This is a genomic window from Parvularcula marina (genome assembly GCF_003399445.1).
GTDB classification, from domain to species: Bacteria; Pseudomonadota; Alphaproteobacteria; order Caulobacterales; family Parvularculaceae; genus Parvularcula; species Parvularcula marina.
Map to the genome: position 1 here is coordinate 2,794,532 of NZ_QUQO01000001.1, position 113,821 is coordinate 2,908,352.

The 113,821-nt window shown below is 58.0% G+C and carries 112 protein-coding genes, 2 tRNA genes and 1 pseudogene (2 of these 115 cut by a window edge); 69 read left to right on the forward strand and 46 right to left on the reverse strand.

Annotation, left to right across the window (positions count from 1 at the left end):
• On the forward strand, positions 1–1,344 hold the 3' portion of the coding sequence (locus DX908_RS13355; RefSeq protein ID WP_199564716.1) for an alpha-glucuronidase family glycosyl hydrolase. Its footprint begins 843 nt before the window's first position; only the last 1,344 of its 2,187 coding nucleotides appear in the window; the start codon falls outside the window, past its left edge; it ends in the stop codon at positions 1,342–1,344.
• Positions 1,345–1,351: 7 nt separating this feature from the next.
• Here the strand turns inward: DX908_RS13355 and DX908_RS13360 are convergent, their stop codons facing one another.
• From DX908_RS13360 to DX908_RS13375, 4 genes are all read right to left on the reverse strand, one after another.
• Positions 1,352–1,705 carry a carboxymuconolactone decarboxylase family protein gene (locus DX908_RS13360; protein WP_116392800.1) on the reverse strand — a complete coding sequence of 118 codons (354 nt, stop codon included), beginning with the start codon at positions 1,703–1,705 and terminating at the stop codon, positions 1,352–1,354.
• Positions 1,706–1,833: 128 nt separating this feature from the next.
• Positions 1,834–3,765, reverse strand: a complete 1,932-nt coding sequence (locus DX908_RS13365; RefSeq protein ID WP_116392801.1) for a M1 family metallopeptidase — start codon at positions 3,763–3,765, stop codon at positions 1,834–1,836.
• Between the two features lie 300 nt (positions 3,766–4,065).
• Positions 4,066–4,878 (reverse strand): arylamine N-acetyltransferase family protein, encoded by an 813-nt coding sequence (locus tag DX908_RS13370; protein WP_158548780.1) that lies wholly within the window; start codon positions 4,876–4,878, stop codon positions 4,066–4,068.
• Positions 4,879–4,899: 21 nt separating this feature from the next.
• Complete coding sequence (locus DX908_RS13375) at positions 4,900–5,280, reverse strand: VOC family protein (RefSeq protein WP_158548782.1); 381 nt, start codon at positions 5,278–5,280, stop codon at positions 4,900–4,902.
• A 180-nt stretch (positions 5,281–5,460) separates the two neighbouring features.
• Between DX908_RS13375 and DX908_RS13380 the strand changes: the two genes are divergently transcribed.
• Complete coding sequence (locus DX908_RS13380; RefSeq protein ID WP_116392804.1) at positions 5,461–6,438, forward strand: TolB family protein; 978 nt, start codon at positions 5,461–5,463, stop codon at positions 6,436–6,438.
• A 26-nt stretch (positions 6,439–6,464) separates the two neighbouring features.
• Positions 6,465–7,355: a TolB family protein gene (locus DX908_RS13385; protein WP_158548784.1), complete on the forward strand. Its 891-nt coding sequence runs from the start codon at positions 6,465–6,467 to the stop codon at positions 7,353–7,355.
• Between the two features lie 18 nt (positions 7,356–7,373).
• On the opposite strand, the gene DX908_RS13390 is transcribed toward DX908_RS13385, so the two are convergent.
• Positions 7,374–9,188: an ABC-F family ATP-binding cassette domain-containing protein gene (locus DX908_RS13390; protein ID WP_116392806.1), complete on the reverse strand. Its 1,815-nt coding sequence runs from the start codon at positions 9,186–9,188 to the stop codon at positions 7,374–7,376.
• Between the two features lie 208 nt (positions 9,189–9,396).
• Here DX908_RS13390 and DX908_RS13395 point away from each other — a divergent pair, with 208 nt between their 5' ends.
• Positions 9,397–11,121, forward strand: coding sequence for a peroxidase family protein (locus DX908_RS13395; protein WP_158548786.1), 1,725 nt, complete (start codon positions 9,397–9,399; stop codon positions 11,119–11,121).
• Between the two features lie 29 nt (positions 11,122–11,150).
• Here DX908_RS13395 and DX908_RS16485 read toward each other — a convergent pair whose 3' ends face one another.
• From DX908_RS16485 to DX908_RS13405, 3 genes are all read right to left on the reverse strand, one after another.
• Complete coding sequence (locus DX908_RS16485) at positions 11,151–11,300, reverse strand: hypothetical protein (RefSeq protein WP_199564717.1); 150 nt, start codon at positions 11,298–11,300, stop codon at positions 11,151–11,153.
• A 67-nt stretch (positions 11,301–11,367) separates the two neighbouring features.
• Positions 11,368–13,302 carry an acyl CoA:acetate/3-ketoacid CoA transferase gene (locus tag DX908_RS13400; RefSeq protein ID WP_116392808.1) on the reverse strand — a complete coding sequence of 645 codons (1,935 nt, stop codon included), beginning with the start codon at positions 13,300–13,302 and terminating at the stop codon, positions 11,368–11,370.
• 71 nt (positions 13,303–13,373) lie between these two features.
• Positions 13,374–13,449: transfer RNA gene (locus DX908_RS13405), tRNA-Ile, on the reverse strand.
• 201 nt (positions 13,450–13,650) lie between these two features.
• Here DX908_RS13405 and DX908_RS13410 point away from each other — a divergent pair.
• The 3 genes from DX908_RS13410 to DX908_RS13420 all read left to right on the forward strand — a co-directional run bounded on the left by DX908_RS13410 (position 13,651) and on the right by DX908_RS13420 (position 18,182).
• Positions 13,651–14,862: an acetyl-CoA C-acetyltransferase gene (locus tag DX908_RS13410; RefSeq protein ID WP_116392809.1), complete on the forward strand. Its 1,212-nt coding sequence runs from the start codon at positions 13,651–13,653 to the stop codon at positions 14,860–14,862.
• A 26-nt stretch (positions 14,863–14,888) separates the two neighbouring features.
• Positions 14,889–17,093, forward strand: coding sequence for a 3-hydroxyacyl-CoA dehydrogenase NAD-binding domain-containing protein (locus DX908_RS13415; RefSeq protein ID WP_116392810.1), 2,205 nt, complete (start codon positions 14,889–14,891; stop codon positions 17,091–17,093).
• Positions 17,094–17,336: 243 nt separating this feature from the next.
• On the forward strand, positions 17,337–18,182 hold the full coding sequence (locus DX908_RS13420; protein WP_116392811.1) for a helix-turn-helix domain-containing protein: 846 nt from the start codon (positions 17,337–17,339) through the stop codon (positions 18,180–18,182).
• A gap of 3 nt (positions 18,183–18,185) precedes the next feature.
• Here DX908_RS13420 and DX908_RS13425 read toward each other — a convergent pair whose 3' ends face one another.
• Genes DX908_RS13425 through DX908_RS13435 form a run of 3 tightly spaced genes read right to left on the reverse strand, consistent with a single transcriptional unit; the run spans position 18,186 to position 20,890 of the window.
• On the reverse strand, positions 18,186–18,839 hold the full coding sequence (locus tag DX908_RS13425) for a pseudouridine synthase (protein ID WP_116392812.1): 654 nt from the start codon (positions 18,837–18,839) through the stop codon (positions 18,186–18,188).
• Complete coding sequence (locus DX908_RS13430; RefSeq protein WP_116392813.1) at positions 18,836–19,771, reverse strand: nuclear transport factor 2 family protein; 936 nt, start codon at positions 19,769–19,771, stop codon at positions 18,836–18,838. The genes DX908_RS13425 and DX908_RS13430 overlap by 4 nt, the downstream gene beginning before the upstream one ends.
• A gap of 15 nt (positions 19,772–19,786) precedes the next feature.
• A complete protein-coding gene (locus DX908_RS13435) occupies positions 19,787–20,890 on the reverse strand; it encodes an ATP-dependent DNA helicase (RefSeq protein WP_116393111.1) in 1,104 nt (367 codons plus the stop codon).
• Positions 20,891–20,969: 79 nt separating this feature from the next.
• On the opposite strand from DX908_RS13435, the gene DX908_RS13440 reads away from it, so the two are divergent.
• On the forward strand, positions 20,970–21,533 hold the full coding sequence (locus DX908_RS13440) for a type 1 glutamine amidotransferase domain-containing protein (RefSeq protein WP_116392814.1): 564 nt from the start codon (positions 20,970–20,972) through the stop codon (positions 21,531–21,533).
• An 84-nt stretch (positions 21,534–21,617) separates the two neighbouring features.
• Here DX908_RS13440 and DX908_RS13445 read toward each other — a convergent pair whose 3' ends face one another.
• The 4 genes from DX908_RS13445 to erpA all read right to left on the reverse strand — a co-directional run bounded on the left by DX908_RS13445 (position 21,618) and on the right by erpA (position 23,768).
• Complete coding sequence (locus tag DX908_RS13445) at positions 21,618–22,052, reverse strand: hypothetical protein (RefSeq protein WP_147303807.1); 435 nt, start codon at positions 22,050–22,052, stop codon at positions 21,618–21,620.
• A 73-nt stretch (positions 22,053–22,125) separates the two neighbouring features.
• On the reverse strand, positions 22,126–22,920 hold the full coding sequence (locus DX908_RS13450) for an exodeoxyribonuclease III (RefSeq protein ID WP_116392816.1): 795 nt from the start codon (positions 22,918–22,920) through the stop codon (positions 22,126–22,128).
• A 3-nt stretch (positions 22,921–22,923) separates the two neighbouring features.
• Positions 22,924–23,379 carry an MAPEG family protein gene (locus DX908_RS13455; RefSeq protein WP_116392817.1) on the reverse strand — a complete coding sequence of 152 codons (456 nt, stop codon included), beginning with the start codon at positions 23,377–23,379 and terminating at the stop codon, positions 22,924–22,926.
• Positions 23,380–23,423: 44 nt separating this feature from the next.
• On the reverse strand, positions 23,424–23,768 hold the full coding sequence (gene erpA, locus DX908_RS13460; RefSeq protein WP_199564718.1) for an iron-sulfur cluster insertion protein ErpA: 345 nt from the start codon (positions 23,766–23,768) through the stop codon (positions 23,424–23,426).
• Between the two features lie 132 nt (positions 23,769–23,900).
• Here erpA and DX908_RS13465 point away from each other — a divergent pair, with 132 nt between their 5' ends.
• A complete protein-coding gene (locus DX908_RS13465; RefSeq protein ID WP_147303808.1) occupies positions 23,901–24,344 on the forward strand; it encodes a polyribonucleotide nucleotidyltransferase in 444 nt (147 codons plus the stop codon).
• Here DX908_RS13465 and DX908_RS13470 read toward each other — a convergent pair whose 3' ends face one another.
• On the reverse strand, positions 24,345–25,409 hold the full coding sequence (locus DX908_RS13470; RefSeq protein WP_233508697.1) for a sialidase family protein: 1,065 nt from the start codon (positions 25,407–25,409) through the stop codon (positions 24,345–24,347). It abuts the gene before it with no gap.
• A gap of 230 nt (positions 25,410–25,639) precedes the next feature.
• Here DX908_RS13470 and DX908_RS13475 point away from each other — a divergent pair, with 230 nt between their 5' ends.
• The 8 genes from DX908_RS13475 (at position 25,640) to tatC (ending at position 31,896) form a co-directional block, all read left to right on the forward strand.
• Positions 25,640–26,854 (forward strand): deoxyguanosinetriphosphate triphosphohydrolase, encoded by a 1,215-nt coding sequence (locus tag DX908_RS13475; RefSeq protein ID WP_116392820.1) that lies wholly within the window; start codon positions 25,640–25,642, stop codon positions 26,852–26,854.
• Between the two features lie 99 nt (positions 26,855–26,953).
• Positions 26,954–27,736 carry an SPOR domain-containing protein gene (locus tag DX908_RS13480; RefSeq protein WP_116392821.1) on the forward strand — a complete coding sequence of 261 codons (783 nt, stop codon included), beginning with the start codon at positions 26,954–26,956 and terminating at the stop codon, positions 27,734–27,736.
• 9 nt (positions 27,737–27,745) lie between these two features.
• A complete protein-coding gene (gene nagZ, locus DX908_RS13485; protein ID WP_116392822.1) occupies positions 27,746–28,765 on the forward strand; it encodes a beta-N-acetylhexosaminidase in 1,020 nt (339 codons plus the stop codon).
• Positions 28,765–29,586: a segregation and condensation protein A gene (locus tag DX908_RS13490; RefSeq protein WP_233508698.1), complete on the forward strand. Its 822-nt coding sequence runs from the start codon at positions 28,765–28,767 to the stop codon at positions 29,584–29,586. Before nagZ ends, DX908_RS13490 begins: the two co-directional genes overlap by 1 nt.
• Positions 29,583–30,434 (forward strand): SMC-Scp complex subunit ScpB, encoded by an 852-nt coding sequence (gene scpB, locus DX908_RS13495; protein ID WP_116392823.1) that lies wholly within the window; start codon positions 29,583–29,585, stop codon positions 30,432–30,434. Before DX908_RS13490 ends, scpB begins: the two co-directional genes overlap by 4 nt.
• A gap of 71 nt (positions 30,435–30,505) precedes the next feature.
• Complete coding sequence (tatA, locus tag DX908_RS13500; protein WP_116392824.1) at positions 30,506–30,739, forward strand: twin-arginine translocase TatA/TatE family subunit; 234 nt, start codon at positions 30,506–30,508, stop codon at positions 30,737–30,739.
• A gap of 15 nt (positions 30,740–30,754) precedes the next feature.
• A complete protein-coding gene (gene tatB / locus DX908_RS13505; RefSeq protein WP_116392825.1) occupies positions 30,755–31,060 on the forward strand; it encodes a Sec-independent protein translocase protein TatB in 306 nt (101 codons plus the stop codon).
• A gap of 5 nt (positions 31,061–31,065) precedes the next feature.
• Entirely contained in the window at positions 31,066–31,896 is an 831-nt protein-coding gene (gene tatC / locus DX908_RS13510; RefSeq protein ID WP_116392826.1) for a twin-arginine translocase subunit TatC, read from the forward strand.
• Between the two features lie 57 nt (positions 31,897–31,953).
• Here the strand turns inward: tatC and DX908_RS13515 are convergent, their stop codons facing one another.
• Positions 31,954–32,418 carry a Ros/MucR family transcriptional regulator gene (locus DX908_RS13515; RefSeq protein WP_116392827.1) on the reverse strand — a complete coding sequence of 155 codons (465 nt, stop codon included), beginning with the start codon at positions 32,416–32,418 and terminating at the stop codon, positions 31,954–31,956.
• A 317-nt stretch (positions 32,419–32,735) separates the two neighbouring features.
• On the opposite strand from DX908_RS13515, the gene glyA reads away from it, so the two are divergent.
• Positions 32,736–34,028, forward strand: coding sequence for a serine hydroxymethyltransferase (glyA, locus tag DX908_RS13520; protein ID WP_116392828.1), 1,293 nt, complete (start codon positions 32,736–32,738; stop codon positions 34,026–34,028).
• A 55-nt stretch (positions 34,029–34,083) separates the two neighbouring features.
• Here glyA and DX908_RS13525 read toward each other — a convergent pair whose 3' ends face one another.
• From DX908_RS13525 to DX908_RS13545, 5 genes are read right to left on the reverse strand one after another with little or no spacing between them, the layout of a single operon-like run.
• The gene (locus tag DX908_RS13525; RefSeq protein ID WP_116392829.1) at positions 34,084–34,542 is read right to left on the reverse strand and encodes a VOC family protein; all 459 of its coding nucleotides are present in this window, start codon (positions 34,540–34,542) and stop codon (positions 34,084–34,086) included.
• 2 nt (positions 34,543–34,544) lie between these two features.
• On the reverse strand, positions 34,545–34,892 hold the full coding sequence (locus tag DX908_RS13530) for a DUF1428 domain-containing protein (protein ID WP_116392830.1): 348 nt from the start codon (positions 34,890–34,892) through the stop codon (positions 34,545–34,547).
• A gap of 12 nt (positions 34,893–34,904) precedes the next feature.
• Positions 34,905–35,387: a VOC family protein gene (locus DX908_RS13535; protein ID WP_116392831.1), complete on the reverse strand. Its 483-nt coding sequence runs from the start codon at positions 35,385–35,387 to the stop codon at positions 34,905–34,907.
• A 13-nt stretch (positions 35,388–35,400) separates the two neighbouring features.
• Entirely contained in the window at positions 35,401–35,880 is a 480-nt protein-coding gene (locus DX908_RS13540) for an SRPBCC family protein (RefSeq protein WP_116392832.1), read from the reverse strand.
• Positions 35,877–36,515 (reverse strand): TetR/AcrR family transcriptional regulator, encoded by a 639-nt coding sequence (locus DX908_RS13545; RefSeq protein ID WP_116392833.1) that lies wholly within the window; start codon positions 36,513–36,515, stop codon positions 35,877–35,879. Before DX908_RS13545 ends, DX908_RS13540 begins: the two co-directional genes overlap by 4 nt.
• Before the next feature lie 127 nt (positions 36,516–36,642).
• Here DX908_RS13545 and nrdR point away from each other — a divergent pair, with 127 nt between their 5' ends.
• The 4 genes from nrdR to DX908_RS13565 are packed head-to-tail and all read left to right on the forward strand — an operon-like array spanning position 36,643 to position 39,558.
• Complete coding sequence (nrdR, locus tag DX908_RS13550; protein WP_116392834.1) at positions 36,643–37,095, forward strand: transcriptional regulator NrdR; 453 nt, start codon at positions 36,643–36,645, stop codon at positions 37,093–37,095.
• Positions 37,096–37,097: 2 nt separating this feature from the next.
• A complete protein-coding gene (nusB, locus tag DX908_RS13555; RefSeq protein WP_116392835.1) occupies positions 37,098–37,583 on the forward strand; it encodes a transcription antitermination factor NusB in 486 nt (161 codons plus the stop codon).
• 6 nt (positions 37,584–37,589) lie between these two features.
• Complete coding sequence (gene thiL, locus DX908_RS13560; protein WP_116392836.1) at positions 37,590–38,528, forward strand: thiamine-phosphate kinase; 939 nt, start codon at positions 37,590–37,592, stop codon at positions 38,526–38,528.
• Between the two features lie 19 nt (positions 38,529–38,547).
• Positions 38,548–39,558, forward strand: coding sequence for a YeiH family protein (locus tag DX908_RS13565; protein WP_116392837.1), 1,011 nt, complete (start codon positions 38,548–38,550; stop codon positions 39,556–39,558).
• Positions 39,559–39,569: 11 nt separating this feature from the next.
• Here DX908_RS13565 and aroQ read toward each other — a convergent pair whose 3' ends face one another.
• Together aroQ and DX908_RS13575 are read right to left on the reverse strand one after the other, a co-directional pair.
• On the reverse strand, positions 39,570–40,001 hold the full coding sequence (gene aroQ / locus DX908_RS13570) for a type II 3-dehydroquinate dehydratase (protein WP_116392838.1): 432 nt from the start codon (positions 39,999–40,001) through the stop codon (positions 39,570–39,572).
• A gap of 61 nt (positions 40,002–40,062) precedes the next feature.
• A complete protein-coding gene (locus DX908_RS13575) occupies positions 40,063–40,344 on the reverse strand; it encodes a DUF2312 domain-containing protein (protein ID WP_116392839.1) in 282 nt (93 codons plus the stop codon).
• Positions 40,345–40,418: 74 nt separating this feature from the next.
• Here DX908_RS13575 and DX908_RS13580 point away from each other — a divergent pair, with 74 nt between their 5' ends.
• Positions 40,419–41,300, forward strand: coding sequence for a DUF924 family protein (locus DX908_RS13580; protein WP_116392840.1), 882 nt, complete (start codon positions 40,419–40,421; stop codon positions 41,298–41,300).
• 131 nt (positions 41,301–41,431) lie between these two features.
• Positions 41,432–41,508 (forward strand) — tRNA-Arg (locus DX908_RS13585).
• Positions 41,509–42,037: 529 nt separating this feature from the next.
• On the opposite strand, the pseudogene DX908_RS16800 reads toward DX908_RS13585, so the two are convergent.
• From DX908_RS16800 to DX908_RS13610, 4 genes and pseudogenes are all read right to left on the reverse strand, one after another.
• A pseudogene (locus tag DX908_RS16800) lies at positions 42,038–43,060 on the reverse strand (recombinase family protein); the annotation flags it as partial.
• Positions 43,057–43,359 (reverse strand): hypothetical protein, encoded by a 303-nt coding sequence (locus DX908_RS13600; protein WP_147303809.1) that lies wholly within the window; start codon positions 43,357–43,359, stop codon positions 43,057–43,059. The gene DX908_RS13600 and the pseudogene DX908_RS16800, both read right to left, overlap by 4 nt.
• Before the next feature lie 257 nt (positions 43,360–43,616).
• Complete coding sequence (locus DX908_RS13605) at positions 43,617–43,925, reverse strand: hypothetical protein (protein ID WP_116392843.1); 309 nt, start codon at positions 43,923–43,925, stop codon at positions 43,617–43,619.
• Between the two features lie 33 nt (positions 43,926–43,958).
• Positions 43,959–44,354 carry a hypothetical protein gene (locus DX908_RS13610; RefSeq protein ID WP_116392844.1) on the reverse strand — a complete coding sequence of 132 codons (396 nt, stop codon included), beginning with the start codon at positions 44,352–44,354 and terminating at the stop codon, positions 43,959–43,961.
• Positions 44,355–44,390: 36 nt separating this feature from the next.
• Between DX908_RS13610 and DX908_RS13615 the strand changes: the two genes are divergently transcribed.
• Positions 44,391–46,049: a type IV secretory system conjugative DNA transfer family protein gene (locus tag DX908_RS13615; protein ID WP_116392845.1), complete on the forward strand. Its 1,659-nt coding sequence runs from the start codon at positions 44,391–44,393 to the stop codon at positions 46,047–46,049.
• Positions 46,050–46,054: 5 nt separating this feature from the next.
• Here DX908_RS13615 and DX908_RS13620 read toward each other — a convergent pair whose 3' ends face one another.
• The 3 genes from DX908_RS13620 to DX908_RS13630 are packed head-to-tail and all read right to left on the reverse strand — an operon-like array spanning position 46,055 to position 49,562.
• Entirely contained in the window at positions 46,055–47,269 is a 1,215-nt protein-coding gene (locus DX908_RS13620) for a J domain-containing protein (RefSeq protein WP_116392846.1), read from the reverse strand.
• Between the two features lie 36 nt (positions 47,270–47,305).
• Positions 47,306–48,196, reverse strand: a complete 891-nt coding sequence (locus DX908_RS13625) for a hypothetical protein (protein ID WP_116392847.1) — start codon at positions 48,194–48,196, stop codon at positions 47,306–47,308.
• Entirely contained in the window at positions 48,183–49,562 is a 1,380-nt protein-coding gene (locus tag DX908_RS13630; protein ID WP_116392848.1) for a hypothetical protein, read from the reverse strand. The genes DX908_RS13625 and DX908_RS13630 overlap by 14 nt, the downstream gene beginning before the upstream one ends.
• An 873-nt stretch (positions 49,563–50,435) precedes the next feature.
• Here DX908_RS13630 and DX908_RS13635 point away from each other — a divergent pair.
• On the forward strand, positions 50,436–51,416 hold the full coding sequence (locus DX908_RS13635; protein WP_147303810.1) for a hypothetical protein: 981 nt from the start codon (positions 50,436–50,438) through the stop codon (positions 51,414–51,416).
• A gap of 251 nt (positions 51,417–51,667) precedes the next feature.
• Positions 51,668–52,342 (forward strand): hypothetical protein, encoded by a 675-nt coding sequence (locus DX908_RS13640; RefSeq protein WP_116392850.1) that lies wholly within the window; start codon positions 51,668–51,670, stop codon positions 52,340–52,342.
• Here the strand turns inward: DX908_RS13640 and DX908_RS13645 are convergent.
• Positions 52,339–52,689 (reverse strand): hypothetical protein, encoded by a 351-nt coding sequence (locus DX908_RS13645; RefSeq protein ID WP_116392851.1) that lies wholly within the window; start codon positions 52,687–52,689, stop codon positions 52,339–52,341. The genes DX908_RS13640 and DX908_RS13645 overlap by 4 nt on opposite strands.
• Before the next feature lie 141 nt (positions 52,690–52,830).
• Here DX908_RS13645 and DX908_RS13650 point away from each other — a divergent pair, with 141 nt between their 5' ends.
• The 3 genes from DX908_RS13650 (at position 52,831) to DX908_RS13660 (ending at position 54,198) form a co-directional block, all read left to right on the forward strand.
• Positions 52,831–53,397, forward strand: coding sequence for a recombinase family protein (locus DX908_RS13650; protein ID WP_116392852.1), 567 nt, complete (start codon positions 52,831–52,833; stop codon positions 53,395–53,397).
• A gap of 184 nt (positions 53,398–53,581) precedes the next feature.
• Entirely contained in the window at positions 53,582–53,836 is a 255-nt protein-coding gene (locus DX908_RS13655; protein ID WP_116392853.1) for a hypothetical protein, read from the forward strand.
• Entirely contained in the window at positions 53,833–54,198 is a 366-nt protein-coding gene (locus DX908_RS13660; RefSeq protein WP_116392854.1) for a DUF3768 domain-containing protein, read from the forward strand. Before DX908_RS13655 ends, DX908_RS13660 begins: the two co-directional genes overlap by 4 nt.
• 75 nt (positions 54,199–54,273) lie before the next feature.
• Here the strand turns inward: DX908_RS13660 and DX908_RS13665 are convergent, their stop codons facing one another.
• Positions 54,274–54,543 (reverse strand): metal-sensitive transcriptional regulator, encoded by a 270-nt coding sequence (locus tag DX908_RS13665; RefSeq protein ID WP_116392855.1) that lies wholly within the window; start codon positions 54,541–54,543, stop codon positions 54,274–54,276.
• A gap of 523 nt (positions 54,544–55,066) precedes the next feature.
• On the opposite strand from DX908_RS13665, the gene DX908_RS13670 reads away from it, so the two are divergent.
• From DX908_RS13670 to DX908_RS13730, 12 genes are all read left to right on the forward strand, one after another.
• Positions 55,067–56,884: a copper resistance system multicopper oxidase gene (locus tag DX908_RS13670; protein ID WP_116392856.1), complete on the forward strand. Its 1,818-nt coding sequence runs from the start codon at positions 55,067–55,069 to the stop codon at positions 56,882–56,884.
• Positions 56,881–57,693 carry a copper resistance protein B gene (locus tag DX908_RS13675; protein WP_199564719.1) on the forward strand — a complete coding sequence of 271 codons (813 nt, stop codon included), beginning with the start codon at positions 56,881–56,883 and terminating at the stop codon, positions 57,691–57,693. The genes DX908_RS13670 and DX908_RS13675 overlap by 4 nt, the downstream gene beginning before the upstream one ends.
• An 8-nt stretch (positions 57,694–57,701) precedes the next feature.
• A complete protein-coding gene (locus DX908_RS13680) occupies positions 57,702–58,640 on the forward strand; it encodes a DUF2231 domain-containing protein (RefSeq protein ID WP_116392857.1) in 939 nt (312 codons plus the stop codon).
• Positions 58,641–58,653: 13 nt separating this feature from the next.
• Positions 58,654–59,112, forward strand: coding sequence for a DUF4396 domain-containing protein (locus DX908_RS13685; protein ID WP_116392858.1), 459 nt, complete (start codon positions 58,654–58,656; stop codon positions 59,110–59,112).
• A 72-nt stretch (positions 59,113–59,184) separates the two neighbouring features.
• Positions 59,185–59,724, forward strand: coding sequence for a DUF305 domain-containing protein (locus DX908_RS13690; protein WP_116392859.1), 540 nt, complete (start codon positions 59,185–59,187; stop codon positions 59,722–59,724).
• Positions 59,725–59,811: 87 nt separating this feature from the next.
• Positions 59,812–60,159: a DUF2946 family protein gene (locus DX908_RS13695; RefSeq protein WP_116392860.1), complete on the forward strand. Its 348-nt coding sequence runs from the start codon at positions 59,812–59,814 to the stop codon at positions 60,157–60,159.
• Positions 60,160–60,222: 63 nt separating this feature from the next.
• Positions 60,223–61,524, forward strand: a complete 1,302-nt coding sequence (locus DX908_RS13700) for a TolC family protein (RefSeq protein ID WP_116392861.1) — start codon at positions 60,223–60,225, stop codon at positions 61,522–61,524.
• Entirely contained in the window at positions 61,514–62,767 is a 1,254-nt protein-coding gene (locus tag DX908_RS13705) for an efflux RND transporter periplasmic adaptor subunit (RefSeq protein ID WP_158548788.1), read from the forward strand. Before DX908_RS13700 ends, DX908_RS13705 begins: the two co-directional genes overlap by 11 nt.
• Positions 62,768–62,777: 10 nt before the next feature.
• Positions 62,778–65,906, forward strand: coding sequence for an efflux RND transporter permease subunit (locus DX908_RS13710; RefSeq protein WP_116393115.1), 3,129 nt, complete (start codon positions 62,778–62,780; stop codon positions 65,904–65,906).
• The gene (locus DX908_RS13715; protein WP_116392863.1) at positions 65,903–66,352 is read left to right on the forward strand and encodes a methyltransferase family protein; all 450 of its coding nucleotides are present in this window, start codon (positions 65,903–65,905) and stop codon (positions 66,350–66,352) included. Before DX908_RS13710 ends, DX908_RS13715 begins: the two co-directional genes overlap by 4 nt.
• A 1,155-nt stretch (positions 66,353–67,507) precedes the next feature.
• Positions 67,508–67,729 carry a hypothetical protein gene (locus DX908_RS13725; protein ID WP_116392865.1) on the forward strand — a complete coding sequence of 74 codons (222 nt, stop codon included), beginning with the start codon at positions 67,508–67,510 and terminating at the stop codon, positions 67,727–67,729.
• Positions 67,722–70,118 (forward strand): hypothetical protein, encoded by a 2,397-nt coding sequence (locus DX908_RS13730; protein ID WP_116392866.1) that lies wholly within the window; start codon positions 67,722–67,724, stop codon positions 70,116–70,118. The genes DX908_RS13725 and DX908_RS13730 overlap by 8 nt, the downstream gene beginning before the upstream one ends.
• Before the next feature lie 221 nt (positions 70,119–70,339).
• On the opposite strand, the gene DX908_RS13735 is transcribed toward DX908_RS13730, so the two are convergent.
• The 4 genes from DX908_RS13735 to DX908_RS13750 form a co-directional block, all read right to left on the reverse strand.
• Positions 70,340–71,716 (reverse strand): relaxase/mobilization nuclease domain-containing protein, encoded by a 1,377-nt coding sequence (locus DX908_RS13735; protein WP_116392867.1) that lies wholly within the window; start codon positions 71,714–71,716, stop codon positions 70,340–70,342.
• Positions 71,717–72,121 carry a plasmid mobilization protein gene (locus DX908_RS13740; protein WP_116392868.1) on the reverse strand — a complete coding sequence of 135 codons (405 nt, stop codon included), beginning with the start codon at positions 72,119–72,121 and terminating at the stop codon, positions 71,717–71,719.
• Positions 72,122–72,240: 119 nt separating this feature from the next.
• Positions 72,241–73,074 carry an SDR family NAD(P)-dependent oxidoreductase gene (locus DX908_RS13745; protein WP_116392869.1) on the reverse strand — a complete coding sequence of 278 codons (834 nt, stop codon included), beginning with the start codon at positions 73,072–73,074 and terminating at the stop codon, positions 72,241–72,243.
• Complete coding sequence (locus tag DX908_RS13750) at positions 73,074–73,592, reverse strand: nuclear transport factor 2 family protein (RefSeq protein WP_158548790.1); 519 nt, start codon at positions 73,590–73,592, stop codon at positions 73,074–73,076. Before DX908_RS13750 ends, DX908_RS13745 begins: the two co-directional genes overlap by 1 nt.
• Before the next feature lie 157 nt (positions 73,593–73,749).
• On the opposite strand from DX908_RS13750, the gene DX908_RS13755 reads away from it, so the two are divergent.
• Both DX908_RS13755 and DX908_RS13760 read left to right on the forward strand, forming a co-directional pair.
• Positions 73,750–74,514, forward strand: coding sequence for an SDR family NAD(P)-dependent oxidoreductase (locus DX908_RS13755; protein ID WP_158548792.1), 765 nt, complete (start codon positions 73,750–73,752; stop codon positions 74,512–74,514).
• A 1-nt stretch (position 74,515) separates the two neighbouring features.
• Positions 74,516–75,103: an isochorismatase family protein gene (locus DX908_RS13760; protein WP_158548794.1), complete on the forward strand. Its 588-nt coding sequence runs from the start codon at positions 74,516–74,518 to the stop codon at positions 75,101–75,103.
• A gap of 30 nt (positions 75,104–75,133) precedes the next feature.
• Here DX908_RS13760 and DX908_RS13765 read toward each other — a convergent pair whose 3' ends face one another.
• The gene (locus DX908_RS13765) at positions 75,134–76,663 is read right to left on the reverse strand and encodes an aldehyde dehydrogenase family protein (protein ID WP_199564720.1); all 1,530 of its coding nucleotides are present in this window, start codon (positions 76,661–76,663) and stop codon (positions 75,134–75,136) included.
• A gap of 197 nt (positions 76,664–76,860) precedes the next feature.
• On the opposite strand from DX908_RS13765, the gene DX908_RS13770 reads away from it, so the two are divergent.
• Complete coding sequence (locus DX908_RS13770; protein WP_158548796.1) at positions 76,861–77,814, forward strand: flavin reductase family protein; 954 nt, start codon at positions 76,861–76,863, stop codon at positions 77,812–77,814.
• A gap of 6 nt (positions 77,815–77,820) precedes the next feature.
• Here the strand turns inward: DX908_RS13770 and DX908_RS13775 are convergent, their stop codons facing one another.
• The 4 genes from DX908_RS13775 to DX908_RS13790 all read right to left on the reverse strand — a co-directional run bounded on the left by DX908_RS13775 (position 77,821) and on the right by DX908_RS13790 (position 83,103).
• Positions 77,821–79,461, reverse strand: a complete 1,641-nt coding sequence (locus DX908_RS13775) for an MFS transporter (RefSeq protein ID WP_116392874.1) — start codon at positions 79,459–79,461, stop codon at positions 77,821–77,823.
• A gap of 78 nt (positions 79,462–79,539) precedes the next feature.
• Entirely contained in the window at positions 79,540–80,382 is an 843-nt protein-coding gene (locus DX908_RS13780; protein ID WP_116392875.1) for an SDR family NAD(P)-dependent oxidoreductase, read from the reverse strand.
• Positions 80,369–81,760 carry an acyl-CoA reductase gene (locus DX908_RS13785; protein ID WP_116392876.1) on the reverse strand — a complete coding sequence of 464 codons (1,392 nt, stop codon included), beginning with the start codon at positions 81,758–81,760 and terminating at the stop codon, positions 80,369–80,371. Before DX908_RS13785 ends, DX908_RS13780 begins: the two co-directional genes overlap by 14 nt.
• Entirely contained in the window at positions 81,757–83,103 is a 1,347-nt protein-coding gene (locus DX908_RS13790; RefSeq protein WP_116392877.1) for a hypothetical protein, read from the reverse strand. Before DX908_RS13790 ends, DX908_RS13785 begins: the two co-directional genes overlap by 4 nt.
• A gap of 111 nt (positions 83,104–83,214) precedes the next feature.
• On the opposite strand from DX908_RS13790, the gene DX908_RS13795 reads away from it, so the two are divergent.
• Positions 83,215–84,234 (forward strand): helix-turn-helix domain-containing protein, encoded by a 1,020-nt coding sequence (locus tag DX908_RS13795; RefSeq protein WP_116392878.1) that lies wholly within the window; start codon positions 83,215–83,217, stop codon positions 84,232–84,234.
• Between the two features lie 13 nt (positions 84,235–84,247).
• Here the strand turns inward: DX908_RS13795 and DX908_RS13800 are convergent, their stop codons facing one another.
• Positions 84,248–86,719: an arylsulfatase gene (locus tag DX908_RS13800; protein WP_116392879.1), complete on the reverse strand. Its 2,472-nt coding sequence runs from the start codon at positions 86,717–86,719 to the stop codon at positions 84,248–84,250.
• A gap of 128 nt (positions 86,720–86,847) precedes the next feature.
• On the opposite strand from DX908_RS13800, the gene DX908_RS13805 reads away from it, so the two are divergent.
• Complete coding sequence (locus tag DX908_RS13805) at positions 86,848–89,205, forward strand: TonB-dependent receptor (RefSeq protein WP_116392880.1); 2,358 nt, start codon at positions 86,848–86,850, stop codon at positions 89,203–89,205.
• Positions 89,206–89,418: 213 nt separating this feature from the next.
• Complete coding sequence (locus DX908_RS13810) at positions 89,419–90,726, forward strand: spinster family MFS transporter (RefSeq protein WP_116392881.1); 1,308 nt, start codon at positions 89,419–89,421, stop codon at positions 90,724–90,726.
• A 100-nt stretch (positions 90,727–90,826) separates the two neighbouring features.
• On the opposite strand, the gene DX908_RS13815 is transcribed toward DX908_RS13810, so the two are convergent.
• Complete coding sequence (locus tag DX908_RS13815; protein ID WP_116392882.1) at positions 90,827–91,732, reverse strand: carboxymuconolactone decarboxylase family protein; 906 nt, start codon at positions 91,730–91,732, stop codon at positions 90,827–90,829.
• A 230-nt stretch (positions 91,733–91,962) separates the two neighbouring features.
• On the opposite strand from DX908_RS13815, the gene DX908_RS13820 reads away from it, so the two are divergent.
• The 12 genes from DX908_RS13820 (at position 91,963) to DX908_RS13870 (ending at position 103,921) form a co-directional block, all read left to right on the forward strand.
• Positions 91,963–92,802 carry an SDR family NAD(P)-dependent oxidoreductase gene (locus DX908_RS13820; protein WP_116392883.1) on the forward strand — a complete coding sequence of 280 codons (840 nt, stop codon included), beginning with the start codon at positions 91,963–91,965 and terminating at the stop codon, positions 92,800–92,802.
• A gap of 7 nt (positions 92,803–92,809) precedes the next feature.
• Positions 92,810–93,550 (forward strand): GntR family transcriptional regulator, encoded by a 741-nt coding sequence (locus tag DX908_RS13825; RefSeq protein ID WP_147303812.1) that lies wholly within the window; start codon positions 92,810–92,812, stop codon positions 93,548–93,550.
• A gap of 117 nt (positions 93,551–93,667) precedes the next feature.
• Positions 93,668–95,008 (forward strand): LLM class flavin-dependent oxidoreductase, encoded by a 1,341-nt coding sequence (locus DX908_RS13830; RefSeq protein ID WP_199564721.1) that lies wholly within the window; start codon positions 93,668–93,670, stop codon positions 95,006–95,008.
• Positions 95,008–96,033: a quinone oxidoreductase family protein gene (locus tag DX908_RS13835; RefSeq protein ID WP_116392885.1), complete on the forward strand. Its 1,026-nt coding sequence runs from the start codon at positions 95,008–95,010 to the stop codon at positions 96,031–96,033. Before DX908_RS13830 ends, DX908_RS13835 begins: the two co-directional genes overlap by 1 nt.
• On the forward strand, positions 96,030–96,806 hold the full coding sequence (locus tag DX908_RS13840; RefSeq protein ID WP_116392886.1) for a dioxygenase family protein: 777 nt from the start codon (positions 96,030–96,032) through the stop codon (positions 96,804–96,806). The genes DX908_RS13835 and DX908_RS13840 overlap by 4 nt, the downstream gene beginning before the upstream one ends.
• Positions 96,803–97,660, forward strand: coding sequence for an isocitrate lyase/PEP mutase family protein (locus DX908_RS13845; RefSeq protein ID WP_158548800.1), 858 nt, complete (start codon positions 96,803–96,805; stop codon positions 97,658–97,660). The genes DX908_RS13840 and DX908_RS13845 overlap by 4 nt, the downstream gene beginning before the upstream one ends.
• Positions 97,657–99,225 (forward strand): class I adenylate-forming enzyme family protein, encoded by a 1,569-nt coding sequence (locus DX908_RS13850; RefSeq protein WP_116392888.1) that lies wholly within the window; start codon positions 97,657–97,659, stop codon positions 99,223–99,225. Before DX908_RS13845 ends, DX908_RS13850 begins: the two co-directional genes overlap by 4 nt.
• Positions 99,222–100,400: a thiolase C-terminal domain-containing protein gene (locus tag DX908_RS16355; protein ID WP_158548802.1), complete on the forward strand. Its 1,179-nt coding sequence runs from the start codon at positions 99,222–99,224 to the stop codon at positions 100,398–100,400. Before DX908_RS13850 ends, DX908_RS16355 begins: the two co-directional genes overlap by 4 nt.
• 1 nt (position 100,401) lies before the next feature.
• Positions 100,402–100,806 (forward strand): Zn-ribbon domain-containing OB-fold protein, encoded by a 405-nt coding sequence (locus tag DX908_RS13855; RefSeq protein WP_158548804.1) that lies wholly within the window; start codon positions 100,402–100,404, stop codon positions 100,804–100,806.
• Positions 100,803–101,645, forward strand: coding sequence for an HTD2 family dehydratase (locus tag DX908_RS13860; protein ID WP_116392890.1), 843 nt, complete (start codon positions 100,803–100,805; stop codon positions 101,643–101,645). The genes DX908_RS13855 and DX908_RS13860 overlap by 4 nt, the downstream gene beginning before the upstream one ends.
• 39 nt (positions 101,646–101,684) lie before the next feature.
• Positions 101,685–102,653, forward strand: a complete 969-nt coding sequence (locus tag DX908_RS13865; protein ID WP_116392891.1) for a phytanoyl-CoA dioxygenase family protein — start codon at positions 101,685–101,687, stop codon at positions 102,651–102,653.
• Positions 102,654–102,745: 92 nt separating this feature from the next.
• Positions 102,746–103,921: an acyl-CoA dehydrogenase family protein gene (locus tag DX908_RS13870; protein ID WP_116392892.1), complete on the forward strand. Its 1,176-nt coding sequence runs from the start codon at positions 102,746–102,748 to the stop codon at positions 103,919–103,921.
• On the opposite strand, the gene DX908_RS13875 is transcribed toward DX908_RS13870, so the two are convergent.
• Entirely contained in the window at positions 103,915–105,279 is a 1,365-nt protein-coding gene (locus DX908_RS13875) for an MmgE/PrpD family protein (RefSeq protein WP_158548806.1), read from the reverse strand. The two genes, DX908_RS13870 and DX908_RS13875, sit on opposite strands and share 7 nt — an antisense overlap.
• Positions 105,280–105,454: 175 nt before the next feature.
• On the opposite strand from DX908_RS13875, the gene DX908_RS13880 reads away from it, so the two are divergent.
• From DX908_RS13880 to DX908_RS13905, 6 genes are all read left to right on the forward strand, one after another.
• On the forward strand, positions 105,455–105,937 hold the full coding sequence (locus tag DX908_RS13880; protein ID WP_116392894.1) for an aromatic-ring-hydroxylating dioxygenase subunit beta: 483 nt from the start codon (positions 105,455–105,457) through the stop codon (positions 105,935–105,937).
• 15 nt (positions 105,938–105,952) lie between these two features.
• Positions 105,953–107,206 (forward strand): aromatic ring-hydroxylating oxygenase subunit alpha, encoded by a 1,254-nt coding sequence (locus DX908_RS13885; protein WP_116392895.1) that lies wholly within the window; start codon positions 105,953–105,955, stop codon positions 107,204–107,206.
• Between the two features lie 10 nt (positions 107,207–107,216).
• A complete protein-coding gene (locus DX908_RS13890) occupies positions 107,217–107,522 on the forward strand; it encodes a bifunctional 3-phenylpropionate/cinnamic acid dioxygenase ferredoxin subunit (RefSeq protein WP_116392896.1) in 306 nt (101 codons plus the stop codon).
• Between the two features lie 7 nt (positions 107,523–107,529).
• Complete coding sequence (locus DX908_RS13895; protein ID WP_116392897.1) at positions 107,530–108,771, forward strand: NAD(P)/FAD-dependent oxidoreductase; 1,242 nt, start codon at positions 107,530–107,532, stop codon at positions 108,769–108,771.
• 4 nt (positions 108,772–108,775) lie between these two features.
• Positions 108,776–109,561 (forward strand): GntR family transcriptional regulator, encoded by a 786-nt coding sequence (locus DX908_RS13900; protein WP_116392898.1) that lies wholly within the window; start codon positions 108,776–108,778, stop codon positions 109,559–109,561.
• A 137-nt stretch (positions 109,562–109,698) separates the two neighbouring features.
• Positions 109,699–110,496 (forward strand): IclR family transcriptional regulator, encoded by a 798-nt coding sequence (locus DX908_RS13905; RefSeq protein WP_116392899.1) that lies wholly within the window; start codon positions 109,699–109,701, stop codon positions 110,494–110,496.
• Between the two features lie 5 nt (positions 110,497–110,501).
• On the opposite strand, the gene DX908_RS13910 is transcribed toward DX908_RS13905, so the two are convergent.
• Positions 110,502–111,272: an enoyl-CoA hydratase/isomerase family protein gene (locus tag DX908_RS13910; RefSeq protein WP_158548808.1), complete on the reverse strand. Its 771-nt coding sequence runs from the start codon at positions 111,270–111,272 to the stop codon at positions 110,502–110,504.
• A 134-nt stretch (positions 111,273–111,406) separates the two neighbouring features.
• Between DX908_RS13910 and DX908_RS13915 the strand changes: the two genes are divergently transcribed.
• The 3 genes in view from DX908_RS13915 to DX908_RS13925 are tightly spaced (each overlapping or abutting the next) and all read left to right on the forward strand, a layout consistent with a single transcriptional unit that may run on beyond the window.
• Positions 111,407–112,549: an acyl-CoA dehydrogenase family protein gene (locus tag DX908_RS13915; protein ID WP_199564722.1), complete on the forward strand. Its 1,143-nt coding sequence runs from the start codon at positions 111,407–111,409 to the stop codon at positions 112,547–112,549.
• Positions 112,546–113,559: an acyl-CoA dehydrogenase family protein gene (locus DX908_RS13920; protein WP_116392902.1), complete on the forward strand. Its 1,014-nt coding sequence runs from the start codon at positions 112,546–112,548 to the stop codon at positions 113,557–113,559. Before DX908_RS13915 ends, DX908_RS13920 begins: the two co-directional genes overlap by 4 nt.
• On the forward strand, positions 113,556–113,821 hold the start of the coding sequence (locus DX908_RS13925) for an acetyl-CoA C-acyltransferase (protein WP_116392903.1). 916 nt of this gene lie beyond the right edge of the window; 266 of the gene's 1,182 nt are visible here — the first part of the coding sequence; it begins with the start codon at positions 113,556–113,558; the stop codon falls past the right edge of the window. Before DX908_RS13920 ends, DX908_RS13925 begins: the two co-directional genes overlap by 4 nt.

The following is a 113,821-nucleotide window of genomic DNA, read 5'->3' on the forward strand; positions in this document are numbered from 1 at the left end:
GAGACGGCGGACCCGGCTGATCCTGCGGTTCAGGCCTGGTGGGCCGGGAAAGCGGATGAAATCTATCGCAAAATTCCGGATTTCGGCGGGTTCCTCGTCAAGGCCGATTCAGAAGGCCAGCCGGGCCCACATACATATCATCGGACGCATGCGGAGGGCGCAAACATGCTCGCCGATGCAGTTGCCCCCCATGGCGGAGTCGTGATGTGGCGGGCCTTTGTCTATTCGGAGAACAACCCGGTCGACCGGCATATGCAGGCCTATGACCAGTTCGTGCCGCTCGACGGCAAGTTCCGGTCGAATGTCATTATCCAGACGAAAAACGGCGCCATCGACTTCCAGCCGCGAGAGCCGTTCCATCCGCTTTTCGGTGCGATGCCCGAAACGCCGCTCGGCATGGAATTCCAGATCACCAAGGAATACCTGGGGTTTGCGACCCATCTTGCCTATCTTGCGCCGATGTGGAGTGAGGTCCTTCGCGCGGACACTTTTGTGAAAGGCGAGGGCTCGACTGTCGCGAAGATCATCGACGGCTCGCTGGAAGGGCATGAGATTTCCGCCATGGCCGGTGTTTCGAATATCGGCAGTGACCGGAACTGGACCGGCTCGCAATTCGATCAGGCGAACTGGTATGCCTTCGGGCGGCTGGCCTGGGATCCGGCGGCGGAGCCAGCCGAGATCGCAGAAGACTGGGTGCGGATGACCTTCACCGGGGATGATGGCGCGGTCGGCACGATCCTCGGCATGATGATGGAGTCGCGTGAGGCCGTGGTCAACTATATGACCCCGCTGGGGCTCGGGCATCTGATGGGGACAGGCCATCATTATGGTCCGGCGCCATGGGTGTCGGAGCTGGGGCGACCTGAATGGAACCCGGTCTATTATCATAAGGCGGATGAAGACGGAATCGGCTTTGATCGGACGAAGTCGGGCAGCAATGCAGTTGCGCAATATAGCGATGCCGTGGCGGCGGAATTCGCCGATCTTGAGGCGGTGCCGGAGGAATATCTGCTCTGGTTCCACCATGTGTCATGGGACTACGAGATGCCGTCTGGTCGCACGCTCTGGGAAGAGCTGGTCCATCGCTATACGGAAGGTGTCCGGACTGTTTCGGGTTGGCGCGGGGAGTGGGCGTCACTCGAAGGCAGGATTGATGAGGGCCGGTACCGGCAGGTGGCTGACTTCCTCCGGGTACAGGAGAAAGAAGCCCGCTGGTGGCGGGATGCCTGCCTTGCCTATTTCATGAGCCTCAATGGCCTTGATCTGCCAGCGGGATATGCGCCGCCTGCCCGGACGCTCGATGAATATAAGGCGATGGTCTTCCCTTCAGCGCCGGGGAATTGAGGCGTGACTAGCTGGCCTTGCTGACAAACTGGTCATAGGCCTGCAGCGCCTCAACACCGTAGACGACGGAGGGGCCGCCGCCCATCAGGATGGCGACCCCGATGGCTTCGATAAGTTCGTCGCGGCTCGTGCCCTGTTCGAGAACCGAATGCGCATGATGCGCAATGCACCCATCGCAGCGAAGCGAGATCGCGATAGCGAGCGCAATCAGCTCTTTGGTCTTGATGCTGAGGGTTGTGCCTTCCTTGCTGGCGGTTTCCGCCATCAGGCCGGAAAAGGCCGTCATCGTGCCGGGCGATCCTGCCGCTAGCGCCTCCATGCCCTTGTGCAGATCTTCGGCAATAGATGGGAAGTCCTTCATGTCTCTCTCCTTTGCAGGCGCGTGCCCGCATAAATCAAAGGGCAGGGCGCGTATGGCGTCCTGCCCCTGAAAGGATAGAGAGTTGTCAATTGCCGGGTTTGATCCTGATCAATCCCGGTTTCTTGCCTTTAGAGACCGAGAATGCCGTCGATCCGGGTCTGTGCGATCGGGTGATAGCCGGGCCGCGCCTTGGCATAGACCTCGCGCGCCCATTCGCCTTTGCCGTTGTCTTCGAGGGCCTGATAGAGCCGGTAGATGAACTTGCCGCGGCCCACCCGGAGCAGGAATTCCTCAAGCGCCGGATAGGCCGGTTCATAGTTGGCGGCGATCGCCTTCATATACCAGGCATAGGCAATTTCCGCATTCTGATGACCGCTGAGCCCAAAGGTTTCATCAAGCTCGGTGAACTGCTCCATCGTCATGTCTTCAGGTAGGCCGCCAAGAAAATGGAGCCATTCATGGGTCGTCCAGTCCGCCGTCGGAATATCACTGAGCGCCAAGTCACCGGCAAGCCATTCGGTACGGGTCTCATCGACGAGATCAAAGGCGGGGGAGACCGGCTCGATCAGCGTGTCCGGCAGCCCAGTGCCGTATACCCATTCCTGAATTTCCTCATCGGTGACAGCTTCGGGGTGCGCCGCCCACAGGGTTTTACGGAAATGATCAAGGAAGACTTCCGTCGTGATACTCTGGAAAGCGAATTTGTCGAAATACTCCTTAAGGAAAGCATCGAAATCCTCGCGTCCAAAACGCTGCTCAAGGAACATCAGGAAATACTGCCCCTTCACATAAGATACCTGCGAGAAAGCATCGTCCGGGTTCGCAAGATCTTTTGGCATTTTGAGGGAGGTCAGTTCTGGCTCCAGCTCGGCGACATCACGTTTGAGATCCTGCAGACCAAGAACCTGCTCCATGACGGCCCGGTCCTCACCATAGACGAGCTCCATCAACCGGTTCTCGACATAGGACGTGAACCCCTCATTCAGCCATGCATCCCGCCACGTCGCATTGGTGACAAGATTGCCGGACCAGCTATGGGCCAACTCATGCGCAACGACATTGGTGAGGCTCTTGTCTCCGGCCAGCAGGGTAGGGGTCATGAAGGAAAGGCGCGGGTTCTCCATCCCGCCAAAGGGGAAGCTCGGCGGCAGGACGATGAGGTCATAGCGTCCCCAGCGATATGGACCGTAAGTGCCTTCGGCGGCGGTCATCATGTCCGGCGTTTCGGCGAATTCCCATGCCGCTTTTTCAACGACCCCCGGCTCGGCATAGACGCCGATATTGTCCGAGATCGGTGCAAAATCGATGTCCCCGGCGGCAATCGCGATCAGATAGGACGGGATCGGCTGAGGCATCGAGAAAGTGTAGTCGCCGTCTTTGGGCGTGTTCGGGTCCTGCTCGGCACTCATGATGGCGAGCACATCGGGCGGGGTCGTCAGATGCGCAGAATAGGTCATGCGGACCATCGGCGTGTCCTGCAGCGGCGCGATACTCCGGGCATTGATCGTCTGGGCCTGGCTGTAAAGGAAGGGCGCTGTCTTGTTCGCCGTCGTCTCGGCGGAGAGCCAGCCGAGCCCTTGCGCGCCGGGACTCGTCTGATAGCTGATCTTTAGCTTAGTCGGGTGCTCGGCGGCTTCGATGGTCAGTTGCGAGCCGAGCAGGGGGTCATCTTCTCCCAGCTCCATGCCAGTTGAGACCCACTCGCCATCCTTCTCATAGCTGACGTCAGAGATCGTCAGATCGTTCGTGTCGAGAATGACTTGGGTCGCCTCATCATTCAGCCATTTGAGGTCGATGACCGCATCGCCGCTCAGCACCTTCGCATCGAAATCGATGGCTAGGTCGAGGTGAAGGTGAGTGATGATGACATCATCGGTATTCGCATAGGTGAACTTATCCGTGGCGTGGAAGGCTTCGGCTTCGGTTTTCACCACTGACACTTCCTCTGTTGAGAGAGTTTCGGGTTCACCGCCGCCGCCACAGCCAGCGAGGAGGATGAGGCCACCGATCAGCGGGGCGGCGCGAAATGTGGAAAACGGGGAGGCGAGATCGAATGTCATGTCCGGGAAGTCCTCAAACAGTGGGCGGCATGCCCTTTTTGTGCGCAACAGACCGCATCTCGGGCGAGAAAGAAAGCCGCGCGATTGTCACTGGATTTTGAGGAATGTCCGGGGGAGCGCCCTCCCGGTTAGGGGGGAGAGAGAAGGGCGCGCCCCCGGGTGAACCAGTCACCCTGCCCGATGCTGGTTCCGGCTCTGTTACGCTATCACATACAACCGTGAGCGGTAAACGGTTAATTGTTTTCGCCAATTATCAATGGTTTAATCTAGATTATGGATGTGAGCTACTCGAAAGCTCAGCTATTTCTCGACATCTACAGTTTCGAATGCCTCGAAAATGCGGCGGTGATCCTCGCCCAGATCGATCCCGAAATGTGTTGTCAGGACGGCTTGATAGTCCTCTGCTGTCTCGACCGGAGAGCTCTTCTGATCCCATCCCGTGCGTGTCGTCAGCATATTGTCCGTGACCCCAACGCGCCCGTCTTTCGTGAAAATGCCGCCGACGGCCATCTGCGTGAAATGCGATCCAGGGTGGGTCGAGACGTAATGATTGCCCAAGGCTAGATCGCTCTCATAGGCGGGCACGCCGGTCGTGCTGAACTGGTTCTGCGGGCCGTCCGGGGTTTCCCGGATCAGCATGAAGCCGAACTCGTCATTCTTGCGTAGGGATACGGTGCCGTCGACATCCTCGACGACGGCTTGATCATAAAGCGGGACGGGCAGGCGGGCGGTGGTGCCGCCAAAGCCAACATCGGCCATGAATTTTGTATGCCCGATGGTGACGATATTGAGCGTGTGGGTCAGCGGCGGAGTGGCTGGGGGACCGCGGAACCAGACCCGGGCCATCACGGGATGGCGCTCGAACCCGAGCCCGTCGAGCAGGAAGCCGAAGAGCCCGTTGAGCTCGAAACAATAGCCGCCGCGCCGGCGCGTGACGATCTTTTCGAACAGATGATCCGTTTCCAGATGAATGCCGAGACCGAGAGGAATGTCGAAATTCTCAAACGGGACATTCAGGATATGCGCCTCGATGAGCTGCGCGAGGCCATCCTCATCGGCGTGGGGAACATTGTTGATCCCAAGGCGCGCAAGATAGGCTTCAATATCGATCACGGCAGTTCCCTCAATCCTGTGTCACGGGCAATGGCCGAAGACGATCCGCCGGCCATCCGGGTCATGAACCGCAATCTCAGTACAACCATATTCACGCTTCAATGGCCCCTCGGTTACAGGTGTCTTGCGCTGACGGAAATCTTCCTCAAGTGCCTTGATATCGCGCACCCAGACATAAGCGTCCATGAGGTCGAGGCCTGGCGTAAATTTCCGTAAAGGATCAGGCGCTTGGTTGGCCTGTTTCAGCATGATGGCCGCGCCTTCACGCTGGCAGATCAGGAAAGTGGGATTGACGCTCCAGTCGGCCTCACAGGTAAAGCCGAGCTTTTCCGTATAAAAATCAACAGCGCGTCTTAGGTCTGTGGTGATGAACACAGCCCCTGTATCAATGTATTGCCGCATCTGATTCTCCTGTGCCGACTTTATTCCATCAGGCTCAAGCCGTTCATTTGCCCGGAGAGCTAGCATTCATATGGCGGTGTCTCGGCGGAAATTTCCTTTAAAGATAGGAGAGGGCGTTTGAGGGATGGCATCGGTTGAGTGTCTATATCTCCAAGGTTTGAAGGGGTGAAGGGATGAGACATGTCGGATCTTAAGCGCAAGGTCAGATGGAGTACCATCAGTGCTATGTTCGTTTTGATAGCGGCTTGTCAGAATGTTGAAACTACTGGCCTGTCGCTACAGGCAGCTGACCGAGATTCCGCAAATGCGGCGATCCCGGCTAGAGATTTTGCACCGCAAATTTCGCCTAATGGAATGCAGCTGATTTATTATTCCTACAGAGCCGAACGAACGCCTGATATCTATGTCTTCGATCTCAATACCTTTGAGGAAAGACGGCTCACCGCAACTCCTAAAGTATGGGAAATTGAACCTGACTGGTTTGGTGGCAATGAGGTCATCTCCTTTCCCGCGGGCAACTCCATGCGGGAGCTGCAAACGCATTTGATGAATGTTTCTGATGGAGAAGTGACGAAATATGGTCAGCAGCATGATAATATTGGTCCTGCCAATCCATTAGCAGACGGCTCCGGTTTCGTTACCTTCCTGAAGAAAGGTGACGAAGAATATCAGCTGGCAATTTTTGATGATGGCCCTCATCTGGCTATTGTCAGTATTGAACTTCCACCGGGGAAAAGCGCCTCTCCCAAACCTTCACCAGACGGACGTTATATCCTGTTTCATGTGACGCATCAGCAGCGCCGCGATCTATATGTTGCGGATATGGAGGATGGAGATTTATGGCGAGTTACAGATAATGAGATTGAAGAAGAATATCTGAACTGGTCGCAGGACGGCAATTGGGTGCTTTATAGCGCGAATTCAGGCGAGCAGCCGCGACGTATATATGGGATAAGGATTGATGCCGATGCGCGCGTTGCAGGGAAACCCGTTCAGCTGACGCATGGACCATCGGATCAGGCACATGTGTTTTCGTCAATGTCTGCCGACGGAGAATGGCTTTATTTCGATGCGAATTTGTCCCGGGATTCCAGGATTTTCCGGCAATCTATGCCTAATCTGGAGCTGCCACCTGAACAGCTGACCGGCGTGAAGTAATGTGCGGATTAATTTTCATATTTGCCATGTCCTTACTGGTGGGGGACGCTTCGTTAAATACGGAGCAGGCATATGTGGACGTGGTGCTTTATCAAAGCCGGCATGATGGCTACAGGAATATTTACGCGATTGAACCCGTTTCTGGTCAGAAGGTTCAAATTACTTCGCACACGTCTCATGACGCATACCCTCATTGGTCATCCAGAAGAGAGGAGTTTATCTTCAGCTCTGAACGAAACGGGTGGTGGCAACTATGGTCTCTTCCGGCGGATACCGACAAAACTGCCAGGCAACTGACCGGCCCTGGAAGTTGGAACGCATATGCGAAATGGTCACCGGACGGAGAACAGGTGGTCTTCGCCTCAGGACGTGATGGGAAGCCGAATATTTACATCATGAATGCTGATGGGGCGATGCAGGCGGCTGCCGCAAAAACGAATGCTGCGGATAATTTCCCGGCATGGTCACCTGATGGCAGCATGGTCGCTTTTTCATCATCCCGTAACGGCGCATTGGAACTCTTCATCATGGACACAAGGAAATGGGATGCCTTTCCTGTGGCGGGTATGCCCGTTCTTGGATCATTTCCGAATTGGTCTCCCGATGGTGAGGAGCTTGTCTATGTCTCGCACGATACGAACGGAAAAGGTGACATATCGATCCTAAACCTCGGGACAGGAGCGGTAAGCCGGGTGATTGCCTCTAGTGAAGATAAGAATTGGCCCACTTGGTCACCTGATGGTGGCCAGTTAGCGTTTTCATTGATGAGAGATGGAGACTGGGATCTCTTCCTATTCGATTTTGCAAGCCAGAAAATGATACCGCTTGTTCAGCAGCCGGGTCTCGATGGTCAGGCGAGCTGGGCACGCTTGAGTGAAGAGGTCTGGCAGGAATTGAAAATATCGAAGGGACGGTAAGTATTCATTATACAGCTGTTATCCTTCCAGCGCTTCCCGTTTGACCTCGAGTTCGAGCCATTCCTCTTCGGCGGCTTCAAGTTCCGTGCGGGCCTTATCAAGGGCCGTGGTCGCGCTCTGGAACGCCGCATTGTCACTCATGAAGAGGGACGGATCGGCGAGTGTCTTTTCGTGCCGGGCGATTTCCGTCTCCAGCTCAGCCATACGCTTGGGCAGGTTCTCGAGCGCGAATTTCTCCTTGTAGGAAAGTTTCGCGGCGCGGGCTGACGGAGCGGCTGCGGTATCGGCAGATTTCCTGTCCTTGGCGGCGGGCTTGCCCGCATTCTCGCCGCCGCTCTGTTTGCGCTGGCGCAACATGTCCGTATACCCGCCGGGATAATCCTGCCATTTGCCTGCGCCTTCTGCTGGGACAGGCGCCAGAGTTGAAGTGACGATCCGGTCGAGGAAATCGCGGTCGTGGCTGACCAGAAGGATCGTACCCTGATAGGTGCTGAGGACGTCTTCGAGGACATCGAGGGTCTCAAGATCAAGGTCATTGGTCGGCTCGTCGAGAACCAGCAGGTTCGAAGGCCGCGCCAGCGCAATGGCGAGCGCCAGCCGTCCCCGCTCTCCGCCGGAAAGCGAAGAGACGGGTTGGCGGATCTGCAACGGGGTAAAGAGGAATTCCTTCAGATATCCGACCGCATGGCGCTGCACGCCGCCAACCGAAATGGAATCGCCGCGCCCGCCGGTCAGCGCATCCATGACGCTGACATTTTCCCGCAGGCTCGCGCGCTGCTGGTCGAGGCCGACGATCTCCAGCTTTGTTCCGTGAACGACTGTTCCTTCATCCGGGGTAAGCTCGCCGATCAGGAGTTTAAGGAGGGTGGTCTTGCCCGCGCCATTGGGGCCGACGAGGCCGACCCGGTCGCCACGATGGATGAGAAGTGACAGATCACTGACGATAGCCTCGCCTTCATAGGCAAAGGAAAGGTGCTTGGCCTCAATCGCCTTCTTGCCGGAGGCGTCAGCTTCGGAGGCGGACATCTGCACATTGCCCTGCGGCCGGTTGAGCGTGGCGCGGCGGGTTCGCAGATCATGCAATTCGCCCAGCCGCCGGACATTGCGTTTGCGGCGGGCGGTCACGCCATAGCGCAGCCAGTGCTCTTCACGCACGATCTTGCGGTCGAGCTTGTGCGCATCGCGTTCTTCCTCGGCATAGACCTCGTCTCGCCAGGCTTCGAACTGGGCAAAGCCTTTCGAGAGGGCGCGGGTCTCGCCTCTGTCGATCCAGACCGTCCGCGTCGTGAGGTTGGAGAGGAAGCGCCGGTCGTGGCTGATCGTGACGATCGCGGCACGGGAGGCTGAGAGATACCCCTCGAGCCAGTCGATCGTTGGCAAGTCGAGATGGTTGGTCGGCTCATCAAGAAGGAGGAGGTCCGGATCGGGCGCCAGTGCCCGGGCAATCGCCACGCGCCGGGCTTCTCCGCCGGAGAGGTTCTCTGGACTCGCTGTCCCCTCAAGGCCGAGATCGGCCAATAATTGGGGGATCAGCATGCCATCGTCTGCCGGGCCGAGGCCCGCCCGGACGACATCTTCGATCGTGGCAAAGCCTTCGAATACGGGATCCTGCTCGAGATAACGGACCGTGATCCCGTTCTGGAGCGTGCGGTCGCCCCGGTCCGGCTCGACAAGGCCCGCCGCGATTTTGAGGAAAGTTGATTTGCCCGAGCCATTGCGCCCGACAACGGCAATCCGGTCGCGCGGGGCGATCATCATCTCGGCGCCGCTGAACAGGGGATCGCCGCCAAAGGTCAGGTGAATATCAGTCAGAGAGAGGAGGGGTGCTGCCATGGCCGGTCTGTTAACGATATCGGTAAATTAGCGAAAGCCAAACTACGCCAGATGCTTGGGCTTCCTGCTTAACCGTCATGAAAATGGTACTGGAAATAAGGGCTTGGTTGCGGCAATATAGGAAATCTAAGTACCCGGGGGTAGAGTAGTTATGGTTAGGGGAATGTCGAAGCTCAGCCTTTTGGGCTCGGCCGCGGTTCTGCTTATGATGAGCGGAGCGACTGCGGAATCCGGGCTTCAGGAGACGGATGAGCAGATCTCCATGCAGCCGAACATGAAGGAGCGTAGCCCTTCATCCCAAAATATTGAGCGGCAGGCGGACCCGAAACTCTCACAGCAGACGCATACGCTGGAAATCGATTCCGGCGTTTCGCTGATTGTCGGGGGACGTGAAGTCCGGACGCTCGATGGCAGTGGCAACAATGTAGACCACCCTGAATGGGGCTCGGCCTTCTCGCATCTCGTCCGTATGGGGTTCCCGGATTATTCCGATGGCGTCTCCGCTATGGCCGGTGCCCTGCGCGCAAGTGCGCGGGAAGTCTCGAATGCTGTTTCGAACCAGCCGCCCGGTGTCACGATACCGAATCCGATGAATGCGACGGATTTCGTCTGGCAGTGGGGCCAGTTCCTCGATCACGATATCGGACTGACAGACGGTCTTCACGAACAGGCGGACATCCTCGTCCCCTTCGGTGATCCGTGGTTCGATCCGAACAATACCGGCATGGCCACCATTCCGTTCAACCGGGCGCTCTATGATGACGATACCGGGACGCACACGGAAAATCCGCGTGAGCAGGAGAACGAGATTACGGCTTGGATTGACGGCTCGATGGTTTATGGCTCCTCACGTGAGCGCCTTGATGTCCTCAAAGTCGGGCCGAACAGCGCACATTTCGAGCTGAGCTATGGCCAGTTGCTCCCCTTCAATGTTCAGAACATTGCAAACGCTAATGGCTTTGTCAGTGATCCGACGACCCTGTTCGTCGCGGGTGATGTCCGGGCGAATGAGCAAGTTGGTCTTGCCGCGATGCACACGCTATTTGCGCGTGAGCACAATCGTCTGGTCCTGCGTCACAAGCGGCTGAATCCTGAGCATGGCCCACGTGAGGTCTTCGAAGGCGCACGGCGGCTGACCATTGGCCAGATCCAGCATATTACCTATACGGAATTTCTGCCGGCACTGATCGGGCCTGATGCCCTGCCGCCTTATGAAGGCTATAAGCCGGATGTTCATCCGGGCCTCTATAACGAGTTCTCGAGTGCGGCCTATCGGATGGGCCATTCCATGATCAACACGCATATCCTTCGCCTCAACAAGAGCGGCGGAGAGATCAAGGAAGGGCATCTGTCCTTGCGCGAAGCGTTTTTCACGGCGCCGTCAGTGATCAACCGCAAGAAGGCGATTGATCCGATCTTCCGGGGACTGGCGTCACAGCCGCATCAGCGGATCGACACCATGATCGTCGATGACCTTCGCAATTTCCTTTTCGGTCAGCCGGGGCAGGGCGGACTGGATCTCGCTTCGATCAATATCCAGCGGGGCCGCGACCATGGCCTGCCATGCTATAATGACATGCGCGAGATCATGGGCCTGCCGCGGGCAACGAGCTTTGCGGATGTCACCTCGAACCTTGCCCTCCAGACAGCGCTCGCCAGTGTCTATCCGACAGTGGACGATATCGACCTTTGGGTAGGTGGCCTTGCAGAGGACCCGATGATCGAGGTCGGCTCACAGGTGGGCCCGCTCCTGCGGGAGATCATCATCAAGCAGTTCACGGCGCTGCGCGATGGCGACCGCTTCTGGTATGAGAGCTATCTCGAACCCGAAGAGCTTCAGTTCGTTCGCCGCCGCACGCTCGCCAAGGTCATCCGTACCAATACGGGTGTCGGTCACGAGCTGCAGGACGACGTCTTCCACATGCCCGAATAAGCGGGGCCCGAATAAAATGAGGGAGAGCGTCAGCGCTCCTTCGAATTTGCGCTGATGGTGAAGGACAAACCGATCCCGATGAGCAGCGGTACCCAGATGGGCAGCGTCCCAAGGCCGGGTGCCGCCAGCGCCTCGGCCAGGTGATCGTCAAAACACCACCACAGGAAAAACATCAGCATCAGGTTCGCCCTCCAAGTCTCTCTTCATGATGTGGGGAGGAACCGGGCCAATGCAAAGAGGCGGGGGCTAGTCCTGTCCGCCGGCATCAAGATAGGCCTGAGCTTCTTCGCGTGTTTCGAAGATATGAGGCGCTGATTCCCGCTGGAGAATCTTCTGCAATTTGAGGCGCATAAAGGCGCTCGTCGTGTATCGCGAAACTGTACTGTAGAACTTCTCCTGCATCTCCTCGGCAAGCGCGCGATAGACATCGGCCACTCGGTCATCGATGCGGAAAGCGTCGTAATTGACGATGACCGTCACGCGCCGACCAAGTGGCGCACAGCTTTCCTCGACACATCGCCGGATTTCCGAAATCGTCTCGAGCTCCCGGATCTGCAGCCCCTCGAAATTCAGGAACAGAGTCTTGGCATCTGCATCGAGCTGCACCCGGTGACGAATATCGACATGAAGAAGAAGCCGGTGGAGGTTCATCGGCGCATCCTCGAACAGGAAAGCAGGCATTGTCGTTTCGGAAATGCTCACCGGTGTGAAACCGAGATGGGCAAGGATATCGCGTTCAAGATCGATACCGGGGGCAATCTCGGAAAGGGCGACGCCATTATCCGTCAGGGTAAAGACGCATCGTTCCGTCACATAGAGTACCGGTTGGCTGCGCTCGATGGCCCGTTTGCCGGAGAAGGTGATCTGCTCGACCCGGGATTTGAACTTCTGGGCTCGCCCCTCATGCAGGATACGGAGTTTGCCGCCCTCGATGTCGATATCGAGCCCCCCGGCAGTAAAGGTTCCCGCAAAGACGAGCTTGCGAGCATTCTGGCTGATATTGATGAAACCGCCGGCCCCGGTGAGCTTTGCGCCGAAGCGCGAAACATTGACATTTCCGTCCCCGTCGCATTCCGCCATGCCGAGACAGGCAAGGTCGAGCCCGCCGCCATCGTAGAAATCGAATTGCTGGTTCTGGGTGATGATGGCGTCGGTATTTTCCGCCGCCCCGAAATTGAGACCGCTTGCGGGGATCCCGCCGATAACCCCCGGCTCCGTTGTCAGAGTGATGTGGTCAAGAACGCGCTCTTCCCGCGCGACCTCCGCGACGCCTTCGGGCATGCCGATGCCGAGATTGACCACACCGTTCATCGGGAGCTCGAGAGCACATCGACGGGCGATGATTTTCCGTATCGAGAGGGGTTGGCTCTCGGTTTCATCGGCCGGCACCCGGAATTCCTGAGCGTAGGCCGGGGAATAGCGAGTGGCATAGGTCTGGGGGTGGTGATCGGGTTCAGCAATTATCACGCAATCGACGAGAGCGCCCGGCACTTCCACCTGTCTGGGGTTAAGGGCGCCTGTCTCGGCGATCCGCTCGACCTGAGCGATAACGATCCCATTGCTGTTCCTTGCCGCCATGGCCATCGCAAGATTATCAAGGGTGAGGGCTTCGCGTTCCATGGTGATATTGCCGTTCCTGTCCGCCGTCGTCCCGCGGATAAAAGCGACATTGATCGGAAAAGCCCGGTAGAGCAGCCATTCTTCCCCATGAAGATCAATGAGCTCGACGAGATTATCCTTCGTTGACTGATTGATACGGCCGCCATCCTGTCGTGGATCGACAAAAGTGCCGAGGCCCACCTTGGTGATGACCCCGGGCTTACCGGCGGCAATATCGCGATAAAGGTGAGAGATGACCCCTTGCGGCAAATTATAGGCTTCGATCCGATCCTCGAGGGCGAGGCGGCCAATTTTCGGGATGAGACCCCAATGTCCGCCGATGACCCGTTTCAGGAGCCCGTCATGGCCGAGCCGGTTGAGACCTCGCTCGCCGCCATCGCCCTGGCCCGCCGCAAAAAGGAGGGTAAGGTCCCGAGGCTCGCCCGTGTCCAGAAAACGCTGCTCGAGCCCCGCAAGCAATTCATCGGGCGTACCGGTTCCGACGAAACCCGAGGTGCAGATCGTATCCCCGTCATGAATGAGTGCGACCGCTTCCTCGCGGCTGACGAGCTTATGGCGCATGGCGTCCTTCCCCCCAATTTTTGGGTGAGTGTAGCCGGAAAGGGCGGAGAGGGTATCGCTTGATGCAGGGATGGTAGGCCCGGAGGGACTCGAACCCCCAACCTAGCGGTTATGAGCCGCCAGCTCTAACCATTGAGCTACAGGCCCCCTTACTCTTCGGAACTGCCGCAGCCTTCCCGAAAGGGCTTTCCGGCTAGCAGTTTTTATTTGCCCCGCAAAGGCGCGCTTTTCGCCCCTTTGGGACGCGCTGCTTGGCCCCATTGCGTCCAGTCTTGACAGTGGCTAGATGCACCCCGGAAAGGGGTAGACTATACCCCACGTCACGTATTTCCCGGGAGGAAGGTTCCGATGACAGACGCCTATATTTATGACGCGATCCGCACGCCGCGCGGCAAGGGCAAGCCGGATGGCTCGCTGCATGAGATCACGCCGGTCCAGCTCGGCGCGCAGATCCTGAACGCCGTCAAGGAGCGCAACAATCTTGGTGACGGGGCGCCTGACGATGTGATCTTCGGTTGTGTCATGCCGGTCGGTGAGCAGGGCGCAAACATCGCGCGGACCTCTGTCCTCATGTCCGACCTGCCGCAGACGACCTCCGGGGTGCAGGTCAACCGCTTCTGCGCCTCCGCTCTTGAAGCGACCAACATGGCGGCGGCGAAGGTGATGTCGGGTGAAGCCGACCTTGCGATTGGCGGCGGCGTTGAGGCGATGAGCCGTGTGCCGATGAGTGCCGATGGCGGCGCGCTTCTGTCCGACCCGAATGTCACCTTCGAGAATTACGTGGTCCCGCAGGGGATTTCCGCAGACATCATCGCAACGCTTTACGGTATCTCCCGTGATGACGCCGATGCCTATGCCCTTGAAAGTCACAAGCGCGCAGCGAAAAGCTGGGAGCGCGGCGATTTCAAGAATCAGATCGTCCCGGTGAAAGACGTCATCGGCGAGGTCGTTCTCGACCATGACGAAACCATCCGTGCCAATACGGATATGCAGTCGCTCGGCAGCCTCGGCCCGGCCTTCCAGGGTCTCGGCGAGATGATGCCGGGCTTCGACAAGGTCGCGCTGCAACGCTACCCGGAGCTTGAGCGCATCAACCACATCCACACTGCCGGCAACTCCTCAGGCATCGTTGATGGCTCGGCTGCTGTCCTGCTCGGCACCAAGGAAGCGGGCGACAAACTCGGCCTGAAACCCCGCGCGCGGGTCCGGGCCATGGCTTCGATTGGCTCCGAGCCGACGATCATGCTGACCGGCCCGGAATTTGTGACCGAGAAAGTGCTCGCGCGCTCCGGCATGTCGAAATCCGACATTGATGTCTGGGAGCTGAACGAAGCCTTCGCCTCCGTCGTCCTGCGCTACATGCAGGCGATGGATTTGGATCACGACGAGATCAACGTGAATGGCGGCGCCATTGCCATGGGGCACCCGATGGGTGCGACCGGCGCGATGATCCTCGGCACGGCGCTGGGCGAGCTTGAGCGCACCGGCAAGAGCACGGCCCTCGTCACCCTCTGTATTGGTGGCGGCATGGGCACGGCCACCATCATCGAGCGGGTATAATTCAGGAAGGAATGAGGAGAGATAAAATGACGTACACAACTTTTTCCTTCGAGACCGATAGCGACGGCATCGCGCTTCTGACGATCGACCTGCCGGGCCAGTCCATGAATGTCTGGAACCAGGCCCTGATCGATGATTTCGAAAAAGCGGTCGACGAGTTCCTCAGCAATGACGACATCAAGGGTCTTGTCATCACCTCAGGCAAGCCAAGCGGCTTTCTTGCCGGCGCTGATCTCAACATGCTGTCTGCGATCCCTGCGGATGCGACACCGAAACAGGTGTTTGACGCAAATTTCCGTCTGCAGAGCTGTTTCCGCAAAATGGAAACCGGCGGGCATTCCGCAAAGGAACTTTCCAAGGGCGCAACAACCAAGCCGGTCGCTTGCGCGGTCAACGGCCTTGCGCTTGGCGGCGGGATGGAGCTGACGCTCGCCTGCCACTACCGCGTTGCCAGTGACGCCAAGGGCGTGCAGTTCGGCCAGCCGGAAGTCCAGGTCGGGCTGATCCCCGGCGCGGGCGGCACTCAGCGCATCATGCGTCTGGCGGGCGTTCAGCCGTCGATGACGATCTGCACCCAAGGCAAGCCGATGGATGCCAATGCGGCAAAGGCGCAAGGCCTGATCCACGAAATTGCGCCTGCGGACGAAATCTTCGCAAAAGCCAAGGAATGGGTGAAAGCCAATCCGAAAACTTCCCAGCCTTGGGACAAGAAAGGCTTCAAGATTCCCGGCGGCTCCGGTGCCATGGATCCGCGCGTCGTGCCGATCTTTGCCGGTTCCTCGGCCATGGCGCAGGGGCAGACCAATCATAACTACCCGGCCGTTCAGCGTATTCTCTCGGCGATCTATGAAGGCTCCATCGTGCCGATGGACACGGCCCTCCGCCTCGAGAGCAAATATTTCACGCAATGCCTGCTTGAGCCGCAAGCCAAGAACATGATCCGCACGCTGTTTGTGAACAAGGGCAAGGCGGAAAAAGGCATGGCGCGGCCTGAAGGTCCGGCCAAGACCGAGCTCAAGAAAGTCGGTGTCCTCGGCGCAGGCATGATGGGGGCGGGGATCGCTTATGTGACGGCAAAGGCCGGCATGGAAGTCATCCTGCTCGACCGCGATCAGGCATATGCCGAAAAGGGCAAGGGCTACTCGGTCAAGCTCAATGAAAAAGGCATTTCACGTGGCAAGCTGACCAAGGAGAAATCCGACGAGATGCTGGCCCGGATCACGCCGACCACGGATTATGATCTTCTCAAAGATGTTGACCTCATCATCGAGGCGGTGTTCGAAGATCCGGGCGTGAAGGCCGATGTCATCAAGAAGACCGAAGCCGTAATCAAGCCGGATGTCGTCTTTGCGACCAACACCTCGACCATCCCGATCGGCAACCTTGCGAAGAATTCAGAGCGTGCTGACCAGTTCATCGGCATTCACTTCTTCTCGCCGGTCGACAAGATGCCGCTGGTCGAGATCATTCCGCATGCGGGTTCGGGCGATGTTTCGCTCGCTGCCGCCCTCGATTATGTCGGCAAGATCAAGAAGACGCCGATCGTCGTGGCCGATGCTCGCGGTTTCTATTGTAACTCTGTGGTCGTCCCATATCTCAATGAAGCAGCCCTTATGGTGAAAGAGGGGATCAACCCCGCTCTCATCGACAATGGTTGCGTACATATGGGCATGCCGGTCGGCCCGCTCGCGCTGATGGATGAGACGAGCCAGGAGCTTGGCTGGTCTATTGCCAAATCCGCAATGCAGGAGGAGGGCGATAACTATCAGTCCTCTGGCGTTGAGGACCTGCTCGAACTCTTTGTCGACACGCTTGGCCGTAAGGGCAAGAAGGTTGGCAAGGGCTTTTATGAGTACCCGGAAGATGGCTCGAAGAAATTCCTCTGGCCAGGCCTCACCGAGCATTTCCCGCGCCTTGAGAACCAGCCTTCCGTTGAGGAAGTGCAGGAGCGCCTGATGTATATCCAGCTGGTGGCGGCAGCGAACATGTATGCCCGCGACGTCGTTCATGATCCGGAGTCAGCCGATCTCGGCGCGATTTTCGGCTGGGGCTTCTGCCCGTGGACCGGCGGCCCGATGAGCCATATCGACACGATCGGCCTTAAGACATTTGTCGAGACGGCTGACAAGCTGGCTGACAAGCACGGCGAGAAATTCACCCCGCCGCAACTCTTCCGCGATCTCGCGGCAAAAGGTGAGACGCTTTACGGCGCGGCGAAGGCGGCGGCTTAGGCCGCCCCAACGCTACAACTGCTCAGATAAAAATGGAGCGCGGTCGTGTCTCTTCCCAGTCACGCCGCGCTCCACGAGCTTCAGACGATCGCTACCGACGCCTGAGATCTGCTCTCCCCGACCCTTGGGCCTGACCCTGATTTGCCGAAGGGGGCGGCAATAGCATTGTAAAAATCCGACATTTGGTGAGAATGCGCTTAGTGACGGAGCGATCATGGCCAATTCGGCCTGATAGTTAGTGCTATGGTACAATTGCGTTATTTCGAGCCGGCGCCTGCCGCGCGGCCGCACATCTCCTGTCTTTACAGCTTCTCCACGCCCTTCGCGATGACCGATATGTTGCGCGCAGAGGTCCCTAATCTGCGGATATTCCTCAAAGGTGGCGTGACGGTTACGAGGGCAGGCGAGCGGCGGACATATCGCGCGCCGGTCATCCTTTTGTGCGGTCCGACCATGAATGCCGGGACGATCGAGATGTGGCCGGACACGACGCTGATCGGCGCCTCGATCCTGCCGGCGGGGTGGCATGCCTGTTTCGGCCTTGATGCCTCAGAGATGACCAATCGCTTTGAGGATTGTGAGGGGATTGCGCCGGTACTCCTGAAAAGCGTGCTCGACGCGATGCAGGAGGCGTCAACGCCGGAAGTCGCGATCGCATATCTCGAACATGCGCTTGTGAGATTGGGCGCACAGCGGGAAGCACGGCAGCAGCCCTTTATCGACGCCGCGTCCATTTGGCTGGCCACGGGGAATATCAGTCAGGTCGATAATCTCCTTGCTGAGGCGGATCTGTCCCAGCGGCAGGTCGAGCGTCTCTGTCATCGTTATTTTGGCGGATCCCCCAAACGGCTTCAGCGGAAATTCAGGACACTGAGGGCCAATAATGCGCTGGTCTGGAATGACCTGACCGATTGGCGAGATGCGGCGGGTGAGGATTATTACGATCAGTCTCACTTCATCCGGGACTTCAAGGAATTCATCGGCTTCACGCCGAAGCAGTTCTCGAATGAATACCGCGCATTGATGCGTTCTGCCCTGGTGCTGCGCCGGACGATCCAGCACGTCCATCCGATCAGCCTGGTCGCATGACCCTCAGAAAGGGCAGGGTGCGGTAAAGCTCATCCGTTCGCCATTCGCGGGGTGGGTGAGGGTCAGTACCTCAGCATGAAGAAGAAGGCGCGGGCTGGCAGCGCGGGCTTCCCCATCGGCATACCATTCATCCCCGAGGATCGGATGGCCAAGCTCTTTCATGTGAAGGCGCAACTGGTGCGACCGCCCGGTGATGGGTGTAAGGGCAAGACGCGTCTTGTCGCCTTCGCGCGTGAGCACCTCCCAATGAGTGACGGCTGGGCGGCCCCTTTCATGGCAGATCATCTGCAGCGGCCGGTTTGGCCAATCGCAGCGTATGGGGAGGTCCACAGTGCCCTTGTCTTCCGCCACATCGCCCCAGACAACAGCGATATAGCGCTTCTCCGTCTGCCGCTTTTCGAATTGCAGTCCCACCGCGGCGAGGTTTTCCTTGCCGCGCGGCATGACAATGACGCCGCTCGTCGCCATGTCGAGCCGGTGGGCGACTAGCGTATTGCCGAACCGTTCCGCCGCGCGCGTCTCAAGACTATCCCGGCTGACATTGCCGGGCACGGATAAAAGACCTGCCTGCTTGTTGAGCACAATCAGCGCGTCGTCCCCATAAAGAACGTCAAGCCATGGCTCTGTCGGCGGATGGTAGTCGGGGAGGGGCTTCACTTAGATGCCGTCTCCGCGCCTTTGATCACCTTATCGACGTCCCCTGCAACGTCGTTGGGCACGAGGAAGGTGAGATTATACTGCGCAACCTTCCAGCCCTCATCGGTACGAAGAAGGACGCCACTGCCGCGAGTATTGGAATAACGCTCATGGCTGAGAACTTCATCGAACCAGGCGACGTTCTTCATCGGCCCTAGGACGATTTCGCGGCTGACAGGGGTGTATGTCCACCCCTCGCCATCGGCAAAAGCGGGAGCGGCATATGTGCGGAACTCTTCCATGTTCCAGCGCTCGGTCTCGTCGGTGCCAAAGAACATGGCATCATCCGTATAAAGGGAGAAATACTCATCCAGCACGCCGGTGGAAGCGTATCCATGCAGTCTGTCGAGCGTTTCGGCTACTGCGGCAGTCTCTACCTCGGCGCCAGTCTTGTCCGCCTGTAACGCCATGCGCATTGGATCATAAATCGCATTGGGGAAGGGGACGCCCATCACAAGCTGTCTGATCTTCCAGCCTTTATCCGTATGGATCATGACGCCGGTCGGACGCAGCGTGTAATCGGTCGTGTTGAAGTGGCTGCGCTCAGCGAACCATGCGGTCTTTCCGTCCGGCGACAGCGTGATACGCCGGTCGAGGACGTTGAAGTCCCAGCCCCGCCCGGCATCAAAGCCTTCTTTCACATCAACTGAGAACTCTTCATACGGCCAGTCTTCGGTGGCGTCGGTGCCATAGAAGCGGGCATCACTTGTGAAAAGGGCGATCCAGCGATCATAATCCGCCGCTGCAGCAGCGTCATAGAACTCATCAAGTACGGCTTCGGCGGCGGAGGTGTCCGTGCTTTCAGCCGTTTGGTTGGTCGACTCTCGGGTCTCGGGCGAGGGGCCGCAAGCAACCAGCCCGATCATCGAAACAGCGATCAATAACAGTCTCATTCGACCTCTCCTGTCCTAACGCACGATCGTCAGCTTTTCGGCCGCGCGCGTCACCCCGGTATAGAGCCATTTCAGGCGATCCTCGCGGAAGGCATAGCTTTCGTCAAAAAGGACGACATCGTCCCACTGGCTACCTTGCGCCTTGTGAACGGTAAGGGCGTAGCCGAAATCAAATTCATCCGAGTTCCGTCTTTTCTGCCACGGAATATCTGCCGCGCCGCCCTTGAAGAATTCGGGCAAAACCTGCACGCGCGCGGTTCGTCCGCCATCTTCGGGGATGAGGTCGAGCCGCAGCTTGCCGCGCTTGCGGCCATGCCGGGACATCACCGTCCACATGCCGCCATTCAGAAGGCCTTTCTGCTTGTTGTTCCGTAGGCAGACGAGACGCTCCCCGACCCAGGGTTCATCCCCGTCAAAGCCGTTGATCTCGCGCAGGCGCTGGTTATAGCGCGCGCGGGTGCGGTTGGTTCCGACCAGCACCTGATCGGCATTCGTCACGATATCGGGATCGAGATCACGCTTGGAGACGATCCTTGCCGCGCCATAATCGCCGGGTTCGGGGATCTCCCCCTGCCGGATCTGCATGGACAGATGAATGATCGGATTGTCCGCTGCCTGACGATGCACCTCTGTCAGCATGATGTCCGGTTCGGCGTCGGTGAAATAGCCGCCGCCCTTGACCGGGGGGAGCTGGGCGGGATCGCCCAGCACTAGGACAGGCGCACCGAAAGAGAGAAGATCGCGGCCCAGCTCCTCATCCACCATTGAGCATTCATCGATGATGATGAGCGCAGCATCTCCCGCCGGGGCATCTCGGCGGATCGTGAATTGCGGGCCGTCCTCGCCGGGGTCCTCGCCCTCTGCCGTAGCCGGACGATAGATCAGCGAATGGATCGTCTGCGCGCCCGTGCAGCCCTTTTGACGCAATACATGCGCGGCCTTGCCGGTGAAGGCGCCGAAGACCACTTCGCCATCGACATGTTCGGCGAGGTGCCGGGCAAGGGTCGTCTTGCCGGTGCCAGCAAAACCGAACAGCCGGAAGACCTGCGCCTCTCGCCGACCATTGAGCCATTTCGACGCGGCTTTGAGCGCATCATCCTGTTGGGGGGACCATTTCATTCCGTTCACCTGCCGCTTTTCCGGAACCCGGGCAAGCGGCACCCGTTGGTTTTCATGTAGCAATCAAGAGGAGATTTCCATGAGCAAACTCAACGGAAAAACTGTCGCCATTCTCGCAACGAATGGCTTCGAGCAGTCCGAGCTTGAGTCTCCGCGTGACCGGATGCGCAAAGAAGGCGCCGAGGTCCATGTCATTTCACCCAAGACCGGTGAGATCAAAGGGTGGGACAAGGACGATTGGGGCCGCGCGGTGAAGGTCGATAAGGCTTTAAGCGAGGCGACGGTCGAGGAATATGACGCCCTCATCCTGCCGGGCGGCCAGATCAACCCTGACCAGTTGCGCAAAGATAAGGAGGCGGTCGCCTTCGTGCATGAATTCTTCAATACGAAAAAACCGCTCGCCGCGATCTGTCACGCGCCCTGGCTGCTGATTGAAGCTGGCGTGGTCGAAGGCCGGGACATCACGTCCTATGAGTCCATCGCCACCGATGTGAAGAATGCGGGCGGTAACTGGAAAGACGAGCCTGTCGTCGTTCACGAAGCCATGATCACCAGTCGGAATCCGGGTGATCTGGAGGCGTTCAACGACAAGATCGTCGAGGAGATCTGCGAGGGACGGCATCAAGACCGCCAAGCAGCTTAAAAAAGTAAAAACCCAAACTCTCCCCTCATCTGACTGCGGCTGCCATCGTTCAGGCAGCCGCTTTTTTGCGTGGAGGGGATTTGATCAGTGTGTGGTCGGATGGTTTGCGGGTCGGCGATTGGCCCAGAGCAAAACGATGAACATCACCACAGTGACGCTAAGATGGATGATCTTCGGATTGATGGTCTGGAAATTCACAAAGAGGGCCGCGTGCATCAGCAGGTAGATGCCGATCAGTATGTGCCCCCAGTTTCGGCGGAAAAGTGAGCCAGCGGCACCCGCCGTCAGGCAGACGCCCATCACGAAAATATAGGAAAGATAGGAACCGGTTGTGAATGGGACGATCTGCTTATCTTCATGTTTGGCCATGAACGCAGGGATCTCGGCGAGGGGTTCATAAAAAGCCTCGATATCAATGAGGCCGGCGAGTTGCGTCAGGAGCAGTGAACTCACGCCCATGCGAATTAATCCGTACACCAAAAATGCAAGACTTAGTATAATGGCGATGATTTTCCGCATGCTTTGCTCCCTCAAGAAACAACACATATGGGCAATCATTATCGTTAGTCAATAAAGCCTCTGGGGCTTTACCTCAGGCAATCTCGACCCACACAGGCACGTGGTCGGAGGGTTTGGTTTCTTTCGAGCCGCTATTGGGTTCGCGCACGGCGCGGTCGGCATCGCCGCCCACAAGCCGGTCGACGGCCTGCGGCGAGAGGAGGAGGTGATCGATCCTCAGCCCCTTGTCCTGATCCCATGCGCCGCCCTGATAATCCCAGAACGTATAGAAGGGCTCAGGCTTCAGGTGATGAAGGGCCTCGAAATAGCCAAGGTTCAGGATGCGCCGGAAGGCTTGGCGTGTCTCCAGCCGGAAGAGGGCATCTTCGCGCCATTTATCCGGGGCATAGACGCCTTGGGGTTCCGGAATGACATTATAATCCCCACACAGAACAGTAGCTTCTTCAAGCGCAAGGAGGCTTTCCGCGTGCGCCGTGAACGCCTCCATCCAAGCGAGCTTATAGTCATATTTCGGGCCCGGCGCCGGATTGCCATTGGGCAGATAAAGCCCGCCGACCCGGACGGGATCTGTATCTTCAGGCAGGATCACCGCTTCGATATAGCGTGACTGCTCATCCTCGAAACCGGGCACACCGCGGATAACATCCTCGACCGGATGCTTTGAGAGGAGAGCAACGCCATTATAGGTCTTCTGGCCGAAAACCTCGACATTATAGCCGCGGTCTTCGAACTCACTGGCGGGGAAGTTCTCGTCGATACATTTGATTTCCTGCAGTACACAGACATCTGGTTTCGCTTCGTCGAACCAGTGAAGAATGCGAGGCAGGCGGGCCTTGATCGAATTGACGTTGAAACTGGCGATCTTCATGCGTCAGCCGCCGAGCCCGGTGAGCGGATTGGCGCCGGTCAGGAGCGGGCTGTCTTTCGCCGCCAACGCAACAACGATCCAGAAACCGATCAGCGTGGCGACCCCAGCGGCAAATGCAAGAAAGCGCTGCCGGACATTATTATAGGTCACATGGATGATGGCGTGGATGATCCGCAGACCAACAAAAGCCCAGGCAAAGATGCCAGCACAGAGCCCCGTCGCCCCGACCATCAGCGCGAGGAGGCAGCCGATATAAAACAGGACAGGGAGTTGTAGCTGGTTCGCAAAGCTGTTCGCGAATTTGCGGCTGCGCTCGGAATAAACGGAATTATCGAGCGCCGCAGGTTTGTAGATCGAGGGGTCCGCTTTGAGATCGCGGATCCGGTTGCCGGGAATGAACAGGAGGATGACGAAGGTCAGGCCAACCTGAATAAGCATGGGGAGGAAGATCGTGTTCATGGGGCGGGTTTAGCGCTGTTTTCGCAGCCTTCCACCACAGAAGTTCAGATCGAAAAACTCGTCCCGCAGCCGCAATTGGCGGTTGCCAGCGGATTGTCGATCTTGAAGGCCGCCGCGATTAGCTCTTCGGTGTAATCGATGACGGCGCCGGGCATATATTGCTGGCTCATCTCATCGATCAGGACCACCGCGCCGTCGCGCTCAAGGACCAGGTCATCATCCTCGCGTGCTTGTACGATCTGGAAGTCATACTGAAAGCCTGAACACCCGCCGCCGAGTACAGCGATCCGCAGCATCGAGCCCTCAGACTCACTGCTGAGGATTTTCGAGATCCGCCGCGCGGCGCGGTCGGTCATTGTGATGTCGGGGCTGTCATTTCCGTCTGCCATGACCGGAAGATAGGCAGTCCTGCGCCGCTTTAACAGGGGAAAGAAAATCAGCAGCCTTGCTGCCATTCGCGGAACCGGCTGGGCACATCCAGCGTTATGATCAGGTCTCATTTTGACGAGGGGATTTTCATCATGACCATTTCACGCCGCCTTCTTCTTCAACGCCTGGGCTTTGGGGCCGCTGCCCTGCCGCTCGGTGCCTGCGGTTCGATTCTTTATCCTGAACGCCGGGGCCAGCAGAGCGGGCGCATTGATGCCGGTGTCGCTGTGCTCGACGGGATCGGGCTCCTGCTTTTCCTTATTCCCGGCATCATTGCCTATGCCGTCGATTTCCATACCGGCGCGATCTACCTGCCGGGGACAGGCGCGAGCCTTGAGACCGAAGATGATCTTGCCGCCGTGCCGTTCGAGGGGCCGTTGACTGATGAGAAGATGGATGAGGTCTGGGAAGCTCAATATGGCCGCGAGCGTCCCTTCCGGAATGCGGAGCTGCAATCCCGGCCGATCACCAATTTGGCGGAGCTCAAACGCGAAGTGCGACTCGCGCGGAATGGCGAGGGCCGCCGCTTCGGCTGATCAGTTTGGCGTGGTCAGGGAAGATATCGGCACGCGGGTGATCTCGATATCTTCCTTGTTCGTCGCATAGGCGACATAGAGCCAGCCGTCCTGAACGAGGCTTTTGGGATAGCTGTATCCTTCGCGCTTGTATTTCCCTTCATATCGCTGCGGCGGCAGGTCTTCACGGCTGCGCAGCAAGAATGCACGGTCAAACAGGACCCCATCCTCACTCAGTGTCAGGACAAGCGGCAGGCGCGTCTTGTCAGTTGAGGGGTTATTGACCTGAAATGCCGTGCCGTTCGGCAGATTGCCGGCGCTTTGCTTTGAGCGGCTGTCAGGGAAATTGGTCAGCACCGGCGTCGTCCAGCTCTCACCCCGGTCGCGGCTGAGAGACGCCAGTTTCAGATGGCTGCTTGCCTGATCGCGAAAGGTCATGACCAGCGCGCCATCGGCTCGGCGGTACCAGCTTGGCTCAAGCTCCCGGCTGACCAGGCCCTCATGGGGCAGGTTACTCATCTGGCCCTTGGTCCAGCCCGAAATGCCGGAGGGATCATCGGTGTAATATGGGCTGACAATCAGGCCGGGCGGCTCATGAACCGCTGTCAGGATGCGGCCATCGGGGAGGGCGCGCATATCCTGCTCGATGACGCCGGAAAGGGCGGTGCCATCCTTGCGCATGACTGCTTTCGGCTCGCTCCAAGTTTGGCCATCCGTACTCGCACGATAAAGCGTGTAACTGTGATCCGGACTGCCGGGCCGTTCCGGCCAGACGAGAAGATAGGCGATCAGCTTCTCGCCATCCGTCCACCAGCCACCTGAGGTCATGATCCCCTGTTCGAGGGGCGCTGACAAAAGGGCGGGGGCGGACCATTCGGTTCCGTCATCGCTGACCGAATAAAGAACGCGCGTATCGGCAGCGTCCTCATCCTGGAGCGAGGATTGCCACATCGCGTAAAGCTGTCCATTGAACCCGATCAGTACCGCGGCGTGGTTATACTGGGCGCTTCCCTCTTCGGCGCGGAAGACAGTGTAGGTTTCTGCGCCCTCGGCACGCGAGCGCCCCAGCGTGTCTCTCTCTCTCATTTCGAAAAGTCCGTCCGCTACATGGAAGGGCGGTGCGGTCTCTGGCTCTGCATCGCTGCAGCCCCACAAGAAGGTAGCTCCAAAGATAAGGACGAGCGGCTTGAGAATTGATACCGGTGTCATTGTGCGACCTTATCTACTGCGACAAGCCGTGAAAAGGGAGAGGCCTTGAGATTCGCGGCAAATGGGCCGAACCGATGGGCCCATCGTGACATTCCCGGAGGCCTCCGATGCCGCTTCCTTTTCCCGCGCCGCTCGCCCCTTATGCCACTCGTGCCGAGAAGACGCGCGGACGGCTCCATGCCGAACCTGAATCCGAAACCCGCACGCCGTTCCAGCGGGACCGCGACCGGGTCATCCACTCGGTCGCCTTCCGGCGGCTCAAGCACAAGACGCAGGTTTTCGTCTTTCATGAGGGCGATCACTACCGCACGCGCCTGACCCACAGCCTTGAGGTTAGCCAGATCGCGCGCTCGCTCTGCCGTCGCCTGCGCCTCGATGAGGATCTGGGGGAGGTCGTCGCACTCGCGCATGATCTTGGCCATCCGCCCTTCGGGCATACGGGCGAGGACGTGCTCGAAGAGTGCATGGCCGATTACAGCGGCTTTGATCACAACGCCCAGACATTGCGGGTGCTGACAAAGCTGGAGCGCCACCGCGCCTCCTATGACGGGCTCAACCTCTCATGGGAGACGCTCGAGGGCACGGTGAAGCATAACGGGCCGATCACGGGCGCACTGGCCGAAGAGAAGGCCAAGGCGAAAGGAAAGAAGCTGGAGCCGATGCCGGCGGCGCTCGCGGAATATGCCGCCGGGCACGATCTGGAGCTTCATACCTATGCGGGGCTTGAGGCCCAGATCGCGGCGCTTGCAGACGATATCGCCTATAACAATCATGATGCGCAGGACGGGCTGCGCGCCGGGCTTTTCACCATGGCGGAGGCCAAAGACGTGCCGCTGCTCGGGCCGTCGCTTGCCAGCGTCTGTCGCGACTGGCCCGATGCGCCTGAGGCTGTGCAGATCGCTGAGGCGGTCTCGGTCCTGATCGGTCGCATGGTCAATGACGTCTTCGAAGAAACCTCCCGCCGCCTTGCGGAGCTCAACCCCGCATCTGCCGAAGAGGTGAGGGCGGCGAGCGAGCCAATGGTCGCTTTCTCCGAAGCGCTGGCGCCTGACATCCGGACTCTTCGCGAATTCCTGTTCGGCAAGATGTACCGCCACTACAAGGTCAATCGCGCGCGCAGTCACGCGAAGCGAATCGTGAGAGACCTCTTTCAGTTGTTTTTCGAGGAGCCGGGCGTCCTGCCGCCGGTCTGGTTCAACCGCCAGGAGGGCAAGCCGGATGACAAGCGAGCGCGGGCGATCTGCGATTATATCGCTGGCATGACGGATGGATTTGCCATCGAGGAACACAGGAAACTGTTCGATGCGACCCGCTGGTTGTAGCTCCCCAGCCAAATGTTAACGCCACGTTTACCAGCTTGGTTGCTATTGCAATTTGGACGTTGGCGTTGCGTGGGGGCAAAGCCGTCGCGGAGGTAGGTAATGTCAAGCACATCCATCGCGGATGAAGGATATGATGATCTCGAAGATGACGGAGGCCTCTCCGGCTTCTGGATCCTGTCCATCTTCCTGATCGTTCTCAGCGTTTTCTCAGCCATCGTCTATTTCGCGTATCAGCGTGGACTGGCCGACCGTTCGGCTGGTGCCGATCTGCCGATTGTCTCGGCAAATTCGGAGCCCGTGCGCGAGGAGATCGAGCTGACACCGGCCGATACGACCCGTGATACGGTGATGCAGGAGCTCAACTCCACCGACACCTCGCGCGTCGTGGCCGATATCGATCCGCAGGAAGACCCGCTTACCGGCTATGATGATGACCCTGTCTCATCTTCCACTGATACGAGCATGGACCTCGGCGGCGATGAGCCGACCGATCCCTTCCCGCAAACCGCTGTTCTTGATGATCCGGTTGTCGATACGCCGCCTGTGCCGACTGTGGCACCGCGCGAAGAGCGTCCGACGACGACCACCCGTCCGCAGCCGCAACAGACCACCACGACGCCTGCTGCCGGGGCGGCTGGCACATGGGCGGTACAGATCGGCGCCTTCGGCTCGAACGACGAGGCGATGAACAATTATAACCGCCTGTCAGGCCGCTACGGCACGCTGATCAGCGGGCAGACGCCTGAGGTGAATGTCGCTGTCGTCAACGGGGTGACCTATCACCGCCTCTGGGTTGGTGAGTTCGGCAGCCGCGATGCCGCGCAGTCGCATTGTAACTCCCTGAAAGCTGCCGGGCAGGATTGCCTTGCCCGCCAGCGGTAACGGGCCACCATGGTCCGTAATGTGATCTTCGGCTGTGAGGGCCAGTCGCTCACAGCCGATGAAAAGGCTTTCTTCTCGGATACGAACCCATGGGGGTTCATTCTCTTCCGGCGAAATTGTGAGACGGCGGAGCAGACGCGCATCCTGTGTACGGAGTTGCGCACGCTGCTTGGGCGCAATGTTCCGATCCTGATCGATCATGAAGGCGGCCGCGTCAGCCGGCTCTCCCCGCATATTGTGCCCAAACGCGTGGCGATGGGGGAGATAGGCGAACTGGCCGAAAAGGCCGGACTCGATAAGGCCGAAGAGGCCGCGCGGATCGCGGGCGAGATCCTGGGCCGGGATAGCCGGCTGGTTGGCTGTAACGTCAATTGCGCGCCGATGATCGATGTCCGCCAGCCCGGCGCCCATGACATTGTCGGGGACCGCGCTTTCTCTGAAGACCCTGAAATCGTCGCAAAGCTGGGCCGCGCACTGGCCGATGGGCTGTTTGCGGGCGGCTGCCTGCCGATCGCCAAACACATCCCCGGCCATGGCCGCGCCATGTGCGACAGCCATCTCGACCTGCCGCGCGTCTGCGAAGCGGGGGAGGGGCTGGACAGCACGGACTTTGCACCTTTCCGGGCGCTCAATGATATCCCGCTCGGGATGACCGCGCATATCGTCTATGAGGCGGTCGATCCCGACCAGCCGGCAACCCTTTCGTCGAAAGTCATCGATGATATCATCCGGGGACAGATCGGTTTTGACGGCCTCCTGATGACCGATGATCTTTCGATGAAGGCGCTGACGGGCAGTTTCACTGAACGGGCCGAGGGCTCGCTCAAGGCAGGCTGTGACCTTGTTCTTCACTGCAATGGCGACATGGCTGAGATGGTCGCGGTCGCGATTGGCTGTGGTCCGCTGAGCGCAGAAGCCGCAAGACGTAGCGAAAAAGCGCTGTCTCAACTGCGTGAGCCATCTGCCATTGATATGGCAAAACTTGAGGAACGCTTTGCCTCATTGATGGAACCGTCTACTCTTTCTTAATGGATGGTGATTCGCTGACCCCGCCGGAAATGGCGGCTGAGCCTCAAGACGAGAATTTCGACGAACCGGTCAGGGCCGAACCTGATCCGGAAGACTTCCTCGTGCAGCTTGATGGCTATGAGGGGCCGCTCGACGTCCTCCTTGATCTGGCGCGCCGTCAGAAGGTGGATCTGCGCCATATCTCTGTGACGGCGCTGGTTGATCAGTATCTCGCCTTTATCGAGGAAGCCAAGAAGCGCGATCTCGAACTCGCGGCTGACTATCTCGTCATGGCGTCCTGGCTGACGTTCCTTAAATCCAAGATCTTGCTGCCGAGCCCCAAAGAGGATGGCGAGGAGCCGACCGCCGACGAGCTCTCCGCGCGGCTGGCTTTCCAGCTCCAGCGCCTCGATGCCATGCGCAAGGCGTCCGAAGACCTCCATGCGCTGCCTCAGCTTGGGGTCGATGTCTTTGCGCGCGGGCAGGAGGGCTTGCGGGTTGAGACCCAGACCTCATTCACGGCGGATCTATATGATCTCCTGAAAGCCTATACGACCCAGCGTGTGCGGAGTATTCCGGTCACCTATCATCGTGACCCGCCGCCGGTCTATGCACTCGAAGCTGCGCGCGAGCGGCTCGAGCGCCTGCTTGGCGAGATGCCAGACTGGTGCTTGCTTGCCACGGTTGGTGGCGGGGATGGCCGGGCGCCGGCTCGCTCGGTCGTCGCCAGTAATTTTTCCGCCGCCCTCGAATTTGCCAAAAGCGGTTCGGTTGAGCTTCGTCAGAGCGCGCCGTTCTCGCCCATCTATCTGCGAAGTGCCCGTAAGGAGTCCCATCAATGAGTAAGCCAGAGGCGAAGGAAGATGAGCCGCTCGATGCCCGCGGCGCACAGGAACGTCTTGCCGCCGAATATTCGCCCGAAACGGACGATACGGATACGGAGCTGGCGGATGAGCCTGAAGGGAAGGAAGGCCAGGTCGTGACCCTCGACGGGGAAGAACGCGAGGAACAGGAAAACCCCTTCGCCCGTGAAGCGGCGGATGCCGAGGCGCTGCGCCGCCTTGAAGCCGTGCTCTTTGCGTCCACAACGCCGCTGACCGAGGCAGCGCTTGAAGAGCGCGTGCCGGGCGCGGATCTGCCGCGCCAGCTTGAACTCCTGGAGCGTCATTACGACCGTCGCGGTGTGAACTTACGCAAGGTGAACAATGCGTGGCAGTTCGTGACTGCCGCCGATGTCGCCCATGTCCTCGTTGAGCACCGGACACAGCAGCGCAAACTCTCCCGCGCTGCGCTCGAGACGCTTGCCATCATTGCCTATCACCAGCCCTGTTCGCGTGCCGAGATCGAAGAAGTGCGCGGCGTCGCCGTTGCCAAAGGCTCGCTCGACCAGCTTCTGGAACTTGGGTGGATCCGTCCGCGCGGCCGCCGCGAAGTGCCGGGCCGACCGCTGATTTACGGCACGACACCAGCGTTTCTTGAGCATTTCGGGCTTGAAGCCCTCTCGCATCTGCCGGGGCTTTCTGACCTTAAAGCCGCTGGCCTTCTCGAAGCGCGCCTGCCGCCGGGCTTTGAAGTGCCAACCCCACGTGCCGATGACGCCGAAGAGGGCGAGGATCCGGCATCTCTCGGGGAAGAGTCGGAATTCCACGCCGAATTCACCGAAGGTGACATCGACGACGGTGATGATTAAGTATCCCGTATAATTACGTGCATTGATTTCAGGGCTATAATAGACCCCGATCTCAATATCGGAGATGTCCCATGGCCGTAGGTTGGCAGCAATTACTTATCGTTCTCGTGATCGTGCTTGTCCTGTTCGGCGGGCGCGGGCGGATTTCATCGATCATGGGGGACATGGCGAAGGGCATCCGCTCCTTCAAAAAGGGCCTCAATGACGATGAGGACGAGAAGGGCGCAAAAGGCGACGCCAATATCGCCCATGAGACGCCGCCGACCAGCCCGGCCTCGGAATCTTCAGAAAAGACCAAGGCATAAAGGCGGCTTCTCGCCATGAACCTCGTTCCTCAGGTCGGCATGGTCGAGCTTTTGACGCTCGCCATTCTCGCACTGATTATCGTCGGACCCAAAGACCTGCCGCGCCTGCTCTATGGTGCCGGCAAGATCGTCGGCAAGCTCCGCCGCATGGCGGATGAATTCCGCGCGGGCTTTGACCAGATGGCGCGCGAGGTCGAGATCGAGGAAATGCGCAAGGAAATCGAAGAGCTCAAGAAAGTGAATGTCGAGGAGGATGTCCGCTCGGCCCTTGGTGAGATTGACGAAAATCTTGACGTCAAGAAACAGAGCTCCGGGAACTGACGGATATGTCTGATACCAGCCGTGCCGTGGGTGAGCATTCTGGAGAAGAAGAGCTCGATGAAGTCGAGGCGAGCCGCGCGCCGTTGATGTCTCATCTGATTGAGCTGCGGCGGCGCCTGATTTTCTGCGTGGTCGCGCTCATCATCGGTTTCGGTCTCTGCTTTGCGTTCTCCTATACGCTCTACAATCTGCTGACGATCCCATTTGTTGAAGCCACAAAAAGAGCAGGCCTCGAAGAGCAGGCGGTTCTGAATTTTCCTCCGCTTGGGCTGTTCTTTGCGCGAGTGAAGCTCAGCTTTTTTGCCGGGCTGATGGTCGCGTTCCCGATTATCGCGTGGCAGCTCTATGCCTTTGTTGCGCCTGGCCTCTACCGGCATGAGCGGCGCTCCGTATACCCCTTCCTGATCGCGATTCCCTTCCTCTTCGCGGGCGGCATCGCACTTGTACATCAGGTGATCCTACCTTTCGTCATGAATTTCGCATTGTCGATGGAGGCGCCCGCCGAAGCAGCGGGGCAGGCGAACTTCAATCTGCTGGTCTTTGTCGGGGATTACCTCAATCTTGCGCTGACGCTGATCATCGCCTTCGGCTTTGCCTTCCAGCTGCCGGTCGTCATGACATTGCTTGGGCGGGCAGGGGTCGTGACCCCGGACTGGCTGCGCCGCAACCGGCGCTTTGCAATTGTCATCATCTTCCTGGCGGCAGCATTCCTGACGCCGCCCGATCCGGTCAGTCAGGTCACGCTGGGCGTCACCATCTGGGCGCTTTATGAGCTGTCGATCCTGATGGTCGTTCTGATGGGCAGTGGCCCTGAACGAGAAGACGAGAGCCAATAAAAAACGCGCCCGCTATTGGGGCGCGTTCTTCACAATACTTATTGTATTCGGAAAGGGTCAGGAGGCGCGCTTGCGCCCGCGCTTGACCGGAGCCGCCTTGCGGCCGCCAGCGGTACCGAGGCCAATCTTTTTGGCAAATTCGGAACGGCGCTTGGCATAATTCGGGGCAACCATCGGATAATCAGCCGGCAGGTTCCATTTGCGGCGATAATCGTCCGGAGACATATCATACTGGGTGCGCAGGTAGCGCTTCAGCATTTTGAGCTTCTTGCCGTCTTCGAGGCAGATGATGTGGTCGTCCGTGATCGACTTCTTCACCGGGACGGCCGGTTTCTGGTTCGTCTGTTCAGCTTCGGTTGTGCCGCCCAGGCTCTGCAGTGTCGCATAAGTGGCGTGGAGCAGATCCTGCAACTGTTCTGCCGGCACAGAGTTGTTGCTGACAAAAGCGGAAACGATGTCCGTGGTGAGGTTCAGCGTATCACTTCTGCTGAGGCTATCTTCACGCGTAGCGCCATCATCCATAAGAAGGTTCCTTTCCGGTTTCTCTTATTTTCTATTATCGAAGTTAGAAGTACGCCACATCACTTAATATGTCTTGCGTATTTCAGGAGCGAGGTGGGCCAATACATCCAGTATAACTGCAATACAATAGATTTCCTGTGTGAAACGGCGGTAATGAGTACTGGAACAACTGTTCCGGGAATAATGCGATTTTTTTGTGGCAATCAGCGATGTGAACATATGCCGCAAATTGCAATGGAATAGGCAACTGGCCGTTGCCGATTCGGGGAAGCTGGCGTTACAAGCCGCGTCTAACCCTGCTTGAAGAGGCCTGTCCGATGAGTGCCACTCCCGAATTCCAGTCCGCCGCCAGTTCCTTTTTCACGGACGACCTGTCCATCTCCGATCCGGACATGGCCGGCATCATTTCCCGCGAGGAAGTGCGGCAACGTGACCAGATCGAACTGATCGCCTCAGAGAACATTGTCTCCCGCGCTGTGCTTGAAGCACAAGGGTCAGTACTGACGAATAAATATGCCGAGGGTTATCCGGGGCGCCGCTATTATGGCGGGTGTGAAGTCGTCGACGAAGCCGAAGAGCTGGCGATCAATCGCGCAAAGAAACTCTTTGATTGTGAAGAGGCGCTGGTCCAGCCGCATTCGGGCAGTCAGGCCAACCAGACAGTCTTCATGTCCCTGATGAAACCGGGCGATGCTTTCCTCGGTCTTGATCTGGCAGCGGGCGGTCACTTGACCCATGGCTCAAAGGTCAACCAGTCCGGCAAATGGTTCGATGCGCACCATTATACTGTCGATCCCGAAACGCACATCATCGATATGGATGAAGTCGGACGGCTTGCCGATGAGGTGAAGCCGAAAATGATCGTTGCGGGCGGTTCTGCCTATGCGCGGACTCTCGACTTCAAGGCGTTCCGGGAGATTGCTGACCGGGTCGGCGCCTATCTCATGGTTGACATGGCCCATATCGCGGGTCTGGTCGCAGCGGGCGAGCATCCATCGCCGCTGCCTTACGCACACGCCGTGACGTCAACGACGCACAAGACCCTTCGCGGTCCGCGCGGCGGCCTAGTGCTGACCAATGACAAGGATCTTGCAAAGAAATTCCGCTCGGCACTGTTCCCCGGCCTGCAAGGCGGTCCGCTGATGCATGTGGTGGCGGCAAAGGCTGTTGCCTTCGGTGAAGCACTGCAACCTCAGTTCAAGGAATATATCCGTCAGGTCGTCAAGAACGCGGATGTGCTCGCCAATACACTGATTGAGGCAGGCTATGCTGTCGTCTCAGGCGGTACGGATACGCACCTTGCGCTGATCGATCTGCGTCCCAAGGGCGTGAAAGGGAATGCCGCGGAAGAGGCGCTCGAACGCGCGCATATCACAACGAACAAGAACGGCGTGCCGAATGATCCGGAAAAACCGGCGATCACGTCGGGCATCCGGGTCGGCTCGCCGGCGGCGACCAGCCGCGGATTCGGCGAGGCTGAATTTGCGGAAACCGGTCGTTTGATGGCGCGTGTCCTTGATGCGCTCGCTGAGGGCGGGGACACATCAGCAGTCGAGCAGGAGGTTGCGGGCGAGGTCAAAAAACTGCTGACCCGTTTCCCGATTTACTGATCTTCAGGAGGCGGATGAGGAGGGCGATTGCCGGAGATGGCAACCGCCCATCCTTTTATCCAGTTGCGGCGGCTTCCAGTCCGGCAATGTCGATCTTCTTCATCGCCATGAGGGCACCGCCGACCCGTTGTGCCTGAGCCGCATCACCAGCATGCAGCAGGCGGGGCAGGGCTTTTGGGACGATCTGCCAGCTAAAGCCATATCTGTCTTTCAGCCAGCCGCACATGCTCTCTTCGCCGCCATCAGCGATGAGGGTCGACCATAACCGGTCTGTCTCTTCCTGATCTTCTGTCAGTACAGAAATGGACGTTGCGGCGCTGGCCGGAAAGCGGCCATCATTCATGTTCATCACCATGAAGGGCGCGCCGCTCAGGGTGAATTCGACAATCCCCGGCATACCGTCATAGACCGCATCGATTTTGCTGTCTGGCAACAGGGAAGTGTAGAACTCTGCCAGCTCCTTGGCCTGATCCTTCACCCACAGGCAGGTGCGGAGCTTTGATGAAAATTCCATGATCAGATCTCGAAGATCTGATCAAAGCCACCAAAGATCATCCGCTTACCATCAAAAGGCATCTCGCCCCCGGCCATGCGTTCGTCCGCCATCGCCTTCTCCCATCCGGCGTCACGGGCGACCTTGCTTTCCCATTTGATGAAACCGAAGACGACTTCCTCGCCTTCTTCTCTCAACACGGCCGTGTGAAGCGAGTTCACTTGACCTTCCGGCACGTCGCTGCCCCAGCAATCTGTCACGGACAGGGCGCCATATTCCTTGAAGATGGGATCCATCGTCTTGGCGAAGTCGAGATATTTTTCTTTGTTCCCGGACGGTACCGGGGCAAGGAACAAATCGTAGTAGGTCATATTTTCTCTCCTTTATGAGTTGCGGACGGCCGCTTCGAGAGCCGCAATGTCAATTTTCTGCATGGTCATCATCGCTTCAAAAGCGCGCTGGGCTTTGTTGCGATCCGTGCTGGTCGTCAGTTCCATGAGGATCTTCGGGGTGATCTGCCATGAATGCCCCCATTGGTCCTTGCACCAGCCGCACTGGCTTTCCTGCCCGCCATTGCTGACAATGGCGTTCCAGTAGCGGTCGGTTTCTTCCTGATCTTCAGTCAGGACCATAAAGCTGACCGCTTCATTTGGTTTGAAAGTCGGGCCACCATTCAGGCCGAGGAATTTCCTGCCGAGTACGGTAAATTCGACCGTCAGCTCACTGTCGGCCCGACCGTCGGGGAAATCGCTGGGCGCGTAATTGATGCGCTCAACGCTGCTGTTCGGAAAGGTCGCGGCGTAGAATTCTGCGGCCTTGCGGGCTTCGCCGTGGTCATACCACAGGCAGTTGACGAGATCGGACATGCCTCTCTTCCATTCAGACTTGCCGAGCCAGCTCATCAAGTTGGGCGGAAGCGGCTTTCCAGCCATCTTCAAATCCCATCTCGAGATGCGTTTTCATCGTTGCCTCTTCATTGTGACGTGCGCCCCAGATCATTTTCGTGCCGCCATCATCCATATCCGACAGCTCCACAAAACCAGTCATGAAATGGCTAGGAGCCGGCATGAAACCTTCGCGGTAGGCATCGGTGAAGACGAGGCGCTCTTCGGGCACGATCTCCAGCCAGATGCCGAAATTCTCGTGCCGCTCACCATTCGGGCTTGCCATGATGGTATTCATCCGTCCTCCGGGGCGCAGGTCAAAATCGGCTTCGGGCACATGCCAGGGCTTGGGGCAGTACCATCGCTTGAGTAGCTCTGCCTCCGTCCAGCAGCGCCAGACGATATGGCGCGGTGCATCAATGATCCGTTCAATGACGAGGGTCAGAGGCGCTTCCTGCCTGAATGTCACTGTCATCTGGTGTCTCCCTTTGATTTTTGTTGTGAGAAGAGAATTTCGACGTAACGCCGAAGGTGGCTGACCATATCGCGGGCGATATCCGCATCGCCTGTCGCCTTGGCGAGAATGAACGCCCCCTGAAGAACGGCTTGTGTGTGAAGGGCGAGGCTCTTTGGCGTCCAATCGGCCTTCATTCCGCGGTCGGTCATCGCCGCCCTGATATCGGCTTCAAGGGTTTGGGCATGGCCCGTGATGCTGTCGCCACAGGCGCGGGTGATCGCTTCAGATTGTCCGTAGACCTCTTGGGCCATGGTTCCAACGAGACAGGTAAATTCGTGCAGCTCGCCTTCGAGGATCTCGAGGCGGAAATCGATATAGGCAAGGAACCGCTCCAGCGGATCAGCGGGCTCGTGATAGGGCGCGCCCGCGAAAAGCCCGCCCGTCATCTCCGACCAGAACTCGGCTGCGGCGACGCCCAGCGCTTCCTTGCTGTCAAAGTGATGGAAGAACGCGCCCTTGGTAACGCCTGCTGCCGCGCAGAGATCATCGACCGTGGTCGCCGAATACCCCTTTTGCCGGATCAGGGTCAGCGCCGCCTCCAGCAATTTGTCCTTTGCCGTCACTCGCCGCTTGGATGTTGCTGTTGCACTCATGCCGTCTCAATACCAACCAGTTGGTATGTTGTCTAGCGAGGAAAAGCAGAGCGCCCTGTGGGCGGCTAAACCAAAACAGCCACAATATCTGGTATCTCTGGCAAAGACCGACTAAAGGCGCTCGATCATGCGATGCCCGTTTTGCACAAGTGAAGACACGCAAGTGAAGGATTCCCGTCCTGCAGAGGAGGGGGCGGCCATCCGCCGTCGCCGCCAATGCAGTGATTGCGGGGCCCGCTTCACGACGTTTGAGCGTGTCCAGCTTCGTGAACTCACCATCGTGAAGTCCTCGGGCAAGAAAGTGCCCTTTGACCGCGAGAAACTGCATCGCTCGATCAGCATCGCCACGCGCAAGCGGGATATCGACGCGGAAACCATCGAAAGAGTGGTCTCCAGCATTGTCCGCGATCTCGAAGCGTTGGGCGAGGCGGAAATAACCTCGCGCAAAGTGGGCGAGTATGCCATGGCGGCGCTGCAAAAGGTCGATGATGTGGCCTATGTGCGATATGCGAGCGTCTACCGGAACTTCCGGGAAGCAAAAGATTTCGAAGCGTTTTTAGGGTCGATGGAGGCCGAGTGAGTATGTCCGGCACCACAGAAATTCGGGGCCGCGCGGTTGAAGCGCGCACCATGGCGCGTCTTGCCGCGGTTCAGGCCCTTTATCAGATGGAACATTCCGCGATCGGTGTCGAAGCCGTGATCCGTGAATTCCAGTCCTTCCGCCTGGGCGGGGAGATGGAAGGCTCATTGCTGCGTGATGCGGATGCGGAGTTCTTTGCCGAGACCGTCCGCGGCGTGGTCGAGAACCAGCGCGGCATCGACCCCTTCATCCAGAAACATCTGTCAGAAGGCTGGACGCTCAAGCGGCTCGATGCGACGGCGCGCTCGATCCTGCGCTGCGGGATTTTCGAGCTGATCCGCCGGCCGGACATCCCCTGGCGCGCGACCGTCGACGAATATGTCGAGATCGCGAACAGCTTCTTTGACAGTGGCCAGACCGAGCCGCGCTTCATCAATGGCGTGCTCGATGCATCCGCGCGGGAGATCCGGGCGGACGAGGTCAGCTGACCTTCCATGGATGAATTCGAGCTGATCGCCCGATATCTCGCGCCATTGGCGGGGGAGGGGGCGTTTGGGCTCAAAGATGATGCAGCGTTCCATCACGGGGCCGTCATCACCAAGGACCTTTTGGTCGACGGCGTTCATTTTCGTACGGATGATGGCTGGGCCTCTGCAGCCAGGAAATGCTTGCGCGCCAATATCTCCGATATTGTGGCAAAGGGGGCCGCCCCGGACGGCGTCTTTCTCGGGTTCGTCTGGCCGTCAGATGTGAAAGAGGTCGAGATCGCCGATTTCTGTGACGGGCTGTCAGCGGACATGACTGCCTATGGGCTCTCATTACTGGGGGGCGATACGACACGCCACCGGCTTGCGGGTGCGCCGCTGACGGTCAGTATCACCATGACCGGCCAGCCCGGCCCGCGCGGCATGGTCCGCCGCGACGGGGCTAAGCCGGGCGATGCGCTCCTTGTCACGGGCACGATTGGCGATGGTTGGCTGGGCCTCGAGGCACTCCTTAATGGGTGGACGGATTATTCTGGCGCAATTGATGCCTATCTTGCGCCCCAACCCCCGGCGCCCATTGCGCCTGCCATTGCGCAATGGGCGAGTGCCGCGATTGATATCTCTGACGGCCTGCTCGCTGATGCTGGGCATCTGGCAAAGGCGAGCGGTGTCCGGCTGAAGATTGAAGGCGATCAGCTTCCCTGGTCCGAGGATGCGGCGCGCTGGATCAAGGGCGGCGGGGAGCGCGGTCAGCTTGTGACAGGCGGCGATGATTACCAGACGCTACTTACCGTCCCATCCGATAATGTCCGTCAACTGATGGAAGAAGCGGAAGCCGCCAATTGCCGCTTGACCGTAATCGGCGGGGCTGTTGAAGGGGAGCCTGCGGCTTTCATTCATGCCGCGGACTGGCAGGTTCTGGGTCGAGGCGGCTTTTCGCATTTCTGACGGGGCGGGGACATAGATCATGACGGCGCTGGCGCTCCGGGACAGGCTGGGTAAGGCATTCGGGGCCCTTGGCCCCGGCGTCCTGATAGCGTTCACAGTCGCGGCAGCGTCGATGTTCATCTCGGAGCATTACAATGCCCCCGTCATGCTGATGGCGCTTCTGCTCGGCATGGCGTTCAATTTTCTCTCAGAAGACAATCGCTGCGCCGCAGGGATCCAGTTCACCTCCAGCCGGCTTCTCAAGATCGGGGTCGCCTGCCTTGGCGTGCGCGTGACCTTTGATCAGATCATGAGTGTCGGCGCCGTACCGCTGATCTCGATCCCTATCTTCATTGTCCTGACGATTGCTCTTGGTGCGCTGCTTGCGCGTCTCATGGACCGGCCCATCGGTTTTGGGTTTCTCACCGGCGGGGCTGTGGCCATCTGCGGCGCATCCGCCGCGCTTGCGCTCTCGGCGGTCCTGCCCAAAACGGAGGTCTCCCAGCGCAACACGCTCTTCACCGTGATTGCGGTGACGACTCTCTCGACGCTGGCGATGATTGCCTATCCGATCATCTTCACCAATCTTGGCTTCTCTGATGTGCAGAGCGGCATCCTGATCGGCGCGACCATTCATGATGTCGCTCAGGTCGTCGGCGCAGGCTATGCGATCTCGGACGAGGCGGGCAATGTGGCGACCTATGTGAAGATGATGCGCGTCGCCATGCTGCCGGTCGTCATCATTGCCTTCTCCCTTTATTTAAGGAGGGGGACGGACGAAACGGCAAAGGCGCCCATGCCGTGGTTTGCGATCTCCTTCGGCATCGTCCTGCTGGTCAACAGTCTCGGGATCCTGCCGGGCTTTGCCGTCGAGGCGATCCGTGCGCTGTCGCAATGGCTGCTGGTCGCGGCCATCGCCGCGCTCGGCATGAAAACCTCGATGAAGGCCATGCTCTCGCTCGGCGGCAAGCATATCGGCATGGTCGTGCTCGAAACGCTCTTCCTGCTGGTGATGGCAATCGGGGTCGTTGCGCTTTTCATCCCCGAATAAAGGGGAGGGGCTTAGCTGCCCGTCATATTGATGAGCGCGGTGACGGCCAGCCGATAGCCCTCTGGTCCCGCGCCCGCGATGACGACATTCACGACCGGGCTGACATAGGAATGGTGCCGGAATTCCTCCCGCGCCAGCGGGTTGGAGAGATGCACCTCAACCTTCGGCACCGCCACGGCTTTGAGCGCATCATGCACCGCGATCGACGTATGCGTGTAGCTCGCCGCATTCAGGATCAGCCCGTCGGCCTCGCGACCCGCTCGCTGGATCAGATCGACCAGCGTGCCTTCGCTGTTGGTTTGCTCAAAGATGATCTGGTGGCTCTCGCCCGCATGCTCCTTCACCATCTCGGCGATTTCTGCGAGCGTCATGGAGCCATAGATTTCCGGCTCGCGCGTGCCGAGCAGGTTGAGGTTGGGGCCGTTCAGAATGTCGATGCGCATGGGGTCATATCCTCGCTGCGCGCTATCATCGGCGAGCCCGCGCCGAATGGCAATCCGGGGCTCAGCGCTCGCCCAGCGCCGTCAGGTAAAGGTCAAGCAGGGTCTCCATTTCCTGGCGGTCATGGTTCTCCATTTTCCGCAGGCGGATCACCTGACGCATGATCTTGGTGTCATAGCCTTCGCCCTTGGCCTCGGCGAAGACCTCCTTGATGTCTTCCATGATCGCCTTCTTGTCTTCTTCGAGGCGCTCGATCCGTTCGATGAACAGCCGCAGCCGGTCGGCCGCGACGATATCCGTCGAGGAGGAAGAGGTGTCGTCAAAGCTTTGTGATCCATCGGCCATGGTGCATTTATCCCGGGAATTGAAAAACGAAACAAAGCCCACACATCCCGTCTTCGCAAACCGGAGTTATCCCCATGCGGCTGTTCAGACGCCCCCCCACCACTGAAGGCTCGGCCGCGCCGGTTATGGAGCTGCATGCCGTTGAGGGGCTGGCCATCGCCCGCAAGGGCAAATCGATCGTTGCGGCCAGCACTGCCGCACGGCTGTTAAAAGAGGGCAGCTATCCGGACGTCCTCTATTTCCCTGCCGAAAATATCCACCCCACAGCTCATCTGCCTGTGGAGGGCACGACCACCTGTCCGTGGAAGGGCGAGGCGAACTACTACACCGCCGACGGCGCGCCAAAGGCCGCCTGGACCTATTATTCTGCAAAGGATCTCGTCGCCGAGATCTCGGGCATGATCGCCTATAATGATGCCTATATCGATGTTGAAACGCTTTCCCTGCCGGCGGTGCCTGCCGAGGCGGAGGAGGTTCTGACCTTCTGGCTGGAGGAAACCCCGTCTGAGCTGCATTTCAGGGTCGATCCGGAACTTGATGCGGCGATTGCGGCGCGGTTCGGGGCGCTGTTTGACGAAGCGGCGAGGGGGGCGCTGGATGACTGGCAGGAAACCCCGCGCGGCACGCTGGCGCTCCTGATCCTGCTCGACCAGTTCTCCCGCAATCTCTTTCGCGGCAAGGCCGAGGCCTTCGCGCAGGATGAAAAGGCGCAAGGGATCGCCGCGCGCTTGGTCGAGAAAGGCTGGGATCTGGCGCTGAGCCCCGATGAGCGGGCCTTTGCCTATCTGCCCTTCATGCATGCCGAGGACATGGACCTTCAGAACCGCTCAGTGGATCTTTTCATGAGCCGCCTGCCAGGCAGCACGAATGTCAGCTACGCGCTCGGCCACAGAAAGACCTTTCACCAGCATGGCCGGTTCCCCGGCCGCTACGAGGCGCGCGGTATCACTTCATGAAAGTGGCGCCGCTCGGGGGCAGGACAGGGCGCTGCGCGACTGTTTTCTGGGGTTGAGAAAAATGAGTGGCATGAGCGAAAGTCCTGCTTGCTTTCGAGAAACGCTTTGTCCATAAGCGGCCTTCCCGCGCTGCACCGGTAGCTCAGCTGGATAGAGCACCAGACTACGAATCTGGGGGTCGGGGGTTCGAATCCTCCCCGGTGCGCCATTTTCTCAAATGACATAGATTCACCTTTCGGATTCTGGTTAAGCCCTTGAATTAACTGGAAGGGAACGGCTGGGCAGACCGTTCGAAAACCTTCATTCCGCTTATACGGAATCTTCTTCTGGAAGCCCAATCTGAGCACCAGCCGCTTGGAGGCGGTATCACCCGAACGCCAGATTTCTTGCGGGTTTGCGAGGAAGTGCATGGCCATTCGAAAAGTCTCCTCGAAGGGCTTTGCAGGCTTGCGGCTATCGCGGGCCTGTTCCGCAAGAACAAGCTTTTGCTCCTCAAGCTGATGAATACGCCTTTCATAGGCGGTGACGACGGACGGACTTGAAGCTTCCACGATCCTATCGAGCAGGCCGGTAATCTGTCTCTCTACCTTGGCGATTTCGCGCTTGAGCTGCGCTCCAATCTCTTTGGCCTGTGCAAGCTGGTGCTCCCAGATGTCGGCAAACATGATGCGGGCGATCTTGGTGAGCTTCACGGTCGGCTGGAGAGTCCCTAGCAGCGCGTCGAAATCCCCTTCGAGTTCATCGCGGCGGATCGATTTGCGGTAGCTCGGGCAGCCTTTGCCGAAGCACATATAGTAAGGGTGCTTCACGCCTTTGTAGCCGGTTGACCAGCTTGAGGTCATCGGCTTGCCGCAATCGGCGCAGGTGACGAACCCCCGCAGCGGGAAGTCTTCGCTGAGGTCTTTGCGGTAGGGCGCTTTGCTGCCGTCCTTGAGGCGCTGCTGAATGCGCTGGAAGGTCTGATAGTCGATCAGCCCGTCATGGCGGCCTTCGCGCAAGGAGACTTTCCAGTTCGGCACTTCGATGTACCCGGCATAAAGCGAGCGGGTGAGTAGGTTCGTCACCCGCTGAAAGCTGATCTCGCCATTAGGCCGGTCTTTCGGGAAGGCGGGCTGGCGTTCGAGAAAGCGCTTCACTTCCGATTGCGTTTCAAACCTCCCGGACGCGAAACCCTGCAAGGCTTCCTCGACAATGGAGGCGAGCGGTTCGTCGCGCACCATCACCTTGCCTTCTCCGCCGCGCCGCTCAAATTTGTACCCATACGGAGGATGAAACACCCAATAGCCGTTCATGGTGCGGGCGCGCATCCGGTTCTTGGTCTGCTCGGCATTCTTCTGGCGCTGGTGCTGCGAGACGGACGCCAGCAGGTTCTCGACAAGCTGGGAGTCGCTGTCCTCGCCGAACTCAATGGAGGGGCTTTGTAATACCCCGCCCGCCGTGGCGATGGCGGCGCGAAGCTGCAAATGCGCTTCAAGCCCGCGAGCCAGCCGCGAGATATCATCGACGATCACCGCATGAGGTTGGCCGCGATGGGCGCGCAGGAAGCCGAGCATTTCCACCATGCCGGGGCGGGTGGTGAGGCTTCCCGACATATCGTCGGTGAAGACCTGCACCACCTCAAGGCCGCGATAGCGGGCATATTCCCGGCAGCGCGTTTCTTGTGAGGCGAGCCCTGAGCCTTGCGTTGTCTGTTTGACGTTGGAGACGCGCGCATAAATGACAGCCTCGGTCAGGCTATTGGTGGCAGTTTCGGCTTTCATGGCGCGCGCTCCTCCTCAGACGTCAGATTTTCATTGGGATCATCCGATAATACCATCTCGCCGGACTCATCGCCCGCAAATCCGATTGGCATTCCAAGATATCTGTGGACGGAACGCACATCGAAACCGAGATCGACGAACTGCACCATGACATTCCAGAGCGCAGTCAAGAGCTCGTCAGCTTCATCATCGGTGAGGCCGGAGTCTTCAAGGTAAGGCCGGTATCGCTCAAGCGCCAAGGTCGGAGGCCGCAACTGTGCTGTCTCAGGGGTTCCGTCTGTCCGTGGCTTGTCGCTCAAGATACCTTCCTTGCTCTCTTCTGCCCGCCTGATTGCGGGACAAAAACCACACCAGCTTATACCAGAAATCCGAAAAAGTACAGGAAAAGATTCCTATACTGATATATAGATCCTAAAATGGTGTTGATCCTCCAAATATTCTATCGATTAAAGCGGGGATAGTCTTGGTGAATTCTATGGAAATAAGCACCTCGCGGGTTTTATTTCATCTGAATTGTAAAGATGTCACACTTAAATAATAAATCAGTGTAAGGATGTTATTTATCCCAAAGCTCTGCGTAGAATTGCAAGCAAATGCTGAAGCTCTCCTCTAGAGACAGACTCGCCAAATCAGGATGACATTGCCGGGCCGAGTATTCATTCCTAGCTAGTGAAAGGAGAAGGCCGGGCGTCGCCATGCCTTCTGAGATCATGTGATCGTAGGTGCGCCAAATGTTGCGGTTGAGGCGTAAGCCGATTTCTCTATCCTCGAGAGTGAGCCTTCGATACTCGGTGACAAGACACTCCTCAACGGCGGCCTCTTCTGCCCGGAGTTTCTCAAGCTTCAGAATAGAGTCATAGTCCATGCTCATTATTATACAGCATACGGATAAAAAATGCTATCTCTCACGTCCAGCCCCTTTGTTGAATACAGGTCTTAAGCTGCCACGTCCTTTGGCCCTCTTGAAGTCGTGTTGAAGTAGGCTTTTTCTGGTTTTGTCACCATAAAACCGACCTTTCTGTTCTGCCTTGATCGCATCGCGTTCTTTCTCTTGGGCGACTTTTCTCTGGGCCTCGCGTATTTTTACTGCTGTCAGGGGTAGCATCTTTGCGACCGACTTTTCCGTCCCAATCATCCCTTTCGGCGCCATGCCGGTTCGGGCGGTTTCAGGCGGCGTGTAGGCCCTATCCGTATTGGTCTTGAGGGATTTTCCGGTGTTAGTACCGTCGCCACCGGATGGGATTCCTTCGCCGGAAGATCGGCCACCGTTTCCGGTGGAGTTCGACGATGTCATACTGAATCCTTTCCGTTGCTAGTGAAGGGGGCGGGCATGCACGAAGTGACACTGCCGCGTGGTTATGAGGATGAAGAGCGTGATCTGCCTGAAGGACATACAGTCCAAGCCACGGCACGATGGATGGGACCATACGAGACCGAAGCTGCAATTCGCAGTGGTCGACTCCGTTATGCGGACGCGGGATTTTGGGTAGGGCGATCGCCAGCTTCCGGCGAACCGATCGCTGTGACGGATGATCGACATTCGATGTTGATCGCAGGGTCGCGCGCAGGGAAAGGGCGGTCTTGTATCGTTCCTAACCTCTGCTTGCACAAAGGCAGTGCAATCATTGTCGATCCGAAGGGTGAAAGCGTCGGTTTGACGGCCGCCCGGCGTGGCTACGGCACGAGCCGGATTTCCGGACTCGGACAAAACGTGAAAGTCCTCGACCCTTTCGGCGTGAGCAAAGGTGCCGATGACTATCTTGCGAAGTTCAACCCACTCGACATGATCAAGGAAAGTGACCCCGAGGCATGTGAGATCGCTGAATTGATCGCCGACGCTATCGTACTGCGCGGTTCCGACAAAGACGCTCACTGGGATGACACCTGCCGGTCCCTCATCCAGGCCGTCGAGTTGTTGGTGGCCACCGATCCGGAATTTGTGGACCGGCGAAGTCTCGTGACAGTAAAGAGACTGATCCAGGGGACGGATCCCGCCGTCTTGGCGCCGCCGGATTCTGGTGTTCTGGATAAGGATGATACGGAACTTAGCCCTTTTTTCCGTCTGATGGAGCGGATGGAGAAGCGTGCCTATGATGGCACGCCGGTCGGCGACATTATCGGAGGAGCCGTCAGCAATCTGATAAATATGGGGTCCAATGAGTTTGGTTCGGTGATGTCGACTGTCAACAGGAATCTGAAGTTTCTCGACAGTCCGGGTATACAGGCGTGTATTTCGGGTGAGAATGACTGGAAGCTGGATGAGTTGAAGACTGACGCCAGGGGCCTCACAGTCTATCTCGTTTTGCCTCAGCGTTACATGGCGACCCATAACCGTTGGCTTCGTATGCTGATCACGTTGACGGTTACCCGGATGGAAGCTGTTGATAAAAAACTCCCAAAAGACCGGCCCGTGTTGATGGTCCTCGATGAATTTTCTGTACTCGGGTATCTCAAAATCCTCGAAACATCCGCTGGCTACATGGCTGGCTATGACCTGAAAATGCTGACCGTGATACAAGACCTGTCGCAATTGAAACGTCATTACAAGGATAGCTGGGAGACTTTTCTTGGAAATGCTGGGACTATCATCGCGTTCGGCAACACTGACCTGACGACGCTGGAACATCTCTCCAAACGTCTTGGTGAGATCGAGATCGAGACAGTGAATCGATCTATATCCGATTCCATGACCGAAACGATCGGAGACATTTCTGCATCGGAAAAGGCTAAGCAGCGGCGTGAGAGTGGCGGGACGACCAATAGGTCGACTGCACATGCGAGAACGACGGCTGATCAGTTGCAACGTACGAAGACACCGTTGATGACTACTGATGAAATTCGTCGACACTTCTCGCGGGAGAGTGGTCTGCAAATGGTACTTCTCGCCGGTGCGCCTCCAATCGTATCGCTCAGAACAAATTACGATCAGGATCGGTTCTTTCACGACAAATGGGACGTGGGCGACGCCTATCCTGCGGTCGCGCCCTGAGCCTCTCACCACGCATGCCTCGTTTTAATGAGTTGCCAAGCAGCATTGATTTGCTTGGCGAGTTCGTCTGTTCCGCCCTGATCGGGATGAGTTCGCGCCATTAATTTTTTCCACTGGGCACGGGCTTCCTCTTTCGTGAAACCACCTTCCTCTAAACCAAGAATTGCGAGGGCTCTGTGATAGGTGCTGTCCCCATCATCCGGAGGGCTGTTTTGCGAAGTCCAGTCCTTACGGTCATTGTGGCGGTCGCCACCAGTTTGTCTGTAAGTTTTTTGTCTTTGCTCATGATGATTGTACTCCCGGTACTCTTCATGACGGTTACTCCTGGTACGTTGCTTAGACTTGCTACCCGCGATAAAGGGCCAACTGTACTTACCGAAGAGGAATTTAGGTATTCTGGAGAGAAGCTTGCCGAAGTCGAGATGAACCACCTCTTCGGCGAACCAGAGGAACATGCCGGTCATCTGCGGAAGAAGTAGAATGGTACATCCGACTGCGGCTGCGACAAGCGAGGCGATCAGCGAGGTTTCCCATTGGCGCAAAACAGCGAAGCAAATCGAGGTGAGCTGCAAGGTGTAGAAAACAAACTTGGCTCTGTGCTCGACGATCCCGAGCTTGCCGAATGACTGCCAGAATCGATGTCGATCATCCCTATTGGACAGAACCCACAGAGAAGCGATCATCTGCATCGTCCAGACGATCCAGAAGCTCTCAACCATCACTGTCGTCACTATCGATGAAGAAAAAAGATCGGATATACCGCCCCATTCACCGGCAGTGGGAAGCGACGAAAGGGTGACATCGTCGATGTTGTTCAAGGCCTGAAGAGTCATCCAATTAATGGAATCCGCCGTGATCACCAACAGATCGACCTCCACGACGTCACCATAGACGAGTTGCAGCACCGCGGGGACATAGAGCCAAAGGAAGCGGCCGATGAAGACGGCCAAAGCGATGCCCGCCATGACCCGGAAGAGATAGGCGACGAGCCGGACGGGGAGAGGGATCTGACGCCATTTTAGATCTTTACCACCAATGGACGAGCCGACGACCCCGATACTTCGTACGAAGGCAAGGATGGCCAATAGACCAACAGCAATGCCGGCCAGCATACCCGCTGTCTCGAGGTTGAGATAAATAGTTCTTACTAGGATGAAATGCGCAATCAGAAACCCGATCACCATTTTCGCTACCCCGGCGAAAGTGTGTTCCTGATCCATCGCGTCATCTCCGATCTGATATTGCTGCCCGAGGCGTCAGTTGCGATACTGCAGTGTTCGGCGCTCGACAGCACTCGCTCCGTTCGTAGTGAAATAGTCGCGGAAGAATCGCCAAATCTCATCCGACCCAGTGCAAAACGGGCCGTAGCCTGGGCGGAGAAGCATCATGAGTTCAACATGAACATCAGACAGATCCCCCGGGGCGATGGCACTGTAGCCGGACCGTTCCGCGAACGTCGCAAAGCTCGGCATGTCACCCTTTACTACGCAGAACTGGGCAAGATCCGAATTTTGAACAAAGTCTGACACGATAATCAGACGTGTGGGGGCGGAGTTGAAATCGTTCTTTCGTGAAACTCCGGAAATTTGCTCAAGTATGGGGCTGTGGGACACATCATCCGGTGCGTCTTCACTCGACCATCCGAAGACTCGTTCTAACGCGTCGCTCGTCGGTGTAAGGAACTCATCTTCGTATAGACGCTCAAGATAAACGTCACTGCCGCGGATCTTCGTTCCCATCTGGGACGCCTCAGCAGCGCTCCGTGGGGGACGACACATGGTAAATACCGGCCGTGGCACCGACGCGAGGTGATCTCCATGTGTGGTATAGACCACTAGGCGTTCGCCGACACGAAGCTGATCGATGATTTCTTCAAGCCGGTTCAGGATGGCCCGGTGCTGTGATATGCTCCATTTCGGGTTGGAAACGTCCGCCATTACGACAGTTTCGGCAGTGTGGGTTCCATCAACACACAATGCTTCATCTATCTTCGCAGTTTTTGGTCGCAGGGCCGTCCACCCAAGGAGGCCGCCTACGATAATAATGACGCCGGCGATCGAGCCGTATTTCTTGATATCGAATTTGTTTCTTCTGGGACGGCGGCGAGGGCGGCGGCTCGACCGCGAAGATCGGTTACTCCTTGTCATCTGATTTCTCCTCTGAACTATTAAACTTCGTGTACGCAGTTTCGACACGTGCCCTCGCATCTTGATATGCGCGCTCTAATTCAGCTCTGCGACTTGTCGCCCACGCAGCGGCTGCTCCTGGTTGTGGGACGTCTGGAGGGGTCCAAGCCTTGGGGGCTATATCTAGAAGCTTATCAATATCAATTGCGTCAGTGGTGAACTCGCGACGCAGGATTGATCGTATATCATCGGATAGTTCGGATAACTCCGCTCTGAGAGCATCTTGAGCTTCTTGCCGAAGTGCGTCGAAGTTCGATTCCAGCTCAGCGGCTTCATTCAGTACTTCTTGCATTTCCAGTTCTTCGTCATTCCATTCGATCAGCATGCCCTCATTATCGTCGCTGATATCATCGAACAGTTCGTCAATATCCTCTCGCGCTGTTCTGGCGATCTCTGCTGCTTTCACCATGGGCCGTTCCATGGCTGCAGCATATATCTCAGAATACTGATGGTATGGATCTGCAAAGGAGTGAACTCCTTTGAGAAAACTCGCACCGGAGAAAACAATTCCCAAAGAGATAAGGAGCCAGCTTTCGTACGAATCAAAGACTGTCTGGAAATCAAGAAAATATTGGGTCACAGCCTCGAATTCACCCGTAGCTCGTACCACGGCGGTCAGGTAATGCATCACTCCGGTTGTCACGAGCCAGGCGAATATGCCTAAGCGAGCTAGTCGGCGGCGCCGACGCATTGGTGGCGTTGACGTTCTAGCCCGTTTTCCAAAATCCCACGAACGACCAAAAACGAAACCTGCAAACGCAGACAGAGATACGTTTACGGACGAAATCATCAATCCCTTGAGCAAGCCGGAAGTAACATCGGCAGTAAAACCATTGCCAGCCAAAAAAATCCCGGTTGCTATTCCTTCTAGGCTAGCAAGCAGGGCGAGAATGGATGCTGACCGCAATGGGTCTTCGCGGACAATAGGTGGTCTTTCAATTCGATGCTGGTGTTGAAACGCCCGAAGAAATCGAGTTCCGTCGTTCCTTTCCTGAGTGACCGCCAACAATCTGGCTACCGCTGTGGATGCGATGCTGAGCATTTCATCAGATCTGGGATCAGTCAGGCTGTGGTTTTTAGTTTTTGCTGTTAGTTGCGCTGCCAGTACCTCAGCTTCGGAACGGCTAAAACTTAGTTGACCGTCAATCTCAGCAAGTTGGGATTTATAGTATTGGCTGACTTTTAATATATCTGTCGGGATATCCCCGTCGACATACACATCCATAAGCAGGTCGGTATATCGCGAGGTCGGAACAGATACTCTTCCTTCCTTAGATCGAATAAACCTTCCAATCAGGTTCAGGAATAGCCTACTGCGTTGCGCCATCGTATTCACCCCTTGTGCGCCTGGAGAATGAGAAAATATATTCATTACACAGAGCAAAATTAGAGGGCCCCCGCTGTCGGGGGATGCTTCTAAAAAAGTACGTGTAAAGATATGTGTGGAAAGGCGTTATCCATGCTGGTCCGACAAGGGACACCCGGCTCACGCCGGAGACCACGATACCGCAGCGGATTGGAGCGATTGACATCGCCTTCCTCTCAGTTCTTACCGATAGAAGGCGTTGACTGGGGGACAAAACCGTCCCTAAAAGCCATGTTCCTGTGATTCACCACAAATCATAGGGAACTGCCTAACGGTAGTTTTATGCTCGCGCCGAAGGGTACAACCCTTCGGCGCACTGCCATCGGGCTCAATTCCCTTCATTTAGGGGCCAGAGTGTACTCCCAAAGATTAACGGGCACAAGCAGATCATATCAGTGCCCACAGGCGTCATTACTGAATTGTTGGCAGAAAATAGCTAAATTTTCAGCTTAATCGAAATCTGATGTAAGTACTGAAGCCAGTAGCTCATTAATGAGAAGGTTGAGGCTCACATTTCGTTCATCGGCGAGCTCATCAAGCCGATCTCTAGTATCTTGTTTTAAACGGATTTTTGTTACTCGCGTCTCCCCAAATGCCTGACTCGCGCTACCTCTAACCGGAGGGCCGAAAGTCAGGTTTCGGCGGCGAGTTTTCTTGGACTGAGACATGAACTACCCAACGCAAAAATTGTGCAAGACAAAATAATTAGCATAAAATGCTAACATAATGTTGCATCAATGCAACAAAAAAATTGCTTTGGCCGTATTCTTGGCTCAATCGGCCTCGTGTATAGTAGGGCAGGAGTTGTCCAGCAGGGAGCATGGAGTGTCCGATATGGACAAAAAATTGTCCGAACGAGACAAAATCGCGGCAAGCTTAGCGGCAACAGCTCGAGGCGGTGCGCTGCGACCAGAGCAGCTGAGGGCGCTACGAGCACTCGCGGATTACGCGAGTCATCGGTTCGGGTTGACGCGAGATGAGTTGCGGCGTCTCTCAAACATGAAAACAACTCGCGAGCTGTCGCGTGTGTTCTCCGGCGGGGCCGTTGCTCACCACCTCGATGTTTTCCAGGCGCTGAAGGAATACTACACCCCTCTCGCGTCGCAATGTGATGCGTGGCTTCAACCCACACTGCATTATCTCTTCGCTCTCAAGCAGCACGACGATGATGACGAGGATACTTCGGGCAGATTCGGAGACGCTGGTCTGCTCGACACACAGCTGATGCGTGCGGCTAACTTAACCGAAAAACACATCTCGGATTTTTGTGCTCGGTATGCAGGTAAGTATCGATTCTTCCGCTATGCAGCAGACCCGCTTGAGCCAGCGAGCGGTGATAAGTTTCGGATCATTATGGGCACATTGAATATCTTACGTCCGACTGCTCATCAAGTTGCTCCTCGATTTGAGGCAGGCTTCGAAGCTGCGCGCCCACGCGGCGTCACTGAGGCGTTGAGTGAGACGGGCGTTGTAGTTCCGTTCAATGATATGTTCTTAATATTTGGAATTGAGACTCATCATCAATTGACTCGTCCAATCATCATCTATTGTCGAGATATTCCTTGGGCGCATAATCGTGCCTTCCGTGGGATCGTGAATCGTCAGCATTCAAATCGAAGCGTGATTGCCTCTAAGTGTCTTTATGTCAGGAACGAGTATATCCCAGAACAGCTACTAAATGCATCTCTGTTCTATTTAAAGGAATCTGACATGGATTTTCTCAAGGATCCTCGTCTCAGTATTGATTTCGAAGATTTTCGAAACGTAGTCGAAAGTGACGGCAGAAGCGTACTGCAGGATTCTAAATCATACTGATGATCACTGGGAACGGAAAGATTGCACCTCAAGGATCACCCAATATTTAGAGAGTGCGAGAATCTTGAGTCACGGCTCTGGCATGTTTGCTGAGTTTTCCGTGCATGCATGAAATTGAACTATTTGTTTCCGATTCCTAGGCTTCTCAGAGGTGTGATTAATGGAATATTAATATCAGTAGACGTATAATATTCCTATGTGGGGGATTTGTACTAAATTCATGGATTCTGTTGTCGTGCAGTGGTTTTCGCATGACTGAGCGCACCCCACCTAAAAACCAAAACCAGATCGATTTGAGAGACAAGGCCGTTGAGGAAGCGACCGGCGGGAATGGTCCGAGGGCGTCGCGGTTCAAGACAGGTGAGAACGCACCTGAAGCGATCCGCGAGAAAGAGCGCAAGGCGCGGGCCGATCAGATGATGGCCCTGCAGGTTCAGCTCGCGACGCAGGCACAGATTGATGCCTATCTCCGCAGCCTCAGTGATCTACGCGACAGCGTGTATGACGCTATCGAGGAGAATGCGGACTTTATCGAACGCCTGCGCGGTGGCGCGGCCAAGCTGGAAGACGGTACAGCCGTTTATCTGCTGGCGGATGGCCGGTTCCGCACGGTGGAAGGCGATATCCTCACGCGCGATGAGCTTGCGGACGTGCCGGATAACCCGACGACCTGGGCGGAGTATGAGGCCGCGATCCAGCGCCGCGCCCAGCTCGCCCGGATCGAAAGCGATGTGATTGCCCCGGCAGAGGACAAGCTACGCAGCGGTGAAGCGACAACTGATGACCTCAAGCGGATCGAGGCGGAAATGAAAGAAGCTGTCGAGATCATCGAAAATCCCGCGAAGGAAGCTGCCGACGTCAGGTCCGAGACGAGGACGGCGCCTTCTTCAAACATCCAAATGAACGATATTTCCTTGGCACCTTAGAGACCGTCGCACCCAAACCGGGCGACCGCATAGACTGTTGCCGTTGCCTGTGTGGAAGGGTGCAATTCCATCACCTCTTTGACGCGCTGTTGCCCGTTGTGATCGCCAGTGAACCAATCTGACAAGCATCCTGATAGCTCCGGCTGATCTTTGGCGACCGTCTGCGCCATCATTGTCACAGCGCCGTGAACCCATGCCTGGCGCTCGCGATCCGGCAGCGCCAGCAAGTCGGAATTGAGCAATTCCCGCGCGGGCTTGTCGCCGATGACAGGGTGACGAACAGGCTCTTGCGCCTGTGCAGGCCCGATTAGGAGCGAAAAAATCGCGATTGTGGATAGGAGTCTCAAAATCGTTCCTTATCAGGAACACATGGAGTAACCTGAAAAAGCCATGGAAAACCTTGCCTCAAATGTGAGGCAACGCCCGTCTTGAAAGGGAACCCTTGTAAGATTGAAACGCAGGAGGGGCGCGGATTCCAGGAGGAGACCATGCGGCTCGGCTATATCAGAACATCCTCGCGCGAGCAGACCCCTGCACGGCAGATCGATGCCCTGACTGCCAAATGCGACAGGCTCTTCGTCGAACAGGTTTCCGCAAACAGGAAGAAGCGCCCTGTCTTCATCTCCGTGCAACGGCGGTTGCGAGCGGGCGATACGTTGGTGATTCATGATCTGGACCGCGCGTTCCGTTCAACGCTCGAAGCGCTCACCGTCATGCAACGCCTGACACAGCGCGAGGTAGCGCTCGAGGTTCTGTCCCTGAATATCAACACAGGCTCACCTGAAGGGGAGCTGCTCTATACGCAGACAGCCTCATACGCGCGTTACGAATGGCGTATCCTCAGCCGCCGGACGAAGGAAGGCATGGAGGCCGCACGTGCGCGTGGGGCAAAGATTGGCAGGCCGCCTGTCATAGATGAGGACAGCCTCGAATGGGCCCGATTGCTGATCGATAGCGGCTTGCGCGTTGAAGATGCGGCCTATGAGATCGATGCGGCGCGCTCGACACTCTATCGGCATTTGGCGGGGGGGAATACCTGCGATGGGGTTCATTGAGATCGCAGCTCTCTGTGGTGCCTGACAATCCAGTTCTCATCCATGAAATCCTGCCGGACTTTTTTGTGAGCGCTCAATGGGCGGCCCGCTTAAACGTGTGGCCCGTGAGCCCTCAAAAAAGCGCCCGGCTGATCTGGTTTCATGGACCTGGAATTCATCAGGCCAAAGAGAAAGGATCACGACAATGACCACCGATCAACACATTCAACAACCCAGCCAGCCTGTCTATCGTCTCGGCTTTGCGCCCTATGACGGGACCGACCGCAACGGGCAGAGAAAGCTCGGCTATCCTATCGAAATCGGCGCTGCGTTTCAGCGCCATGAAGCCGACAAGGGCCTTGTCGCCAAGTTCCGCATCATCCCGGCGAACATGACCGATGGCGTCCTGCTTCTCCTGCCGCCCAAGCCTGCGGCCCAGAACGGCGAGCTGGACGTATGAGCCGGCCTGCGACCGTAGCGAAGCTGAATGATCAGCTTCGCGCCCGGGTCGGACGTCCAGTGTTCCTCGGCGCAAACGAGCCAAAGCTGGGTACGATCCTGATGACGCGCGGCGTCATGGAGCTTGAGCCAGAGCATATCATTGACGTCTGGATGAAGGTTCGCAGCTTCGACAGCTTTACCGAAGATAATGATCCCTATGGAGAGCATGACTTCGGCAGCGTGACGCTCGGTACCGGCGAGAAAATCTTCTGGAAGATCGACTACTACGCCGATGAAGCCTGCGAATATGGCTCCGAAGATCCCAGTGATCCTAACCAGAGCTTCCGAGTTCTCACCATCATGCTCGCAGAAGAGTACTGAACCGCAAAAAAGCGGCGCTGCATCCGCAGTGCCGTTTTGATTTTTCTTCGACAAACGGGGGCATTCAGGGCCTTGTCATCGTTTCAGCTTGTCGAAAAGATCGATCAGCTCCGAGACTTTTTCCCGCTGGGCGTCGGCATCGGCGGAGCGGATGGCATCCTCAACGCAATGGGCGGCATGATCTTTGAGCACTTCGCTTTCGGCACGGGCGAGGGCAGCTTTGACCGCCTGCATCTGATGGAGCACATCGATGCAATAGCGGTCTTCCTCCAGCATCTTCGTAATGCCGCGCACCTGACCTTCGATGCGCTTGAGACGTTTGATCGTGGCTTCTGATTTTGACATTTGACCGATACCCTATGGGGGTATATGATCGGGATCGAAAGGTTGGTCAAGCGGCCCATGATGGCAAGCCTCAAGACAGCGCTATTCGTTGCACTCGCCCTCATGTTCGGGGCGAGCCAAACATGTGCTTGCGCCGTGTCAGGGCACGGTCATGCCGCACATCAGGCAGCCGAGACGCATGAGAGTAATCACGGCGCCCATCATCAGGAAAAACCACCCTGCGATGAGCAATGCCCGCATTGTGCGTCAGTTGAACTTGCCAGTTCTCTTGTCCCGGCGAGTCCCGCCATTGCTCCGAGCGCCTCGGCTTTCATCGACATTTCAGTCCCGCCGGAAATGGCCTTGGTTTTCCCGCCTCTCGCGCGGGCATCTCATGTCAGGCCGCGCGGAATCGACCCACCAAGGCGAAGTCCTGTCTCTCTAAAAGTCCGTCTCCTGAATTGAATCCACACTCAGCCGTCCGCGGCTGGGACAGCGCGCAGATGCGCCGGAAATTCGGATTCAATTCAATAGAGAGGACAAAATGGTATCACGACGAGAATTTTTAGGCACAGCGCTGCAAACCGGCGCTTTGCTGGGGCTGGCTAGCCTGTTGCCAGCCTGGGCCCGGCCATCATCGGCGGGCAATATGGGGCTTGAGGCCCTGACAGGCACTAATTTCGATCTCACTGTGGATCGGTTCCCTGTGATGATTGACGGACGGAAGGGAATGGCGACGGGCGTCAATGGTCATCTGCCGGCACCCCTGATCCGGTTCCGCGAAGGTGAGGAAATCACTCTCAATGTCACCAACAATCTGGATGAGGACACTTCGATCCATTGGCACGGCCTGCTTGTGCCGTTCGAGATGGACGGGGTTCCGGGGGTCACCTTTCCCGGCATCCGGCCCGGGGAGACGTTTCAGTACCGTTTTGCTGTGCCGCAGAATGGCACCTATTGGTATCATTCGCATTCGGGCCTGCAGGAACAGCTTGGCCATTACGGACCGCTGCTGATCGAGCCCAAAGGGACCGATCCGGTCTCTTATGACCGCGAATATGTCCTTGTGCTGTCCGATTGGAGTTTCGAAAATCCATACCGCATCTTCAAGAAATTGAAGACGATGAGCGAGAGCTACAATTTCAATCATCGCACCGTGCCGGATTTCCTCGCTGATGCTGCCGACGAGGGGGTTGGTGAGGCATTCAGGGAACGGGCCATGTGGGGCGGCATGCGTATGTCACCGCGCGACATCTCCGACGTGACAGGGGCGACCTATCACTTCCTGATCAATGGTCATGCAACGGCAGATAATTGGAACGGGGTGTTCAATCCCGGTGAGCGTGTCCGGCTGCGGATCATCAATGCCTCGGCCATGACCATCTTCAATGTGCGTATGCCGGGCCTGCCCATGACCATCGTTCAGGCCGACGGCCTGCATGTGCAGCCGCTGGAGGTCGATGAATTCCAGATGGGGGTGGCTGAGACCTATGACGTGATTATCGAACCGAAAGAGGCGCAAGCCTACGGGTTTGTGGCGGAATCGATCGACCGCTCCGGGCAGGCCGTCGCCACATTCGGGCCACGTCCGGGGATGCGAGCGGACGTGCCCGCGATGCGGCCTGTGCCGACCCTGAACATGAAAGATATGGCGATGGATCATGGCGCGATGGACGGCATGGGGAAGATGGACGGCATGGACATGAAAATGGATCATCCGTCCGGTCATGAGATGCATGAGGATCATGGCAGCAAGATCAAACGGGGGCCGGGCGTGGCAAATGTCGTCATGATGCCAAGCTCCCGCCTTGGGGAGCCGGGCACCGGCCTTGAAGACGTGCCGCACCGCGTCCTGCGCTATACGGATCTTCGCAGCCTAGAGCCCAATCCCGACACGCGCGCGCCTGAACGTGAAATCGAGGTGCACCTCACCAGCAATATGGAACGCTATATGTGGTCCTTTGACGGGGTGCAGTTCTCACAGATCACCTCACCGATCATCTTTCATGAGGGCGAGCGCGTCCGCATGACCATGATCAACAACACCATGATGAACCATCCCATTCATCTGCACGGTATGTTCTTTGATCTCGTCAATGGCGGCGGGCATCATATGCCGCGCAAGCATACTGTCATTGTGAAGCCGGGCGAGAAGCTCTCCGTTGATATCAGTGCGGAACATATCGGCGATTGGGCGTTTCACTGCCATCTGCTCTACCATATGTTTGCCGGGATGATGCAGGTCGTCTCCGTCCTGCCGCGTGAAGTGAATCATCCCCCCGGGATGAAGCATCCCCCGGGACATAAAACGTCCACGAAAGCGTCGATGGATCACCACGATCATGGGGGGATGCACGAATGAAAAAGTTCCTCACCATTTTAATGGCAGGCACAGTCATTGCCTCTCCCGGCCTCGCACAACATAGCCATGAGAGCGAAGCAAGTGGCGACAAGAAACCACTCTGGTCGCAGGCGGATGAATATTACGATCCCGACGAGATGGCCGAGGCGCGCGCTGCGGTACTCCATCATCATGGTAACAGCCCGTACTGGTTCGTCATGGCCGACCGGCTGGAAACACAGATCCATGAAGAGGAGGAAGTCCTCGTCTGGGATGCGCAAGGCTATTTTGGCGGTGACATCAACAAGCTCTTCATCAAGACCGAAGGGGAATATTCCTTCGAGGATGACGAAATCGAAGATGCAGAGATTCAGGCGCTATGGTCTCGTGCTGTCTCTCCCTACTGGGACGTGCAGGCCGGTGTCCGCTACGATGTCGAGCCGGATGGCCTCAGCCATGCCGTTCTCGGTGTGCAGGGGCTCGCGCCTTATCTCTTCGAGGTCGATAGTGCGGCCTTCCTAAGCGAGAACGGTGACCTGACAGCCCGCACGGAAGTCGAATACGAACTTCTGTTCACCCAGCGGCTCATTCTTCAGCCTCGTATCGAAGCCAATTTCTCGGCGCAGGATATCCCCGAGAGAGAAATAGGCAGTGGACTGACGGACCTCGATGCGGGGTTACGCCTGCGATATGAGGTGAAGCGGGAATTCGCGCCATATATCGGCATCGAATGGCAGAAATCCTTCGGCGATACCGCCGATTTTATTGAAGCGTCAGGCGGCGAGAGCGAAGGCACGGCCTTCGTGATTGGCGTGCGCGGCTGGTTCTAGGAGACAACATGGAAAACCTCATTCATCCAAATATCCATCCCGTCCTTGTTCACTTTGCCTACGGACTGACCTTCACATCGGCTTTGGCCTATGTCCTCGTGTTCTTGCGGGGGGTGAGGACGGGCGGAAGCGGTTTATTGACCGCCGCAAACTGGATGCTGGCATTCGCTGTTCTGTTTATCGCGCTGACCATCGCTGCTGGCTTTCAGGCTTATTACACGGTCGATCATGACGGTCCGTCACACGAAGCCATGACGACGCACCGGAACTGGGCTCTTGGGACCGCCAGCGCGGTACTCTCACTTGCACTCTGGCGCTGGGTCGGTCGGAAGTCTCCGCTCGGTCTGCCTTATGTCTTTGCCATGGTGCTGGCTGCAGGCCTTATCTCCGTGACCGGATGGTGGGGCGGCTCGGTTGTCTACAAGCATGGCATCGGTGTTGAGCGTTTGCCCGCGATCAGCGGCGAAGGGCACGACCATGATCACGGCGACGAAGGACATGACCATGGCGATGAGGAGGCAAAGAGCACATCCTCTGCAGAGATCCTGTCGCCCGAGGCCGGTTCTCCCGCTGCTGTCGTAGAAGCCTTTGCCGCCGCGCTTAAAGCCGGTGACGCAGCCGCACTCGAAGCGCTCGTCCATCCTGACATTCTCATTGCCGAGAGCGGCGGTGTCGAACGTTCCTTTGCCGAATATGCCGGGCATCACATGCCCGCAGATATGGAATTCATGGGCGCCGTCGATATCACTTTGAAGAACAGGTCCGTGCTCGAGGCGGCAGGGATGGCGACGGTGATTTCCGAATCCCGGCTTCACGGCACCGTCGACGGGAAAACCATTCATGCACGGATGATGGAAACCATGGTGCTCACGCCATCAGAGCAGGGTTGGCGAATTGCCCACATTCACTGGTCATCTGCTCCACTCACTGACGATCACGACCATTAAGGAGGGCCGGAAAATGACAGAAACACATCAGCATCACCATGGCGGCTCTCATAGCTCGCTCGTGACCTCCGCGCAGGCCACGCTCCACTGCCTGACCGGCTGCGTGATCGGAGAGGTCGCGGGGTTGATGATCGGGGTGACACTCGGGCTTGGCGTCTGGTCGACTATCGCTCTTGCCACGGGGCTTGCTTACATTTCCGGTTTCACGCTCGGCTTGCTACCGGTCATGCGACGTGAAAACAAAACATTCTGGCAAGCCTTCAAAATCATCTGGATCGGTGAGGCTCTCTCCATCGGTGTCATGGAAATTGCCATGAACTTCGCTGATTATCACATGGGGGGCATGACCGCCGGATCAGTTCTCGCACCACAATTCTGGTACGGATTGATCGTGGCGGTTCCTGCGGGCTTCCTTGCTGCCTGGCCGGTCAATTGGTGGCTGCTTCGGCGCAATCTCAAAAAGTGCCATTAACCCGAAGAAGGGAACTCATCTCTCGCGCAGACGTTTGCCAAATACGCCAACGAATAATGACAAGCGCGAGAGATGAATAATTATCTGAGATTTATACTGATGATCGCTACATCAACCGCCGTCATGCTGGGGTTGATGTATTTCAATACCTATGCGTGGGAGCACGTCTTTTGGAGTGAAACGCGCTTTTACATGGCCTTCGTGATGGGCGCGGCCATGGCTGCGGTAATGCTGAGCTTCATGCTGGGCATGTATAAGGATAAAAAGCTCAATCTCAGCATTTATGCCGGATCGGTTCTTGTATTCGGTGTCGCTCTTTTTCTTGTCCGCAGTCAGGTCACCGTCGGTGATCGCTCTTATATGAGCGCGATGATCCCGCACCATTCCATCGCCATCATGACTAGTGAACGCGCAAATATTGAAGATGCGCGTGTGCGCCAGCTTGCTGATGAAATCATCCGTGCCCAACGCCGAGAAATCAAAGAGATGGAATGGTTGATTGAGGATATTGCGCGAAACGGCATCGCCGATACAGATGGTGAAGCAGAACGCCGCCCGGTTCCCAAGTTCGAGGGCCGCCTGAATCTGCCCGAGCCATCCGTACCGTTATGAACTAACACAATATCCGTCCCGTGACATTTTGGCGGCACTTGAAAGAAATTAATGAAATAGCATTTCGGCTATGTTATATATGCTTTTATGAGCCGCTCGACTGTTCATCTTGTACGTTTTCTGGGCATGATCGTGATTGCTGTCTCGATCATGTGCGCACCTGCGGCTGAGGCACTTCATTCAGATCAGAAACAGGATGCCCCCTGCGAAAGCGTAGCGGACCATCAATCCGTTTCTGAGGATAGTGACCCCGACAATTCGCACAAGAAGACGCATCACGCACATCATTGCGGCGGCTGCCATCTGCATATTTACCATTCGCTTTTTGGTGATGTGACGCCCTCTGCGGACGTCTTCGCATCGCTTTTGCCTCTGACAGATATCGGGCCGGGCCTCTTGCAGCCAGATGGCCCCTTCCGGCCTCCTCGTAGCTGACATTCCCTTTTTTGGTGGCGCTTCTCAGCGCCGGGATAACTGTCAGTACAAGGAAAATTTTGCATGAAATTCGTCATATGCGGGGCGCTTTGCGTCCTTGCGTCCCTGTCAGGGGCCAGCGCAGCGCGCGCTGGTGCCTGCGGGCAACCAGCCGGACTTTACGTCCCGCCGATCCCTTCGAATCAACCCCTCACGTTAGATGCCGCGCTTGGCGCCGTGCGGTCTCTCTCTCCGGAGGCGAGAGAAGCGGCGCTTGAGGCGCGGGCGTCTCAAGCCGAGGCGCGCCAGGCAGGGCGCTGGAAGAACCCTTCGCTCATTTTTGAAGCCGAAAACTTCGAGGGCACCGGGCCGTTCAGCGGCTTTAATCAGAGTGAAACGACTTTCGCGATCGAGCAGGAGTTTGAACTTGGCGGACAGCGCTCCAAACGCCGCCGTGCCGCTGCGGCGCGCGCAGCCCTCGCCAGTGCCGATTGCGCGGTGATCCTGCGGGAGGCGGAGTTGCAGACGGCGCTGCTCTTTGAGGAACTCGCTGTTACAGCTGCGCTTACCGAGCTTGCGGGGGAAGCGGCGGCGCTTTCCGAGGAACTGAGTGAGGCCGTGCGCCGGCGAGTGGAAGCGGGTGCCGCTGCGCCGCCGGAGCTTTCACGGGCTTCGGCTGATCATGCGGCCTTGAAGGCCGAACATGGCGCGCTGAAGGCTGAACTCGCCAGCCTGCAATATGCACTGGCTGCAATGTGGGGGAGCGATGAGCCGCGCTTCGTATTGCCGGTGCTCAGCGAGGTGGGGCCGCTCACTGTTGATGGATCAATGCGTGCCCGGACCCATCCACGAATTCTGAGGGCGGAAGCCGCCAGCGAGATGTACCGGGCACAGCAACGTGCTGACCGCGCCGCGCTCTATCCCGATGTCAGTGTGACGTTCGGTATACGGCGGTTTGAAGAAACCGGTGAGGACGCTCTTGTCGCGGGGATTGGTATGCCGCTTCCGATATTTGACCGGAATCGCGATGCCGTTGCCGCTTCGGGCCACCGGGCAGATGCCGCAGAGGTCAGCCGGAACGCCGAATTGCGCCGTCTTGCGGGTGAGCAGGCCGCCTCGCTTCAGCGCGTGGAAATGCTGAAAGCGCGTGCAGAGCTACTCCAGAGCGAAGCACTTCCGGCGGCACAGTCCGCCTACACCGCTTCGGCGCGTGGTTATCAGGCAGGCCGGTTCAGCCTGACCGATGCGCTTGATGCGCGCCGCGCTCTGATCGGGACAAAGGCTGCCGCCATCGAGGCGCAAGGAGCGCTTCTTGCCGAACAGTTCCGTCTTGGCAGCCTCCTCGGAACAGCGCCGTTCAATGAAGGAGGCGATCATGTCCAATAAAATTTGTCAGATGATTCTTCTTGGATGCATCTGCCTGATGCTCCTGAGCGGTTGCGGCGAAACAGAAAGCACTGCTTCTGAAATGCCAAAAGTCGTGAATGCGACCGAGGATCATGCGCATGAAGATGAAAAATCGGATGATACGCACGACGATCAGCATGGTGAGGATCATGGCGAAGAGGGTGTCGAGCTGGAAGCCAGTGCAGCAGACGCGTTGGGGGTAAGGGTTCGCACCGCTTCCCTGTCGTCCTCCGAAGGTGTCCTGCAACTGCCTGCGGAAATTCGCCATGATGCCGATCGGGTGGCCAATATTGCGGCGCCCATCGCCGGGATCGTGAAATCTGTGACGAAATCCGAAGGCGCTCACGTCACGGAAGGCGAGGAGCTTGCCGTGATTTCAAGCCGCGAACTGGCTGATCTCAAGGCCGAGTTTATCTCGGCCAAATCCGCCGAAGCCCTTGCGCGGGCAGAGCTCAAGCGTGAAGAAAATCTGTTTGCCGACAAAATCACATCCGAAGCCGATCTACTCGCCGCCCGTGCGGCCTTCTCAAGGTCTCAGGCGGCGCGTGAGGCAGCGGAGACCAAGCTCCATGCTATCGGCCTTGATCATGATGTGATCGACAGGCTCGATCGTGCTGAGGATGGGGAATTGTCTCTCTTCAGACTAACCTCACCGCTGGCCGGTCAGGTGGTCAGGCGCGACCTCACTCTCGGTCAGTCCGTCGATGTGGGTACTGAGCAGCCGCTTTTCGTCGTTGCCGATACCAGCGTCGTCTGGGCCGATCTGGCGGTCTACAAATCCGATCTTGCCATTCTTTCCGAAGGCGCGCTCGTCACCTTTCAGAACGACAATCGCGAGCAACTGGCACAGGGAAGGGTCAGTTTTATCTCTCCTTTGATCGATGAAACGTCGCGTACGGCAACCGCTCGTGTTGTTCTTGCAAACACGGATGGAATGCTCCGCCCGGGGCAATTCCTCACAGCTCTGGTGGAGCGTGGGACTGACCGCGAGGCGGTCCTGATCCCCGAAGATGCTGTCCAGAGCGTCGAAGGACAGATGGCCGTCTTTGTGCCGAGCGATCATGGATTTGCACTTCAGCCAGTCAGGACGGGCGAACGCCTGAATGGACAGATCGAGATCGTCAGCGGTCTTGAGGCGGGTCAGCCCTATGTTGCTGAGGGGGCGTTCACCCTCAAAGCTGAACTTGAAAAAGCCGCCTTTGGCGACGGTCACAACCATTAAGGGGGGAATGATGATAAAACTGATGCATTCCATCACCGGCGCCAAATTGATCGCCATCGCTGCTGCGTTGGCAGTAACCGTAGGCGGATTATTTGCGTTCCGCAGCCTGCCCGTCGATGCGTTCCCGGATGTGACGCCCTCGCTCGTGCAGGTCTTCACCGAAACCGAGGGGCTCGCCCCCGAAGAAGTCGAGCGCTACGTCACCTTCCCGGTCGAAACGGCCATGTCGGGCTTGCCGAAGCTCGATCATATCCGCTCTGTCTCGAATTTCGGGCTCAGCGTCGTGAATATCTATTTCGAGGACGGCACGGACGTTTATTTTGCCCGGCAGGTCGTGGCCGAACGCCTTGCCGAGGCGAGGGAGGCCATCCCTGAAGGGTTCGGTGAGCCCGTGATGGGGCCGATCTCCACCGGGCTCGGCATCGTCCTTTACTACAAGCTGGTCGATGAGACGGGCACGCGCGATCTTGTCGAGCTGCGCGAAATTCAGGACTGGATCGTCAAGTTCCAGCTCCAGACCGTCCCCGGACTGACCGAAGTACTCTCGCTCGGCGGCTATGAGAAACAGTATGAGGTGCAGATCGAGCCAGCGGCATTGCTGCGCTACGATCTAGGCATTGCTGACGTTATCTCCGCCCTTGAACGGGGGAACAGAACCGAAGGGGCGCAGTTCCTCGAGCTGGGTGCGGAGCAATATACCGTCAGAGGGGTCGGGCTCGCCCGATCGATCAGCGATCTGGAAGAGACGGTGGTGAGCGCCATCGACGGCCGCCCGGTCCGCATTCGGGATGTCGCCGATGTGACCGTGGGCGGTGCCGTGCGGCAGGGGCTTGCGACCTCAAACGGGGAAGGGGAAGTCGTCGCGGCTCTCGTGCTCAAGCTCTATGGCGCGAACACGTCGGACGTCATTGAGCGTTTACGGACGCGTTTTGACGAGATTAACACCAACCTGCCGGACGGCGTGCAGGCGGTGCCGTATTACGATCAGGCGACGCTGGTGAACAAGGCATCGGCCACGGTGACCAATGCACTCTGGCAGGGCGCATTGCTGGTCGCCGTCCTGATCTTCACCTTCCTTGGCGGCTGGCGGCCCAGCCTCGTCGTTGTGCTCTCGATCCCGTTTTCGGTCGGTTTTGCCTTTATCGCCATGCAGATGCTGGGGATTTCCGCGAACCTGATGTCACTTGGCGGTGTGGCGATTGCCATCGGCATGATGGTCGATGGTGCTATCGTCATTACAGAGAATGTTGACCGTCTGCTCAGGGAGAGTGCCGGGCGGACGATCCGGCAGGCGGTTGCGGTCGCGGCAGGCGAGGTGATCGCTCCTTTGGCGGCGGCGGTCCTCGTCGTCATTATCGTCTTCCTGCCCTTGTTTGCTCTTGAGGGGGTGGAGGGGAAAACCTTCCGGCCGCTCGCGGCATCGGCGGCCCTCGCGATGACAGGGTCTCTCATCTACGCGCTGTTCATTGCGCCGGCCCTTTCGGCGATGGTTATGCGGCCGAAATCGGCGGCTGATGAGGGCCCTTCCATCTTTGGACGATGGGTCGGACGGTTGGCACAGCCCTTCATTGCCAGAAGGTCTTATGCGGTCGGGCTGGCGGTGACCCTGCTGGTGCTGGGCGGATTTTCGGCATCCCGGCTGGGCTCTGAATTCACGCCCGCCCTTGAGGAAGGCGATATTCTCCTGCGTCTCACCATGGCGCCGTCGATTTCGCTGACCGAAGCGAGGGCCACCGTGACCCGGACCGAAGCCCGGCTGATGGAGGCCTTCCCGGAGATCGACACCATCGTCTCGCGGATCGGGCGCGGCGAGGTGGGCGCCCATGCCGATCCGACCAACTCCTCGGAGAGTTTTGTGGCCCTCAAGCCCCGGCGTGAATGGCGAAAAGGGATGAACCCGGAAGATCTGCGTGATGCGCTTTCGGCTTTTCTCGAAGAACAGCCCGGTATCAGGGGCAATGTGGGCCAGCCCATTGCGATGTCGGTCGATGAACTTCTGACCGGGACCAGAGCGGAGCTGGCGGTGAAGATCTTCGGCCCCGACATGGATGTGCTCCGCGAGAAATCCGGTGAACTACAGCGCGTGCTGGGTACAATCGAAGGCGCGGCAGACATTCAGGCGGATCAGATCACCGGCGCACCGCAGCTCGTGGTGCGCATTGATCGCGAAGCCATTGGCCGGTTCGGCCTGTCGGTCGAGGATGCGCTTGATGCCCTGCGGGCGGGGATCGGCGGCGCTGAGGCCGGTGTCCTCTTTGAAGGCGTCCGCCAGTTCCCGATCATTGTGCGCTATCCGGAAGCTCAGCGCCGGACGGACAGGGATGTTGGCCGGGTCATTCTCAAAGGCTCAACCGGTGCGCAAATCCCGCTGGAAGCCGTCGCCGAGATTGAACGGGTCGTCGGCCCCCGGCAGATTACCCGCGAAGATGGCGAGCGTTTCATTACCGTTCAGGCCAATGTGCGGGGACGCGATATCGGTTCATTCGTACAGGAAGCGCAAGGTGCTGTGGCGTCCCGGCTTTCCCTCTCACCTGGCTATCGCATCGTCTGGGGCGGGCAGTTTGAATTGCAGCAACAGGCCAATAAACGGTTCGCCACGGTCATTCCCCTCACACTGGGGATTGTCCTCTTTGTCCTGCTGCTGGCCTTTGGGCGGCTTCGTTCAGCGCTCTTGATCCTGATCAATATCCCCTTCGCCCTGACGGGAGGGGCGACGGCGCTATGGATGACCGGTTTGCCGGTCTCGGTCCCTGCCACGGTCGGGTTCATCGCGCTGTTCGGCATTGCGCTCGGCAATGGCATGGTGCTGGTCAGTTATATGGATCAGTTTGCCCGTGCGGGCCGCGATCTGGATAAGCTTGCGCTCGATGCGGCAATGATGCGGGCACGCCCGGTATTGATGACCGCGCTGACGACCGCGCTGGGGCTCGCGCCGCTCTTGTTTGCCAGCGGGGTCGGCGCGGAAGTGCAGCGGCCACTGGCGACCGTCGTTATGGGCGGGCTGATCAGCTCAACGGCGCTGACACTGCTGGTCCTGCCAGCCTTCCACCGCTGGGTCGCGCCGCGGCCCGATGCGGAGAGGGCGGATGCTTCTTCAGCGAGCCCTCACACACAGCTCGTCCACAAGGGAGCAACATGATGCGTATCCCTCCTGTTTTGCAATTCCTATTCTGGGGCATCGCAGCGTGGGGCATCCAGAAACTGGTGTCAGAATATAACTATTCATGGCGCTATCAGCTGAGTGCGGCGCTTGGCTGCGCCGTTCTTGGTATTATGATATCTGGCTTAGGAGTGGCTGAGTTCGTGAAGTTCAAAACCACCCTCAACCCGGTCTCGCCGGATAAGGCTCAAAGACTTGTAACCTCTGGCATCTTCCGGCTCACGCGTAACCCCATGTATCTGGGGATGCTGCTGATCTTATCTGGCTGGCTCCTCTTCCTTGGAAATCCCTTCGCTGCCCCCACAGCCGCCGGGTTCGTCCTGATAATGAATAACATTCAGATTAAACCGGAAGAACGTGCTATGATGGTCAAGTTCGGCGAGGAGTATGAAGCCTATAGGCGGCGTACCCGGCGCTGGATCTAAGGGGGTTTGATGCCAAGGGGCCGACGCCCGACATCGCAAGCACGGCGACTGCCATGAGCGTTATGCAATCCGTACTGGATGGAGCGGAATACCGATCGAACCTATGTGCTGCATCCCGACCGTGAGGGCGGAGCCCTCTACGATTGGTGTAGTACCCTTTAGTCTCTGTCGGGTTTCACGGACCGCAAGATGTGCGTGGTAGTACCACGCTATCTTGGCAAGGGGACCCGCTGCGCGTCCCCGTTGCATCCCCCCCGGCCTTGGCGAATGACGGGCTTTGAGCCCTGATCCGCCAGCCAATCGTTTCGCCGATTGATCACGCCCAGCCTATCGCCGCTGGACCACTCGCAGGGAGACTTCGCTCTCCCTGCGCCCATCGATCAAAGGGGCTATCGCGCCCCTTGTGAAATCCGCTCGTCAGGGTGCGGCCCCCGACACCCGCCAATCAGGGGAGCGTTCCTGCTGCCCCCGATACCCCCATGACCATTTCATGGAGACCAACCCTGCGCAGGTTGGATGCACAAATAGATAAAAGTGCTCGTGAGTTTTGTAACCGCGCGCTATGGCGGTGTAAGCTAAGGCAAAGCAAAACTAGTGAGACGCGATGCTGTCAAGCATGCGTTTCGCAGGATGAAGGCGACGCTGTACTCTGAATAAAGTTTCAGCGGCGGTACATATTTGGGCTAGCCGAAGAACGACCAATCAACTGAAGCTGCAATGGGGCTGGACGTTTCAGAGGGCTTATGACCAGATTGGCCATTGCAAATAGGGAAGCAACCGTAGTGATTGAGAAAATCGCTCAAGAAGAAGTTTTCAACATCAAACAGATTTTCGTTCCCGTAGTTGCTAAGTACTTCCGCAGAGTAGTACGTAAACTTCACATTCTGTGTCTTCGCGTAGTTGCAAATTCCAAGGTTACCGGATTGACCTGATAAATGACCTCCGAGCCTCTTAAAAAGGCTGTTCTGCTTTGACTCGCTCATTCCAATGTATATAAGCTTCGAATTCGCGAAGGGGTACGCGATTTCGCTTTCAGTTAGATAGATAAAGTAAATGCCCGCGACTCCGCGAACAAATTTGATTTCTTGATCGCTAAGATTGTAAGTTTGTGTGAAGAGTATCCGCATTTTTTAATAATAAACAAGGGGATAAGCCTTGGCCACCGAAAACATAAAGACTGCCTCCGAAGTCATTGCCGATTTCCTAGACACTCAGGCCAAGGATGAATCCCTCGACGCAGACACTGTCGCTTCTATCAATACCCTTTGGGAGGAAGATGATCTTAGCAAGGTAAAGCTTCTGCGGAAGTTGGAAGAGGCACGCAAGGCCGCGATCACGGCTGACCTGGCGAGCGGAGGGGAGCCCGGTGATGACTAAAGTTCGCAAGATTACTGTCTCTCGTTTTCGCGGTGCACGCTTTGATCTCCCGCTCGATTTTTCAAAGAAAATGAAGAGTGTAGCCATCTTTGGAGAAAACGCATCGGGCAAGAGCACGATAACAGATGCCCTTGAGTGGTTCATTCATGATCGCGTAGGCCACCTGTGGCGGGAAGACTGCAAGCAGGATGCGCTCCGCAATGTGTTGGCCGACAATAAGCCCAGCAGCGTAGAACTGGTTTTTGATGGCGCCGACCGTAACGGAACCAAGGCGCTCTCCGACGCGCTGAAGACCTCAGCCACCTTTGCCAACGATGATGCGGAGAAGCTTGTTACCGACCTGAAAGGTGACAATATTTTTCTCAGGCACGCCGATATTGTTAGCTTTCTCGATAAAACAAAAGGTGGCAAGCGCGAGGCGATTGCCAACATTATTGGCTATAGCGAAATCACGAAATTTAGAAACGTCATTTTGCAAACGAAAAATCAGCTTGAAAAAGAGACTGAATACACGACAGCAAAACAGCAGATTCAACGCCTTCAATCGGGAATGATTGCAGAAGTAGAGCAGGTAGTCCCTAACAGAAAAGCGTTCTTTGACGTAGCTGCAAAGCTCATGAAGCCATTCGAGCTTAAGACAGAAGTGAAGGACGAAGATTCCTACGCTGAAGCTTCAGAAGAGCTGCGAGGACAGGGCAGCAGTGAAGAAAAGATACGACTGGCAGAACGACTCGCGCAGCTTGAGAAAGCTTGCGGTGATCTCTCCAAAGACCTTGATCAACTCTGGAATGATGCCGCGGCATTTACGGACAAATTCAACGCCCTCGCTAAAGAGAGCGAAAACGTCAACAAGCTTCGGCTTAGTGACTTTCTGACGCGCGGCAAGGCCGTTCTAGACGATAAGGTCTTTATTGACCCGCAGTGCCCCTTTTGTTTGGAACCCTATGAGCTTGCCCAACTTCAAGAAGAGGTCGGCAAGCGCCTTGAATTACTGGAAGCGTTACAAAAGCAGCTTGATGAAGCGGGCACGCTCAAGGATGCTCTTGCCGAGACCGTGACCAATGCGGGCGTCAAGACGAAAACGATCATTGAGACGTATGCTGATTTGGAAGATTTCTCATCGCTGATCGAGGCTGCCAAATCTGCGCGCCTTAAGCTGCGCGACTATCTGAAAGAACTGAAATCCGCCTTTGATGACAAAAAGGTTTTTCAGGCCCCCGCCGATTTCGATTCCGAACTGAAGGCGTTGCGTTCAGAATCTCAAAAGGCAGCGAAGCAAGCCGAGGAAGCTGCGAAGAAACTACAGCTTTCGGAACTGGAGAAGAAAGTCGCCGCTGCGTTGACTAAGCTCAAGACCGTTAGCGATCAGGTGAACGACTTCGAGAGTTATCAGAACATAAAGGGTGTTTACGAAGCCCAAATCATTACTCTTTCCTCGATGCTGGATGCATTTATCAAGGTTCAAAACGGGGCGCTTCAAGCCGTGTTGGATACCATCAGTGATGATGTCGGGAAGTTCTACAAGGCACTGCACCCCAAGGAAAGCGTGGATAAGGTGCGCCTGACTATGGTCGGTGATGAAGGCGTCGAGTTCGAGTACACCTTCCATGGGAAGCAGACCCAGCCCCCACGCAAATATTTAAGTGAAAGTCACCTCAATAGTCTCGGCGTGGTGCTGTTCCTCGCCAACGCTCGCATTTTCAACAAGCACGCCAAGTTCCTAGTGCTGGATGATATCGTCACAAGCTTCGACACATCGCATCGTCGCAGGCTCTTACGCCTGTTGCGCGACGAGTTCTCCGATTGGCAAATTATCATCCTTACACACGAGAATATCTGGTTTGACATCATCAAAAGAGAAATGGGGCAATATGGCTGGATATTTCATGAGGTCCGGTCCGACGGTACCAACGGAATCCTTCTCGAGAATAGCCCCGCGACACTGAAAGAAATTATCGAAGAAAAGAAGGGCAAAGAGGACGTTACCAATGACCTGCGGAAACTACTTGAGCTTGCTCTGAAGAACATCTGCTTGGCTCTTGAGGTAAAAGTGCCCTTCCGGTTCAACGACAATAATGAAAAGCGAATGTCTGATGAATTGATCAGCGCACTGCGGTCAACACTTAAGGACAAATCGCCCGATCTGCTGGATACACAAATTTTCTCCGATCTGGCAGGCTCGGCCCTCATCGCAAACCTAGTATCTCACGACAATGCCGACAAAATTGTCGGTGAAGATATTGATGTGTTGATCGAAGATATTGAGAAGCTCATAGCTCTTTTTGTCTGTAAGCATTGCAACCGCCATATCCGCGCAGAGATAGATGTTCCCGGTGAGAAAGCTATCTCATGCAAATGTGGCAAATCAAAAATTCCATGGAAGTCTTGATTTGGCGCATCCATTGAACCAGGCTCGCGTGAACCGATCCAGCAAGCTGTCTCGACCATTCGGCTTCGATCCCTTGCGCATTTTCTAAGGGGCTTCGCCCCTCGCGCGGGCATGGCATCCAAACGTCTCCCCGCTGGGGCGGGGCCCCTCGTTCGGAGCCTCCTTGCCCTTGCTACCCCCATTCTTCGCCAGAATGGCAGAGGGTTGCAGGGCAACCCTCTTTATCGATCTAGGCTGGGGCCGCGATCCGGACGCTGACGATGGGGTGTCCGTGGCTGCCTCTCCCGCAATCGCGAAAGCTGCTCGCTGCGCCGGTTGACCCGCTCGGCGAAGATGTCCTTCGGGCTGCGCGTATCACGTTGCCTTGGTTGTTCGGCTGGAGGCGGTTCGCGTCCTTCCTTGCGATAGCGGGCAAGCTCGCGGTGGACTTGAGTCATTTCCTTTACGCGCCGCCCGCGTTCCTGCTTGATCGGTATCTGATGCATGTGCCGCTGGTGAAGCTGACGCTTGATCATCTTGGCGCGTTCGGTTGCGTCGCGCTGTCTGGCCGCTTCTGCCTGCCTCTCATTTTCCTGTACTACCTTCGCCCGCTTGCCGGTGACGCGATCCCACAGGCCGAAGAGACCCGACCGCAGCTTTGAGGCGCGGTCCTGGGCCTCGGCCTGTACTCGCTGTTCATGGTGTTGGCGAAGCTGTTCCCGTTCGGTGCGATGGCGTTTCGTCAGCTCGGCCTTCCGGGCGAGGAGCGGTTTCATTCGTTCGTCCGACCGCTTCTCAGCTTCACGAAGATAACCCTGCATGACCGGCGTCATCTCGCGGGCCATCATGCGCTTGGTGTCTTCGACCGAGGGCAGCTCCGCCGGTTTGCCGAGCCGGGCTTCAATCTCTTTGGCCTTCTTGCCGACATAGCGGGAGACAGCCAGCACCTCGCCTTCATAGGAAACGGCGACAAAGCCCCGCCGGTCACCCTTGGCGAGTTTGAGCCCCTGATCCTGCAAAGCCGCTACGAACCCCTCGCGGCTATCGGAGACCGCCCACGCATCCTGCATGGCGCGTTTCAAATCGCCCGCATGGCGGCCCATGCGTTTTGCCTGCTGCCACTGGTCGAGGGTGAAATTGCGCGGATCGGCTTGCCCGCGTTCCATCAGTCCACGGGGCATTTGCCAGCCATGGTCGCGGTAAAGCTCGCGGGAGACTTCCTGCAATTTGCTCTTCGAGTAGGAGAGCGGGATGGCCTTCATCTCTTCGGCATCGATGCGCGACCACACCGCATGACAATGGCGGCGGCCTTCCTTCTCATGGAAGACGATGGCGCGCGGCTGGCCGGTGAGGCCGAGCCGGATTTCGGCTTTGGTGACGGCTTGCTCGAATTCCTCATCGGTCACTGCCCGGCCTTCGGGCGGGTTCAGCGACAGAGAAAAGAGGAACTGCTTGCAGCGCGTCCCCCGCGAGACCGCATAAGCCTCGTTAAAGGCCCCCGGCAGGGTCTCCGCCGTGAAGCCGGAAATCTCATGCACATGGATATGCTCGTTATCCGGCGAGAGGAGATGCCGGGCGAGGCTTTGGGCCCCGCCGCGCTGATTGCCGACAAGGATCATTCAGTTTTGCGCCTTGAGCCCCAAAGCCGCGATGAGTTCTTTGCGCATGATACGAATATCCGCGCAGGCCGCCGCGAGGTCGTTCGCCAGCTCCGACGTCACCGGCAGTGTGCCGAGATTGGCGGCCTTGGCGATCTGATTGAGATTGGACGAAAGCCGCGACTGCCCCAGCCGGGCCAGCGCTTGGCCGATGGCGGCTTCATCTGGACGCGGCATCCGATAGCTGCGGCGGGGGCTGGCTTTGTCGGCGAAGACCTTATCGCGGATATAGGCATTCACCGAGCGTCGCCCGGCCAGTTCCTTGAGGAGGGCGCGCTCTTCCTCCGTCACCCGTAAGGACAATGGCGCGGGTCGTTTCTTTTTCGGCTTGGCGGTTTCATTGAAGGGGAGGCGGGCTTCGCTCATTGGTCGCCCCCGTCGAGATCAAGATTAGCGGCCAGCAACTGCGCTTCCCAGTCGGACAGGACCTCGAACAATTCATTCGAAATCACTCCGCCTGAGTGCGCCATTTTACATCCATAAATCTATGACTGGCTGGTAGCCTTCCAATAGCACCTATCTTCCCGCCAGTTGGGGTCGGGCCGCAAAAGTGCGGCGCCGCCATCCACGGCAATCGTCTGCCCTGTGATGAAACGGGCGGCCGGGCTGGCAAGGAACAGGACGGCTTCGGCGACATCCCAGGAGCTGCTCTCGGAAAGGAGCGCCGTGCGAGCCTTGCGCTGCTCGCGTTTTGCCTCTGCCGCCTCCGGCGTCGGGCAGCCGCGTTCGATCATCGCGCTCCACACTTCGCCGGGCCGGACATTATTGCACCGGATTCCGTCGGGCCCGTGCTGCATGGCGACTTCATAGGTGATCGCCTCAACTGCGGCCTTTGTTGCGCCATAGGCGGTCGAGGCGGAGGGGGTCTCAATTGCCGTGGTAGACAGATTGACGATCGATCCGCCAGCGGACATTTCAGGGATTACATGCTTGCACATGAACAGGACGGATTTGACGTTGACGGCCATCGCCCGGTCCCAATCCGCTTCAACGATCTGTGTCGGAGACGTGCCCTGGCCGATGGCGACATTATTAACGAGGATATCAATCCGTCCGCAGTCTGACATGACTTTGCCGACGGCCTCGCGGCAGGCTACTTCATCGGTGACATCGGCATGAATTGGAATACCCCTTGCGCCGTCTTCCTTCATCAGGACGGCGGTTTTTTCGGCGGCTTTTTCATCGATATCGAGAAGGGCGACCGTGGCACCGGCACGACCGAGCAGGCGGGCGATGGCATCACCGATGCTGGGTGCAGCCTCGGGGCCAGCCCCTGCGCCGGTGACGATGGCGGTCAGCCCGGAAAGGTCTTTGGTCATTAAACGGCCTCTTCCCAGAAAGCATAACGCCCATCTGTGGGGCAGGGTGCGGCGCGGTTCTTGCCGGTGGCCAGAACCTCAGTCACCGGATCAATGCGTGCCCATTCGTCAATGAAGAGACGGGCGGTGAGCTGCCACCTCCCGTCCCGCAAGGCAAAACTGTCCAGATAGCGGCCCGCGCGCTGGCGTGTCACAGGGTCCCCGTCGCGCTCAACCTGCATGATCGAGAGGACATAGCTTTCCGCTTTTGCCGTCTCGCCCGCCGCGTCGAGGCGGACACGCATATTACTGATGAAATGGGTGCGTCCGGCGGGCGCCTTCTCCGGCGGGGAGAGGGCGTCGGCAAAGGCGGCGCCCGTCATCGGGCTCTCGCCGCCCATATCGATCCGGGCGTCGGGCGCGATCGCGCGGCGCAGCAGGTCCTGGTCAAAACGGTCAACGCCGGTCGCGATATCGAGGATCAGGTCGCGGATCTGGTCGCGGGCGAGAAGCGCCGTCAGGCGGTCATCTTGAGTCATGGCGCGCATCCTCTTCGCTGTGCGCTGATTTTTCCAGTCCCGGCCCCTGCATAAAGGGCGAAGTTCGCCGTGGCGATAAGTTCGCCGCGGTGAATCGGCAAATGGCGCGTATCCGCCTATGCTCACGCGCATGACATTCAATGGAAAAAACGTCGTCGTGACGGGGGCTGCCAGCGGGATTGGCAGGACCACCGCCCGGAAATTTGCAAAACAGGGCGCGCGTGTCGCCTGTCTCGATATTCATCGGGAGGGGAATGAAGGCACGGTTAGTCTGATCGAGGGAGAGGGCGGCAAGGCGATTGCCGTTGAGCTCGATTTGGGGGATCCAGAGAGCATCCATCGCGCCTTTGCCCAAGTGATCGAGGCGTTCGGCACGATCGATGCGGCGGCGCTGATCGGCGGCTATTCCTGGCGGGGCGAGACGCTCGATATCACGCCGGAGGACTGGGACCGCTTCGTCAATGTCAATCTGCGAGGGGCTTTCTTCTGCTGTCAGGAAGCGCTGCGCGTCATGTATACCAAGGGCAAGGGCGCCGTCGTGACCATGTCGGCGGATGGCGCGTTCTTCCCGGTAGAGGGGCTGGCCGTGCAGGCCGCGGCCAAGGGTGGGATCGCGCTGATGTCCCGGACGCTGGGGTTTGAGGCGGCAAAGCGGGGCGTGCGGGTCAATTCAGTCTCGCCGGGTATCGTCCATGTCCAGAAGACAGGCTTTGTCAGTGATCCGGGCCCGGCGCTTCGCCGCGTGGCTGGGGAAGAGGCGCCGCCCCATAGCGATCTGCCCAAGGTGACGGCGATCGGCCGCTATATGGAAGAAGAAGAGATAGCCGACACGATCCTTTATCTGTGTTCGGACAGTGCCTCAGGCGTGAATGGCCAGACCCTGATGATCAATGGCGGCGGCTACCGGACGATGGATTACTGATATGACCGCAGGCAACCTCGATATTGACCCGACAACGACCGCGCTGCTGGTCGTTGATCTTCAGAACTTCACGGTCGGTTTTGATACTCACCCGACGCCGGGCGCGCAGGTTCTCAAAAATGCGGTCGCCCTTGCCGATGCCTGCCGCAAACAGGGGATGCATGTCGTCCTCGTGCGGGTCGGGCATGGCGGCGCGGCCAAACCGCCGAACCCAGATATTATGGTCGAGGAGGGCTTTGCCTCCTCATTCCAGTTGACGGACGAAATGGTGACAATCCCCGAGGTGTTGGGCCCCAAAGAGGGAGACCTTGTCGTCGACAAATATAATTGGGGTGCATTTCACGGCACCAATCTCGACACGCATCTTCGCCGTCGCGGCATCAGAACCCTGATCGTCACAGGACTCGTCACGGAGATCGGCGTCGATACGACGGCCCGCGAGGCCTATGCGCATAATTACTCCCAGATCCTAGTCTCGGACGGGATGGGCGGGTTCACACCCGATGCCCATGATTATGTCCTGCAGACGATCTTTCCACGGCTCGGTCTTGTCAGATCGACAAAGGACGTGCTCGCGGCTTTGGGCTGATCGTCGCCGGCGGGAAATAAAGGCGCCGCTTCAGGACGCCTTTTTCTCTCCGGGATCTCCCCAGGCAAGGCTCTCTGAAGCTGTGCCGGTCGCGATGCCGAAGACCTTGGTTTCAAGATAGGTCTCAAAGCCCTGAATGCCGAATTGCCGGCCGATCCCGCTCTGTTTGTAGCCGCCGAAGGGGACATCCATATGCATCCACACGCCGCCATTGATGCTGACCGTGCCGGTGCGCAGCCGCTCGGCGACGGCGATTGCTTCTTCATTGGTTGCAGCTGAGACGCTGGCGGAAAGACCGTAGTCGGAATTATTGGCGATCCGTACAGCATCGTCGATATCGTCATAGGCGATGACCGCGAGGACCGGCCCGAAGACTTCATTCTGGGCGATATGGTCGTCCGGTTTGACGTCTGCAATCAGCGTGGGTTCAACGAAATAGCCTTTGGGCTGGCTTGCCGGAATGCCGCCCCCATGGACGATGCGGTTACCGTCCTTACGCGCTGCTTCGATGTGGCTGAGCACATTGTCCCGGTGATGCTTTGAGACGAGAGGGTTCATGTAATTATTCGGATCGGCGGGATCGCCATAGGTAATCTCAGCCATAGCGGCTGCCGCGGCCTCGACCCCTTCCTCATAGCGCTCACGCGGCAGGAGCAGCCGGCTGCGCGCAACGCAGCCCTGGCCGGCATTGGTGCAGATGAGTTTTGCTGCCATGGCGGCTTCTGCCTGAATGTCCGCACTCGGCAGAACGATATAGGGCGACTTGCCGCCCAGCTCGAGCAGCATGCGCTTGAGCGTGCCGGACGCGGCGGCGGCAACCCGGCGGCCATTCGGGGCGGAACCGGTAAAGCCGATGAAATCGACATCCGGATGCGTCGTCAGGACTTCGCCCATCAGATTATCCGAGGACGTCACGACATTCATCACACCGGAGGGGATATCCGTTTCTTCCTTGATGATCCGCCCGACAATGGTGGCAGACCAGGGCGCATCGGGGGAGGGTTTCAAAGTACAGGTATTACCGGCGGCAAGGGCAGCCCCGATCTTGCCAAGGCCCGAGCCCCACGGGCCATTCCATGGGATGATTGCCGCTACAACGCCCATCGGTTCGCGCCGCTGATATCGTTTGCTGACCACGCCGCGGAAATCGAGTTCCGGCAATTCCTGCTCATAAGGATAGGATTCTGCCATATCGGCAAAATCGCGCAGCCGGGCGACCGGCACATCAAGAAGAGTATCGCGTGTCAGCCATACCGCCGTGCCGACCTCGCTGACCAGCAAAGGCCGGATTTCATCGAGATGCCGGGTCAACCCCTCATTGAGTTGCCGCAGGCATTTTGCACGGAAGGCGTGGTTAGTGCTCCAGTCCGTTTCGTCAAAGGCCCGGCGTGCGGCGAGAATTGCGCGTTCGAAATCCTCTTTCGTCCCATCGGCGGTGACACCGATTGATTCCTCGGTATAGGGATTGATATTCTCGAATGTCTTTCCGGACGAGGACGGCACCAGCTCGCCATCGATCAACATGCGCCATTCGGCAATCGGAGGGTTCTGTTCTGACATGGTATACCTCTTCGGCGCGCAACTTGGCGGAAATGGCGCCGGTCGCAAAGGCTTGCGCGTAGAGACAGCTTCGTCATCGCCAACGCGATAGGTCCGGGGCCTGTTTTATCGCGCAAGCGATAAAAGCGGGGTCTCTCTCGGCATTCTGCCGCACCCGTTTCAGGATGCCCGCCCGCGAAAGAAGAGTCAGGCCTCAAATGTCCGAAAACCATCCGCCGTCCAGCCGTTCCATCGACCCCCGTGCCTTTCGTCAGGCATTGGGCGCTTTTCCGACCGGGGTGACGGTGATGACGACGCAGGCGGAGGACGGGCGGGATATCGGCCTGACCGTGAACAGCTTCAATTCGGTGTCCCTCGATCCGCCTCTTGTGCTCTGGAGCCTGTCGAACAGCGCCTCCAGCAGGCAGGCGTTCGATGAGGTCGAACATTTTGCCGTCCACGTCCTGACCGCGCGGCAGGAAGATCTGGCCACACGCTTTGCGACGCCGGACATTGACCGCTTTGCGGGCCTCGGAGTCGAACGGGGGATCGGCAATGTGCCGTTGCTCAGGGAGTGTGCGGCGCGGTTCGTCTGCCGGATCGCCTATCGTTATGAGGGTGGGGACCATCTGATCATCGTCGGCGAGGTTCTCTCTTTTGACCGGCGCGAGGAACCGGTGCTGGCCTTTCATGGCGGCAAATATGCGCTGGCCTATGAGAAAGCCGTTCATCCCAACCGGCCCCGGGATGATGATGCGGGCGGCGCGCCGATCGTTCAGAAAAATGCGCTGAACATGCTGCTGGGGGTGGCGTATCGGCATCTCGTTGAAAATCTCGACCCTCACTTACAGGCGAGAGGCCTCAATGAGGCGGACTTCTGGACACTGAACATGGTTGGTGCGGAGAGCGGCAGGGATGCCGCCCGGCTCAATAAATTACTGGGGTTCAGGGAAGAACTTGTAACGAAGGACGTCCTCGACCGGCTGGCTGGGGAAGGGCTAGTCTCCCTCGGGGAGGGCGTGTCGCTGACCGAGAAAGGCCGACAGGTCCTGATGGAGCTGGAAGCCGAAGCCAAGTCGGTGGAGACCAATGCGGAGGCCGGACTTGATTATGCCGAGGCGCTGCTGCTGCACCAGCTCCTGCGCCGCCTAATCTTCAGTATGCGCGGTTGAGGGACCTTAATCCCACTCGATCGGCATGGAACCGGCAGGCCGTTCCACCATGCGGCGGATCCGCGTTCCCTCCGGCGCATGGAACTGTGCGGCGCGTTTTTTGAGATCCGCATCGGCCTTGGTGCTGCGGTTCGCGCGCCTCACATGATCGAGCCAGGTCGCGCTGACGATCCGCTCGACCCAGCGCTCGGGATTGTCGAGATTCTGCTGGAGGCTCCATCCGAGCGCACCGTCCCGCCGCCTCAGACGTGATAACTCCCGCATCACCGAGACGAATTCCGGACCTAGCTCTTTGGCCACCTGATATTCAACCTCGATGATGACCGGACCGGTATGGGTTTCGAGATGCACACGCGGCGGCGCGATATCAATCGGCTCCTGCGGGGTGAGGTCGGTTTCATCCGTACCGGGCAGGGGGGCAAACCATCTGGCGGTCAGGGAGGCGAAGAGGAAGCCAGCGGAGCCAAGAAACGTCATGGTCAGCCCGGCGCTGGTGGCAATCTGCCCCCAGACAAAGGCCCCGCCTGCAATGCCGCCGATCATGGCGACCTGACTGATCGAGACGGCGCGGCCGACGACCCATCGCGGGCTGTGAAGCTGCACGCAGGTCGAGATCGTCGCAAGACTGAAGATCCATGAGGCCCCGCAGATGGCCATCGCCAGCATTGAAAGCGCCAGCAAGTGGCTGAAGGCGATGATGACGGTTCCCACCGCGAAGGCAAAGCTGGAGAAGAGAACGACCTTTTCGCTGCCCAGCCGCTCGCGAGCAAAGGAAACCCCGAGGCCTGAGACAAGCGAGCCGAGCCCGAAAGAGCCGAGCAGCATGCCATAGGTCAGCGGTCCGCCCGTCAGCTGGTCCCGCGCGATCAGGGGTGTAAGTGCCCAGATCGAACTGCCGCCGAGGGAGAACAATCCTCCCCGAAAGAGCGTGCTGGCGAGCGTCGGGGACATCGCCACATAGCGCAGGCCCGCCCGCATGGCGCTGCCGAGCTTCTCTGCCGGCAATGTCTGATCCCGCGGGGGCAGCCTTGTCGCAAGCAGCACGAAGATCAGGCCCAGAAAGGAGACGGCATTGAGCGCAAAGGCGGTCGCGCCGCCTGCAATCGCGAGCACGAAACCGCCCAGCGCCGGACCAAAACTGCGGGCGATATTGAACGCGAGTGAGTTGATGCCGATGGCGGCCGGAAGATCCTTGCGGGGAACAAGATCGGCGAAGGTCGCCTGCCATGAGGGCTGGTGAAGCGCGATCGAGCTGGCAATGAAGCCCGTAAGCACGAGAAGCACGACCGGAGACAAAAGGCCTGCGAAAGCGAGGATGGCGAGGATCAGCGCGGAGATAAGCCCGATGATCTGGGACAGGAGCATCATGATGCGCCTGTCGGCCGTGTCGGCCAAGGCACCTGCGGGAAGCGCCAGCAGCATGATCGGCAAGGTTGCGGCGGTCTGGATCGAGGCGACCATCACCGGCGACGACGTCATGGTCGTCATGACCCATGAGGCACCGACCATCTGGATGATGGTGCCGAAATTCGAGGCAATCGCGGCGAGCCAGAGCGCCCGGAACATCGGGTAACTCAGGGGACTGAGCGTAGACTTCCGCCATGATGCAAACCAGGAACCTGCGGCTTGCCAATATTGCCCTGGCATAGGGAATGAATTTCCTTCAGCTTTTCTCGCGGCCAAACCTCCGCCTTGCACATTTGATGGGATATATCGGCACGATGGTCAAATGCCGGTATTCTCGCCATAGGGCCTGAAGGACGCAAAATCCGCCTGACGCTCTTCAAGTGCGTTCTCGACGCGATCAAAGGCATCAACACCGATGGCAGCATTGAAGGGCGGCTCCTCCATATCGGCAATCGAGAGGATAGCCTCAGCCGCCTTATACGGATCATTGGGCTGATTGCCGTCTGACGCGGCAAACCGCTCCTTCATGGCCGAGACCATATTGCGGTAGGGCGCGACATCCCGCTTGCCCATGACAAGGCTTTCGCCGGCAAAGCGGGTGCGCAATCCCCCCGGGGCAACGGCCGTGACATGGATGCCGTGGGGAGCGAGTTCCTTTGCCAGCGCCTCGCTGAACCCCGTGACCGCAAATTTCGAGGCGGTGTAGAGTGTCATGCCCGGAAAGGAGATGACACCGGACAGCGAAGAGATGTTCAGTATATGTCCGAACCCTGTCTCGTGCAGGTGTGGCAGGACGCTCCGGCAGGTATTGAGCGTGCCGATGAGATTGACGGAAATCTCATCCTGAACCTGTTCGGGGGTCAGGGTTTCAAAGGGACCTGCGAGGCAATAGCCCGCATTGTTGATGACAAGATCGATGCCGCCCATGGCCTTGGCGGCCTGGCTGGCGATCCGGTCGGTCGAGGTCGGGTCGGTGACATCGCAGGCGCCGCCGGAGGCGAGCTCACCGCCATCAGCGACGAATTTGTCGACGACAGATTGCGAGCGGCTGGTGCCGAAGACCTGCCAGCCGCGGGCGAAGGCGCGCTCGGCCATGGCGGCCCCCAGACCGCCCGAGACACCGGTAATCAGGCAACGGCGCGGAAGATCAGTCTTCATCATTCACCCACCGGACAAAACGCTGCATCGGATAAAAGCCATCATGCGGCAGGCCGAGTTCCGGCGGGGCACTGCCGAGGGTAACGACCCGCTGGGTCCCGCGCGCGGCGAGAATATCCCGCAAGGCAGCTTTCCGCTCGCGCGGCCAGACGCCGACCGTCTGTGTGGCGACGGTCACATGCTGGGCGGCATCGGCAAGGTTTTCGACAGGGACGACATTCACGACCTTGCCGTCCGGGTGGAAATCAACCGGCTCATCCGAGCGGATGACCAGCCCGGCGCCTTCATAATCGCCCCAGACCCGGTAGAAATCCTCAAGCATCCGGAGGCCATCGACCTCTTCGCGGATGTCCTGCGGCACCGGCCATGGGGCGGCGGATGAGAAGGCCCGCTCGGTGCCGAGCCGCACGGCAAGCGCTTCGCAGAACCGGTCGGCGTCCTCCTGACTGGCTTCGACGAACTGGATGCGGCTCGACACACAGGCCTGCTGGTTGAGGATGGTCGCGTCATTGGCGGCGAGGTCCGCGACGGCTTGGATGCTGGCATCGCTCTCAAAGGCTTCGCGGCCGATCATGGAAATCGACGTCTTCGGATCAAAACTGATCAGTTCGAAACCGGGGCCGATATGTTTCACCGCATTGCGGATGGCCGCTTCACCGCCCCAGGCAACGAGTTTGTCAAAATATTGCGGCCGGAATAGGAGCGGCTCGATCGTTTCGTCACCGCCCCGCCAATAGGCGGTCGAGAAGGATTTCGTGATCGGATGGCCGGGTGCCGTCTTTGCGAGGGTCTTGAGCACTGCCGGGGTCGAGAAAAGATCATTGGACGGCATTTTGAGAAGATGCACGCCCTTGACCAGCGCCCCGCGGACTAGTGTCTGGGCAGAAGTGCCAGGCCCATTGCCAGCCAGAACGTGAACGATGCGCGGGGGGTAAGCACGCAACCGCACAGATCTGCCGCTCGGGCTGGTTGTCTCCCGCCATCCATCAATCGCGTCACGGCCGCCCAGTTCGGTGTCGACCAGATAATTCATCAGGTCACGGTTAAAGACCCTGACAAAGCTCTTATAGGCGCGCTCCAGCAGGTCGCGGGGCAGGGGGTTGGTGACGGCATTCCGCTCCAACGCCTCGGCGAGATAGCCAGCCGTGTCACGGGTCAGCCGGTCGCCGACGGCCTCGAGAACATCCATGATTTCCTCTAGCGGCGTATCGGCCAGTGGCGGCTGTTCCGTCCGAGACCAGACGAGTTCATTCGGATCGACGGGCGGAGTGGTAAAAGCATGGACCCCCGAACCGAAGACAGTTCCGGGGGTGGAGATGGTCTCTCCCTTGATGACATGGTCGATCTGGACGGGAGTTTGCGTTTCTGCGAGAGCGGTCATTGGGTCAACGCTCCTTTCACGTAAGAATCAATCGTCCCTGCACAGCCGATATGGTCGTCTTCACCGGGCTGGGCGTAGCGGGTGATCGTATCGAGCAGGGTTGGCCCCGGCCGCCCGCAGGGGCAACGGCCGAAATCGACCTGAACCTTGTCACCGGAGATAATGCCGCCCCAGCGGCCGTCGAACAGCAGGTCGAGAAAAGCAAAGCGGCCTTCGACAACACCGTCTTTCGCGTCCTCACGGGTCAGGAGCCGTTCGCCTTCGCGTTCGAGCGGCAGCATGATGAGGCCGGGCGGACGGTGATACCGTTTGTGTTCACAAGCAGGCCAGCGCTGTGCCATTTCTGTCATACCGTAACCCATCGGCCGGACAACATTGCCGTAAAAGGCCGTCACCTGTTCCTTGTAATCAGGTGGCAGCTTCACCCCTTTCACCCCGCCGCCGGCAGCGACGACCGAGTCCGGATGGAATTCGCCATCACCAACGCCCAGCTCGCGGGCGCGCTCGATGATCATCATGTGCTGGGCCCAGAGGGCCGCGACGAATACCGGTTCCTTGCGCTTGGCGATGATCATTTCAGCCAGCTCAGTGAGCCGCTCATTCATTCGTGTACCCTGCTGGGCGGTTTTCTCTCTGAAGCTCTCGATCTCTGATGGGGTCGCCGTGCCGGCTGCCATCCGGGTTCGGAGCGACGCGCCGGCGCTGACATCCGCGATTAGAAGCGGGTCATCGGTCAGGAAGTGAATGTCCCCCTCGCGACCCCAGATTTCCGCCTGAATGTTCGAGGCCTCAACTGCGCTGTTAAATCCCTTGCTCGGGCCGATCGAGAAGAAAGGGCGGTCCTGCGCAGGTTTGACGAAGGGCCAGCCCATGGTCTTCGTGAAGTGACGCTTCTTGCGTTGATAATCGCCTTCGGACTGGTTGAGGAATGACACTTTCCCGGACGATCCGCTGGTCGCCAGAACGCGGTGCCCCGCGGCTCGGAGGCGGGCAATCCAGTCATCGACGGTCTCCACCCCTTCAACATCGACATCCGTGACATCGGCCGTCGACAGAGTCGTCAGCCATTGGAGCATGTGCTTCCACTTGCCCTTTTCAACGAAGCTCGACGGATATGACTTATACGTTGTATGAAAGAACAGCAGCGGGACGAGATCTTCGAGCTTTTCGATCGACTCGATGCCGACATCGCGCGCGCGGCGGTCGAGGACGGGGATCTGCTGGCGGCGTTCCGCGAACACTTCGCGCGCCGCTTCGAGTTGAAGTGCCTCGACTTCATCCGGGTCCCATTCGAAGAGGGCGGGATCGGCGATCTTGTCCAGCAATGTCTGGCGCGCATTCATGGCGTTTCTCCGGGTGGTCTTTTCCGGTGTCTTGACGGGCGCACAGCCTTAGAAACAGGGGAAATCTGGACATGATAGAGGGAATAATGGACATTTTGGCCATTCTTCCCCATGTTCAGCGGCATGAAGCGCCTGCATGTCCTTTGCCTGCCCAAGGCCTCACCGCTCGGAATCGGCGCGGTGAAAGAGCTGTGCGCGCGGGCTGATCGGTATACGGAGGCTGTCTTTCGTGAAGCGGGCGGACCTTCTCGGGCGGCCAGTCTGTCCTTTCGCTCTCTGGACGGAAAGCCTGTCCGCTTGCTCGACGGCAGCCTACAGCCGGTAGAGGGAGCGTTTGCACCGGGAGATGATGTAGCGGGGATATTCATTCCCGATATTGCTGCAAAGTCGGAAGACGAGCTTGAAGCCATTCTGGTGCAGGCGGGCGATGCTGTGCCACCTGTATTATCCGCGCTCAAACATGGCGCCATCTGTGCGGCGGCCGGCGCAGGTGTCCTGTTGCCGATAGTCTGGGGGCTGGGGCGGCAGGAGAATATCGCTATAACGGACCGTTTACGGATGTCTTTTGGTCATTGGGATCGTGATGCCAGGCTGATCACGCATCAGTCGACATCGCTCACTGCACAGCTCATTACGGCGGCGGATGGCGCGTTCCAGCCCTCCGTTGTACTGGAAATGCTGGGGCGAGTGTTCTCAGGCAACCTCGCAAACATGTTGGCCGGAGAGACAGGGATTGCGCGCCTGCCGACTTCAATCGACCCCGGGCAGGAGCCTTTGCGGGAAAGCGGGGATCCGCTGGTGGAGCAGGCCCGCGCCATCCTGCGCAGACAGTTTGCAACACCGCCCACGATTGCTCAGCTCGCAACGCAATTGTCCGTGAGCCAGAAGACGCTTACCCGACGCTTTCGTGCCGCGACGGAAATGACCCCGCTGCAATATCTGCAGGCTGTCCGGATGGCCGCCGCGCGCCGTCAGTTGCGCGATACCCAGCGGCGCATCGAGCATATTGCCGCCATGGTCGGGTATCAGGATATCACAACGTTCAGGGACAATTTCCGCCGCGAGGTCGGCATGACCCCCAGTGATTTCCGAAGAACCGCGAGAGACAACGTCCTGCCCGAACAGGGGTGAGGGGCGCCTGTTCCTATCTGCCTGAAGTGAAAGGCGGTTTGAGTAGATATTCGATCTCTTTTTCCGTATACGGTGTCGTATCAAGATGGAAGCGGGCCTGCCTGATCGTCCCGCTATAGGCAAAGGCATGCTGATAGGAGGAACTGACCGGAACGCCGTGATTGGCACCGATCTGCAATCCCTGCATCGCCCTGCTGAAGAGGAGGCGGTCATGATGCTGCCGATAAGCCCGCTTGCCATCGAACAGGATGTCATAGCGCCCCTTCCATGGCCGCTTTGTCAGATGCTGGATGATCGTTATGTGCTGGGTTCCTTCAGGAATGGAGACGGAATCGATGATGCTGTGCGGCCTCAACGCGAGTTCGTGAAAGAGTGTTCCATCGCGGATATAAAGAACCCGGCCGCAGAACATGTTTCCGTACGCAAACAGAACACCCTCATCCTGCGCCTCATATGGCGTGATGGAGAACTCGATGTTGTTTGACCGGCCGATGAGCTCCGGCGCCGCTTCGGGAAGCAGAACGGAGACAGGGGGATGGAAGACCCATTCGCTGCGTGTGCCGCCAGACAGGAAAGCCGCCATGGATTTGCGTCTGCCCGACCGGCTGTCGATCGGGAAGACATCATATTTCCGCGCTAGCTCCTCCCATCTTTCCACGAGCCTCGCGGCAATCTCAGGATGCTTCCCGCTCAGATCATTCGTTTCATTGATGTCTTCTGTGACATTGAACAGCTCCCACCCGTCTGCCGCATGCGGATCACGCGATTTAGAAACAAGCCGCCAGCTGTCACTGTAAAGGGCCCTGGATCCTTCCATCTCAAAATGTTGCTCGGTACGGATTTCGGGACTGTCCGCATCTTTCAGCGTTGCCAGTGCACTGCGGCCATGAAGCGGCTTGGCCTTCATGCCACGGATCGTTTCAAGCGGCTGGACACCTGCTGCTTCTAGTAGCGTCGGGTATAGGTCGATTGTGTGCAGATAATGCGGGCGAAGTTTTTCTTCACTAGCGGTCCGTTTCGGCCAGTGTACGATCAGTGGGTCGGCAACACCGCCCAGATGGGAGTCGTGCTTATATAGCCGGTAGGGGGTATTCGAAGCGGCTGCCCAGCCGGCCGGATACATCGGATAGGAATCCGGCCCGCCAATATCGTCGAACATGTCGAGGCACTGTTCCAATGACATGCCCCCGATACGGCCGGACAGAAGATTGGCAGACCCCAGCAGTCCGCCATCCGGCGACCCTCCGTTATCGGAGAAAAGAACGATTATCGTGTTGTCGAGAATGCCAAGCTCGTCAAGCGTGACCTGAAGTTCACCAATGGTGGCGTCGATCTCTTCGACCATTGCGGCGTAGATTTCCATATACCTAGCGTAAAGCCGCTGACGCTCAGGCTCTAGCTCCGACCAGGGGAGAATTCCCGGATTGGGGTCGGGCAGTTTTGTTCCCGCAGGGATGATCCCAAGTTCCTTTTGCAGGTTGAACCGCTCTTCACGAATGATATCCCAGCCGCGGTCGTAACGGCCTCTCTGTCTGGCGATGCTGCCTGCCGGTGCTTGGAGCGGAGAGTGGGTTGCGGGGTGTGCAATATAAAGAAAGAATGGCGCGTCAGGCTGGACCGCCATATGATCTTTCACGTAGCCGAGCGCTTTTCCGGAAATATCATGCGTGGCGTAGAAATCCTCTCCGACCGTGATGCTCTCATTTCCCTCGAAAAAGTTCATAGGACGGAAGAAATCAGTCGAATGCCCCTGAAACCAGAATGACCGGTGAAAGCCCCGCTGGGCAGGCCAGTTCTCAAATGGTCCGGCACTGGTGGAAGACTCAGCTGAGTTCACATGCCATTTGCCAGAAAGGTAAGACCTATAGCCTGCGTCGTTCAAAGCTTCAGCAATAGTTGGCGCATTGGATGCAAGACGACCTCGATAGCCGGGATATCCTGAATCCTCATAGGTAAGCCAGCCGATGCCAGCACTGTGATTGTTGAGGCCTGTGAGGAAGCAGGCCCGAGTTGCTGAGCAGACGCCCGTCGTTCGAAAATTGGTAAACTGGAGTCCGTTTGTTGAGAGCCGATCAATCGCCGGAGTCCTTATCTCGCTGCCATAGCATCCGAAGTCTGAGTATCCGACATCGTCGACCATAATGGCGACAATGTTAGGTTGTGAGGGGTCTTTTTTTCGGTGCGGAAGATAGTCTGGGGTCGACTCATCGAACGTCTCGCCCACTTTTCCTTTGAACGCCGTTTCATTTTGCTTTGGACCAGAAGCAGCCTGCGATTTTTCCGCTCCTATGGCTGCAGCCGCGCTCCCAAACGCAGCCATACCACCAAGTGTTTCACGACGTGATGGATAACGTTTTGACGAATCTGACACCGGTGCGTTTCCCAATTTGGTTGTTTCATTGGGCAATACAGAGGGAGGCTTGGCGTGCAGTATCAACGATGCGCTAAAGGACATCGCATATGCGGTGCGCCATTCCGGCTGCATCGCCTTTTCGATATCAAGTCTGGAGGAGGCTCTGCCTCGTTGCGTTTCTCACTGATCCGACCATCATCTGGTAAATGACAAAGTAAAAACAGTATCTGGCGAGCGCCGGGTGAAATAGGAGGAAAACAATGATCGGTAGCAAGAGCAAACGCCGTATTCTGATGGCAGGCACCGCGGTTTTAGCCGTGCCCGCAATCGCATTCGCACAGGAAAATGAGGCTGCGCCGCAAGAAACGGCAGTCGAAGCGACTGGTGATACTATTTATGTTGTCGCGCGCCGTCGTGAGGAATCCCTTCAGGAAGTCCCGCTCGCTGTGACCGCTGTCGGTGATGAGACGCTGCAGCTCAATCAGGTCGATTCAATTCAGGACATCGGGCTTCTCGTTCCCAACCTGGTCGTGACTGCAGGGACTGGCGGTGGAGGTAAATCGCACCCGATTTTCGCTATTCGTGGGCAGGCCCAACAGGAATCGACCGGCCTCGCGGATCAGTCTGTAGGCGTATATTTCGGTGACGTGGTTGTTGCGCGTACCCAAGGTATCAACCAAACACTTTACGATATTCAGGCAGTCGAAGTTATCAAAGGGCCAACGGGCACCCTGTTTGGTCGCAACGCAACAGGCGGCGCTATCGTGATCCGACCTAAACTGCCCAGCACGGATGGGTTCGAAGCTGGCTTTGGGGCAACGTTGGCGGAGTATTCCACCCGCAATTTCGATGGCTACGTGAATATACCTCTGTCAGATCGCGTAGCAGTCAGGCTTGCGGGTGCTTCGATTCACAGCGACGGATATATCTTCGACAGCGCCTTGGGTCGGAATGTCAATTACGAAGATAATTTCTCGGTACGTGGATCGTTATTGGTCGAGCTTTCCGATACTGTCGAAAACGTCACTATCGTGAATATGTTCGAAGAAAATGATGGTGGCGTTGGGGGGCATGTTCAATTCGTCAACCCAGCTGGCCTTATCGATAACGCCTTCGTTACCGGGCCGCGTAACTATCCGGCGAGCGGTACCGATATCCTCGCGCTTCAGGAATCCCTTGGCGACTATAACATCGTCAATGGCACACCTGAATTTACCAATATCGATACGCTCGATGTTCAGAACACGACGACCCTGGAACTCAATGATGCCGTCACGGTGAAAAACATCTTTGGCTATCGTGATGTTAAATCGCACGTCCTTGTGGATCTGGATGGTATGCCAACTCCAGTGCTTCAGGTTGAGCGGCTTGATGATGCCGAGCAGTGGTCGGAAGAATTACAGATCTTTGGTGAGACCTCCAATTTCGAGTGGATCGCCGGTCTTTATTGGTTCAATGAAAGCGGTGAAAACGAAGCGCTCAGCAAGGCGTTGGGTTCTGACCCGGGTGCTGTTGAGCCCCCGAGTGTTCGTGCATATGGAAACCCGATCACGAATAATAACCAGCTATTCGACAATACGAGCAAAGCAATCTTTGCGGAAGTAACGTTCGGCCTTGATTCTCTGGTCGAGGGTCTCGCGCTCACGCTTGGTGGACGCCAGACATGGGATGAACGCGAGATCACAATTCGGAACCGGAACGAAGGTGCCTCCTGTCGATTCACGATCGATGACGATAACAATCCGGCTACCCCGGAAGTAAATCCGGGTGACACAGCTGCGTGTACACTCGATGCATCAGCGGAATTTGATTCCTTTACCTATAACGTAACTCTCGAATATCAGCCTGATGTCGATACGCTTCTTTATGGTAGTGTACGGACTGGTTTCAGGAGTGGTGGTTTTGCAGCTCGTGCTACAACCGAAGAGGGGCTGCGGCGCACATTTGAGCCTGAAGAACTCCTGAACTATGAGATTGGTCTCAAACGAGATTGGCATTTTGGGGAAGGATATCTTCAGACAAACCTTGCTGTTTTCTACGGTGACTATCAGAACATTCAAAGAAATCTGAATGATGTAACGACCACTGATGGATATACCGTGACAGTCAATGCCGCCGAAGCGACGGTAAGCGGTTTCGAGTTTGAAGGTATCTTCCGTCCAGTTCCGCAATTCGAGATTGCAGGTTCTTGGGGCTATATCGACGCCGAATTTGAAGACTTCATCGATCCCTTCAGCGGGGATGATCTGTCGAACTCCCAGTTCGCCAAGATACCTGAGAATACATGGCGGATTGCGGGCACTTACAGCTTCCCTCCAAGCCAGACTTTCGGCGAAACAAGCTTTAAGGTCGCCTATGGTGGGCGTGACGAGTATCTGATCGGCGACAATGCGCCGAGTGGTCCCGTTGGCACAAACCCGGAATATGAACAGCTTGACCTGTTCCTGACGTCTCGGGGCGTGCTCGATACAAACATGGATCTTACGCTCTTTGCCCAGAACGTTACCGAAGAGATCGAATACCAGACCTTGGCTCAGGTCTTTGGCTCACTCGGTTATGCGGCATCAACACCTGGAAAACCACGTATGATGGGCGTGCAGCTACGCTACAAGTTCTAGTCGATACTGGATCTTCCTTCCGGATCCTGCGACGGAAAGCAGCCCCGCCTTTTGACGGGGCTGCTTTTTCATGTTCGATCCGCCATTGTAGGCGGATGAAATGCATCTGCGATTATTTCCTCTTTGTGAGGACGGCAAAGGCGGGAGGGTGCTAAGCCTATCAAAACTGAGTTTCGCTATGACGCGATCATCAGAGAAACAGGGTAGGAATTGATGGAAGTCCAGCAGAACGACAAAGATCACAAGGTGAGCGGCCGTTGGACGGCTCTGATCATTCTCACAATTGTGTACACGGTCTACAATATCGATCGTAACCTCGTCGTCATTCTTGCAGAGCCCATCAAAGCCGAATTTGGCTTGAGTGACTCTCAGCTGGGATTGCTGACAGGTACGTCATTTGCGATTGCCTTTGGTCTCGCCGGTATCCCTATCGGCCTGCTTGTGGACAGGGTGAACCGGGTACGGTTGATCTCAGCACTATTGGCGATCTGGAGTATCGTGACATTCCTATGCGGTTTTGTCCGAACCTTCACGCTACTGATCTTGACTAGGATTGGCGTGGGGGTTGCTGAATCTGGTGCTGCGCCAACCTGTCTTTCCATTCTATCCGATTTTTTTCCCAAACACCGGCGAGGAACGGCATTCGGTCTGTTCTATCTCAGCACACCGATTGGGCTAGGCATCGGCTTTGCTATTGGCGGGGTCATCGCCAAGCATATCGGGTGGCGGGAGGTTTTCATGTTGGCCGGGGCGCCGGGTGTAATCCTTGCATTACTCGTGATGTTCTTTGTGCGTGAGCCCAAACGCGGTCAGTTCGATGAAGAAGAAAAGGGTGACCACCTCGTATCGTCTTTTTCGACGATTATACGAATCCTGAAGGCAAAGCCGACTCTCATCTTACTGACGGCGGCGGCGGTCCTGGTTATTGCCGGACAGGCTGGTATGTCCGCGTTTCTGCCTTCATTGTTTGTACGTCATCATGCGCTGCCGATTGACCAGACCGGTTACGCGATAGCTGTCATAATGGGTGTTGGTGGTGCGATCGGCATGCCATTCGGCGGGGCCATGTCGGACTACGTCACCAAACGGTCGGCCCGGTTCTCACCGCTCGCAACCGGCTATTTCGTGCTGGCAGCAGCGCCCTTTGCTATGATCGGTTGTTTGGTGCCTGTACTGTGGGTGTCGATTACGACATTCTTCATTTACTCTGTACTAATCCATTGTTACCTCGGGCCCACGCTTGCGTCCTATATGACGCTGGCACCACCGAGACTGCGGGGAGCCATGTCGGCATTCCTCTTGGTTGCGATGAATTTGGTCGGGTTTGGTGTTGGCCCACAGCTGACTGGCGTGCTTAGTGATATCTACAATGCTAATGGGGTCGAAGAATCGATCCGCTATGCCATGCTAACGATTTCGCTTTGCATCGTGGCTAGCGGCATCTGTTACCTGCTCGCCGCACGGACCATGGATCGTGATGTGGAGGGGACGGACGCCGAAGATACGGCGGTACCTGCTTAGCAAAGGCGAAAGCTCAGTTCGGCGGAGGCGGAACTATAAAAAAGGCGCGCCCGGATGCTCTGGACGCGCCTTTTTCTTTGGTAAGGGAAGGGGGTGGTGGTTAGTCCTCCCAATTATCGAAGATATCTCCGGCCTCTTTCTGCACCATTGATGCCGCCTCCATCTGACCGAAGACAAGGGCATTTCCGATCGTGTCGAGCGCATCGGATTTGCTGACGCCCCAGCTCTTGCAGAGGAGTACATTTTCCCGAATGCCTTCAGCGGTACGAGACATGACGTGGTAATACAGCATGCTGGTCGGCCACATCTGCTTGGGCAGATGGTAGAGCATATTCTCCATCCGTGAACGGTGCGTTTTGAAGAGCTGCGGCCGGTGATTGGCCATGAATGTCACATAGGGTGGGATTTCGCCAATCGTCCTGAGATACCAGTCCTCGACCTTGCGGCGTTCCTCAATGGTCAGTTCGACGGTGGAATAGTCGATGCCGGACCGGAACGCCTCGATGTCCGGCGCCCAGCCATCCGGGAATTTGGCACGGGGGTTCGGCGTATCGTTGAATTCAAAACCCTCAAGCGCTTTGGCGATAGTCTGCATGCCGCGGGGCCCCGCATGGACGAAAGCCATAGCGATAACTTCGAGAAGTTCATCCTTACTCAAACCGTCCTGATGATAGGACTGAACGAAATAGCGGCAGCCGGTCTCATAACCATTGAGGGCGTAAAAGGCGAGCGTGCCATTCCCCATGACCCGCGGCTCCACGCGAAGGGTGAGGCTGCAATATAGCCGATACCGCTTGAGCACTTCGGGGTTCATGTCGAGCCACCAGTCGAGCCCTTGCAGGGCCTGACCGAATTGCGCGGCATAATGGCCCTTGAAGCCTTCGATCTCTTCAGGTGAGATCTTGGTTGGCGTCGACAGATCGAGTCCCCGGTGCACCCAGTTTCCGCGAGCTGGATCAAAGCCGGCGCTCAGTTGGCGAAGTTTCTCTGCATCATTGTCTGTCATGCAATATGTTTCCTCGATATATTGCGGAAATAAAGCCGCGCAAAAGGGCTTTTCGGGCAAGCGCGGCACACGGAGGGTAGGGGAGAGCCGCAGCAGGGAAAACCTGAGCTACGCAAATATCGTAAGACCGAATACTTGGCCTGAAAGGCAGCTATTGGCAGGCCCGCAGTGGTGTGCAGCTCATTCAGACCCTAGCATGTTCCGCAACAAAGGAACGGTTCAGGTAGCCTATGTCTGAGATAAAACGTGTCGCACTGGTGACCGGATGCGGCAAACGGGACGGGATCGGCGCGGCAGTTGCGCGCAGCCTGTCCTCAGCCGGAATGAATGTCGTGGTGACGGATATTGCCTCAACAGGGGTGAGCGACCTGCACCAGCCCAAACGGGCTGATGACCCGGACTGGCGGGGCGTCGACAGTCTGGTTGAGGAACTCGCCGGCGCATCGGGCGAGGCCAGTGCCGTGACCGGCGATGTCAGCGACCCGGCTGGTGTTTCCTCGATGGTCGGTCATGCGCTCGATAGTTTCGGTCGGCTCGACGTTCTGGTGAACAATGCCGGTGCACCCTTCAGCATGGGGCATGGCGATATTGAGGCTATCGACCCCGATGAGTGGGACAAGGTCATGGCGATCAATCTGCGGGGGCCGTTCCTGATGTGCCGCGCCGCTGCGCCGCATATGCGCGAGAAGGGGTTCGGACGGATCGTGAATGTTTCATCTGTCGCAGGACGAGTCGGCTCGAAAGCGAATGCCGCCTATGCCGCCTCAAAAGCAGGCGTGCTGGCTCTGACCCAGTCGCTGGCGCTCGATCTTGGCGGGCAGGGGATCACCGCGAACAGCGTGCTGCCGGGTTTCATTCTGACCAGCCGGTCCTTGAGCGGCATGAGCAAGAAACTGGGCCAGGACGACATTGATGATGAGACCATCGCGCGTTCAACGCCGCAGATCCCTGCCGGGCGGGCGGGAACGCCGGAGGATGTGGCCGGCGCGGTTGCATTTCTGGCCAGCGATGCGGCAAGCTATATTAACGGACAGTCCGTTATAGTGGACGGCGGAAACGTGCGTTTGTGAGGTGAAGATGCGAGTCATTGAAGGCGGTCGATCCGACAAGATGACCACGGCCGATCCTGAAGCGGCCAATTCCACTGTTGCGCTGGGTGAGCGTGGGGAAACACTTGTGGGCCGTATTGCGGCTGATATCAGTGAAAAGATTATCCAGGGCATCCTGCCCGCTGGCGCTGATCTCAACTCGGTGGAACTCGCCAAGCAGTTCGGTACCAGCCGCACGCCCGTGCGCGAAGCCCTGATGCTTCTTGAAAAAGAAGGCCTGGTCGAAATTAAGCCCCGCCGCCGCCCAAGGGTCGCGCGGGTGTCATGGAACGACCTTGAAGAGATCTATATCATCCGCGCGCATATGAATGCGTTGAAGCTGGCGCTCGTCGTCGACAATGCCAGCGAAGGGGCATTGCTTGAATCGCGTCGGCTGTTCGATCGAATGAAGGCAGCAGCGGAACGGGGCGACACGGACCGGTTCGTGGCCGAACGAAAAGACCTGCATGATTTTTGGGCGTCGATTTGCGGCAACAAGACGCTGGAGACGGCGCTGGCGAACTGGCAATTGCGGCTCAGCCTGCGGCGAATCGCCAAGATGACGGCCGTGCACATTGAGCGCTCGATCAGTGATCATGAATGCCTGTTGCACGCGCTGGAAGCCCGGGATCGTGATCTGGCCGCATCGCTTATCCGCTCGATGACGATGACGGGTCTCGATGCCGTCAAGGACTCCGGCTGGGGTATGCCTCCGGGTAATAATTCCTGATTTTTCTGATAGTTCGCGTATGCGTTATGACCCGGCGCCCCTTGGACTTGGGGGGCGCCGTGCGCGCATAATCCTCCGGTAAGATCACAATGGCGCATGCCGTTGCCGGAGGAAATAATGCTCAAACTTTCCGTCTTTATGTCGCCGACCGGTGCGCATGTCGGAGGCTGGCGCCTGCCTGAAGCGATTACGGATGCAGGGTTCAATTTCGACCGCTGGCCGGATCTCATGAAGCTCCTTGAGCGCGGCAAATTCGACATGATGTTTCTGGCGGACGGAAATGGCGTAAACGGAATTAGTGATCCTGATCTGCTTGCGCGCAATCCGACATTGCGGCCTGTGGTTTTCGAGCCGATTACCTTTCTGGCGGCACTTGCGACGCATACGTCGCGTATCGGACTGGTCGCGACCGGGACGACGACGTTTGAGGAGCCCTTCAGCATTGCCCGCCGCTTCGCCGCAGTGGATCAGATCAGCAAGGGCCGGGCGGGCTGGAATGTTGTGACGACATCCAATCCTGATGATGCGCTCAATTTCAGCCGGACCGAACATGTCGAACATTCCGACCGCTTTGCCCGGGCCGAGGAGTTCCTCGATGTCACGGACGGGCTGTGGAGTTCTTGGGATGAAGATGCCTTCGTTCAGGACAAGGAGAATGGCATCTTCCTCGATTCGAGCAAGGTCCATATGCTCAATCACGAAGGTGAGCATTTTCAGGTGCGCGGCCCGCTGAACGCAGCCCACACGCCGCAGGGGCGCCCGGTGATCGTCGTGGCCGGCGGCTCGCCCGAGGCCAGAAACCTTGCTGCCAGAACCGCGGATGTTCTCTTTACCCTGACGGAGACAAAAGAAGCCGCGCTTGATCTCTATAAGGATGTCAAGGAACGGGTCGCAGGCTATGGCCGCGCCCCGGAGGCGCTGAAAGTCATGCCTGGGGCCAGCATTTTTGTCGGTGAGACCGCGGATGAAGCCGAGGAAGTTTACCGGAAGCTGCAGGAACTGATACCGGACACAGTCGGTGTTGCCACCCTGTCCCGGATCATGGCGCAGGATCTTTCCATGCATGATCCCTGTGATCCCATGCCGGAAATCACGACCGAGACGAAAGGCATGACCTTCTTCCGGGATAAAGTCAGTGCAATGGCGAAAAAGGAAGGCCTCTCGATCCGGGAGACCTATCGCCGGGTCCTGCCGGCCCGCGGGCATGTCCTGATGAAAGGCAGTGCGGCCGATGTCGCCGATCAGATCGAGGACTGGTACCGCTCTGGCGCCTGTGACGGGTTTAATCTCGTTGCGTCCCATCTGCCCGGCGGCCTTGAAAAGATCGTCCAGCATCTGGTCCCTGAATTGCAGCGCCGCGGCCTCTTCCGTGAGGAATATGAGGGCACGACGCTGCGTGAGCATCTTGAAACGCCGTATGCTGCTTTTCCGGCACGGCGAAGTGATGTGGATCAGTAATGACCGGAACGATGCGCGCCGCGGTCCTCCATGCCGCAGGGCCGCCTGAGGCTTTCTCGCTGGAGGACATTGCCATCCCGGAAGTGAAGCCGGGAGAGGTGAGAGTGCGCGTCAAAGCGTGCGGCGTGTCTTTCCGCGACGTTGTTGAACGCAACGGCACCTATCGACGCGATGTCACCTTTCCACTCGTCATCGGTCTTGAAATCGCGGGCGTCGTTGAAGAGACCGGGCAGGGCGTGAGCCTTGTGAAGGAAGGCGATCATGTCTGCACAAAGGCATTTTCAAGCTGCGGCATGTGCCGCTATTGCCGGTCGGGCCGCGAGACGACCTGCCTGAACCGCCAGCCGGTGCGCGGCGGGTATGCGGAATATGTCGTGCTGCCGCAGGATGCCTTCGTCCGTATTCCGCTGTCTCTGGCATTTGAGAAAGCCTGTATGCTGGGGGCGGGGGCGGGTGTCGCGCTCAATGCGGTGCGCGATACGGCGCGCACGAAAATCGGGGACAGGGTACTTGTGACAGGTGCAACAGGCGGTGTCGGTCTGCCGGCGGTCCAGATTGCCCATCATGCCGGGGCGGAGGTGATTGCCGTGACTCGCAGTGAGTCAAAGCGCGCCATGCTGGAGCAGGCAGGCGCTCATCATGTCATCGTCGCGGATGGAGATTTCTCAACGGCCGTGCGGGATGTCACCGGCGGTGAAGGCGCCGATGTCATCATCGATACGGTCGGCAGCCATGTCTTTGATGCCGCCTATAATTCGCTGGCCCTGCATGGGCGATATGCCTTTGTCGGGCAGCTCAACAGCGACAAGATTTCGATCAATCCCGCACGTATTTTCTTTAAACGTGCGCAATTGCTTGGTGTAGGGAGCGTCAGCCGGGCGCAACTCGCCGATGTGATCGAGCTTGCCGAGCAGGATATTGTCCGGCCCCAAATTGCAGAGGTGATGCCATTGGAAGATATCGTCAAAGCCCATCATCTGGTCGAGGCCTCTGCATCGGTGGGCAGGATCGTGGTGACACCATGAGCAGCAATCTGACCCCGCAAGAGAGCGAACGCCTGGCCACCCTTTACCGGGCGAGCGTTGAGAAGATGAAGGAAGTCGTCCGTGAACATAAGATCACGGAAGACGAATTGCATATTGCCGGCGATTATCTGAACCGCCTTGGGGCAGCCGGGTTCTCGCGCAGTCTGGTTGATATGGCGCTGGCCCTGACCAGCGCGGAAGTGACCAAGCCTGCGGGCGGCACGCGCGGCAATCTGGAAGGGCCGCTTCATCGTCATGGCCATATCCTCCGTGCTGACGGCAGATTGCTCGACCGGCCGCTTAAAGATGGGGAGACCCGTCTCTTGCTGTCAGGGCGCGTGCTCAATGCACAGACAGGTGGACCCATTGATGGCACGGCAATTGATATGTGGCAGACGGACGGTCATGGCATATATGACCGTGAAGGCGATGAGCTGCGCGGTATCGTGCCGACGGATGATCAGGGACGGTATAGCATTGAGACCGTCCTGCCGCGCTTTTACTCAGAGCATGACAATGATCCGATCGGCGAACTGCTTCAGGCGATGGGGCGGCCGAACTGCCGGGCCGGGCATATCCATGTCAAAGTGCTGGAGAATGGCGAGGAACGCCTGACCACCCAGCTCTTCATTGAAGGATCGGAATATCTCGACAGTGACTATGTCGAGGGGGCGGTGAGTGATGATCTCATCCTATCCGTGACGCAGACGGATGATCCGAGAACAGTCAAAGCCAGTTTCGATTTCCGGATATTGCCGGGAGGCCAGAATTGACCACTCGTCCCTCCATCCGTGCCCTTCTTTCGGCCCCCGGTTGCACTGTGCTGCCGGGGGCAGCCGAAGTGCTGAGTGCACGGATCATGGAAGAGCAGGGATTTGAGGCCGTCTATGCCGGCGGTAATGCCATCGGGCTTGCGCATGGCAAGGCCCAGCCTTTTGTCTCAGCCGTAGAAACGGCGGATACCATATCGCGGATCGTACGGGCGACCGGCTGCGCGGTGCTGGCCGATGTAGGCGCCGGATTTGGTGAAGGGGCTCATCTCGATCAGGCGATCCGCGAGATCGAGGCGGCAGGTGCGGGCGGCATCCATATTGATGACCAGCCCTATCCGAAACCGGTGGGATATCACCGGGGTGAAGGGCGCCTTGAGACGCTGGATATTGTCCGTAGCCGGTTTGAAGTGGCGTGCAAAGCGCGGCGGGACAGCGACACGCTCCTCATTGCGCGTACCGATGCGCTGCGGGTGACAGGAGACATTGATGAGGTCGTCACGCGCGGCCGGGCGCTTCAGTCGGCTGGCGCGGAGGCGCTGATCGTTCTTGATCTTGATCCGGCGCAGGCGGGGAGGGTCCGGGAGGCCTTGCCGGACCTGCCGCTGATCTGGATTGGCGGGGTGAAGGCCCCGGTTCCCAGCCAAGATGATCTGCATAAGGCCGGATTTGACATGGCGCTGTTCCCCTTCCTCACGGTCGCGGCGATGGCGTCAGCGGTCACTGAATTATGGGGCATGTTCGCCGAAACCGGCAGGGTCAGCGTCGATGAAGCAAAGCTCCCGGACATGCTGAAACTGGCGGGCCGGATTTCTGGTCTGCCAAGAGCATTTCAGATTGATGAGGAGGCAGTGTGACCCGGCCAGAAGCCAAGACCCTCGCAGGCGTCGTGTCCGAATATGCAGCGATCACCCCCACGGCGCCCGCCATTTTCGGTGAGCATCGTGTGCTGAGCTATCGTGAGCTGGATGAGGAGGCCGCAGACGTCGCGCTCGCTCTTGCGGCCAGCGGTATTCAAGAGGGTGACAGACTGGCGCTCTTGATGGGGAATGACCCTGAATGGGTCGTGATCGCGATTGCGGCGAGCCGGATCGGTGCCGTCCTCTGCCCCCTGAATACATGGTACAAGAAGGCTGAGCTGGCCTGGACCCTGCGGCACAGCAAGGCAAAGTTCCTGATCTCCGTCCCGAATTTTCTGAAAACCGACTATGTCGGCCTCTTCGCTGAACTGCGCGAGGAGGGCGATCTGCCAGAGCTGGTTTTTACGAGTGACGCGCCGGGCTGGGCGACATCATGGCGAGATTTCATCGCGCGGGCAGCGGGACAACGCCCCGCACAAGAGGCAGCATCGCCCGACACTGCTGCATTTGTTCTTTATACCTCCGGCAGCACGGCGGATCCCAAAGGCGTCCTTCTCAATCACCGCGGGGTTGTTGAGAATGGCTGGGAGATGGGCGCGCGGCGCGGGATCAATGCCGAAGACCGGGTCTGGCTTGGCTCTCCGCTTTTCTATGGCCTTGGGGCGACCAATGCGTTGCCGTCAACATTCACGCATGGTGCGTCGCTGGTTCTGCAGGGGCATTTCGAAGCCGGCCGCGCAATCGAAACCATTGCGAAAACCGAAGCGACCGTCTTTTACGGCACCGGCAACATGACGCGCGGGATGCTCGACCACCCCGATTTCACGAAAGCAAAAGTCGGCTCACTGAGCAAAGGGAATGCAGGAACGGTGGCCGAGTATAAACGCCTGACCCTGATCGAGATGGGGATCACCGGCGCGGTCCCGGCCTATGGCCTTACCGAGAGCTACGGCAATGCGACAGTTGGCGAAGTCGACGATCCTCTTGAGGCCAAGCTGAATACCAGCGGGCGTCCGCTGCCCGGCATGGAATTGCTGATCGTGGATCCGGCGAGCTTTGAGCCGTTGGCACAAGGAGAGACGGGGCTCGTCCTCCTGCGGGGACATACGACGCCGGGTTATCTCGACAATCCGGTGGAGACAGCCAAGGCGCTCCGGCAGGATGGCTATTTCGATACAGGCGATCTGGGTTCGCTGGATGCGGATGGCCGGTTTATCTTCCATTCGCGGCTCAAGGAAGTGATCAAGAGCGGCGGCATCAATGTCTCGCCCGTTGAGGTCGAGCAGCTTATCGCTCAGCATCCGGATGTCCGGGACGCGTATGTCGTGGGTGTTGGTGACCCGGTGCGCGGTGAACTGATTGTCGCTTTTGTGGATGTGCTGGGCCAGGTCGGCGAAAATGACATAAAAGCCTATGTCAAGGAACGCGCGGCCAGTTTCAAAGTGCCCCATCATGTCATGTTCCGTGAAGAGAGAGAATTGCCAAGGCTGGCCAGTGGGAAAGTGGCAAAGCACAAGCTGGCAGAGGAAGCGCGGACCTTGTTGAGCGGGAGTTGGGCATGACAATTTCCGGCGCCGCCAGCATTATCGGCATCGGGGCCAGCGATTTTGAGCGGCGCCCCGAACGCTCCGTGCTGACATTGGCGTCGACGGCGCTTCATGCGGCTTTGGATGATGCCGGGCTGGAAAAAGAAGCGATCGATGGCCTGATCGTCCAAGTGGGTTCCCCTCGAGGCCCGGATTACGATGCGGTCGCGGCGACATTCGGCCTTTCACCTACATTCTGTTCACAGACATGGTCGCATGGCCGTTTTGCCGCGACCGTGCTGATCCAGGCGGCCATGGCCGTGGCCACAGGCATGGCGAGCCGTGTTGCCTGTCTCATGGCCATGAAGAACTCCGATATCGGACGGATCGGAGAAACCAATAACCCATTCTATAATGAGCAGTTCCGCGAAGGCGGCGGGCCGCATGGCGAGGAGGGGCATATCGGCATGGTCTCGCCAATCGCTGGCGCCGCGCTTGGCTTTGACCGCTATCTTTGCCGATATGGTCAGGCGCGCGAGAAACTATCCGCCGTGCCGATGACCTTCAGGGCGCATGCGGCGATGACGGATGATGCCGTGATGAAAAAGCCGATGACGCTGGCTGATTACGAAGCGGCCCGCCCGATCATTGATCCACTTCGGCTGCTCGATTGCTCACTTGTCGGGGATGGGGCGGTGTGCGCCATTGTTGGAGGACGGGATGAAAGCAAGGCATCCCGCAAACCGGTCACGCTGACTGGTCTTCAGGGCATTGAGGCAGGACGGGAGAGCTTCATCTTTGCGCCTCGCGGCCTCGGGGTCTCGCAGCAATCGGACAATCGCCGCAGCCTGACGGAGACCCGCACACGGAAGGTCTACCAGATGGCCGGGACCAATCCGGAGGGGATCGATGTGCTCGGTGTCTATGATTCATTCTCTCCGCTTGCGGTTTATGCGTTTGAGGAATTCGGGTTCTGTGCGGCAGGGGAGGGGCTGGATTTTATTCAGGCGGGCCGCATTGGGCTGAACAGCGCATTGCCGACCAATACCAGTGGCGGGCAATTGTCTCAGGCCCAGCTCAATGGCTGGGGGCAGATCCGCGAACTGGTCACCCAGCTTCGGGGAGAGGCGGGGCCGCGGCAGGTCTCGGGCGCCAAACGTGCCATGTGGGCCAGCGTCGGCGGGGACGCGCTTATTCTGGAGGCGGATTAGCATGACGGATACGCTTTCGCCCCTGATCAATGATCTCAATCGCCCCTATTGGGAAGCGGCACGGCAAGGTGAGCTGTGCCTGCCGCATTGTGTTGATACCGGCCGGGCGTTCTGGCCGCCGAGCCCGGCCAGTCCGTATCCGAACGGCAGACAAGTGGAGTGGCGTCCCATCACGCCGCGCGGCACAGTATCGGGCGCCTGTACCTACAGGCGGGTCTATCTGGCTGAAATCGAAGAACACGTTCCCTACGGCATTGTGCTGGTGGAAGTGGAACCGGCGGTCCGTCTTCAGGCCTTTGTGCCGCAAGGCGGGGAGATCGCTGCGGGGGAGGCCGTACAGCTTTCTTTCGAGCCAGTCTTCGGAGAAGAGTTCCCTGTACTGACCGCAAAGAGGGAGGCCGTATGAGCACTCCCTGGGATGACTGGATCGGTAAGACAGAGCGTCGTGAGGAGCAACTGGACCCGGCACGGGCCCGGGCGCTTCAGGCGGCGATGGGGCATGAGCCGAACCTTGAGGCGGGGGATCCGTTACCGCCGCTCTTTCACTGGATTTATTTCTGGGAACCCACGCAGCCTGAGCAGACCGGTGCTGATGGCCATCCAAAACGCGGCCTGTTCCTGCCGCCCATTCCCGCGCCGCGCCGGATGTGGGCGAGCGGGAAAATCCGGTTTCACGCGGAGCTCCTCCTCGGGGAGATAGTCCAGAAGCAATCGACGATTGAGGTAATAAAGCAAAAGCAGGGCCGAACGGGACCGCTGACTTTCGTCACGGTCAGGCATGTGCTGACAATTGAGGACATGCCGGTTCTTGAGGAAGATCAGGTGATTGTTTACCGCGAAGCCGGGGCTGCAGGCCCCGACAAGCGTGAAGAAGTGCCGCTTCCCGAGACGGATTTCATGCGGCAAATCGATCCGGATACGGTGTTGCTGTTCCGCTACTCCGCCCTGACACTCAACAGTCACCGCATTCATTATGACCGGCCCTATGCGATGGTTGAAGAAGGGTATGAAGGTCTCGTCGTTCACGGACCATTGCAGGCAACGTTGCTGGCAGACCTTGTCTCCAGACATGTCAGCTCGCCGCTGGAGGCGTTCGAATTCAAAGGGGTTGCCCCGGCCTTTGACGGCAGGCCGCTGACACTGAATGGCTATGAGCGGGACGGCAATGTCGATCTGGTGGCTCAACAGTCCGGACACGCAACAATGACAGCCAAAGCGACCCCGATACGGCGGCTCGCCCAATGATCAAGACAAGAACAGAAATGGCATGAAGGAGGTTCGACCATGAAAGCTCAGGAGAAAGCGACCGAATCGCTTCGCCATCCGCCCTTGCGTGAATCGACCGCGCTTCTGGAAAATGATGGCCGGGTGCTCGATCAGTTGCACAAGGATTTCTACGTATACCTGCAGAATGCGCTGCCACTCGATGCGGTGAAGAAGCTGAAGCAGGAATTCCTCGATGTTCTGATCGGGATGGGTTATGTTGATCCGGGAGCGGTGGAACCTGTCTGGAACGGCAAGGATCTCACTGATTTCCCGGTCAAGGTTGAAAAACTGCATGACCGCCGGGTCTGGATTCCCTTTGTCGAGGACAAGGGCGTCTATGATGTGTTCCGGCGAATTCTAGGGGCGGAGCCTTTCTGGCTGCCGATTGTTGAATACCGCGTGACGCCGCCGGCGACGGCCCTGCCGCAGGACCCCTATATCGGCCGGCATCAGGACGGCTTCTATAATGGTGATCTTGACTGCTATACCTGCTGGGTGCCGTTGATGGAGATCGGTGCCAAGGAAGGGGGGCTCGCCATGGCATCGACTTTGCGGCCCGAGAGCTATCTTCACGATACGAATGATCCGCCGCAATATATGATTCCCTCGGGAGCGATCCCGGAAGATGCTTGGCATCGCAGTCACTATCATGAAGGTGACCTTGTGATGTTCAATCGCTGGATACCGCATAGCGGTCTGCCCAATCTGTCTGACCGGTTCAGGCTCTCCATGGATGTGCGCGTCATGCCCGTGGATGGTGAATTGCCGATCTGGGGCAAGGTACTGGAGTTCACCCCGGACCTGATCCGTGTCGAGAATCACGACGGACGCGAGGTGACCCTGACGATTGATGCGGAGACATATTGCCGGTGGACAGCCGGCAGACGCATGCCGACGGAGGAACTGATCTCGCTCATCCCGCCGGGAGATTACGTTCTGGCCTTCCATGAGGATGGCCGCGCCCTGATGCTGCGACCACCCCGCTAGCCGGCATCGTCTATGCGAACTGTTGGCGCCGCTGCATCGCGGAGCAACAGTTGCGTGTAGACTGCTCCTGTTTTGAAGACCGGAAAATATCGATGACACCCCTTTCGACCGCCCAGCAGGCCGATGAGCTTGAGGATATCCGACGCTCCGTTGCGAGCCTTTGTGCGTCTTTCCCGCCGGAATACTGGCGGGAGGCCGACCGGAACCGCGCCTATCCGACGGAATTTGTTACCGCACTGACGGAATCAGGTTTCCTTGCCGCGCTCATCCCCGAAGAATATGGCGGCAGCGGCCTCAACCTGACGGCAGCGGCGGTCATCATGGAGGAAATCCAGGCGAATGGCTGCAATGGCGCGGCGGCGCATGCGCAGATGTATGTGATGAACACCATCCTGCGTCACGGCAATGAAGAGCAGAAGCAGCGTTATCTGCCTTCCATCGCCTCCGGTGAATTGCGCCTACAGGCTTTTGGCGTGACGGAGCCGAGCGCCGGGACGGATACGCTGAACATCCGCACCACCGCCACCCGCGACGGCGATCGCTATGTGGTCAACGGCCAGAAAATCTGGACTTCGCGTGCGGAGCATTCGGACCTGATGGTGCTCCTGGCACGGACCACACCGAAGGAACAGGTCCAGAAACGCTCAGAGGGACTTTCGCTCTTCCTCGTCGACATGCGCGAAGCGGTGAATAATGGCCTGACCATCAATCCGATCCGGACAATGATGAATCACAATACGACGGAGGTCTATTTCGACAATCTTGCCGTCCCGGCCGATAACCTGATCGGGGAAGAGGGCAAGGGTTTCCGCTATATCCTGTCCGGCATGAATGCCGAGCGGATCCTGATTGGGGCGGAATGTATCGGGGATGCCAAATGGTTCATCAACAAGGCGTCCGGCTATGCCAATGAGCGCGAGCTATTCGGCCGTCCGATCGGCCAGAATCAGGGCGTGCAGTTTCCGATCGCCAGGGCCTATGCGCAGATGCGTGCCGCTGAGCTGATGGTCTATGAGGCCGCCGGCCGGTATGAAGAGGGCGGCAATGTCGGGGCAGAGGCCAATATGGCGAAAATGCTGGCCGCCGATGCCTCTTGGGCAGCGGCGGACATGTGTGTACAGACCTTTGGTGGGTTCGGGTTTGCCGAAGAATATGATGTGGAACGGAAATTCCGCGAAGCGCGCCTTTATCAGGTCGCACCGATCTCCACCAATATGATCCTGTCTTATCTGTCAGAGCACGTATTGGGCCTGCCGCGTTCTTATTGAGCTGATGGAGATAGCTGGCCGCGATAGAGCTGCATCAGGTCGCGGACATCCGTCACCGTTTCGAGCGACAGCAGCATGTCCCTAGTTTCCATCCGGTGCCGGTCATCCATCCGGTTTTCGGTGCAGCGGTCATAGCGGGCGGAGATTTCCTCCGCACTGAGCGGATCGGACGGATCGCCCTTGGCCGTATAACACTCACGATCGAACCGCTCGCCATTCTTCGTGGTGATCGAAACGGTGTTCATCTTGCCCAGCTGGTCGCGGCCCCATTCCTCGTGAATGGCCATCTTGGCCTTCTTGCGCTGCGCAAGGATCGCTTCGTCGCGCAGCTTCTCTGCGGTGAAGGTGTCAACGAACATGTCCTCACCGCTGATCGCCGAGGCGACGATATGGGGCAGGCTGAAACGGGCTTCTTCGGCATTCTGCGGATCGGGATATTTCAGGATCTGGGGGAAGACCGCATTCACGCCGACCTCGACCTCGACAATATCGTCCGCCGTCAGTCCATTCGTTTTCACGATATCAAGGACGCCATCGATAATGCGTTGCGAGAGGTAGCAGCAGGGATATTTCTTCATCCCGACGGCCATGATACGGAAATCATCGCCTTGCCCGAGCGGGAAATCGATGTCCGGGCAGCCGGCGGTCGCATCCCAGAAACCGGCCTTGCCTTCGAGGATCGTCGGATTGCCGGTGAGGCCATCGGCTGCAAGATGAGCTGCGGAAATCCCATTGAGGCCTGCCATGCCGGCCTCGATCACATGAGCGCCCGAGCCAGTCTGGCGCGTCAGGCCGCTGCCGAAAGAGGCGGCGACGGCCATGGCATGAAGGGTCTTCTCCCGGTCGAGCCTGAGGAGCTTCGCTGCTGCTCCCGCCACGCCGACTGTCCCCATGGAGGAGCCGGTGAGCACGCCTCTTTTGACCGCGCCGCCATCGGACGTCACCGTGCCGCTGCGCGACACCACCTCATAGCCGAGAATCAATGCTTCGAGTACGTCCTTCCCGGAGGCGCCGACACTCTCGCCCATGGCGAACACACTGGGAATGAGAAAACAGGTATAGGTCGCATCCGGCCAGGCGACATCTTCGAGCTCGGTACAGTGCGATGCAATACAGTTCATCGCGGCGCCCCATTCGGGAGTTGCCATGAAATCATAACCGATGACGGTTGTGTTGCCCTTCGCCCCGACATTGTCCGCATAGCGCGCCATCAGCCGGGTCGTGTCCATATCCGCACCGGTCACGGCGGAGCCGAGCGAACTCAGCGAGAGGCTTTTCGCGCGCTCAATGACGTCGCCGCCGATGTCATCATACTGCGTATCATGGATGTAGTTGGCGAGATCCCGGGTTGTGCGCATAGCGTCCTCCTGCGGTCTCTCATACATCAAGCGCCGGTGCTGTGCGCCTCGGCGGCGGCGAACACCGCCTATGCGATAAGGGCCTCAGGAACGGGCCGTTGGCGTGTCTGCGCATTGCTTTCGGGCCGTAGTTCACTCACCTTTTTGGCATGAAAGGCAGCACGCATTACTCGCAATGAAAGATAAAAACGACGCGGCACTTCGCCAGGACCTTCGCGATTTCTATGAGGACTATGCCGGTGCACTCGATGATGTGCGCCTGGAAGACTGGGTCGGCTTTTTTGCCGATGACGCGGTCTACAAGGTGATTTCGAGAGAGACGCATTCGCAGGGCTTGAGCCATGCGACGATCTATTGTGACGGGCTCGCGATGATCCGCGACCGGGCCGCCGCCGTGCAAGAAACGGCCGTTTTCGAGCCGCGTGTTCTTCGCCACTTTGTCGGCGGTCCACGGATCATCTCGCGTGATGGCGATGAGATCGCGGTCACGGCGAATTTTCTGATCACCGAAGCCTTATTCGATGCCGAGCCGCAGATACTGATGATGGGGCGCTATCTCGATAAGCTGGTCGAGCGGGGCGGGGATCTGAAATTCCGCGAGCGGCTGGCCGTTTATGATAATCACCGTGTACGCACGACCCTTGTGATACCGGTATAACAGGCAGGAGGAACCATGAGCAGCACAATCGCCTCCGAGGAAAAAGACCGCACATGGCCGGAGCTGGGCGCCTGCCGGGTACCGGCCTGGGTTTATTCCGATCCGGATCTGTTCAAACGGGAGCTTGAGACCTTTCACTATGGGCCGACCTGGAGTTTCATCGGTCTTGAATGTGAAGTGGCGGAGCCCAAATCCTTCCGGCGGACATTCGTCGGCACACGCTCTGTCCTGATTACGCGCGATGCGGAGGGGGAGATCCATGTGGTCGAGAACCGCTGCGCGCATCGCGGATCGCCTCTCTGCTGGGAGCAGCATGGCAAAGCAGAAGACCTGACCTGCCCCTATCATCAATGGACCTATGATTTCGCGGGCAATCTGCAGGGCGTGCCGTTCATGCGCGGGGCGCCCCGTCCGAATCCGGGGATGCCGCGGGATTTTAAAAAATCAGAGAACGGATTACGCAAGCTCCGCACGCATATTCATAATGGCACGGTATGGGCGACCTATAGCGATGAAACCCCGCCTTTCGAGGAATATGTCGGCCCGGAAATCCTTAAGCTGATCACCCGGGTTTTCAACGGCCGGGAATTGCGCCTGCTGGGCTATAGCCGCCAGATGATCCCGTGCAACTGGAAGCTCTATTTCGAGAACAGCCGCGATCCCTATCACGCAACATTGCTGCACTCATTCTTCACGACCTTCGGGATCTACCGGGCGGATGCCAAATTCATGGTCTCGCCGCAACCGAACGGGCATGAATTCATTTACTCAGTGCTCGACCCGACGCTTCGGGAGAAACGCTCCGAAGTCACTGACGAAATGAAGACGCTGAAAGATCAGTTCACGCTTCATGACATGGATGTCGTCTCTCCGGTCGATGAGTTCGAGGATGGGCTGATCTCCTCACTTCAGGTCTTCCCCAGCATCTTTGTCCAGCAGCACGGCAATGTGCTGGCTCTGCGCCACATCCTGCCGAAGGAGACAGGAAAGACCGAACTCGGATGGATCTATTTCGGCTATGCTGATGATGATGAGGAAATGCAGTCCCGCCGCCTGAAACAGGGAAACCTTGTGGGACCGGCCGGTTATGTGTCGCTCGAAGACTCAGAGGTCCTCGCTCAGGTTCAGGGAGTCGCGACGAGCACCCCTGACTCCATTCAGGTCGTCGAGATGGGCGGGCGCGATAATTTCGAGCCTTCCGAAACAGCGATTACGGAGAATCTCATCCGCTCATTCTACAAATTCTATCGAGAAAAAATGGGTTTCTAGGAGGTTCGGTTTGGCTTGGAAAAAAATCGCCTCTCTGGCCGATATTCCGGAATATGAAGGCCTGAAAGTCGACGTCGATGGTCACGGCATCGCCCTCTTTCATGTCGAAGGGGAGGTCTATGCGATCGATGATATGTGCTCTCATGCAGAGGCGCATCTCTCTCAGGGCTTCCTTGAAGATTGCGTGATCGAGTGCCCCCTCCATCAGGCATGTTTCGATATTCGGACGGGTAAGGTGCTTTCGGCCCCCGCGACCGAGGATGTCAACGCTTATGAGGCGCGCATCGATGGCGATGACGTGCTGATCGATATCTGAGAGCGATGTGCAGCAGAGCCATTTTGATATTCTCATCATAGGCGGCGGTCAGGCGGGCCGCCGGGCCGCTGAGGGTGCAAGGGAAGCCAGCCCATCGGCGACGATCGCTATTCTCGGTGAGGAAATCCATCTGCCTTATGATCGCCCGTCTTTGTCCAAGGAACGGCTGCTGGATCCCGATGATGACCGCTGTTTTGTCCGTCAGCGAATGGATTTCGATGAAAAGCGGATCGAACTCTTCCCCGGTCAGTGCGCCGTCTCGATCGACCGTCAGGCTCATCTTGTCCGCACCGAAGAGGGCAGGGAATATGGCTATGGCCGGCTGATCCTCGCGACAGGATCGCGGGTCCGCTGGCTGCCTTCCTTCGGGGTGCCGGGCGAGCGGGTGATGGCGTTAAGGACGCTGGAAGATTGTGCAAATCTTTCCGGCCGGATACGTCAGGGCGCGCGCATCGTCGTGATTGGTGCCGGGTTCATCGGGCTGGAGGTTGCCGCCGCTGCACGCCAGCAGGGCGCATCGGTCAAGGTGATCGAGGCCGGATCATCTGTACTGGGACGGGTATTTCCTCCTGCTGCAGCCGATCACGTGGCGCGGCTGCAGCAGGAGATGGGCGTTGAGATCCTTCTTGATACGTCGGTCCGGCAGGTCACCGAAGGACCGGATGGCGTTGCGGTTGAGATCGGAGTGGAGACTCTACGCGCCGACATTGCTGTTGTCGGGATTGGCGTCATCCCCAATCTGGAACTGGCCATCAAGGCCGGCCTCGATGTGGTAGACGGCATTATGGTCGATAAAGAGGGGCGCAGTTCGGATCCGGATATTTATGCGGCCGGTGAAGTGACGGCGCATCCGGTACTTGGTTGCGACCGATCGCGGCGGCTTGAATCCTGGCAGGTGGCTGAAGAGCAGGCTTATGCAGCTGGCCGGTCGGCGGCGGGCAGCCCTACGGCCTATGCGGCATGGCCGTGGTTCTGGTCCGATCAGGGCCGTCATAATATTCAGATGCTGGGCCTTGCCGATAGCTGCGCGAACTGGATTGCGCGTGAATATGACCATGATAGGTGCAGCTTTGTGGCGCTTGATGACGCGCACACAGTGACGGGGATGATCACCATTAATGCGGGCGGGGATATTGGGGCAGGGCGCCGATTGCTGGGGACGACTCAGGACCCTGCGCAATTGCGCGACCCGGAAGCCTCATTGCGGAGCCTGATACCGCGGCGGGCCGCAGCACAGGGGAGCGCGTAAAGAGATGGTACAATCTTCAAAGGGCAAAAAAATTTCCAGCACGTCCCTGTCGCTTAACTCCGGGCCGCTGCCGCTGTATCACCAGCTGGAAAATGCGTTGGCGGAACGTCTCGAAGCCGGTGAGTTTGGCGTAGACGGCGCGCTGCCGACCGAACAGCAGATCGGTGAGGAATATGGCGTCAGCCGGATTACGGTTCGCCGCGCATTGGGAAATCTCATCGCACACGGAATGATCGTCCGTCGGCAGGGGGTCGGCACCTTTGTGGCTTCCCCCGCAGAGAATGTCCGGTCTGTGCGTCTGACGGGTTCTCTTGATGAGTTTCTTGCAAAGGCGGGAAAGCTGACCCCTAAATTCTTCTCGAAAGAAGAGGTCGATCCGGATGATGAGATCCGGGACAGTTTGGCGCTGTCCGAGACAGAGAAGGCGATCCGGTTCAGCCTGGTCACCAGTCTGGCGGGCGATCCGGTGATTTATCTGCAGACGTATTTTCCGACCTATATCGGCGAGCGTATCGATGTGAATGATATCGCCGAAGGCATGCCGGTCATCCGGCTGGTGGAGCGCAAGCTCAATCAGCGGGCGGTCAGGGCGCTTCAGACCATCGAGCCTGTCACCGCCGAGGGCGATGTCGCCAAATATCTCTGCATGGAGGAAGGGCGCCCGCTCTTGCGCATCCGGCGGACCTATTTCCGGGCCGATGGCCAGCCGATCGAGACGGCAATCCTGCACCAGCATCCCGAGCGCTACGAATATCTCGTTGAACTGACGGCCCGGCTGCACGCGGTCTGACCTGCCGGTCTGATGCGGCGATGATACACCTTAATCCCTATTAAGCCCTCAATGTGTCGACACTATTGCATTCCGGCGTCTGTCAGGCTTATGTTGTTATGACAACATGACATAATAAAAAACATTGGGAGGATCGGATGTCTGGCGCACTGGACCCGAAAAAAATCAAATCCGCTCAGCGGGTTCTCGAAGTTCTGGAATATTTCAACCGCGACCGGCGCGAATGCACGGTGATGGATATTGCGCGCACCTATGGGTACCCGCAGTCGAGTACATCAGAGCTGCTTAGCTGTCTGGTTGCATTGGGCTATTTGCGGCGTGATATCTGGGCTAGGACGTATAAGCCGGCCGCCCGCGTCGCCATGATCGGCGCCTGGATCCAGCCCCATCTGTTCCGCAATGGCGCACTGTTTTCACTGATCGACGAAGTGGTCGAGGATACTGGTTGTTCCGTCATGGTGAGCTCCCGTGTCGGGGTCTCGGCGCAGGTTTTCCACATATCGGGACCTGAAGGTGTCGACACTGAATACGCCGTTGGGGAGCAACTTTCGCTGCTCCATTCGGCGCCGGGACAACTCCTAGTGTCGACAGAACGGTCGGCCGAGCTGCGCAAGCTGGTTCATCGCCTGAACGCTGAAACGGATGAAGAACACCAGGTCCGGCCCTCCGAATATCAGGAGCTGATCGAGCAGGTTGTCAGCGAAGGCTGGTCATCGGTCCTCGATGAAGGGCACGGCGTGGAGCTGGTCAGCGTGCTGTTACCGCTGACAGCAGAGGATGAAACTCTCGTCGTCTCGGTCTGCCTTGACGCGGCGGTAGCAGATGAGCGGCGGGATGATGTCGTGCAGACGATCCGCGGGGCGATTGCCCGCAACCTTGATCCGGAACGGGCCGCTGCGAGAGACGATATTCACTATCTCCACCGCGTATCGTGAATTGATCAGTTACCGGTGAATTGGGCCTTACGCTTCTCCTTGAAGGATAAGGTCCCTTCACGGAAGTCTTCGGTTTCGACCATCAGCGGCTGCATGGTCGCTTCGAAATCGAGCGCCTGATCATAGGTCTGGGCGGGGGCGGCATCGAATTGCCGCTTCGCCATCATCAGAGCAAGGGTCGGGGCGTTGGCAAAGCTGGCCGCAATCTCCTGAGCCTTGGACATGACGTCCTCTGACGGAACTGAATGCAATGCGAGGCCGAGCTGCTGGGCTTCACTGCCGGAGACGAAGCGGCCCGAATAGATGATCTCCTTGGCCCTTTGCAGGCCGAGGTACCGGGTCAGGAGGAATGAGGCGCCGCCATCGGGCGCAAGGCCGATGTGACGGAAGGCGAACTGAAAGCGGGCGTCCTCTGCCGCAACGACAATGTCGGCAGCAAGAGCGAGCGACCATGACATGCCGATGCACACACCGCGTACCGCGGCGATCACGGGTTTCTGAGTATTGGCGACGCTTCTTGCCATGCGGTGAAGGTGGCGCATCCTGAGGAGGGAGTTGCGCATCCCGCCGCCGCCCATTTCGGAGACGTCGGCCCCGGCGCTGAAATCACTCCCCGCACCGGTCAGGATTATGACCCGTACGTCGTGATCGTCCTGCGCCGCCTGAAAGGCGCTTTCGATCTCGGTGCGCATGGCGAGGGTAATGGCGTTTTTGCGTTCCGGCCGGTTGATCGTGATGATCGCTGTGCCGTTTTCCTTGGTCGTTTCAATGCTCATGGGGCCTCCTTGCGTCTTCCTACCATCCGGGCGCATGGATGCGACACTCGGGCTGGCTATATCGAGGCTGCGATAGTCTCCAGCGGGCACGGAATATCACTTGCGGCCCTGTCAGGCGCTGGCAGATTGCCAAGGTGCAAACTTTCAGCATTCATCCCTTCTGCGTACCGGTAGACCCCGGTGAACTGCGTGCGGAAATCCGCTCGTTCATCGCTGACAACCGTCCTGAACTGCCGCCAGAAAGCCGGGCGAATTCATGGGCGGTCGGCGATGCGGCCTTCAGCCGGGCGCTGGGCAGAGCAGGCTATATCGGGATGACCTGGCCGAAAGCCTATGGTGGGCATGAGCGTCATGCGCTCGAACGCTATATCGTGCTCGAGGAATTGCTCGCTGCCGGCGCACCGGTCGGCATGCACTGGATCGCGGACCGGCAGTCAGGGGCGCTCCTTCTGCGCTATGGCAATGAGGCGCTGCGCGAAAAATATGTACCCGGCATGGCCGCCGGTGAGATCTATGCCTGTATCGGGATGAGTGAGCCGGGCGCAGGCTCCGACCTTGCTGCTGTGCGGACGGCGGCCCGCAGGAAAGATGACGGTTGGGTCGTCAACGGACAAAAGGTCTGGACGACCAATGCGCATAACGCCGCCTTCATGATCGCCCTTGTGCGGACATCTGAAGGAGAAAAGCGGCAGGACGGATTAAGTCAGGTTCTGATCGAGCTTGACCGTCCCGGCGTTGATGTGCGGCCCGTGATCGATATTACGGGGGGGCATGATTTCAATGAAGTCTTCCTCGATGATGTCTTCGTCCCGGATGAAAATATTCTGGGTCAGGAGGGAAATGGCTGGCGTCAGGTGACGGCTGAGCTGTCTCTCGAACGGTCCGGGCCGGAACGGTATCTATCGAGCTATGCGCTGGTCACGGCACTGGCCGACCATGTGCGCCATGCAGGCAATGAACAGGCTGTCGCCCTCTTGGGCCGGATGGTGGCGGAGACATGGAGCCTCAGATCAATGTCCATGTCGGTGGCCGCCAAGCTGGCAGGCGGGGATGATCCCGCACTTGAAGCCGCCATCGTCAAGGATCTGGGCAACGGTTTCGAGCAGGATATTCCGCGAGCGGTACAGGCGGTCATCGAAGGGGTAGACCTTGCCGATGACGAAGAGTTCGTTCGTATCCTGCGGACACTTCTCATGGTGTCGCCGTCTTTCTCGCTGCGGGGCGGCACGCGTGAGATTCTCAAAAGCATTATCGCAAGGGGGCTCGGATTAAGATGACATCTGATCTGGAACTTCTATGCGACATGGCGGACAGGTTGTTCCGCGACCTGAAAGATGCTGATGCCTCGCCAGAGGAGGCGTGGAACGCTGTCAATGAGGCGGGGTTTCCCAAAATCTTCCAGAAGGAAGAGGAGGGAGGCTTTGCCGGGGATTGGGCCACAGCGTTTCCGGTTCTCCGGCTGGCGGGGTATCAGCGTCTGAATGCGCCGTTGACGGAATGTCTGGTTGCAGCATGGGGCTGGCGAGGGGCGGAAGAGCCGCTGGCTGATGAGCTGACTGTTGCTGCGGCACAGACAGAAGGCCAGATCGACGGGAGCCAGTTCACGGGGAAATTGGTCGGCGTTGCTGGAGGGATAAGCACTCGCCATGTCATCGGCTATACTCACGGGGCGCCGTTCCTTGTCGCTGCCGGTGATGCGGCGGATGTGACGGAAAGATCGACCCCGGACGGTAGCCGCTGCGATATTCTCACCTTTGACAAGGCGCAGGTGAAAACGGGACCGGCTTCTTCGGATATCATGCTCTGGGGCGCACTGGCCTATACGGCTCTCATCGCCGGGGCCACGGATGCCGTCCTTGAGCTGTCGATCGACTATGCGAATGAGCGGCAGCAATTTGGTCGGCCGATCGGCAAGTTCCAGGCCGTCCAGCAGGCTCTTGCGGAGTGTGCGGAGGAATCGGCGGCCGTCAACTGCGCGGGGCAGGCTGCCGCGCGGGCCGCCATGCTCGACGATCCTGCCTTCGAGATCGGCGCCGCCAAGGCGAGAGGTTCGCGAGCCGCCGTGAATGCGGCGCGCATCGCCCATCAGATCCATGGCGGCATCGGCTTTACGCAGGAACATGTCCTGCATCACTATACGTCCCGGCTGATCACCTGGTCCTCTGCATACGGCAATGAGGGATACTGGAACCGCCATATCGGCGAATATGCCGCCGCCCTAGGGGGGGCGCAGATATGGCCAGACATCACCAGCCGATCCGACCGCGTAGAAAAGGCATCGACATGAACACGCCCGTTATCGTTTCCACGGCCCGGACAGGCCTCGCCAAGGCTTTCCGTGGTGGCTTCAATAATACGCATGGAACAGATCTCGGCGGTCATGTCATCCGTGCCGCGATTGACCGTGCAGGGATTGAGCCCGGCGAAGTGGAGGATGTCCTTCTGGGCTGCGCCACGCCCGAAGGCGCGAGCGGCAGCAATGTCGCCCGGCAGGCTGCTTTGCGGGCTGGCTGTCCCGTGACCGTGCCCGGCATGACGCTCGACCGGAA

Coding starts and splice junctions, on each gene's coding strand:
- DX908_RS13360 (WP_116392800.1), bottom strand. CDS start 1,705: ATGAAGGACTTCCCATCTATTGCCGAAGATCTGCACAAGGGCATGGAG.
- DX908_RS13365 (WP_116392801.1), bottom strand. CDS start 3,765: ATGACATTCGATCTCGCCTCCCCGTTTTCCACATTTCGCGCCGCCCCG.
- DX908_RS13375 (WP_158548782.1), bottom strand. CDS start 5,280: ATGCGGCAATACATTGATACAGGGGCTGTGTTCATCACCACAGACCTA.
- DX908_RS13380 (WP_116392804.1), top strand. CDS start 5,461: ATGTCGGATCTTAAGCGCAAGGTCAGATGGAGTACCATCAGTGCTATG.
- DX908_RS13385 (WP_158548784.1), top strand. CDS start 6,465: ATGTCCTTACTGGTGGGGGACGCTTCGTTAAATACGGAGCAGGCATAT.
- DX908_RS13390 (WP_116392806.1), bottom strand. CDS start 9,188: ATGGCAGCACCCCTCCTCTCTCTGACTGATATTCACCTGACCTTTGGC.
- DX908_RS13395 (WP_158548786.1), top strand. CDS start 9,397: ATGAGCGGAGCGACTGCGGAATCCGGGCTTCAGGAGACGGATGAGCAG.
- DX908_RS16485 (WP_199564717.1), bottom strand. CDS start 11,300: ATGCTGATGTTTTTCCTGTGGTGGTGTTTTGACGATCACCTGGCCGAG.
- DX908_RS13400 (WP_116392808.1), bottom strand. CDS start 13,302: ATGCGCCATAAGCTCGTCAGCCGCGAGGAAGCGGTCGCACTCATTCAT.
- DX908_RS13410 (WP_116392809.1), top strand. CDS start 13,651: ATGACAGACGCCTATATTTATGACGCGATCCGCACGCCGCGCGGCAAG.
- DX908_RS13415 (WP_116392810.1), top strand. CDS start 14,889: ATGACGTACACAACTTTTTCCTTCGAGACCGATAGCGACGGCATCGCG.
- DX908_RS13420 (WP_116392811.1), top strand. CDS start 17,337: ATGGTACAATTGCGTTATTTCGAGCCGGCGCCTGCCGCGCGGCCGCAC.
- DX908_RS13430 (WP_116392813.1), bottom strand. CDS start 19,771: ATGAGACTGTTATTGATCGCTGTTTCGATGATCGGGCTGGTTGCTTGC.
- DX908_RS13435 (WP_116393111.1), bottom strand. CDS start 20,890: ATGAAATGGTCCCCCCAACAGGATGATGCGCTCAAAGCCGCGTCGAAA.
- DX908_RS13440 (WP_116392814.1), top strand. CDS start 20,970: ATGAGCAAACTCAACGGAAAAACTGTCGCCATTCTCGCAACGAATGGC.
- DX908_RS13445 (WP_147303807.1), bottom strand. CDS start 22,052: ATGCGGAAAATCATCGCCATTATACTAAGTCTTGCATTTTTGGTGTAC.
- DX908_RS13450 (WP_116392816.1), bottom strand. CDS start 22,920: ATGAAGATCGCCAGTTTCAACGTCAATTCGATCAAGGCCCGCCTGCCT.
- DX908_RS13455 (WP_116392817.1), bottom strand. CDS start 23,379: ATGAACACGATCTTCCTCCCCATGCTTATTCAGGTTGGCCTGACCTTC.
- erpA (WP_199564718.1), bottom strand. CDS start 23,768: ATGGCAGACGGAAATGACAGCCCCGACATCACAATGACCGACCGCGCC.
- DX908_RS13465 (WP_147303808.1), top strand. CDS start 23,901: ATGACCATTTCACGCCGCCTTCTTCTTCAACGCCTGGGCTTTGGGGCC.
- DX908_RS13470 (WP_233508697.1), bottom strand. CDS start 25,409: ATGAGAGAGAGAGACACGCTGGGGCGCTCGCGTGCCGAGGGCGCAGAA.
- DX908_RS13475 (WP_116392820.1), top strand. CDS start 25,640: ATGCCGCTTCCTTTTCCCGCGCCGCTCGCCCCTTATGCCACTCGTGCC.
- DX908_RS13480 (WP_116392821.1), top strand. CDS start 26,954: ATGTCAAGCACATCCATCGCGGATGAAGGATATGATGATCTCGAAGAT.
- nagZ (WP_116392822.1), top strand. CDS start 27,746: ATGGTCCGTAATGTGATCTTCGGCTGTGAGGGCCAGTCGCTCACAGCC.
- DX908_RS13490 (WP_233508698.1), top strand. CDS start 28,765: ATGGATGGTGATTCGCTGACCCCGCCGGAAATGGCGGCTGAGCCTCAA.
- scpB (WP_116392823.1), top strand. CDS start 29,583: ATGAGTAAGCCAGAGGCGAAGGAAGATGAGCCGCTCGATGCCCGCGGC.
- tatA (WP_116392824.1), top strand. CDS start 30,506: ATGGCCGTAGGTTGGCAGCAATTACTTATCGTTCTCGTGATCGTGCTT.
- tatB (WP_116392825.1), top strand. CDS start 30,755: ATGAACCTCGTTCCTCAGGTCGGCATGGTCGAGCTTTTGACGCTCGCC.
- tatC (WP_116392826.1), top strand. CDS start 31,066: ATGTCTGATACCAGCCGTGCCGTGGGTGAGCATTCTGGAGAAGAAGAG.
- DX908_RS13515 (WP_116392827.1), bottom strand. CDS start 32,418: ATGGATGATGGCGCTACGCGTGAAGATAGCCTCAGCAGAAGTGATACG.
- glyA (WP_116392828.1), top strand. CDS start 32,736: ATGAGTGCCACTCCCGAATTCCAGTCCGCCGCCAGTTCCTTTTTCACG.
- DX908_RS13525 (WP_116392829.1), bottom strand. CDS start 34,542: ATGGAATTTTCATCAAAGCTCCGCACCTGCCTGTGGGTGAAGGATCAG.
- DX908_RS13530 (WP_116392830.1), bottom strand. CDS start 34,892: ATGACCTACTACGATTTGTTCCTTGCCCCGGTACCGTCCGGGAACAAA.
- DX908_RS13535 (WP_116392831.1), bottom strand. CDS start 35,387: ATGTCCGATCTCGTCAACTGCCTGTGGTATGACCACGGCGAAGCCCGC.
- DX908_RS13540 (WP_116392832.1), bottom strand. CDS start 35,880: ATGACAGTGACATTCAGGCAGGAAGCGCCTCTGACCCTCGTCATTGAA.
- DX908_RS13545 (WP_116392833.1), bottom strand. CDS start 36,515: ATGAGTGCAACAGCAACATCCAAGCGGCGAGTGACGGCAAAGGACAAA.
- nrdR (WP_116392834.1), top strand. CDS start 36,643: ATGCGATGCCCGTTTTGCACAAGTGAAGACACGCAAGTGAAGGATTCC.
- nusB (WP_116392835.1), top strand. CDS start 37,098: ATGTCCGGCACCACAGAAATTCGGGGCCGCGCGGTTGAAGCGCGCACC.
- thiL (WP_116392836.1), top strand. CDS start 37,590: ATGGATGAATTCGAGCTGATCGCCCGATATCTCGCGCCATTGGCGGGG.
- DX908_RS13565 (WP_116392837.1), top strand. CDS start 38,548: ATGACGGCGCTGGCGCTCCGGGACAGGCTGGGTAAGGCATTCGGGGCC.
- aroQ (WP_116392838.1), bottom strand. CDS start 40,001: ATGCGCATCGACATTCTGAACGGCCCCAACCTCAACCTGCTCGGCACG.
- DX908_RS13575 (WP_116392839.1), bottom strand. CDS start 40,344: ATGGCCGATGGATCACAAAGCTTTGACGACACCTCTTCCTCCTCGACG.
- DX908_RS13580 (WP_116392840.1), top strand. CDS start 40,419: ATGCGGCTGTTCAGACGCCCCCCCACCACTGAAGGCTCGGCCGCGCCG.
- DX908_RS13605 (WP_116392843.1), bottom strand. CDS start 43,925: ATGGACTATGACTCTATTCTGAAGCTTGAGAAACTCCGGGCAGAAGAG.
- DX908_RS13610 (WP_116392844.1), bottom strand. CDS start 44,354: ATGACATCGTCGAACTCCACCGGAAACGGTGGCCGATCTTCCGGCGAA.
- DX908_RS13615 (WP_116392845.1), top strand. CDS start 44,391: ATGCACGAAGTGACACTGCCGCGTGGTTATGAGGATGAAGAGCGTGAT.
- DX908_RS13620 (WP_116392846.1), bottom strand. CDS start 47,269: ATGGATCAGGAACACACTTTCGCCGGGGTAGCGAAAATGGTGATCGGG.
- DX908_RS13625 (WP_116392847.1), bottom strand. CDS start 48,196: ATGACAAGGAGTAACCGATCTTCGCGGTCGAGCCGCCGCCCTCGCCGC.
- DX908_RS13630 (WP_116392848.1), bottom strand. CDS start 49,562: ATGGCGCAACGCAGTAGGCTATTCCTGAACCTGATTGGAAGGTTTATT.
- DX908_RS13635 (WP_147303810.1), top strand. CDS start 50,436: ATGGACAAAAAATTGTCCGAACGAGACAAAATCGCGGCAAGCTTAGCG.
- DX908_RS13640 (WP_116392850.1), top strand. CDS start 51,668: ATGACTGAGCGCACCCCACCTAAAAACCAAAACCAGATCGATTTGAGA.
- DX908_RS13650 (WP_116392852.1), top strand. CDS start 52,831: ATGCGGCTCGGCTATATCAGAACATCCTCGCGCGAGCAGACCCCTGCA.
- DX908_RS13655 (WP_116392853.1), top strand. CDS start 53,582: ATGACCACCGATCAACACATTCAACAACCCAGCCAGCCTGTCTATCGT.
- DX908_RS13660 (WP_116392854.1), top strand. CDS start 53,833: ATGAGCCGGCCTGCGACCGTAGCGAAGCTGAATGATCAGCTTCGCGCC.
- DX908_RS13665 (WP_116392855.1), bottom strand. CDS start 54,543: ATGTCAAAATCAGAAGCCACGATCAAACGTCTCAAGCGCATCGAAGGT.
- DX908_RS13670 (WP_116392856.1), top strand. CDS start 55,067: ATGGTATCACGACGAGAATTTTTAGGCACAGCGCTGCAAACCGGCGCT.
- DX908_RS13675 (WP_199564719.1), top strand. CDS start 56,881: ATGAAAAAGTTCCTCACCATTTTAATGGCAGGCACAGTCATTGCCTCT.
- DX908_RS13680 (WP_116392857.1), top strand. CDS start 57,702: ATGGAAAACCTCATTCATCCAAATATCCATCCCGTCCTTGTTCACTTT.
- DX908_RS13685 (WP_116392858.1), top strand. CDS start 58,654: ATGACAGAAACACATCAGCATCACCATGGCGGCTCTCATAGCTCGCTC.
- DX908_RS13690 (WP_116392859.1), top strand. CDS start 59,185: ATGAATAATTATCTGAGATTTATACTGATGATCGCTACATCAACCGCC.
- DX908_RS13695 (WP_116392860.1), top strand. CDS start 59,812: ATGAGCCGCTCGACTGTTCATCTTGTACGTTTTCTGGGCATGATCGTG.
- DX908_RS13700 (WP_116392861.1), top strand. CDS start 60,223: ATGAAATTCGTCATATGCGGGGCGCTTTGCGTCCTTGCGTCCCTGTCA.
- DX908_RS13705 (WP_158548788.1), top strand. CDS start 61,514: ATGTCCAATAAAATTTGTCAGATGATTCTTCTTGGATGCATCTGCCTG.
- DX908_RS13710 (WP_116393115.1), top strand. CDS start 62,778: ATGATAAAACTGATGCATTCCATCACCGGCGCCAAATTGATCGCCATC.
- DX908_RS13715 (WP_116392863.1), top strand. CDS start 65,903: ATGATGCGTATCCCTCCTGTTTTGCAATTCCTATTCTGGGGCATCGCA.
- DX908_RS13730 (WP_116392866.1), top strand. CDS start 67,722: ATGACTAAAGTTCGCAAGATTACTGTCTCTCGTTTTCGCGGTGCACGC.
- DX908_RS13735 (WP_116392867.1), bottom strand. CDS start 71,716: ATGATCCTTGTCGGCAATCAGCGCGGCGGGGCCCAAAGCCTCGCCCGG.
- DX908_RS13740 (WP_116392868.1), bottom strand. CDS start 72,121: ATGAGCGAAGCCCGCCTCCCCTTCAATGAAACCGCCAAGCCGAAAAAG.
- DX908_RS13745 (WP_116392869.1), bottom strand. CDS start 73,074: ATGACCAAAGACCTTTCCGGGCTGACCGCCATCGTCACCGGCGCAGGG.
- DX908_RS13750 (WP_158548790.1), bottom strand. CDS start 73,592: ATGACTCAAGATGACCGCCTGACGGCGCTTCTCGCCCGCGACCAGATC.
- DX908_RS13760 (WP_158548794.1), top strand. CDS start 74,516: ATGACCGCAGGCAACCTCGATATTGACCCGACAACGACCGCGCTGCTG.
- DX908_RS13765 (WP_199564720.1), bottom strand. CDS start 76,663: ATGTCAGAACAGAACCCTCCGATTGCCGAATGGCGCATGTTGATCGAT.
- DX908_RS13770 (WP_158548796.1), top strand. CDS start 76,861: ATGTCCGAAAACCATCCGCCGTCCAGCCGTTCCATCGACCCCCGTGCC.
- DX908_RS13775 (WP_116392874.1), bottom strand. CDS start 79,461: ATGCCAGGGCAATATTGGCAAGCCGCAGGTTCCTGGTTTGCATCATGG.
- DX908_RS13780 (WP_116392875.1), bottom strand. CDS start 80,382: ATGATGAAGACTGATCTTCCGCGCCGTTGCCTGATTACCGGTGTCTCG.
- DX908_RS13785 (WP_116392876.1), bottom strand. CDS start 81,760: ATGACCGCTCTCGCAGAAACGCAAACTCCCGTCCAGATCGACCATGTC.
- DX908_RS13790 (WP_116392877.1), bottom strand. CDS start 83,103: ATGAATGCGCGCCAGACATTGCTGGACAAGATCGCCGATCCCGCCCTC.
- DX908_RS13795 (WP_116392878.1), top strand. CDS start 83,215: ATGTTCAGCGGCATGAAGCGCCTGCATGTCCTTTGCCTGCCCAAGGCC.
- DX908_RS13800 (WP_116392879.1), bottom strand. CDS start 86,719: ATGCAGCCGGAATGGCGCACCGCATATGCGATGTCCTTTAGCGCATCG.
- DX908_RS13805 (WP_116392880.1), top strand. CDS start 86,848: ATGATCGGTAGCAAGAGCAAACGCCGTATTCTGATGGCAGGCACCGCG.
- DX908_RS13810 (WP_116392881.1), top strand. CDS start 89,419: ATGGAAGTCCAGCAGAACGACAAAGATCACAAGGTGAGCGGCCGTTGG.
- DX908_RS13815 (WP_116392882.1), bottom strand. CDS start 91,732: ATGACAGACAATGATGCAGAGAAACTTCGCCAACTGAGCGCCGGCTTT.
- DX908_RS13820 (WP_116392883.1), top strand. CDS start 91,963: ATGTCTGAGATAAAACGTGTCGCACTGGTGACCGGATGCGGCAAACGG.
- DX908_RS13825 (WP_147303812.1), top strand. CDS start 92,810: ATGCGAGTCATTGAAGGCGGTCGATCCGACAAGATGACCACGGCCGAT.
- DX908_RS13830 (WP_199564721.1), top strand. CDS start 93,668: ATGCTCAAACTTTCCGTCTTTATGTCGCCGACCGGTGCGCATGTCGGA.
- DX908_RS13835 (WP_116392885.1), top strand. CDS start 95,008: ATGACCGGAACGATGCGCGCCGCGGTCCTCCATGCCGCAGGGCCGCCT.
- DX908_RS13840 (WP_116392886.1), top strand. CDS start 96,030: ATGAGCAGCAATCTGACCCCGCAAGAGAGCGAACGCCTGGCCACCCTT.
- DX908_RS16355 (WP_158548802.1), top strand. CDS start 99,222: ATGACAATTTCCGGCGCCGCCAGCATTATCGGCATCGGGGCCAGCGAT.
- DX908_RS13855 (WP_158548804.1), top strand. CDS start 100,402: ATGACGGATACGCTTTCGCCCCTGATCAATGATCTCAATCGCCCCTAT.
- DX908_RS13860 (WP_116392890.1), top strand. CDS start 100,803: ATGAGCACTCCCTGGGATGACTGGATCGGTAAGACAGAGCGTCGTGAG.
- DX908_RS13865 (WP_116392891.1), top strand. CDS start 101,685: ATGAAAGCTCAGGAGAAAGCGACCGAATCGCTTCGCCATCCGCCCTTG.
- DX908_RS13870 (WP_116392892.1), top strand. CDS start 102,746: ATGACACCCCTTTCGACCGCCCAGCAGGCCGATGAGCTTGAGGATATC.
- DX908_RS13875 (WP_158548806.1), bottom strand. CDS start 105,279: ATGCGCACAACCCGGGATCTCGCCAACTACATCCATGATACGCAGTAT.
- DX908_RS13880 (WP_116392894.1), top strand. CDS start 105,455: ATGAAAGATAAAAACGACGCGGCACTTCGCCAGGACCTTCGCGATTTC.
- DX908_RS13885 (WP_116392895.1), top strand. CDS start 105,953: ATGAGCAGCACAATCGCCTCCGAGGAAAAAGACCGCACATGGCCGGAG.
- DX908_RS13900 (WP_116392898.1), top strand. CDS start 108,776: ATGGTACAATCTTCAAAGGGCAAAAAAATTTCCAGCACGTCCCTGTCG.
- DX908_RS13905 (WP_116392899.1), top strand. CDS start 109,699: ATGTCTGGCGCACTGGACCCGAAAAAAATCAAATCCGCTCAGCGGGTT.
- DX908_RS13910 (WP_158548808.1), bottom strand. CDS start 111,272: ATGAGCATTGAAACGACCAAGGAAAACGGCACAGCGATCATCACGATC.
- DX908_RS13920 (WP_116392902.1), top strand. CDS start 112,546: ATGACATCTGATCTGGAACTTCTATGCGACATGGCGGACAGGTTGTTC.